General features: G+C 72.7%; 52 protein-coding genes (2 of these 52 cut by a window edge). 33 read left to right on the top strand and 19 right to left on the bottom strand.

Going from position 1 to position 115,343, the window contains the following annotated elements; all coding sequences use genetic code 11:
* Together H5965_RS22680 and H5965_RS22685 are read left to right on the top strand one after the other, a co-directional pair.
* Positions 1-102: the end of an MFS transporter gene (locus H5965_RS22680; protein WP_310972114.1), read on the top strand. The gene continues 1,080 nt to the left of window position 1, outside the view; the window shows 102 of its 1,182 coding nt (coding positions 1,081-1,182); the start codon falls outside the window, past its left edge; it ends in the stop codon at positions 100-102.
* Positions 103-286: 184 nt separating this feature from the next.
* Positions 287-1,465 carry a sensor histidine kinase gene (locus H5965_RS22685; RefSeq protein WP_396136938.1) on the top strand — a complete coding sequence of 393 codons (1,179 nt, stop codon included), beginning with the start codon at positions 287-289 and terminating at the stop codon, positions 1,463-1,465.
* Here the strand turns inward: H5965_RS22685 and H5965_RS22690 are convergent.
* Positions 1,439-2,077: a histidine phosphatase family protein gene (locus tag H5965_RS22690; RefSeq protein WP_310972116.1), complete on the bottom strand. Its 639-nt coding sequence runs from the start codon at positions 2,075-2,077 to the stop codon at positions 1,439-1,441. The two genes, H5965_RS22685 and H5965_RS22690, sit on opposite strands and share 27 nt — an antisense overlap.
* A 56-nt stretch (positions 2,078-2,133) precedes the next feature.
* On the opposite strand from H5965_RS22690, the gene H5965_RS22695 reads away from it, so the two are divergent.
* The 7 genes from H5965_RS22695 to H5965_RS22725 all read left to right on the top strand — a co-directional run bounded on the left by H5965_RS22695 (position 2,134) and on the right by H5965_RS22725 (position 15,353).
* Positions 2,134-4,152 carry a cytochrome c oxidase assembly protein gene (locus H5965_RS22695; protein WP_310972117.1) on the top strand — a complete coding sequence of 673 codons (2,019 nt, stop codon included), beginning with the start codon at positions 2,134-2,136 and terminating at the stop codon, positions 4,150-4,152.
* Between the two features lie 130 nt (positions 4,153-4,282).
* Complete coding sequence (gene ettA / locus H5965_RS22700; protein ID WP_310972118.1) at positions 4,283-5,959, top strand: energy-dependent translational throttle protein EttA; 1,677 nt, start codon at positions 4,283-4,285, stop codon at positions 5,957-5,959.
* Between the two features lie 16 nt (positions 5,960-5,975).
* Positions 5,976-8,534 carry a hypothetical protein gene (locus H5965_RS22705; RefSeq protein ID WP_310972121.1) on the top strand — a complete coding sequence of 853 codons (2,559 nt, stop codon included), beginning with the start codon at positions 5,976-5,978 and terminating at the stop codon, positions 8,532-8,534.
* 485 nt (positions 8,535-9,019) lie between these two features.
* The gene (locus H5965_RS22710; RefSeq protein ID WP_310972123.1) at positions 9,020-14,005 is read left to right on the top strand and encodes an NAD-glutamate dehydrogenase; all 4,986 of its coding nucleotides are present in this window, start codon (positions 9,020-9,022) and stop codon (positions 14,003-14,005) included.
* A complete protein-coding gene (locus tag H5965_RS22715; RefSeq protein ID WP_310972124.1) occupies positions 14,002-14,421 on the top strand; it encodes a thioesterase family protein in 420 nt (139 codons plus the stop codon). Before H5965_RS22710 ends, H5965_RS22715 begins: the two co-directional genes overlap by 4 nt.
* Positions 14,414-15,049: a hypothetical protein gene (locus tag H5965_RS22720; RefSeq protein ID WP_310972126.1), complete on the top strand. Its 636-nt coding sequence runs from the start codon at positions 14,414-14,416 to the stop codon at positions 15,047-15,049. The genes H5965_RS22715 and H5965_RS22720 overlap by 8 nt, the downstream gene beginning before the upstream one ends.
* Before the next feature lie 52 nt (positions 15,050-15,101).
* Positions 15,102-15,353, top strand: coding sequence for a hypothetical protein (locus H5965_RS22725; RefSeq protein ID WP_310972128.1), 252 nt, complete (start codon positions 15,102-15,104; stop codon positions 15,351-15,353).
* Here the strand turns inward: H5965_RS22725 and H5965_RS22730 are convergent.
* From H5965_RS22730 to H5965_RS22740, 3 genes are all read right to left on the bottom strand, one after another.
* Complete coding sequence (locus H5965_RS22730) at positions 15,350-16,900, bottom strand: glycoside hydrolase family 13 protein (RefSeq protein WP_310972130.1); 1,551 nt, start codon at positions 16,898-16,900, stop codon at positions 15,350-15,352. The genes H5965_RS22725 and H5965_RS22730 overlap by 4 nt on opposite strands.
* The gene (locus H5965_RS22735) at positions 16,900-17,283 is read right to left on the bottom strand and encodes a globin (protein ID WP_086840497.1); all 384 of its coding nucleotides are present in this window, start codon (positions 17,281-17,283) and stop codon (positions 16,900-16,902) included. The genes H5965_RS22730 and H5965_RS22735 overlap by 1 nt, the downstream gene beginning before the upstream one ends.
* Before the next feature lie 100 nt (positions 17,284-17,383).
* The gene (locus tag H5965_RS22740) at positions 17,384-18,334 is read right to left on the bottom strand and encodes a mechanosensitive ion channel family protein (protein ID WP_396136939.1); all 951 of its coding nucleotides are present in this window, start codon (positions 18,332-18,334) and stop codon (positions 17,384-17,386) included.
* 394 nt (positions 18,335-18,728) lie between these two features.
* Here H5965_RS22740 and H5965_RS22745 point away from each other — a divergent pair, with 394 nt between their 5' ends.
* Positions 18,729-19,226 (top strand): HNH endonuclease, encoded by a 498-nt coding sequence (locus H5965_RS22745; RefSeq protein WP_310972134.1) that lies wholly within the window; start codon positions 18,729-18,731, stop codon positions 19,224-19,226.
* Positions 19,227-19,338: 112 nt separating this feature from the next.
* Here H5965_RS22745 and H5965_RS22750 read toward each other — a convergent pair whose 3' ends face one another.
* Positions 19,339-19,710, bottom strand: coding sequence for a hypothetical protein (locus tag H5965_RS22750; RefSeq protein ID WP_310972136.1), 372 nt, complete (start codon positions 19,708-19,710; stop codon positions 19,339-19,341).
* Positions 19,711-19,988: 278 nt separating this feature from the next.
* Here H5965_RS22750 and H5965_RS22755 point away from each other — a divergent pair, with 278 nt between their 5' ends.
* Positions 19,989-20,243: a hypothetical protein gene (locus tag H5965_RS22755; RefSeq protein ID WP_310972138.1), complete on the top strand. Its 255-nt coding sequence runs from the start codon at positions 19,989-19,991 to the stop codon at positions 20,241-20,243.
* A complete protein-coding gene (locus tag H5965_RS22760) occupies positions 20,230-20,718 on the top strand; it encodes a DUF5130 family protein (RefSeq protein ID WP_310972139.1) in 489 nt (162 codons plus the stop codon). The genes H5965_RS22755 and H5965_RS22760 overlap by 14 nt, the downstream gene beginning before the upstream one ends.
* A 509-nt stretch (positions 20,719-21,227) precedes the next feature.
* On the opposite strand, the gene pepN is transcribed toward H5965_RS22760, so the two are convergent.
* Positions 21,228-23,795, bottom strand: coding sequence for an aminopeptidase N (gene pepN, locus H5965_RS22765; protein ID WP_310972666.1), 2,568 nt, complete (start codon positions 23,793-23,795; stop codon positions 21,228-21,230).
* A 155-nt stretch (positions 23,796-23,950) separates the two neighbouring features.
* Here pepN and H5965_RS22770 point away from each other — a divergent pair, with 155 nt between their 5' ends.
* Positions 23,951-24,571 (top strand): DsbA family protein, encoded by a 621-nt coding sequence (locus tag H5965_RS22770; protein WP_310972140.1) that lies wholly within the window; start codon positions 23,951-23,953, stop codon positions 24,569-24,571.
* Between the two features lie 48 nt (positions 24,572-24,619).
* On the opposite strand, the gene H5965_RS22775 is transcribed toward H5965_RS22770, so the two are convergent.
* Both H5965_RS22775 and H5965_RS22780 read right to left on the bottom strand, forming a co-directional pair.
* Positions 24,620-25,429, bottom strand: a complete 810-nt coding sequence (locus H5965_RS22775) for an MBL fold metallo-hydrolase (protein WP_310972142.1) — start codon at positions 25,427-25,429, stop codon at positions 24,620-24,622.
* Complete coding sequence (locus H5965_RS22780) at positions 25,426-26,148, bottom strand: 2-phosphosulfolactate phosphatase (protein WP_396136926.1); 723 nt, start codon at positions 26,146-26,148, stop codon at positions 25,426-25,428. Before H5965_RS22780 ends, H5965_RS22775 begins: the two co-directional genes overlap by 4 nt.
* A gap of 45 nt (positions 26,149-26,193) precedes the next feature.
* On the opposite strand from H5965_RS22780, the gene H5965_RS22785 reads away from it, so the two are divergent.
* Together H5965_RS22785 and H5965_RS22790 are read left to right on the top strand one after the other, a co-directional pair.
* Positions 26,194-26,667 (top strand): ribose-5-phosphate isomerase, encoded by a 474-nt coding sequence (locus H5965_RS22785; RefSeq protein WP_310972143.1) that lies wholly within the window; start codon positions 26,194-26,196, stop codon positions 26,665-26,667.
* The gene (locus H5965_RS22790; protein WP_310972144.1) at positions 26,667-27,476 is read left to right on the top strand and encodes a DNA-formamidopyrimidine glycosylase family protein; all 810 of its coding nucleotides are present in this window, start codon (positions 26,667-26,669) and stop codon (positions 27,474-27,476) included. Before H5965_RS22785 ends, H5965_RS22790 begins: the two co-directional genes overlap by 1 nt.
* 79 nt (positions 27,477-27,555) lie before the next feature.
* Here the strand turns inward: H5965_RS22790 and H5965_RS22795 are convergent, their stop codons facing one another.
* Positions 27,556-28,350, bottom strand: coding sequence for a hypothetical protein (locus H5965_RS22795; RefSeq protein ID WP_310972145.1), 795 nt, complete (start codon positions 28,348-28,350; stop codon positions 27,556-27,558).
* 145 nt (positions 28,351-28,495) lie between these two features.
* Here H5965_RS22795 and H5965_RS22800 point away from each other — a divergent pair, with 145 nt between their 5' ends.
* From H5965_RS22800 to H5965_RS22840, 9 genes are all read left to right on the top strand, one after another.
* Entirely contained in the window at positions 28,496-29,371 is an 876-nt protein-coding gene (locus H5965_RS22800) for a TIGR03619 family F420-dependent LLM class oxidoreductase (RefSeq protein WP_310972146.1), read from the top strand.
* A 5-nt stretch (positions 29,372-29,376) separates the two neighbouring features.
* On the top strand, positions 29,377-29,817 hold the full coding sequence (locus H5965_RS22805; RefSeq protein WP_310972147.1) for a nuclear transport factor 2 family protein: 441 nt from the start codon (positions 29,377-29,379) through the stop codon (positions 29,815-29,817).
* A 139-nt stretch (positions 29,818-29,956) separates the two neighbouring features.
* Positions 29,957-30,547, top strand: coding sequence for a TetR/AcrR family transcriptional regulator (locus H5965_RS22810; protein ID WP_310972148.1), 591 nt, complete (start codon positions 29,957-29,959; stop codon positions 30,545-30,547).
* Positions 30,548-30,559: 12 nt separating this feature from the next.
* Positions 30,560-31,048 carry a hypothetical protein gene (locus tag H5965_RS22815; RefSeq protein WP_310972149.1) on the top strand — a complete coding sequence of 163 codons (489 nt, stop codon included), beginning with the start codon at positions 30,560-30,562 and terminating at the stop codon, positions 31,046-31,048.
* Positions 31,049-31,715: 667 nt separating this feature from the next.
* Positions 31,716-34,568 carry an AAA family ATPase gene (locus tag H5965_RS22820; protein ID WP_310972150.1) on the top strand — a complete coding sequence of 951 codons (2,853 nt, stop codon included), beginning with the start codon at positions 31,716-31,718 and terminating at the stop codon, positions 34,566-34,568.
* Between the two features lie 275 nt (positions 34,569-34,843).
* Positions 34,844-35,872: a GDP-mannose 4,6-dehydratase gene (locus H5965_RS22825; protein ID WP_003069872.1), complete on the top strand. Its 1,029-nt coding sequence runs from the start codon at positions 34,844-34,846 to the stop codon at positions 35,870-35,872.
* A 5-nt stretch (positions 35,873-35,877) separates the two neighbouring features.
* Entirely contained in the window at positions 35,878-37,236 is a 1,359-nt protein-coding gene (locus H5965_RS22830; protein ID WP_310972151.1) for a glycosyltransferase, read from the top strand.
* Positions 37,237-37,238: 2 nt separating this feature from the next.
* On the top strand, positions 37,239-38,291 hold the full coding sequence (locus tag H5965_RS22835; protein WP_310972152.1) for a DegT/DnrJ/EryC1/StrS family aminotransferase: 1,053 nt from the start codon (positions 37,239-37,241) through the stop codon (positions 38,289-38,291).
* Positions 38,292-38,342: 51 nt separating this feature from the next.
* Positions 38,343-39,572 (top strand): DUF222 domain-containing protein, encoded by a 1,230-nt coding sequence (locus H5965_RS22840; RefSeq protein ID WP_310972153.1) that lies wholly within the window; start codon positions 38,343-38,345, stop codon positions 39,570-39,572.
* Positions 39,573-39,772: 200 nt separating this feature from the next.
* Here the strand turns inward: H5965_RS22840 and H5965_RS22845 are convergent, their stop codons facing one another.
* From H5965_RS22845 to H5965_RS22865, 5 genes are all read right to left on the bottom strand, one after another.
* Positions 39,773-40,432 carry a response regulator transcription factor gene (locus tag H5965_RS22845; protein WP_310972155.1) on the bottom strand — a complete coding sequence of 220 codons (660 nt, stop codon included), beginning with the start codon at positions 40,430-40,432 and terminating at the stop codon, positions 39,773-39,775.
* Between the two features lie 65 nt (positions 40,433-40,497).
* Positions 40,498-41,313: an ABC transporter permease gene (locus H5965_RS22850; RefSeq protein ID WP_310972157.1), complete on the bottom strand. Its 816-nt coding sequence runs from the start codon at positions 41,311-41,313 to the stop codon at positions 40,498-40,500.
* Positions 41,310-42,296: an ABC transporter ATP-binding protein gene (locus H5965_RS22855; protein WP_310972159.1), complete on the bottom strand. Its 987-nt coding sequence runs from the start codon at positions 42,294-42,296 to the stop codon at positions 41,310-41,312. Before H5965_RS22855 ends, H5965_RS22850 begins: the two co-directional genes overlap by 4 nt.
* A 142-nt stretch (positions 42,297-42,438) precedes the next feature.
* A complete protein-coding gene (locus tag H5965_RS22860) occupies positions 42,439-43,632 on the bottom strand; it encodes a macrolide family glycosyltransferase (RefSeq protein ID WP_310972161.1) in 1,194 nt (397 codons plus the stop codon).
* 39 nt (positions 43,633-43,671) lie between these two features.
* Positions 43,672-44,343 carry a VC0807 family protein gene (locus tag H5965_RS22865; RefSeq protein WP_310972162.1) on the bottom strand — a complete coding sequence of 224 codons (672 nt, stop codon included), beginning with the start codon at positions 44,341-44,343 and terminating at the stop codon, positions 43,672-43,674.
* 300 nt (positions 44,344-44,643) lie between these two features.
* Between H5965_RS22865 and H5965_RS22870 the strand changes: the two genes are divergently transcribed.
* From H5965_RS22870 to H5965_RS22880, 3 genes are all read left to right on the top strand, one after another.
* Positions 44,644-45,978, top strand: a complete 1,335-nt coding sequence (locus H5965_RS22870; RefSeq protein ID WP_310972164.1) for a histidine kinase — start codon at positions 44,644-44,646, stop codon at positions 45,976-45,978.
* A 16-nt stretch (positions 45,979-45,994) separates the two neighbouring features.
* Complete coding sequence (locus H5965_RS22875) at positions 45,995-46,303, top strand: hypothetical protein (protein WP_310972165.1); 309 nt, start codon at positions 45,995-45,997, stop codon at positions 46,301-46,303.
* 141 nt (positions 46,304-46,444) lie between these two features.
* Complete coding sequence (locus H5965_RS22880) at positions 46,445-48,820, top strand: glycoside hydrolase family 3 C-terminal domain-containing protein (RefSeq protein ID WP_310972166.1); 2,376 nt, start codon at positions 46,445-46,447, stop codon at positions 48,818-48,820.
* Between the two features lie 54 nt (positions 48,821-48,874).
* Here H5965_RS22880 and H5965_RS22885 read toward each other — a convergent pair whose 3' ends face one another.
* From H5965_RS22885 to H5965_RS22905, 5 genes are read right to left on the bottom strand one after another with little or no spacing between them, the layout of a single operon-like run.
* Complete coding sequence (locus H5965_RS22885; protein WP_310972167.1) at positions 48,875-50,095, bottom strand: cytochrome P450; 1,221 nt, start codon at positions 50,093-50,095, stop codon at positions 48,875-48,877.
* Positions 50,092-51,843, bottom strand: a complete 1,752-nt coding sequence (locus H5965_RS22890; protein WP_310972169.1) for a non-ribosomal peptide synthetase — start codon at positions 51,841-51,843, stop codon at positions 50,092-50,094. Before H5965_RS22890 ends, H5965_RS22885 begins: the two co-directional genes overlap by 4 nt.
* Entirely contained in the window at positions 51,840-54,599 is a 2,760-nt protein-coding gene (locus tag H5965_RS22895) for a condensation domain-containing protein (RefSeq protein WP_310972170.1), read from the bottom strand. The genes H5965_RS22890 and H5965_RS22895 overlap by 4 nt, the downstream gene beginning before the upstream one ends.
* Positions 54,586-56,013 carry a methyltransferase gene (locus H5965_RS22900; protein WP_310972171.1) on the bottom strand — a complete coding sequence of 476 codons (1,428 nt, stop codon included), beginning with the start codon at positions 56,011-56,013 and terminating at the stop codon, positions 54,586-54,588. Before H5965_RS22900 ends, H5965_RS22895 begins: the two co-directional genes overlap by 14 nt.
* Positions 56,014-56,038: 25 nt before the next feature.
* Positions 56,039-56,830, bottom strand: coding sequence for a hypothetical protein (locus tag H5965_RS22905; RefSeq protein ID WP_310972172.1), 792 nt, complete (start codon positions 56,828-56,830; stop codon positions 56,039-56,041).
* 209 nt (positions 56,831-57,039) lie between these two features.
* Between H5965_RS22905 and H5965_RS22910 the strand changes: the two genes are divergently transcribed.
* The 6 genes from H5965_RS22910 to H5965_RS22935 all read left to right on the top strand — a co-directional run.
* A complete protein-coding gene (locus H5965_RS22910; protein WP_310972174.1) occupies positions 57,040-58,530 on the top strand; it encodes an FAD-binding protein in 1,491 nt (496 codons plus the stop codon).
* A gap of 22 nt (positions 58,531-58,552) precedes the next feature.
* Positions 58,553-61,291 carry an acyltransferase domain-containing protein gene (locus H5965_RS22915; RefSeq protein WP_310972176.1) on the top strand — a complete coding sequence of 913 codons (2,739 nt, stop codon included), beginning with the start codon at positions 58,553-58,555 and terminating at the stop codon, positions 61,289-61,291.
* A 37-nt stretch (positions 61,292-61,328) separates the two neighbouring features.
* Positions 61,329-80,627 carry a type I polyketide synthase gene (locus H5965_RS22920; protein WP_310972177.1) on the top strand — a complete coding sequence of 6,433 codons (19,299 nt, stop codon included), beginning with the start codon at positions 61,329-61,331 and terminating at the stop codon, positions 80,625-80,627.
* Between the two features lie 20 nt (positions 80,628-80,647).
* Positions 80,648-95,170 (top strand): SDR family NAD(P)-dependent oxidoreductase, encoded by a 14,523-nt coding sequence (locus tag H5965_RS22925; protein ID WP_310972179.1) that lies wholly within the window; start codon positions 80,648-80,650, stop codon positions 95,168-95,170.
* 12 nt (positions 95,171-95,182) lie between these two features.
* Positions 95,183-104,290: a type I polyketide synthase gene (locus H5965_RS22930; RefSeq protein WP_396136927.1), complete on the top strand. Its 9,108-nt coding sequence runs from the start codon at positions 95,183-95,185 to the stop codon at positions 104,288-104,290.
* A gap of 143 nt (positions 104,291-104,433) precedes the next feature.
* On the top strand, positions 104,434-115,343 hold the 5' portion of the coding sequence (locus tag H5965_RS22935; RefSeq protein ID WP_310972181.1) for an SDR family NAD(P)-dependent oxidoreductase. Its footprint extends 3,460 nt past the window's final position; only the first 10,910 of its 14,370 coding nucleotides appear in the window; its start codon is at positions 104,434-104,436; its stop codon lies off the right edge, out of view.

The following is a 115,343-nucleotide window of genomic DNA, read 5'->3' on the forward strand; positions in this document are numbered from 1 at the left end:
TTCGTGTTCGTCGCGCTCGTGGCGGCCTTGATCCTGCCCGCCGCGCTCTTCGCCCGCCGGTCGCGGCGGCGGGAAGAAGCGGAGGCGATGATCGGCCGGTAGCCGTTCCGGGCACGAAATCCGTGCCGGAACCGGCGTTTCCGCCACGCCCCGGGCGTTGACAGTCTGCTGGTGCGCGAGGCAAGCTGAACCCCGTCGGTAAACTGAAATGAATACGGCGACGTTTCAATTTCAGGTCGGCTGATCAAGGTAGGGGCCTTGGTCCGGGGAGGACGTCGTGAGGGTTGTGCTGCTCGGCGGAGCGGGGGCGCTCGCCGGCGGAAGCGGGCGGTTCGGCGGGACCGGCCTGACGCTCGTGCGGGACGCCGTGCCGCGGCTCGTGCTGGTGCCGGTCGCGTTCCGGCTGGCCCTGTTCCTGCAGGCCGTCTGGTCCGGCGGTCCGCTGAGCGCGCCGGTGCTCTGGGGCGCCGTCGTCCTCTACCTGGTGCCGAACCTCCTGGAAGTGGGCTGGGTCTTCCGCCGCGCCACCGGGATCCGGTCGGTCCTGGCCGCCGATACCGCGTACACGCTCGTGACGAGCTTCGCCGCCGCGGTGTTCGCGGCCCATTCACCCGAGCTGCTGACCCTGGCCTGGCCGAACGTCATGGGCACGGTCATGGTCTGGACCCTGCTGCGCGGCGCGCCCGCCGGGGCCGTCGCCATCATCGGCGCGCTGCTCCTGCGCTACGGCATGGCGGCGGTGTCGGGGACGTCGGCGCCTGCGACGTGGATCCTGCTCGCCCTGGTCGCGGCCGCGGTGACGGCGCTCGCCATCGTGCTGCTCGTCGCCGGGTCCATGCGGTTCGCGCTCGGGCTGGGCGAGCAGCGCGGCCGGGCCGCCGAGCGGGAACGGCACCGCCGCGACGTCCACGACACCGTCCTGCAGGTGATGGAGTCCCTCGCACTGCCCGCGCCGAGCGACGCGCTCGACCCGCGCGGCAGCCTCGACCAGGTCCGCCGCACCGCCCGCGCGCACGCCTTGCGCCTGCGGCTGAGCCTCGACGGCGACGCGCCCGCCGAGCCGGGCGGGCTCGAACACCGCCTCGGCGCGCTGGCGGTCGAGATGACGGCCGACGGCCTCCGCGTCGACCTCGTCGTGCTCGCGAAGCCCACCGACGTCCCCGAAGCCGTCGTCAACGCCCTTCACGACGCAACCCGCGAAGCACTGCGGAACACCTTGAAGCACGCGAGGACGGCGAAGGCCGTGGTGTGCCTCGAAGAGCGCGAAGGCGTCGTCACGGTGTCCGTCCGCGACCACGGCACCGGCTTCGACCTCGGCGCGCGCCGCGCCGGGTTCGGCATCGAGAACTCGATCCACGCGCGGATGGCCGAAATCGACGGCGGCGCGCGCATCGACTCGGCGCCCGGTCACGGCACCCGGGTCGTGCTGACCGCCCCGCTAAAGCTGGGTTTCCCCGTCGGGTGAGTCCCGCCACTGGGCGAACGGCCGGTCCAGCACCCACTTGCCATCGGACTCGGTGAGGACGCGGTATTCGCAGGTCGCGGGGTTGGACAGGGATTCGAACAATTCGATGCTCCAGCCGAAGAGCCGCCGGCACAGCAGCCGCAGCGTGAGCCCGTGGGAGACGATCAGCACCGTCTCCGGGTGACTTTCCTCGCGCAGGCGCAGGTCCGAGAGGAACGCCGCGACGCGGTCGTCGACGTCCGCGCCCGACTCGCCGAACGGCAGCCGGTAGAAGAAGTGCCCGAACTCGTGCCGCCGCGCCTTCTGGACCTCCTGGTCGGCCGGGTCCTGCAGGTTGCCCCAGTCCTGCTCGCGCAGCCGCGGCTCCTGCACCAGCCGCTCGCACGACGCCCGGATGTCCAGCAGCCGCAACGTCTCCCGGGTGCGCAGGTACGGACTGACGTACACCGCGGGCCGCGCGCCGTCGAGCAGGCGCGCGATTTCCGGCGCCACCGCGCGCGCCTCCTGCTCGCCCTTGGCGGTCAGCGGCAGGGCGTGGTCGGGGATCCGCGTGTAGGCGAGCTCGTCGACGTTGCCGAGCGACTCCGCGTGCCGCAGCAGGATCATCTTCACGGCTCCATCCTGCCCGTCACACGGGCCTGACCGGGCCGGGGCATACCCTCAGGGGCGTGTCCGCCACGAAATCCGACGTCCCCACCCAGCGCCGGGCCAGTGTGCTGCCCCTGCTGGTGGTCGGCGTCCTGCTGGCCGCCGTGGTCGCGATCGGCCTGATCGCGCTCACCGGCGGGGCCGGTTACGCGATCGCCGGCCTGCCCGACCCGGGCCTGGTCACCAAGTACGGCATCACCGTCATGCGCGTGCTGTCCGAATGCGCGTCGGTGATCTGCGTCGGGGCGCTGCTGCTGGCCGCCTTCCTGGTGCCGCCGCAGAAGTCCGGGACGCTCGGGCCGGAGGGCTACGGCGCCCTGCGCGCGGCGGGGATCGCCGCCTGGGTGTGGTTCGGCGCGGCCCTGCTCTCGGTCGCCTTCACCGCCGCCGACACCGCCGGGAAGCCGTTCGGCGACGTGCTGGACCCGCAGACGCTGCTCGACCTCGTCGGCGCCATCGAACAGCCGAAGGCGTGGCTGTGGACGGCGCTGATCGCCATCCTCATCGCGCTCGGCTGCCGGCTCGCGCTGTCCTGGGGCTGGACGGCGGTGCTGTTCTTCCTGGCCGTCGGCGGGCTGGTCCCGGTCGCCGTCACCGGGCACTCCGCCAGCGGCGGCTCGCACGACGTCGCCACCAACAGCCTGCTGTTCCACCTGGTCGCCGCGGCGCTGTGGGTCGGTGGCCTGATCGCCCTGCTGGCGCTGGGGTACCGGCGCGGGGACCACCTGAGCCTGGCCGCGCAGCGGTTCTCGAAGCTGGCCCTGGTCTGCTGGATCGTGATGGCGCTCTCCGGCGCGGTCAACGCGCTGGTCCGGATCGGCCTGAACGATCTGTTCACCACCGACTACGGCCTGCTCGTGGTGGCCAAGACGGTCGCGCTGCTGCTGCTCGGGGTGTTCGGCCACCAGCAGCGCGAAAAGGGGGTGGCGAACCTCGTCGACGGCAAGGGCGGCGCCCAGCTGCTGCGCCTGGCCTCGGTCGAGATCCTGATCATGTTCGTCACCATCGGGATCGCGTCCGGGCTGGCCAGGACGCCACCGCCGGCGGACGCGATCACCCAGCCGTCCACCACCGAGCTGCTGATCGGCTACGACCTCGACGGCGCGCCGACGGTGTGGCGGCTGCTCTTCGACACCCGCTTCGACCTGGTCTACGGCACCTTCGCGCTCGTCCTCGGCGGCCTCTACCTCGCCGGGGTGCGGCGGCTGCTGCGCCGCGGCGACACCTGGCCCGTCGGCCGCACCATCGCCTGGATCACCGGGTGCGTGGTGCTGCTGATCGCGACGTCGTCGGGCATCGGCCGGTACGCGCCCGCGATGTTCAGCGTCCACATGGGCAACCACATGCTGCTGTCGATGGTGGCGCCGGTGCTGTTCGTGCTCGGCGGGCCGGTGACGCTCGCGCTGCGCGCCCTGCCGGCCGCGGGCAAGGACGCCCCGCCGGGGCCGCGCGAGTGGCTCGTCGCCTTCGTCCACTCGCCGGTCTCGCGGTTCCTGACCCACCCGGTGGTCGCGCTGGTGCTGTTCGTCGGCTCGTTCTACGCGCTGTACTTCTCCGGCCTGTTCGACAACGCGCTGCAGTACCACTGGGCGCACCTGGCGATGAACGGGCACTTCCTGCTCGCCGGGTACGTCTTCTACTGGCCGGTGATCGGCGTCGACCCGTCGCCGCGGCGGATCCCGTACCTCGGCCGGCTCGGCATGATGTTCGCCGCGATGCCGTTCCACGCGTTCTTCGGCGTGATCCTGATGAGCAAGCAGACGGTCATCGGGCAGGCCTTCTACGGCCAGCTGCACCTGCCGTGGGTCACCGACCTGCTCGCCGACCAGCGGCTCGGCGGCGGCATCGCCTGGGCCGCCGGCGAGGTCCCGGTGCTGCTGGTGCTGATCGCGCTGCTGGTGCAGTGGTCGCGGCAGGACGAGCGGGAGGCGAAGCGGCGTGACCGGCGCGAAGCGGCAACGGGCGACGAAGAGCTGAACGCCTACAACGCGATGCTGAAGAACCTCGCCGAGGGCAAGCGACCCTCGGGTTCCAGTTGAGGTTGAGCCGCCGTCCGGGTGCCGGGAAAACGGCCGTTTTGCTACTCTCGCCGTGATCTCGGGCTGACTTTCGGTAGTCCGACGGTGACCGGCGTCGAGGCGCGATCGAGCGCGCTCTACGATCGTGGGTATGGCCGAGTTCATCTACACCATGAAGAAGGTGCGCAAGACCGTCGGGGACAAGGTCATCCTCGACGACGTCAGCACCGCGTTCTACCCCGGCGCCAAGATCGGCGTGGTCGGGCCGAACGGTGCCGGTAAGTCCACCGTTCTCAAGATCATGGCGGGGATCGAGCAGGCCAGCAACGGCGAAGCGTTCCTCCAGCCCGGCGCCTCGGTCGGCATCCTCATGCAGGAGCCGGAGCTCAACGAGGAGAAGACGGTCCGGCAGAACGTCGAGGAAGGCCTCGGCGAGGTCAAGGTCAAGCTGGACCGCTACAACGAGGTCCTCAAGCTGATGGAGACCGACTACAGCGAAGAGCTGCTCGAGGAGATGGGCAAGCTCCAGGAGGAGCTGGACCACGCCGACGCCTGGGAGCTCGACTCGACCGTCGAGCAGGCCATGGACGCGCTGCGCTGCCCGCCGCCGGACGAAGGCGTCACCCACCTCTCCGGTGGTGAGCGCCGCCGGGTCGCGCTGTGCAAGCTGCTGCTGTCGGCGCCGGACCTGCTGCTGCTCGACGAGCCCACCAACCACCTGGACGCCGAAAGTGTCCTGTGGCTGGAGCAGTTCCTGGCCCGCTACGCCGGCGCCGTGCTCGCCGTCACCCACGACCGGTACTTCCTCGACAACGTGGCCCAGTGGATCATGGAGCTGGACCGCGGCCGCGTCGTCGGCTACGAGGGCAACTACTCGACGTACCTGGAGAAGAAGCGCGAGCGCCTCGAGGTCCAGGGCAAGAAGGACGCGAAGCTCGCCAAGCGGCTGAAGTCCGAGCTCGAGTGGGTCCGGTCCAACGCGAAGGCGCGCCAGACGAAATCGCGCTCGCGCCTCGACCGCTACGAGGAGATGGCGGCGGAGGCGGACAAGCACCGCAAGCTGGACTTCGAAGAGATCCAGATCCCGCCGGGCCCGCGCCTGGGCAACGTCGTGGTCGAGGTCGAGAAGCTGCAGAAGGGCTTCGACGGCCGCGTGCTCATCGACGGGCTGTCGTTCAACCTGCCGCGCAACGGCATCGTCGGTGTGATCGGCCCGAACGGCGTCGGCAAGACGACGCTGTTCAAGACCATCGTCGGGCTCGAGGAGCCGGACGGCGGCGAGGTCAAGATCGGCGAGACGGTCAAGCTGTCCTATGTGGACCAGAACCGGGGCGGGATCGACCCGCAGAAGACGGTCTGGCAGGTCGTCTCCGACGAGCTGGACTACATCCACGTCGGGCAGACCGAAATGCCGTCGCGGGCGTACGTCAGCGCGTTCGGGTTCAAGGGCCCGGACCAGCAGAAGCCGGCGGGCGTGCTCTCCGGTGGTGAGCGCAACCGGCTCAACCTGGCGCTGACGCTCAAGCAGGGCGGGAACCTGATCCTGCTCGACGAGCCGACGAACGACCTGGACGTCGAGACGCTGGGCTCGCTGGAGAACGCGCTGGAGCAGTTCCCCGGCTGCGCGGTGGTGATTTCGCACGACCGGTGGTTCCTCGACCGGGTCGCGACGCACATCCTGGCCTGGGAAGGCACGGACGAAGACCCGGCCAAGTGGTTCTGGTTCGAGGGCAACTTCGAGGGGTACGAGAAGAACAAGGTCGAGCGCCTCGGCGCCGAGGCGGCGCGGCCGCACCGTGTCACCCATCGCAAGCTGACCCGCGACTGAGGGGGCGGGTTTCCCCGTGGAAGCCAGCAAACAGCACCGGACGGGCCCGTTCTCCCGAGTGGAGAGCGGGCGCTCCGTCAATGCCGGGGGAACCCTCTCCGCAGTCGGACGGCTGATCGAGCGGGCGGACGCCCTGCACCTGCGGGCGCCCGAACTCGCGCTCGTCCTCGGTGAGCGCGCGGCCGCGCTCGCCGAAGCCGCCAGCGCCGACGAGCAGTGGATCCGGGCCGAGAGCCTGGTCGTGTCCGCCCGCGTCCGGCTCGGGATGCGGCCGGCCACGGTCGGGCGCGCGGTCGCGGCATTGCGCGCGGCCGAGCACGCGGGCTACGGCGACATCGCGGCGCGGCTGCGGATCGACCTCGCCGTCTGCGCCCGGAGCCTGGGCGTGCCGCTGACCGGCCTCGCCGCGTTGCGGCCGGTGCTGACGGATCCGGTGGTCTCGCCGGTGCACCGCGCGGCGGCGTTGTCGCACCTGGTGGGCTGCCTGGGCCAGCTCGGGCGCAAGCCGGAGCTGGACCGCGTGCTGGTGGAGGCGGACAAGCTCGTCGTCGGTGACGACTCGCTGGGGGCGGACACCCAGCTGCTGGTGCGCGCGCTGTTGCGGGTCGGCACGGCCGCTCACCGCCGGCGCCACGGCGATCTGACCGCGGCGGCCGACGCGGCCCGGACCGGCCTCGGGTTCCTGGAGAAGCTGGACAACCCGGCCGACGACGGCGGGCTGGTCCGCATCCGGCTGGTGTTGCTGCTGGTCAGCACGCTGCTCGATCGCGGCGACACCGAAATGGCGTACGAGATCGCGGAGCCGGTGCTGGCCGAGCCCGTGCGCGCGGCGGGCGTCGCGCCGATGGGCTGGCTGCGGCTGGCTGTCGCGACGCGGGTCCTTCTGCCCTCGGGAGCCGGCGAGGCGGCGATCGAGCTGGTGCGCGAAGCCGTGGCGAGCACGGACCGGCACGGGCTGTCGGCGATCACCGCCCGGTTGTGGCTGGAGCTGGCGCAGCTGCAGGAGCGGTTCGGGCAGGCGGAGGAGGCCATCGCGTGCCTGTACCGCTCGCGGGCGGCGGAGCAGCTGCACGCCCGGGCCCGGCGGCAGGCGTGCAGCGTGCTGGCCGGGGAGTTCGGCACTGGGGAGCCGGCTTCGGTCGATCTGGACGAGGTGTTGAAGGCGGTGCCGTCGCGGCCGGTCCCGGTCGTCGTCGCTGAGCAGCCGCCGGCCGTCGCCGCCGAGCCGGAGCCGCGCGCGCCGGCTTGGTCGTTCGGGCGGGAGGAAGCGCCGTCGCGGGCGCCGGCTTGGTCGTTCGAGCGACCGCGGGTGACGGCGGACGCCGCGGAGACGACGCTGATGCCGGCGGTGCGGGACGAGCCGCCTGCCGCGCGTCGGCCGGAGCCGGTCGAGGTCCGGCGGGCTGAGGAACGGCCCGAGCGTGCCGAGCCGCGGCCTGGGGCTTTCGAATCGCGGCCGGGGCGGGATGCGGCGCAGCGGCCGGGTGGGGACTCGGCGCCGGTCGCGGTTTCCCCGCAGCGGCCGGAGTCTTTTGAGTCCGGGCGGGATTCGGCGCCGGTCGAGCCGCGATCGGCCGAGCGCGGTCGGGCGTCGGCTGAGGTGCGGTCGCCTGAGCCGCGGTTGGCGGAGCGTGGTCGGGAGCCGGTCGAGGTGCGGTCGCCTGAGCCGCGGTTGGCGGAGCGTGGTCGGGAGCCGGTCGAGGTGCGGTCGCCTGAGCCGCGGTTGGCCGAACGTGGTCGGGAGCCGGCTGAGGTGCGGCCACCCGAGCCGCGGTTGGCCGAGCGCGGGCGGGAGCCGGACTTCCGGCCCGAGGCTGCCGAGCCGGTCACTCGTGCGGAGCCTGCCGCACAGGAGCCTGTCGAGACAGCCGAGCCCGCCGAAACCGGCAAGACCAAGTTCTCGTGGGCCGCGCTGGCCGAAGCTCGGCTGCGGGAGACCGCCGCCGAGCGGGAATCGGCGCCGACTCGCATCACGCCCGCCTTGCCGCTCGCGCCCGAGCCCGCCGCCGAGCGGGAGCCGTGGGCGTCGGAGGGGCGGCGGGAGGAGCCGCAGCCGTCGACGCGTCACGACGCCGAGCACGGCTCCGTGGCCGCGCGGTCCGTGCTCGACCGCCTGGGCATCTCGGCCTCCGGAGGCGCCGGGGGCCGACGCCGGGCGGAAGACGCCGACAGCCCGCGCGCCGAGGAACCGGCCCGTGAGCTCGCTCCGCCGCCGCGGCCGGAGGACGAACCGCCGTCCGTGCCGGACTACCGCGACGAAGCCGAGCCGTGGCTGCCGCGGCTGCGGATGCCGCCGTCGCTGGAGCCGATGGAGGATTTCGGACACTGGACGCCGGCTACGGCCCCGTTCCCGGAGAGCTACGCCCGCGCGATCGCGGAGGACGAGCCCCCGCCGGACGCGGGCCTGGCCGACCTGCTCGCCCGCGCCCTCGCCGAGCACCAGGCGGGCACGGCGAGCGCGGCGGCCTTGGTCAAGCAGCTCGGCTCCCAGGACACGAGCCGGCGCAACGGCCACGGCCGCAACGGTCACGGCGCCGAGGTCTCGGACTCCCGCGGCCACAGCTCACGCGACTGATCGGACGCTCGACCCGCGGGGGCGCCCCCCGTTTTCCACGCTACCGGAGACCACCGACAGTCTTGGTGCGCCGGTGAACCGCCGGGGAGGGTTCACCCGCTCGGCGTCCAGTCGCCGAGACGTCCCGAACCGTCGCCGACCTGCCTCACCCGGTCCACAGTGGGATCCGTCGCAACCCGGCGTCGCCGACCGGCCGACAGCGTTCGCCGAACGGCCCCGCGCCCGATCAACTGAACCGATCACGTTGGCCCCGCGCCCGGTAACGGCCGGCCAGCACGGCTGGTCAGCGCTGCGCAGGAGCGCTGGAGACAACCCGTCAGTAGCTTGACCGATCCCGCGAATCCCGTGCCCCGGAAGGGTTTTCGCGCCTCCCGGAACCTCCGGGTCTTCATGTGATCCCGGATCGCGGCGCATTAGTGTGGGGTGGCCGGCTCAACGCCGAACCGGCACGGTGCCACCTCACGCAAACTGGAGAGTTGCCTCAAATGAGCTCGACCGGAGTCTCGTCCCTACCCGGAACCGGAGCCGAAACCGAACCCGAATTCGGCCAGCGCTCCCCGGCCAGCCCGGAGCAGATCAGGGACGACCTGATCGACGCCGCGGCCGGGCTGGCGCCGGAGATCGGGGAGCTCATCCGGCTGTACTACCGGCACATCCCGGCCGAAGAGATCGTCGGCGACGAGCCGGTCAACCTGGTCGGCGCCGTCCGCTCGCACCTGCAGCTGGCCAAGTCGCGGATGCCCGGCCGCCCGGCCGTGCGGCTGCTGAACCCGACCGTCGCCGAAGACGGGTGGGCGCGGGAAGCCACCGTCGTGCAGGTCGTCACCGACGACATGCCGTACCTGGTCGACTCCATCGCCGCGGAGTTCGCCCGCGACGGCGTGCAGGTGCAGCGCATTGTTCACCCGATCGTGGTGGTCAGCCGCGACCTCACCGGCGAGCTCCTCGAGGTCCACCCCGACGCCGACCCGGCCGAGCCGCCCGCGAACTCGGCCGCCGAGTCGTGGATGTACATCGAGATCGACTTCGTCACCGACCGCAACCGGGCCCGCGAGCTCGACAACCGGCTCTCCAGCGTCCTGGGTGACGTCCGCGAGGTCGTCGAGGACGCCGAGAAGATGGCCCAGACCGCCTGCCAGCTGGCGAGCGAACTCGAAACGGACCCGCCGCGGCTGTCCGCCGACGAGGTCGCCGAGGGCGCCCGGCTGCTGCGCTGGCTGGCCGACGGCCACTTCACCTTCCTCGGCTACCGCCGCTACGAACTGATCGACAACCCGCACCCGGAGTCCGACGAGCCCGCCCTGCGCGCGGTCTTGGCCTCCGGCCTCGGCGTGCTGCGCCAGGACAGCCTCGCCGCCCGCGGCCTGACCGCCGGTCCGGACACCGCCGCCACCGCGCTCGCGCCGACGCTGCTGGTGCTGACCCAGGCGAGTGCGCCCTCGACCGTGCACCGGCCGGTCTACCCGTACTACGTCGGCGTCAAGACCTTCGACGCCGAGGGCAACGTCACCGGCGAACACCGCTTCCTCGGCATGTTCACCACCACCGCGCTGCACGAGAACGTCCTCGACATCCCCGTCGTCTGCAAGCGCGTGCGCGAGGTCATCCACCGCGCCGGCTTCCCGATCGAGTCGTTCTCCGGCCAGCGGATGCTCGAGATCCTGCAGAACTGGCCGCGTGCCGACCTGTTCTCCGCCGACACCGATTCGCTGTACTCGACGACGACCGGCGCGATCACTCTCTCCGACCGCCGCCGGCTGCGGCTGTTCCTGCGTCGCGACCCGTACGGCCGCTTCTACTCCTGCCTCGTCTACCTCCCACGCGACCGCTACACCACGCGTTCCCGGCTGGCGATGCAGGAAGTCCTGCTCGAAGAGCTCGAAGGCACCCAGCTCGAATACAGCGCGCGGATCGGCGAGACCGTCCTGGCGCAAGTCCACTTCGTCGTCCACACCGACCCGGCGCGCCGGCTCGAGCCGGACACGCTCAAGATCCAGGACCGGCTGAACGACGCCGTCCGCACCTGGGACGACCGGATGGTCGAAGCGGTCCTCGACGAACGCCGGGAGCGCGCCGACGGCGGCGTCGCGGTCGGGATCGTCGGCGAGGAATCGGCCACCGAGCAGGGCCAGCGCTTCGCGATGGTCTTCCCCGAGGGCTACAAGGAGGACTTCACCGCCGAAGAGGCGCTCGCCGACCTCCGCTCGCTGGACTCGCTCACCGACGAAGGCGACCTCGCGCTGTCCTTCTACCAGCCGGCCGACGCCGCGCCGGGCGAGCGGCGCTTCAAGCTCTACCTGCGCGGCGAGGGCGTCACGCTCTCGAAGGTGCTCCCGGTACTGCAGGCCATGGGCGTCGAGGTGGTCGACGAGCGGCCGTACGAGCTGCACCGCGAGGACGGCGGCGCGTGCTGGATCTACGACTTCGGCCTCCGCGTCGACCAGAAGATGCTCGACGACTCCGACGAGCACGCCGTCGAGGAGCTGCGCGGCCGCTTCCAGGACGCGTTCGAGGCCGCGTGGCGCGGCGACGCCGAGGTCGACGGCCTCAACGGGCTCGTCCTGCGCGCCGGGCTCACCTGGCGCCAGGCCGCCGTGCTGCGCGCCTACTCGCGGTACCTGCGCCAGGCCGGCAGTGCGTTCTCCCAGGACTACATCCAGAACACGCTGCTGAACCACACCCAGATCGCGACCAAGCTCCTGCGGCTGTTCGAGGCGAGGTTCGACCCGCACCTGTCCGACGCCGACCGCGAGGCCGCCACCGAAGCGCTCGCGAGCGAACTGAACGCGATGATCGACGAGGTCACCAGCCTCGACGAGGACCGCATCCTGCGCCGCCTGATGGCCGTCATCCGGGCCACGCTGCGGACGAACTACCACGTCACCGGCGCCGACGGGACGCCCCGCGAGTACCTGTCGATCAAGCTCGACCCGGCCGGCGTGCCCGATCTGCCCGAGCCGCGGCCGAAGTTCGAGATCTTCGTGTACTCCCCGCGCGTCGAGGGCGTGCACCTGCGCTTCGGCGAGGTGGCGCGCGGTGGCCTGCGCTGGTCGGACCGCCGCGAGGACTTCCGCACCGAAATCCTCGGCCTGGTCAAGGCGCAGGCGGTGAAGAACGCGGTGATCGTGCCGGTCGGCGCGAAGGGCGGCTTCGTCGTCAAGCGCCCGCCGGCCCCGAGCGGCGACGCGAGCATCGACCGCGACGCCCAGCTCAACGAGGGCATCGCCTGCTACCGCATGTTCATCTCCGGCCTGCTCGACCTGACCGACAACCGCATCGAGGGCAAGACCGTCCCCGCGCCCGGTGTGGTCCGGCACGACGCCGACGACTCCTACCTGGTCGTCGCGGCCGACAAGGGCACCGCGAAGTTCTCCGACATCGCCAACGAAGTCTCGGGGCAGTACGGCTTCTGGCTCGGCGACGCGTTCGCCTCCGGCGGCTCGGTCGGCTACGACCACAAGGCCATGGGCATCACCGCGAAGGGTGCCTGGGAGAGCGTCAAGCGGCACTTCCGCGAGCTGGGCAAGGACACCCAGACCGAGGACTTCACCGTCGTCGGCATCGGCGACATGATGGGCGACGTCTTCGGCAACGGCATGCTGCTGTCCGAGCACATCCGCCTGGTCGCGGCGTTCAACCACATGCACGTCTTCCTCGACCCGGACCCCGACGCGGCGACGTCGTACGCCGAGCGCCGCCGGCTGTTCGACCTGCCGCGCAGCTCGTGGGACGACTACGACCGCTCGCTGATCAGCGAGGGCGGCGGGATCTACCCGCGCACGGCGAAGTCGATCCCGATCAGCCCCCAGGTCCGCGCGGCGCTCGGGCTCGAGGAGGGCGTCACCGCGCTGGCGCCGATGGACCTCATCCAGGCGATCCTCCTGGCGCCGGTCGAGCTGCTCTGGAACGGCGGCATCGGCACCTACGTCAAGGCGGAGAACGAAACCCACACCGCGGCGGGCGACAAGGCCAACGACGCCATCCGCGTCGACGGCAAGCAGCTGCGCGTCAAGGTGTTCGGCGAAGGCGGCAACCTCGGCCTCACGCAGCTGGGCCGGATCGAGTTCGCGCGCAACGGCGGCAAGATCAACACCGACGCGCTCGACAACTCGGCCGGCGTCGACTGCTCCGACCACGAAGTCAACATCAAGATCCTGCTCGACCACCTCGTCCAGACCGGCAAGCTGGAGCGCGAGCAGCGCAACGAGCTGCTGGAGGAGATGACCGACGAGGTCGGCGCGCTGGTGCTCAAGGACAACTACCGGCAGAACGCCGTCCTCGGCGTCAGCCGCGCGCACGCCGCGCCGATGCTGTCGGTGCACGCGCGCCAGGTGCAGGCGCTGGTGGCCGCGGGCGCGTTCGACCGCAAGCTCGAGGCCCTGCCGAGCAACTCGGAGTTCCGCGAGCTGGAGAAGGCGGGCAAGGGCCTCACCTCGCCGGAGCTGGCGACGCTGCTCGCGCACGTCAAGCTGGAGCTGAAGGACGAGCTGCTGGCCAGCGACCTGCCCGATTCGAAGGTCTTCGCGGCGCGGCTGCCCGAGTACTTCCCGAAGCCGCTGCGCGAGCGGTTCGGCTCGGCGATCGGCGAACACCCGCTGCGCCGTCAGATCATCACCACGCTGATCGCCAACGAGGTGGTCGACGGCGGTGGCATCTCCTTCGTCTACCGGCTGATGGAGGAAATGAACGCAACGGCGACGGACGCGGTGCGCGCGTACGCCGTGGTGACGCAGGTGTTCGACCTCCCCGCGCTCTGGAAGGAGATCGACGCGCTCGACAACGTCGTGCACACCGACGTCGCCGACGCGATGGTGCTGGAGACGCGGCGCCTGCTCGACCGGGCCGCGCGCTGGTTCCTCACCAACCGGCCGCAGCCGCTGGCCCCGCTGTCGGAGATCAAGCGCTTCCGGCGGGTGCTCGACAAGCTCGTCCCGAACATCGGCGACCTGCTGCGCGGCCGCGAAGCCGAGTCGGTGCAGAAGCACGTCGACGAGCTGATCGCCGCGAACGTGCCCGAGGGCCTGGCCCGCCGGGTGTCGCTGCTGCTGCACACCTACGGCCTGCTCGACGTCACCGAGGTCGCCGAGCTCGCCGAGCAGCAGATCGGCGTGGACGCGGTGCACAGCCCGGCCGAGACGGCGGAGCTGTACTACGCGCTCTCGGCGCACCTGGACATCGACTCGATGCTCACCGAGATCAGCAAGCTCGAACGCGGCAACCGCTGGCACGCGCTGGCCCGGCTTTCGCTGCGCGACGACGTCTACGGCTCGCTGCGGGCGATCACGCTCGATGCGCTGCGGCACAGCGATCCGGGCTCGTCCGGGGACGCCAAGATTGCGCAGTGGGAGAAGACGAACGCGTCCCGGCTGCAGCGGGCGCGCGTCGCGCTCGACGAGATCACCAAGTCCGGCCGGCTCGACCTGGCGACCCTCTCGGTGGCGGCCCGCCAGATCCGGAGCACGGTGCGGTGACCTACGTATCGCACGTCCGCCCGCGCTGGACGGACATGGACGTCTACGGCCACGTCAACCACGCGAAGCTGGTGACGCTGCTGGAAGAGGCACGCATCCCGCTGCTGTTCAAGGGCGCCGTCGAGGCGGGGCTGGACCAGCTGCCGAAGGGCATCGTCGTGGTGCGGCTGGAAGTGGCCTACAAGGCGCCGATCGTGGTGTCCGGGCAGGAACTGCGGGTCGACATCGACCTGACGCAGCTGCGCGCGGCGAGCTTCACGCTGGCGTACCGCGTGCACGGCGGGCCGTCCCCGGACGACCCGGTGGCGGTCACCGCGGAGACGGTGCTGGCGCCGTACGACACGGTCGAGTTGCGGCCGCGTAGGCTCAGCCCGGCCGAGTCGGAGTTTCTGAAGCAGGGGTTCGCGGATGCCTGAGTTGTTCGTGCCGGACGCGGCCGACCGGGAGACCCTCGGCGCGTTCGTCGCCCGCGCGGTCCGGCTGGACGGCCAGACGGCCGTCCGGCTGCGCCGGCGCGGCGACGGCGTGGTCGAGGCCTGGACGTCGACGCCGTTCGAGTGCCTGGCCACCCGAGCGGTGGCCGGGGACGTGACACCCGGTGACGTCACGGTGTCCGGCAACGAGCTGCTCGCGGCGCTGACCGTGGCGGGCGGGCCCCGGATGGACCCGGGCCCGGCCCGCGACCTGCTCTGGCACGGCGAGCTCCCGCCGTCCGGTCGCTGGCCGCTGGTCGACGAGCTCCCGGCGCAGGTGGTGTCCGAGCTGGCGGATCGCGGCGTCACGCTGGCCAGGGACAACGTGGGCCCGCACGGCACGCCGCCGGCGTCGCTGATGGACCAGGCGGTGCTGACCGTGAGCGGCGGTTCGGTCGAAGTCAAGGTGCAGATGCGCTGCCTGTTCGCGATGTCCGGCATGGGGTTCGTGGACTCGGACGTGCCCGGTGACGTGGTCCGCGTGACGGCCACGGACTCGTGGATGCGCCTGGACGCGCGCTATGGCGCGATCGTGCGACGCCGTCACGCGCTGTTGCCACTGTTGTTCTGACGAAGTCCTTACGGCGGCCACCATCCGGCCCGGATGGTGGCACGCTGGAGGCATGACCCCGGACAACGACCCGACCGCGGACTTCCTCGACGAAGTCCGCGTGTCGGAGCCGCAGTGGCGGCGCGACCGTCCGGCGGGCGAGCAGGCGCCGGAGCGCGCCGAAAGACCTGAGAGGTGGGGCCGCACGCGCGCGGCGGGCCGGGCGGCCGCCCAGGCGGCGCCCTACCTCCAGGCCGCGGCCCTGGTGGCCTGGCTGGCCAGCGGCGCCTTCGACGACGGCTCGGGTTCGGGTGGCCAGAGCTAGACGAGCCAGGCGGCCGAGTCCGCGGGCAGTTTCCCCTCCACCAGCGGACTGCTCGACAACAACACCTCACCCGGCGGCAACGCGATCGGCGAGGCCGACGTGTTCAACGCGCACACCAGCCCACCCCCGCGCCGCCGGAAGGCGAAACAACCTGCCGGTGCGCCGTACCACTCCAGCTCGTCGCCGCTGAACGCCGCGTGCGTCTTCCTCAGCTCGATGGCGGCGCGGTACAGCGACAGCGTCGAGTCCGCGTCCTCGATCTGCTTCTCCACCGTCAACCCCGCCCATGAAGCCGGCATCGGCAGCCACGTTCGCGGGTTCCGCGAGAACCCGAACGGCGGCAGGTCGCCCTCCCACGGCAGCGGGACCCGCGCCACGTCCCGCCCGAACTCCGCCCCGCTCGTCTTGGCCCGCGGGTCGGTCATGTCCGACGGCGACAGCGAAACGTTCGCCAGCCCCAGTTCTTCGCCGTTGTACAGGTACACCGCGCCCGGCAGCGCCAGCTCCACCAGGGCCATCGCCCGCGCGCGCCGCACGCCCACCGAGCCGCCGCCGTAGCGGCTGACCTGGCGCCAGACGTCGTGGTTGCCCAGCGTCCAAGTTGCCGGGGCGCCCGTGCGGGCGGGGACGGCCAGGGAGCGCTCGATGGCCGTGCGCATGGCGTCGGCGTCGAAGTGGGTCAGCACCAGCCGGAAGTTGAACGCCAGGTGCAGTTCGTCGGGCCGCAGGTAGCGCGACAGGCGTTCCTCGTCGGTCACCCAGATCTCGCCGACCGCCATCGCGTCCGGGAACTCGTCGAGCACCTTGCGGATCATCTGGTGGATCTCGTGGACCCCGTCGTGGTCCCACCGCGGGTCGTAGTAGTGGCTCGGCCCCAGCGCGTTCGCGCGCGGGTCCATGTCCGGCAGGCCGGGCGGCTTGGCCATGCCGTGGGCGACGTCGATGCGGAAGCCGTCGACGCCGCGTTCGAGCCAGAACCGCAGCGTGCGCTCGAGATCCGCGGCGACCTCGGGGTTGGCCCAGTTGAGGTCCGGCTGCTGCGGCGCGAAGAGGTGCAGGTACCACTGGCCGTCCGGCACGCGCGTCCAGGCCGGGCCGCCGAAGGCGCTGACCCAGTTGTTCGGCGGGTCTTCGCCCTTCGGCCCGACGCCGTCGCGGAAGATGTACCGATCGCGCTCGGGGCTGCCCGGCGCGGCGGCCATCGCCGACTTGAACCAGGCGTGCTGGTTGCTGGTGTGGTTGGGGACCACGTCCACGGTGACCTTGATGTTCCGCTTGTGCGCCTCGGTGAGCAGCACGTCGAAGTCGCCGAGGGTGCCGAACATCGGGTCGACGTCCCGCGGGTCGGCGATGTCGTAGCCGTGGTCGGCCATGGGGGAGCGGTAGAAGGGCGTCAGCCACAGTGCGTCGACGCCCAGCAGCTCCAGGTAACCGAGCCGGGAGTGGATGCCTTCCAGGTCCCCGACGCCGTCACCGTCCGAGTCGGCGAACGAGCGCACGTAGACCTGGTAGAAGACGGCATCGCGCCACCAGGCGGCCGAGGTCATCAGACGAAGCTGTTCATCATGCTGTGCGCCGCCATCTCCAGGTAGGCCCACAGCTGCCCCCGGTACGGTTCTTCGAGGTTTTCTTCGTCGACGGCGATCCGGATGCACCGCAACCAGGCGTCCCGCTCGAGCGGCCCGATCTTGAACGGCGCGTGCCGCATCCGCAGCCGCGGGTGCCCGCGCTGGTCGGAGTAGGTGTGCGGGCCGCCCCAGTACTGGATGAGGAACAGCCGGAACCGCTCCTCGGCGGGCCCGAGGTCCTCTTCGGGGTAGAGGGGCCGGAGGATCTCGTCGCGCGCGACCTCCTCGTAGAACCGCCCGACGATCCGGCGGAAGGTCGGTTCGCCGCCGACCGCTTCGTAGAGGTTCGCCGGTTCGCTCACTGCAGACACGCCTTCCATTTTGCCCTTGGGGTGCGGGTTCCCGACGCCCGGTCCGCACAGTTCCGGTTCGTCGCGAACCCGCTCCCCAGCGTAATGGCGCCTACTTCTCGACGGCCGGGGCCGCGGGCGGGAACAGCCGGCCGAGCGGCGGTTCGAAGCCCGCCTCCTCCAGGGCCGCCAGCAGCTGGGCCCGCAGCGCCCGCTGCACCGCCCACTGCTTGCCCGGCCGGACCTTCACCGTCAGGCGGAGGGAAAGCCCTTCCGGTGTGACGCTTTCCACACCGAGCATCTCCGGTGGCTCGAGGACGTTGTCCTTGAGCGCGTCGGACTCCGTGGCCGTGACCGCCGCGTCGGCGAGCACCGTCGTCGCGCGCTCGACGTCGGCCGTATACCCGAGGGGGACGTCCACGACCGCCACCGCGAAGCCCTGGCTCGAGTTGCCGACGCGCAGCACTTCGCCGTTGCGGACGTACCAGACCGTGCCCTTGACGTCACGCAGCGTCGTGATGCGCAAGCCCACCGACTCGACCGTGCCGGATGCTTCGCCCACGTCCACGACGTCGCCGACGCCGTATTGGTCCTCGACCATCATGAAGATCCCGGACAGGAAGTCCTTGACCAGGTTCTGGGCGCCGAAGCCGATCGCGACGCCGATGATGCCCGCCGACGCGATGATCGGGCCGAGGTTGATGCCGAGTTCGCCCAGCACGAGGATGAACGCCAGGCCGTAGATCAGGAACGTCGACATCGACTTCAGCACCGAGCCGATGGTCTTCGCGCGCTGGCGGCGCCGTTCGATCACGGCGGAGCCGAGCACCTCCGGGGCGCGCTCGCGCAGGGGGCGCAGCAGCGACGGGAGCTTGCCGCCGGTCTTCGGCAGGGTCGTGACGCGGTTGATCAGCCTTCTCAGGATCAGGCGCACCAGGAACGCGATCACGATGATCATCAGGATCTTGACCGGCTTGGTGATCAGCCAGTTCGCCGAGCCCGCCAGCCACAGGTTGTGCGTGACGTCGTACACCGTGTAGCAGAACGTGCTGGGGTCCTTCACGCACGGCGGGTCGGCGGAGGGGAGCAGGGAAAGCACGGCGGTTCGTTCATCCTTCCGATCGGGTCGGGCACCCCAACGCCGAGTGGATGTTGGGTCGCGCGGATGTGACACGTCTTGTAACACACGTGCGCTGGGGGCCTGTTCTGTGGTCGACTATGCCTACGCCCCTGGAGGTGGTCGAGTGCCAGACCGACAACCCAGCCCCCGCGGCGTCTCCGGCCAAGCCACGGCCGACGAGGCGCCAGAGGTGGTTCTGCGTGCCTATCCGGGGGGTTCCGCATCCGGCGGAACCGTCCCGGCCGGGCCGGGGACCCGCCCAGGGGGAGTGACCCGCCCGCCCGGACAGCGTAGTAGAGGCCGGGATCCGGCCGCCCCGGCCTGGGGCCGGCGCCGGGTGCTCCTGCTCAACGCCACCTTCGAGCCGCTGACGGCGTTGCCGCTGCGGCGCGCCGTGGTGCTCGTGATGTGCGGCAAGGCCGAAGTGGTCCACGGTGACCCCGGCGGGATCGAGCTGCATTCGGCGAAGGTTTCGCTGCCGGTGCCCTCGGTGATCCGCCTCAGCACGTACGTGCGCGTACCGTATCGCGCGCAGGTGCCGCTGACCCGTGCGGGGCTCATGCACCGGGATCGCTACCGCTGCGCCTACTGCGGAGGGCGGGCCGAGACGATCGACCACGTCCTCCCGCGCAGCCGGGGTGGCCCCCACAGCTGGACCAACTGCGTCGCCTGCTGCGCCAAGTGCAACCACCGCAAAGCGGACCGGCTGCTCTCGGAGATCGGCTGGCGGCTGCGGATCGTCCCGCGGGCGCCCCACGGCCCGCACTGGCGGCTGCTCGCGCACTCCAAGGAGGCCGACCCGCTCTGGCGGCCGTATCTGGGCTCCGCCGCTTAGCTCCTCCGGCGGGCGGAGCGCCCCCTGACAAGCCGGCGCCCCGGCTGCCTGTGCGGCGGCCGGGGCGAGCCGGGTGCTTGCGCTGAGGTAGCGCGCGTCCCTGGAGTACGGGTCAGGCAGCGAGCGCGTAGTCGCTCTGGCAGGTGACGCGGGTGCCCATGGTGACGCGCGTGCCGCGGGTGACCCGAGTGCCCCGCGTGACGCGCGTGCCGCAGGTGACTCGCGTGCCGGCCGTCACACGCGTGCCCATCGTGACGCGTGTGCCGCGCGTGACCCGGGTCCCTCGGGTGACTCGCGTGCCCGCCGTCACCCGGGTGCCCATCGTGACCCGCGTTCCCGCCGTCACACGTGTACCGCGAGTGACGCGTGTACCCCGGGTAACCCTTGTGCCCGCCGTCACACGCGTTCCGGGCACGAATTCGATTTCGCTCAGTGACGAAGTGGTCTCGGTGATCGCCTGTGCGGGCGTCTGGACGCTGTTCATGGCAAGGCCTCCTGGGACCGGTGCGTTACCTGCTGGGGCTGGGGAGCGGGGCGCAAGGCCCGTACAGGTGAAAAAGCTACGAGGATTTCAAGGCCCCGACAAGACGACAGCGGCGGGTGCGGCCGCCTGTACGTTGAGTTGCAACCTTTCGGCCCGACGGTCTTCGCCCCAACGTTCCAGTGGCCGCGAGCCAAGCGGCGGACGGCACTCGGCTTACGACGAACGGTCGAGTGCGCCGCGCGCGGTGGGTGCGGAGGTCATCCGATACGCTCACCGGCGTGAACATCGTCGAGACGATCGTGGTCTTCGCCGTGATCCCGCTGGCCATCTACGGCCTCGCCGGGCTGCTGACGCTCCGGCGCAGGTCCGGCGGTGCCCCGCGGCACCGGTCCGGCCAGGCCTGGGAGTACCCGGCCATGTGGTGGAGCGCCAACCCCGAAGGGGCGGGCACGGCCCACCGGCACGCCGGCACCGAGAACAGCGCGCCCGAGGGCGCCCCGACCGCGGCGGGAGGCGCTCGTGGCAACTGGTGAGCTGACGAAGCGCGTCGACGAGTCCGAGCTGGGCTACGGCGAGGCTCTGATGGCCACCGGACGGGTGTCCGCGGCCAAGATGTACGAGCCGGAGGCGCCGTCCGGGCCGTTCAACACCCGCCAGCTGGCGCGTCTCGACGAGGCGCTGACGTTCGCTTCGCGCGAGACCGGCTTGGACTTCAGCCTGTACCTCGGCGAGCTCGGCGCGGAGAGCCGCGAGACGGCGGAGAAGCTGCACGCGACGACGGCGGACCCGTCGAACTCGGTGCTGATCGCGGTCTCGCCGGGTGAGCGCAAGATCGAGATCGTCACGGGCAAGGCCGCTTATGTGCGGCTGCCGGACCGCGGTGCCAAGCTCGCGGTGGCGAGCATGGTGGCGTCGTTCAAGGAGGGCGACCTGGTTCGGGGGCTGGTCAACGGCCTGGTGAACGCGCTGCGGATGCTTTCGGACCAGGCTGGTCCTGCTCCTCGGTGATCTTTGGCTTTGCGGCCCTGCACCCACTTGGGTGTGGGGCCGTTTTGCTTTCTGCGTGTACGGCTCTGGTGAGTTGTCCACTGGTGGGTCGGGCTGTGGACAACTTGGGTGCGGGGGTTTGTTGGGGCCGGGTTTTGTCCGATGCCGCCGATACGCTGGAAGCGGGGGCAGCCCCCAGGGAGGGCGGGCCGTGCCTGGGGTGGGGCGGCCGTGTTGGGCTCCGGTTGGCTGCCGCGGAGCCTCGCCACGGTGGGGGTCGCTGGTGAGCCCTGACTGAAGGTTCCCGCCGGCCCGAACGCCGGATTGTTCAACGGCCGGCAGGTTGTGTCAAGGCGGGAAAGCGTGCCTTGACACAACCTGCCGGCCGCTGGTTCGGCTGCGTATCGGGTCGGCAGGGGGGTGTGGCCGGGAGGGTGGGCTTGGGTCGGGAGGGTGGGCTTGCGTCGGGAGGGGAGCCTTGCACTGCCGGGGGTGGGCCATGCCGGGGCACGGCCCACCACCCGGAAAACTCAGCTCTGGGCGTCGAAGTCCCGTGCCGCCAGGGCTCGGACGATTCCCGCCCGGCCCTCTGATACCAGGCGGCGCAGTGCCTGGGGGTGGTCGCCTGCCAGCCACTCGTCCGAAGCCGTCACCGTCTCCGCGTCGACCGCCCACGAGGGGTACAGGCCGATGGCGATCGGCTGTGCGCGCTCACTCGACCTGCGCTGCCACACCTCGTCGATCACCTCGAAGTAACGCGGGACATACGATCCCAGCAGGGCCTTCTGGCCCGGGTGGGAGAAGCCCGAGATCAACGAGTCGCTCACCGCGTTCGGCAGCTCGTCGTCGTACACCGCTCGCTGCCACGCGTCCGCCTTGGCCTCCGCCGTCGGCCTCAACGCCCGGGCGCGCTCGGCCTGGCGGCGGCCCGTTGCCGTGTTGTCGCGGGACAGCTCCGCGTCGATCTCGGCCGCGTCCGCCTTTCCGTGCGCCACCAGTGCGTGCAGGAGGCGCCAGCGCAGGTCCGTGTCCACCGTCAGCCCCGGCAGCGGTGCCGACCCGTCGAGCCAACCGGACAACACCGACAACGTGGCCTCGTCCAGCACCGAGCCCGCCAGGGAGTTCACGAACGCCAGCTGGTGGTCCGAACCCGGCTCCGCGTCGCGGACCAGCTCCAGGAGCCGCCCGGTGAACGCCGGCCACCCGCGAGAAGCCGCCCAGTCCTGCTCCGCGTACGAGTTCAGGGCCGTCTGGGCCTGCAGCAGGAGCCGCTGGACCACGCCGACCTCGGTCTCCGTGTGGATTCCGCGCTGCACCAGCGTCACGAAGTCGCGGGCCTTCAGCTCGGCTTCGCGGGTCATCTCCCACGCCGCCGACCAGCACAGCGTGCGCGGCAACGGCTCGGTGATGTCCGCGATGCGGTCGATCAGCGTCGTCAGCGACGCCGGGTCGAGGCGCATCGTGCAGTACGTCAGGTCGTCGTCGTTGACCAGGACCAGCTTGCCCGCGGGCCGGCCGACCAGGTCCGGCACCTCGGTGCGCTCGCCGTCGACGTCCAGCTCGACGCGCTGGGTCCGGACGATCTTGCCGGCCGCGTCCTCGTCGTACACGCCCACGGCGACGCGGTGCGTGCGCAGCTCACCGGCACCCGGCTTCGCGCCGGACTGCACGACCGCGAACGACGTGAACGTGCCGTCCGCGCCGACCTCGTAGCGCGGGCTCAGCGAGTTCAGCCCGGTCGTCTCCAGCCACTGCGCGCTCCACCACGACAGGTCGCGGCCGGACGCCTCCTCCAGCGCACCCAGCAGGTCGGCCAGGGTCGCGTTGCCCCAGGCGTGCTTGCCGAAGTACACCTTGAGGCCGTCGAGGAAGTGCTCGAGCCCGACGTAGGCGACGAGCTGCTTGAGCACGCTCGCGCCCTTGGCGTAGGTGATGCCGTCGAAGTTGACCTCGACCGCGTGCAGGTCGACGATGTCGGCCGCGATCGGGTGCGTCGAGGGCAGCTGGTCCTGCCGGTAGGCCCACGACTTCTCGATGTTCGCGAAGCTGGTCCACGCGTTCTTGTACTCGGTCGCCTCGGCCTGGGCCAGGACGCTGGCGAAGGTCGCGAACGACTCGTTCAGCCACAGGTCGTCCCACCAGCGCATGGTGACCAGGTCGCCGAACCACATGTGCGCCATCTCGTGCAGCAGCGTCTCGGCGCGCCGCTCGTAGGCGTAGCGGGTGACGCGGCTGCGGAAGACGTAGTCCTCCAGGAACGTCACCGCGCCCGCGTTCTCCATCGCGCCCGCGTTGAACTCCGGCACGAACAGCTGGTCGTACTTGGAGAACGGGTAGGGCGTGCCGAACTTCTCGTGGTAGAAGCCGAAGCCCTGCTTCGTCTCGGTGAAGAGGCGGTCCGCGTCCATGTGCTCGGCCAGCGACGCGCGGCAGTAGATGCCCAGCGGGATGGTCTTGTGGTCGTCGGTGTACTCGTCACGCCACTCGGCGTACGGGCCCGCGACCAGCGCGACGAGGTACGTCGAGATCCGCTCGGACTCCTTGAACACCGTGCGGACGGCGCCTTCCGGGGTCTCCTCGGCGGACTCGACGATGGCGTTGGAGACGACCTTCCAGTCCTTCGGCGCGATCACCGTGAGCCGGTAGACCGACTTCAGGTCCGGCTGGTCGAAGCAGGCGAACATGCGCTTGGCGTCCGCCGTCTCGAACTGCGTGTACAGGTAGACGCCGTCGTCGACCGGGTCGACGAACCGGTGCAGGCCCTCGCCGGTGTTCATGTACCGGCAGTCGGCGGACACCGTGAGCTCGTTGGCCTCGGCCAGCCCGGCCAGCGCGATGCCCTTGTCCTCGACGTACGCGCTGACGTCGACGTCCGCGCCGTTCAGGGTCGCCGAGTGCACGCGGTCGGCGACGAGGTCGACCCACGTCGATTCGCCGGCCCGGGCGCTGGAGAACCGGACGGTCGTCGTCGACGCGAAGGTCTTCTCCCCGGGTCCGCCGTGGCCGTCGGTCAGATCGAGCTCGATGTCGTAACCGGTGACGTCGAGCAGATCCGCGCGCAGCTTGGCTTGGTCGCGGGTCAGGTTGGGGGCGGGCACAGGCACCTCTGGTCGTTGGTATCGGTTTTCAACTCCCCGCATCCAATCATGGGGACGGGGTGGCGGGCGATAAGGGAACAACCCCGCGTTTCCCGGTGTTGGCCTCCTCGTGTGGGGGTCCGCCCACATCGAGACGTGCCCGGAGGAGTACCCCGATGACCGCTGCCGAGCAGCCCACGAAGGTCGATTTCTACTTCGACCCGATCTGCCCGTTCGCGTGGATCACCTCGCGCTGGATCCTGGAGGTGGAGAAGCACCGCAACCTCGACCTCAACTTCCGGATCATGAGCCTGTCGGTGCTCAACGAAGGCCGGGACGAGCTGCCCGAGCAGTACAAGGAGCTGCTGGCGAAGGGCTGGGGCCCGGTGCGCGTGGCCGTGGCGCTTTCGCAGCTCAAGGGCGAAGAGGTGCTGCGCGAGTACTACACCGAGTTCGGCACCCGCTACCACAACCAGGGCAACAAGGACTACGACTCGGTCATCAAGGAGGCGCTGGCGGCGATCGGCGCCCCGGCCGAGCTGGCCGAAGCCGCGCACTCCACCGAGTACGACGAAGCGCTGAAGAAGAGCCACCACGAGGGCATGGACCCGGTCGGCCAGGACGTCGGCACCCCGACGATCCACATCGACGGCGTGGCGTTCTTCGGCCCGGTCCTGAGCTCCATCCCGCGCGGGGAGGACGCCCTGAAGGTGTTCGACGGCGCCGTCGCGATGGCGAGCTACCCGGACTTCTTCGAGCTCAAGCGCACCCGCACGGGCGAGCTGAACTTCGACTAGGGGGTCGCGGGAGGGGCGGTGGCGCAGAGGGCCACCGCCCCTTCGCCGTCACGGCGTCGCGAGGGCGGCCAGGGTGACGTCGCTGGGGTAGCGGGACGCGGCCACGGCGGCCACCTCGGTCGTTTCGCCGCGGCCGACGCCCGCTTTGAGGGTGATCAGCTCGTGCAGGCCGTCACGGTGGTAGCGGACGAACTCCGCGTCCACCGGGTCGCCGTGGCCGGGGACGACCACCTGGGGGGCCAGCCCGAGGATCGCGTCGAACGTGTCCGGCCAGGCGGTCAGGTCCGTTTCGTCGCTGAACGAATACTCGCTGAACCCCGCTTCGGCGTGTTCGACGACGTCGCCGGCGAAGACGACCGCCGCGTCCGGGACGTGCACGACGACGTCGTGGTCGGTGTGCGCGCGGCCGAGGTGCCGCAAGACGGCCGTGCGGCCGCCGAGGTCCAGCTCGACGCGGCCGGTGAAGGTGTGGTCCGGCGCCGCGATGGTGGTGCGGGAGATCGCGTCGGCGATGTCCGGCTTGCCCTCTTTGCGGTAGTGCTCGACCCACTTCCCGCGGACGGCCTCGAGGTCCCCACCCAGCTCGGCCGCGCAGCGCTCGTGCGCCCAGACCTCGCAGGGCAGGAACGCCTGGGTGCCCCAGGCGTGGTCGAAGTGCGCGTGCGTGTAGGCGACGGCCCAGGGCAGCGGCGTGATCTCGCGGACCGCGGCGGCCAGTTCGGCGCCTTGTTCGAGGTCCCCGCGGGTGTCGACGACCAAGCAGCGCTCCGCGCCCACCACCAGCCCGACGGTCAGGTCCAGCTCCTCGTAGCGGCGGGCGTACACGCCGTCGGCGACCTCGATCCAGCGGCCGGTCATGCCAGTACTCCTTCGTGCAGGACGGGAGCGGCGTCGCTCACGTCGATCCGCGCGGCCAAGGCGACGTCGCCGCCGTGGCCGGCCTCGGCCAGTTCGCGCCCCGACACGCAGTTCACCAGGGCCCCGGCGTCGACGGACCGGGCGGCGAGAGCGGCTTCGGCGGACATCGAAAGACCGTAACCGGCCAGCGCGGCGGCGATCGCCCCGGCGCCCACCTGGTCCTCCACGCACGGCCGCAGCGGGCCGAACGTTTCGCCGTCACCGAAAATGTTCACGCCCCAGCGTTCCCCCGCGGCGATCAGCCCGATCGGGCCGCCCAGCGAGACGGCCTTCGCGGCGACGGCGGAGGCGTTGCGCAGGCAGCCCGCGAACACGTGCGCGCCGGTCGCCGCGGCGGTGTCGCAGAGCGTCGCGCCATTGGGTGAGGGGAGGGCGAGCAAGGTGCCCGGAGGGATGTCCGTCACAGAAGACGGCCGGAGGGTGAATCCGCCCTCACCCGCGATGACCGCCCCGGCCGCCCGGGCCCGGGCGACCCCGCGATCGTCGCGCCACCGGACCGGCAGCACGCGCCCGCCGCGGCCGACCACCAGGTCCGTGGTGGTGCTGAAGGAAAGCACGTCGACGATCACCAGCACCGCGCATTCGCGGCCGAGGGCGGCCACCCCTTCGGCGCCCCAGTCGAGCCGCACGTCGCTGCCGGTCTGCTCCCAGATCCCCACCCCCGGAGCATGCCCGAGATCGGCCCGGGTGGCAGACTCCTGGCCGTGCGCGTCTACTTGGGATCCGACCACGCCGGTTTCGAGCTGAAGAACCACCTGGTGGCTCACCTGGAGAAGCAGGGCCACGAGGTGACCGACATCGGTCCGCACGTCTACGACGCGGCCGACGACTACCCGGCGTTCTGCGTCGAGACGGCGCTGCGCGTGGTGGCCGACGAAGGCAGCCGCGGCATCGTCGTCGGCGGTTCGGGCAACGGCGAGCAGATCGCCGCCAACAAGGTGCCCGGCGCCCGGGCCGGCCTGGCCTGGAGCGTCGAGACCGCGAAGCTGTGCCGCGAGCACAACCATGCCCAGCTGATCGGCGTCGGCGCCCGGATGCACACCGCCGAGGAGGCCGTCGAGATCGTCGAGGCCTTCCTGGCGACGGAGGTCTCGCCGGAGGAGCGGCACGCCCGCCGCGTCCAGCAGCTCCTCGACTACGAGCGCACCGGGACCCCGCCGGCGTTGCCGGAGGCCTGATGCCCGAAGGGCACACGCTCCACCGGCTCGCGCGGCTGCACAAACGCCGGTTCGCCGGCGCCCCGGTCGCGGTGAGCAGCCCGCAGGGCCGGTTCGCCGCCGAAGCGTCCCGTTTGGACGGTCAGGTGTTCGCCGGCGCCGAGGCGCACGGCAAGCACCTCTTCCACGACTACGGCCCGCACGGCATCGTGCACATCCACCTCGGGCTCTACGGCACCTTCGGCGAATCGCCGCTGCCCGCGCCCGAACCGGTGGGCCAGGTCCGGCTGCGGCTGGCCGGCCGGACACATTGGACGGACCTGCGCGGGCCCACCCGCTGTGAACTGCTGGCCCCCGAACAGGCCGACGCGATCAAGGCCCGGCTCGGTCCCGACCCGCTGCGCCGCGACGCGAAACCGGAGCTGGCCTGGGCGCGCATTTCGCGGTCCAAGACGTCGATCGCGGCACTGCTGATGGACCAGGCGGTGCTCGCGGGGGTCGGCAACGTCTACCGCGCCGAAGTGCTGTTCCGCCACGGCGTCGCGCCGCTGACGCCCGGACGGGCGCTGGACCGCACGCTGTGGGACGACATGTGGGCCGACCTGGTGACCCTGATGCGCGACGGCGTCCGCGTCGGGCGCATCGACACGGTCCGGCCGGAACACCTGCCGGAGGCGATGGGCCGCGCGGCCCGGGTGGACCGCCACGGTGGCGAGGTCTACGTCTACCGCCGCGCCGGGGAGCCGTGCCTGGTGTGCGGGACACCGGTGGCGAATTCGGAACTGGTGGGGCGCAACCTCTACTGGTGCCCTCGCTGTCAGCCCGCCTGACCCCACAGCAATGTCGCGAATGACTCATTCGGGACCTCCGAGGTCCCGAATGAGTCATTCGCGGCGTTCGGGCCGGGGCTCAGAAGTCGAAGCCGCCCCCGTCGAAGCCTCCGCCGTCGAACCCGCCTCCGTCGAAGCCGCCGCCGCCCCAGTCGCCGCCGCCGTCGCCACCCATGTCACCGCCGCCGTCGCCGCCCATGTCACCGGACTCGAGCGCGTCCTGCTGGCCCGCGTCGTAGCCGGACTCCCAGGCCGAAGCGCTCGCGATGCCGCTCATGCCGGAGAACATCGCGCTGAACAGGAACATCGAGCCCAGGCCCCAGGCACCGGCGACGAGCGCGGGCTTCCACCACGGCTCGCTGTACCAGCCCTGCGGCACCGGACGGCCCGCGACGCGGCCGCCGGGGTAGTAGTACGGCGTGTCCTGGCCGGCTTCGGGCGAAGCGGCGTAGTGCTGGCCCTCGACGTCGACCTCGCGGCGCTCGGTGACCTTGCCGGCGCGCTCGCGCTCGGCCTCCTCCGGCAGCTGCGGGCCGGGGTCCATGCCCATCGCGACCCGCGCGGCGCGGACGTAGTAGAGGCCTTCGACCGCGGTGTCCTTCACCAGCCGGGCCTGCTCGATCGTGCGGGCCTGCTCCAGCTGCGAGCCGGCGGCGTTGTAGCGCTCGCTCGCGTCGGCCATCGCCTGCATCGACGCGGTGTCGTTGCCGTTGAGGTTGAGCACCTGGCCGCCGAGCCGCTCGACCAGGCGCCGGGCGTCGGCCTTGGCGTCGTCCAGCTCCCGCTGCCGGGCCGCGGCGCGCTGCCGCGAGAAATAGAGGCCGCCACCGACGATCACGACGACGAGCACGATCAAGAAGATCGCGGTGCCCATGGACCACTCCTGGAAGTTCGGGGCTCGGTGACGGGTGGTCACCTTTGAAACGGACAACGCGGACGCTACGCGGTGGGTTCCCGGTGCGTGACCGGGCCCACCGCGAGCGCTGGCCGAAGAAACTAGAACACGTTATAGTTCGGCTATGAAGTTCACCCTGTCGATCGCGATGAACCCCCTCGATCAGCTGGGCGAGCTCGCCCGGGCCGCCGAAGAGGCCGGCTTCGCCTCCATTGCCCTGCCCGACTCGCTCTTCTACGCCGAAACGGTGGACACGGACTACCCGTACACCCCCGACGGCAGCCGGTTCTGGACCGCGGAGACACCCTGGGTGGACCCGCTCGTCGCGACCGCGTCCATGGGCGCGGTGACCAGCCGGATCCACTTCTACACGTCGGTGCTGAAGCTCGGCTCGCGCAACCCGGTGCTGCTGGCCCGCCAGGTCGGTTCGGCGAGCGTGCTCACCGGCGGCCGGTTCGGCCTCGGGCTCGGCGTCGGCTGGCTGCCCCAGGAGTTCGAGTACTGCGGCGTGCCGTTCGAGCGGCGCGGCAAGCGCGTCGACGAAGCCATCGACGTGCTGCGGCTGATCCTCGGCGGCGGGATGGTCGAGTACCACGGCGAGTTCTACGACTTCGACAAGATCCAGATGAGCCCCGCGCCGCCGAGCCGGGTGCCGTTCTACATCGGCGGCCACACCGAGGTCGCGCTGAAGCGCGCCGCCCGGGTCGCCGACGGCTGGTCGTCGGCGATGATGAAGCTCGACGACCTCCGCTCGACCATCGCCCGGCTGAAGGAGCTGCTCGCCGAGCAGGGCCGCGCCGACGACCCGTTCGAGTACCAGGCGGTCTGCATCGACGCCTTCGGGCTGGACGGCTACCGCGCGCAGGCCGAAGCCGGCGTCACGGACGTGATCACCATGCCCTGGGTGTTCGACGGCGTCGGGTTCGACGCGCCGGTCGAGCCGAAGCTCGAAGCGATCCGCAAGTTCGGGGCCGAAATCATCGCGAAGTTCGAGGAGTGACTCCCATGGGCGTGCAGGTCAGCTGGGACACCGATGCGGAGCAGCCGCCCGCACGGCGGGCGGCGTACGCGTCGATGACCGCGGTGACGGCGGGGGACAAGGAGGGCTGGCTGGCCCTGTTCGCCCCGGACGCGGTGGTCGAGGACCCGGTCGGCCCGTCGTTCTTCGACGAGGCGGGCAAGGGCCACCACGGCCGCGAGGGGATCAGCGCGTTCTGGGACAAGACGATCGCCAACGTCGAGCGCTTCGAGTTCACCATCCGCGACTCCCACGCGGGCGGCGACGAGGTGGCCAACGTCGGCACCATCACGACGTTCCTGCCCGGCGGCTACCGTGTCGACACCGACGGGGTCTTCGTCTACCGCGTCGGCGACGACGGCCTGATCCGCTCGGTCCGGGCGTTCTGGGAGACCGACCGCGCGATGGCGACGGCCCGCCAGGTCTGACCCCTACCTCTGCGAAGGCCACTCCGGGATGACCCGGGGTGGCCTCCGTCGTGCGCGTGATCGACACATACCGCAACCGCCTCGTTGCGGAAAGAGCGCATTCTGGCGATTGTTTGCTCAAACGTGCTACTTTTTGCTCATGCAAGCAAAAACGTTCACCGAGAACGCCCGGCGGGCGCAGATCGTCCGCGCGGCGATCGAGACCATCGGTGAACTGGGGTATGCGAAGGCTTCGTTCGGGCAGATCGCGAAACGCGCCGGGCTGAGCAGCACCGGCATGATCTCCTACCACTTCGACGGCAAGGCGGACCTGATCGCCGAGGTCGTCCGGGACGTGCTGGCCACGAGCCTCGCCTACATGCGGGAGCGGATCGACGCGGTGCGGGGCCCGGCGGCGGAGCTGCGGGCCTACATCGAGTCGAACCTGGCGTTCATCGCCGAGCACCCGGTCGAAATCACCGCGCTGCTCGAGAGCCTGCGGCACGGCGGCGGTGTCGCCGCGGGCAACGACGACTGGTACCACGGCGCCGTCGACATCCTGGAATCCTGCCTGCGCGAGGGCCAGCGCTCCGGCGACTTCGGCCGGTTCGACCCGCGCGTCATGGCCATCACCGTCCGCCAGGCGATCGACGGCATCCACACCGAACTGATCCGGCGTCCCGGCACCGACGCCGACGCCTACGCCGCCGAGCTCGTCGCCATCGTCGAACGGGCCACCGCGCCCGGCTGAACTGGGGAAACCATGGCCACCTCGAACACCTCCGGGCGCGTGCTGCGGCCGGTCATCGCCCTGCTCTACCTGAACCTGCTGATCAGCGTCGCGTTCGCGGTGCTCACCTTCCTGCACAAGGACGGGATCCTCGACTACCAGGTGCTGCACTGGGAGTCGACCGGCCAGGCCGACCCGGCCGACCGCGCCGGCACGCGCGCGTCGCTGGAGAGCGTGCTGTGGATCCGCCCGGTGTCGGTGCTGGTCATCGCGATCGTCTACGTCCGGCTGGCGGGCCGGCTCAAGCTCGGCCGCCGCAGCACCTACGTCCGGCTGATGGTGATCACCGTGCTGGGGCTGGCCGGGCTGGTGTACCTCGTCGTCGCGGCCGAGTTCCCGAACTGGATGCGGGCCGGGCAGGTGGGGCAGGCGGTGGTCCTGCTCGTGCTGTTCCTGCTGCTGTGCACGAAGAGCGTCCGCGGGTACTTCTCGAAGCAGGGCCGGGTTCCGCAGAAGGTGTGAACCCGAACCGGATTTCCGTTCACATTGTGTTTCCCGGACATTGTTCAACGACTCCGGAAAAGATTCAGGTTTCGCGGAAGTAAACGTTACCCGGTCGCTCCGATCACCCGAATGCCCGAGCGTCGGAGCGGTGGCTCCGACCCTGAGTGGAGCGCGGGTTCGTGCAGCTTCCGCCCGGTGTCCGGGGTGCTGGTACCCGCTTTGGTGGATCCGGACGAATCGGACATCCCTGGGCGGGGAAACCCCGTTGTGGCTCGTTGCGGCACGTAGGGGCAGGTGGTAGCTTCTGATCGTTATCTCCTCGCGGTGAACCGGGCGATCAGGGCAGTAATCGTCCAACGGGAACCGCGGGGATCTGGGGTCTGGGGAAAGGTTGTCCGATGAACGTTTACCGCGGTCCTTCATAAGGGACGCCGAATAACACTTCGCCGACGGCTCGTGCGCGAGTCGACGGGACTTTGTCATCACCAGGCACTCGTTGGGGAGCGGTGGGCCCGGTCGATCGACCGTCAAGCATTGCGTGTGCGGCGGCAATTGCCCGCCGCGTGCGCGGCTGCGCTGGTGATTCGCGAAAAAAGCCGTGTTCGGCCCGTCTGGGGCGGCCGCAACGCGGAGCGTGGATCAGCCGAACCCAACAGGCAACGAATTCCTGGGGGAAGTACCTGTCATGCTCATCGAACGTGATTTCGAAACGGCGACGCTGAGCCAGATGCTCACCGACGCCCACTCCGGGGCCGGCGGCGTCGCCCTGGTCCTCGGCCCGGTCGCCAGCGGCAAGACCGCGCTGCTGGAAACCTTCGGCCGGCAGGCCGCCGGCACCGGCGCGGTCGTCCTGTCGGCGTCCGGTGCCCGGTCCGAAACCGCCGTCGGCCTCGGCGTCGTTTCGCAGCTGGTCCACACGCCGGGCGTCCGCGCGGACATCGCGGACCAGGTGTCGGCGTACGTGGAGGACGCCGAGGCCGACGCGACGCTGCTGGACAGCCGGTTCCTGCACCGCCTCTCCAGCGCGGTGATCGGCTGGTCGGCCGAGAGCCCGCTGGTCGTCTGCGTCGACGACGCCCACCACGCCGATCCCGCGTCCCTGCAGTTCCTGCAGCACATGGCCCGGCGGATCCGCCCCGCCCGGGTGCTCGTGCTGCTCGCCGAGCGGGCCGACCCGGGTGAGCGGCGCCCGGTCCGTCACGTCGACCTGATGCGGCGGCCGCACTGCCGCCAGCTGCGGCTGGCCCCGTTGTCCCGCAACGGCGTCGGCGTCCTGCTGGCCGGCAAGCTCGACGAGGGCAAGGCCCACGCACTGGCCGCGCAGTGCTTCGCGGTCAGCGGCGGCAACCCGCTGCTGGCCACGGCGCTGGTGCACGACACCCGCGCGGCCGGCACGGGCGAGGTCGTCGCGGGCGCCGCCTACCGGCACGCCGTGCTCAGCTGCCTGCACTCCAGCGAACCGCGGGCCCTCGAACTCGCCCGGGCGCTGGCCGTCCTCGGCGACGACGAGCAGTCGCAGATCGCGCTGGCCGGCGGCATGGTCTCCTTCGCGCCGGCCACCACCGAGCCGGTGCGCCGGGCGCTGGAGTCGGCCGGCGTGCTCGACGGGCACCGGTTCCGGCACCCCGAAGCCCGCGTCGCGGTGCTCGAGGAGCTGGACCCCGGGGTCCGGGCCGCCCTGCACGGCCAGGCCGCCCGCCTGCTGTTCGACCAGGGCGCCCGGCCGACCGCCATCGCCGCCCACGTGGTGGCGGCGAACCTGGACGAGCCGTGGACCGAGCACCTGCTGTCCGAGGCGTCGGAGGCGGCGCTGCTCGAGGACGACGTCGAGCTGGCCCGCGCGTGCGTCGCGATGGCCAGCCGCTGCTGCACCGACGACCGCGACCGGGCGATCGCGAAGGCGTCGCTGGCCGACATCGAATGGCGGACCACCCCGGCGAAGGCGATGCGCCGGCTGCCGGAGCTGGTGCACGCGACCCGCGCCGGGTACCTGCCGGGCATCCGGGTCGTCGGCATCTTCGAGTTCCTGCTCTGGTTCGGCCGGGTCGACGAAGCCGTGGAGATCTCGAAGGCGTTCGGGGACCTGGTCGACTGCCGGGACCGCCGGACCCGCGGCGAGCTGCTGACGCTCGACGCGTGGCTGGCCAGCTCGGTGCCGGGGATGCGGCACCTGATCGGGCCGATGCTCGCCTCGATCACCGACGAAACGCCGTCCCCGCAGCTTGGGCTCTCGGTGAACTCGCAGCAGAAGGCGATCGACGCGCTGACCAGCGCGGTCCGCGAAGGCCCGTCCGAAGCCGCCGTGCTCGACGCCGAGCAGGTGCTCGAAGGCACCCGGATGACCGACATCACCCTCCGGCACCTGGTGTTCGCGGCGACGGTACTGGTCTACGCCGAGCGCCTCGGCAAAGCCGCGACCTGGGCGGATCACCTGATGGCGCAGGCCGCCGGCCGCCCGGCGCCGACCTGGCAGGCGTCGCTGGCGGAGCTGCGCGCGGAGGTCGCGCTGCGGCAGGGCGACCTGCCGCTCGCCGCCCGCGACGCCAAGATCGCGCTGACGAAGATGACCCCGGAGGCGTGGGGCATCGGGGTGGGCGCGCCGCTGGCGACCCTGCTGGCCGCGCTGACCGAGATGGGGCGGTTCGACGAAGCAGCCGAGCTGCTCAACCAGCCGGTGCCGGACGCGCTCGGCGAGACCCGGTTCGGCCTGCACTACCTGCACGCGCGCGGCCACTACTACCTCGCGACCGGCCGGCTGCCGACGGCGCTGAACGACTTCCTCGCCTGCGGGGAGCAGATGGCCCGGTGGGACCTGGACCAGCCGTCGCTCGTGCCGTGGCGCTCCAGCGCCGCGGAGGTCCACCTGAAGCTGGGTGACCGCGAGAAGGCCCGTCAGCTCGCCGAGGAGCAGGCGGCGAAGCTCGGCCCGGACTGCGGCGACCGCACCCGCGGCATCACGCTGCGGACCCTGGCGCTGGTGGCCGACCCCGCGCGGCGGCCGAAGCTGATGCAGGAAGCGGTGGACGTGCTCGAGAAGTCCGGCGCCAAGCTGGAACTGGCCCGCACGCTCGCCGAGCTGAGCCGGGCGGGCGGCGACCCGGCCACGGCGCGCACGGCCGCCCGGGACGCCCGGGTGCTGGCCAAGGAATGCGGCGCGGAGCTGCTGCGGAAGACGTTCCTCGACGGCGGGGACGACGACGTGGTGGTCTCCCTCCGCGGCCGGGTCGCCCCGGCCGACGTCAAGCTGCTGACCGACGCCGAGCAGCGGGTCGGCTGGCTCGCCGCGCGCGGCCACACCAACCGGGAGATCGCCAGCCAGCTCTACATCACGGTCAGCACGGTGGAACAGCACCTGACCCGCGTGTACCGCAAGCTGAGCGTCAGCCGGCGCCGCGACCTGGCGTCGGAGCCGCAGCTGCGGGTGCCGGAGCAGCAGGAGCGCCTGCCGGGCGTGCCCCGGCCGCCGGTGGCGGTCAACCACCGGGCGCCTGCCCCGCCGGTGCGCCGTCCACTGAGGCCGGTGCCGCCGGTCCGCTGACGGACGTCACCGGAGCCGGGATCCCGTTACGGGGTCCCGGCTCTTCCGCTTCCGCGGACCCCTATAGGTGCGCCCCTAGGTTTCCCGGTGGGGCCACTGACTTGGCGCCCGATTCGTTGACAAAGAACCGGTGTCCCGCGAGCGTGGACGTCGTTGCCGGGCACCGGATCCGGCGCGATTTTCGCGGCGGCGAGGTACTCCGGAGCTGCTCGCACGGCGGCCGGACGACGCCACGGCGGGAGCTGTACTCGTGACGTGGCAAGGAAGGCACATCCATGGCGAAGCGTGCGTTGATCACCGGAATCACCGGGCAGGACGGGTCGTACCTGGCCGAGCACCTGCTGGCCGAGGGCTACCAGGTGTGGGGCCTGGTGCGCGGCCAGGCCAATCCGCGCAAGTCGCGGATCAGCAGGCTGGTCTCCGATCTCCACTTCGTGGAGGGGGATCTGATGGACCAGGTCAGTCTCGTGTCCGCAGTGGACTTCGTGCAGCCCGACGAGGTGTACAACCTCGCGGCCATCTCGTTCGTGCCGATGTCGTGGCAGCAGCCCGAACTCACCACCGAGGTGAACGGCATGGGCGTGCTGCGGGTGCTCGAAGCGGTCCGGATGGTGTGCGGGCTGGACAAGTCCCGCCCGACCGGCGGCGGGATCCGGTTCTACCAGGCGTCGTCGTCGGAGATGTACGGCAAGGTGGCCGAGACCCCGCAGAACGAGCAGACCATCTTCCACCCGCGCAGCCCCTACGGCGTCGCGAAGACGTACGGGCACTTCATCACCAAGAACTACCGCGAATCCTTCGGCATGTTCGGGGTGTCCGGAATCCTGTTCAACCACGAGTCCCCGCGCCGCGGCGCCGAGTTCGTCACCCGCAAGATCACCATGGCGGTGGCGGAGATCAAGCTGGGCATGCGCGACAAGCTGTACCTGGGCAACCTGGACGCGGTCCGCGACTGGGGCTTCGCCGGCGACTACGTCCGCGCGATGCACCTGATGCTGCAGCAGGAGACGGCGACCGACTACGTGGTCGGCACCGGGCAGATGCACTCGGTCCGCGACGCCGTCCAGATCGCCTTCGACGCGGTGGACCTGAACTGGCGCGACTACGTGGTCATCGACCCGGCCCTGGTCCGGCCCGCGGAGGTCGAAACCCTGTGCGCCGATCCGGAAAAGGCCCGCGCCGAGCTCGGCTGGAAGCAGTCGGTCGACTTCGAGGAGCTGATGCGGATGATGGTCGAGGCCGACCTGCGGAAGGCATCGAACGAGCACAAGTACAGCGAGCTGATGCTCGCCGGGAGCTGGTGACGGCCGTGGCGCCCATCCTGTTCGCGTCGATCGCGGACGCCGGCATGATCAACCCGCTCCTCGTCATCGCGGGGGAACTCGCCCGCCGTGGCGTGCCGGACCTGTACTTCGCGTCCACAGAGGACCGCCGCGCCGACGTCGAGGCGATCTCCGCGACCAACCCGGTCCGGTTCGTTTCCTTCGGGGAGCGGCTCGAACGCCCGCCGGGCGAATGGCACCCCGACCTCTACGCGGCGGCGACCCAGCCCGCGAAGCCGGGCAGCCTGACCGCGCGGCCGCAGAACGTCGTCGCCTACCTCAGCGGCGTCACCGACGCGAGCATCATGGTGACGATGTACGAGCGCGCGCTGGCCGTCGTCGACGAGGTGAAACCGGCGCTGATGGTCATCGACTCTTCCAGCGTCTATCCGACCGACGCGGCGATCGCCCGGGAGGTCCCGTACGTCTACAGCGTGCCGATCTCGGTGAGCGAAATCTTCGCCGAGCGCTTGCCGCTGAGCTACCCGAGCCCGAACACCGGGCTGCCGCGCTCGCTTTCGGGACGGCAGAAGCTGGCGAACCTGTGGTTCCGGCTGCGGCTGCTGCACGGCATGCTGACGAAGGTCCCGGCGATGCAGTTCACCAAGGCCCGCAAGGAAGCCGGGATCGCGAACGCGACGGCGGGTCAGTCCGGCTACGCCGACCGCGCGCGGGCGATCCTCGGGTATTCGGTGTTCGGCATGGAGTACCCGTTCGACGCGGCGCCGTCGCACCTGCGGATGGTGGGGCCCGTGGTACCCCCGCTGCCGGAGGCGGTGACGCCGGATCCGGCGTTGTCGGCCTGGCTGGACGAGCACGAATCGGTGGTGTACCTGGCGTTCGGCACCCACATGCGGCTGACCGCGCCCCAGGTGTCGGCGATCGCCGAGGCGGCGCGGCGGATCGGGCCCGAGCACCACGTGCTGTGGAAGCTGCCGAAGGCCCAGCGCGCGTTGCTGCCGGCGGACCTGCCGCCGAACGTCCGGCTGGAGAACTGGGTGCCGTCCCAGTTCGACGTCCTGGCCCACCCGCACGTGCGCGTCTACTACCACCACGGCGGCGGCAACAGCGCGTACGAAGGGATCTACTTCGGGAAGCCGGGCCTGGTGCAGCCGTTCTGGATGGACTGCCACGACCACGCGGCACGGGTCCTCGACAGCGGCTGCGGGCTGGTCCTCTCGTACGAGGAGACGATTTCGGCGGACGCGATCGTGGCCAAGCTGCGCCGGGTGCTGGAGGAGAAGGAGTTCACGGCCCGGGCCGAGGACTGGGCGGACCGCTTCCGCGCGGCGGGTGGCCTGAGTGCCGCCGCCGACACCGTGCTGGCCGCTCTCGGGAAGGGATAGGCATGTCCGTCAAGTATCCGGTGTCCCAGCCGTACCTGAACGGCGACGAGCTGGCCAACGTCACCGACGCCGTCACGAGCGGCTGGATCTCCTCGCAAGGCCCGTATGTGGAGCGGTTCGAGTCGGATTTCGCCGCGTACAACGGGGTGTCGTTCGGGGTGGCGTGTTCGTCCGGGACGACGGCGCTGACGCTGGCGTTGCGGGCGCTGGGGATCGGCCCGGGGGACGAGGTGATCGTCCCGGAGTTCACGATGATCGCCTCGGCCTGGGCGGTGACGTACACGGGAGCGACTCCGGTGTTCGTCGACTGCGGCGACGATCTGAACATCGACGTGTCGCTGATCGAGGCGAAGATCACCCCGCGCACCCGCGCGATCATGCCGGTGCACATCTACGGGCGCCGGTGTGACATGGATGCGATCATGGAGCTGGCGTACGAGTACAACCTGCGTGTCGTGGAGGACTCGGCGGAGGCGCACGGGGTGCGCCCGGTCGGGGACGTCGCGTGCTTTTCGTTGTTCGCCAACAAGATCATCGCCTCGGGTGAGGGTGGGATCTGCCTGACGTCGGACGCCCGGCTCGCGGCGCAGATGAAGCACCTGCGGGGGATGGCGTTCAACCGGGACCACACGTTCCTGCACAAGAAGCTCGGGTACAACTTCCGCATGACGAACCTGCAGGCCGCGGTGGCGACGGCGCAGGTGGCCCAGCTGGACTCGATCCTCGCTCTGCGGTCGGCGATCGAGGCGCGTTATGACGCTGGATTGCGGGACATTCCCGGGGTGCGCTTGATGCCGCGGCGGGATGTGCTGTGGATGTACGACTTGTTGTGCTCGCGCCGGGACGAGCTGCGCGCTTTCCTTGCCGGGGAGGGCATCGAGACGCGGGTGTTCTTCAAACCGATGAGCCGGCAGCCGATGTACCTGGATCCGGTGTGGCCTTCGTTGCGGGCCAACCGGTTTGCGGAGGAGGGGTTGTACCTGCCGACGTACACTTCGCTGGGGGAGGATGATCAGGAGTACATCGTTTCGCGGGTGCGGAAGTTCTACAGCTGATCCGCCCGATCGAGTGATGAACTTGTGTTCGATGGTCGGTAATCTTGATCTATGTCCGACAGTGGTTCTTCGTCTGCCGAGGCGGTGGCTTTCGCCGACCGTCTCGGTGAGTTGCTCGCGTGTATGCGGTCTGCTGAGGCGGAGTTGGGGGCGCTGGTGGTGGAGATCGAGCAGCGTGGGGTGATGGAGGTGTTCGGGTACCGGTCTGTCGCTCGGTTGCTGGAGCATCTCGGTGACCTTCCGAGGTCGGCGGCGGAACGTTTGGTGAAGCGTGCCCGCTTGGTCAATCCGGGTCGCGCTCTCGACGGCACCCCGATCCCAGCGTTGGCGCCGGGCACGGGTGTTGCTGCCTTGTCTGGGTCGCTGAGTGCTCCGATGATCGACACGATCACCGGGGTGCTGGCCGAGGTGCCGCCTGAGCATCGTGACCGCGTCGAGGCCGACCTGTTGGCGTTCGCGGCCGAGGCCGGGCACAAGCAGGTCGCGGTCCTCGGCGCCCGCATCCTCGCCCACCTCAACCCCGATGGCGCCGAACCCGACGACACCGAACCGGTCGTCCCGGCGCGGGAGTTGTTCCTGCGTCGCCGAAGATCCGGGGTCTGGGTGTTGAACGGCAAGTTCGACGATGAGACCGGCACCCGGGCCAGCGCCCTGCTCGATGCCCTGGCCGAGCGCCGCACCGGCGACGACGGTCCCGACCACCGCGCGATGCCGCAGCGCTATGGCGATGCGTTCTCCGACGCGGTCGACCTGGCTCTGAATTCCCCGGATTTGCCGATGCAGGCCGGGGAACGGGCTCATGTCATGGTCGCGGTCTCCCTCGCCGACCTGCAGTCCGGCACCGGCGCAGCGACCCTCGGCGACACCGGGACTATGACCGCCGCCGAAGCCCGGGTGCACGCTTGCGACGCCATGGTCATTCCGGCGGTGTTGGGTGCGAAGAGTGAACCGCTCAACCTGGGTCGCCTTCGCCGTTTGATTTCCGCCGGGCTTCGCCGGGCGTTGTTCCTGCGCGACCGCGGTTGCGCGTTCCCCGGCTGTCACCGCCCACCGCGGCACTGCCAGGGCCATCACATCCGGCATTGGGCCGACGGCGGCCCCACCGATCTCAACAACCTGGTGTTGATGTGCGCCCACCACCACCGGCTGCTGCACCGCTCAGGCTGGGAGGTCCGCATCGCCCCCGACGGGCTGCCCGAATTCCTCCCACCCACGTTCCTGGACCGGCGCCGAAAACCCCGGCGCAACAACCTCCACGAACCGCTGCCATTCGCAGCCTGAACACGGGAAAGGCCCGCGGCCACACGGCCGCGGGCCCGCACCCACGCGCGCAGGCTGTCCTCAAAGGCCGGCGACGCCGCGAGATGCCGCTCCAGTCGCGTGTGATGCCTTCTCCGTCACGTCGGCCAACCGCCTGGGCAAGCCGGCCGATCCTCCGTCACACGACGCGGCTGTTCAGGAACGCGAGTCGGCCCGAGCACCTAGCCCTGCCGTACCTTGCTGCTCAAGTAGGTCAACACCGCCAGCACCCGGCGGTTGTCGTCCTCGTGCTGGGCCAGGTCCAGCTTCGTGAAGATGCTCGCCGTGTGCTTGCCCACCGCGGCCTCGCTGATCGTCATCCGCTGGGCGATCGCCGCATTGGACCTGCCTTCCGCCATCAGCTCCAGCACCTGGCGCTCGCGGGGTGTCAACGCGTCCAGGGGGTCGCGGCGCGATCTGCTCGCCAGGAGCTTCGTGATGACCTCCGGGTCCATTGCCGTCCCTCCGGCCGCCACCATGCGGAGGGCGTCGACGAACTGGTCCGCGTTCAGCACCCGGTCCTTCAGCAGGTACCCGATCGCGCCCGCTCCGTCCGCCAGGAGCTCTCGGGCGTACGTCTGCTCCACGTGCTGGGACAGCACCAGCACCGGCAGCCCTGGACGCCGGCGGCGGGCCTCCAGGGCCGCGCGGACTCCTTCGTCGCTGAACTTGGGGGGCAGGCGGACGTCCACCACCGCGATGTCCGGTGCGTGGTCCTCGATCGCCTTCAGCAGCTCCGGCGCGGTGCCCACCGCCGCCACCACTTCGAAACCGTGTGCTTCCAGGAGCCTCGTCATGCCGTCTCGAAGCAGGTAGAGATCCTCCGCGAGGACTACGCGCACGAACCGCTCCTGGGATTCCGGGCCGGGCGGGGCCGGGCTGGGTGGCCCAACCGTACCGGAGCCCTTCAGTCCAGTGCGCGCTTGAGGAAGCCCCGGATGCCGAACGCGCCGAAGATCAGCGTCGCCACCACCATGACCAGCAGGGAGATCCACAGCGGGATGGACTGGACCTGGTCCGGCATCACCAGCCGCCTCAGTGCCTCCGAGACGTACGTGAGCGGATTGGCCGCGCAAATCACCTGGAACCAACGCAAACCGGACAGGCTCAGCCAGGGGAACTGCCCGGATCCGGTGAAGATCAGGGGCACCAGCAGGATCGTGAACACCAGGTTGATGTGGCGGGGCGGCACGATCGTCCCCAGCACCATCCCCACCGCCGCGCCGGCCAGGGAACCCAGGGCGACGACTCCCGCCACGCCCGGCAGGGCCGCCGGGCTCCAGTGGACGCCGTCGAGGATGAGCAAGCCGATCGGGATCATCACCAGGCCGGCAATGATGCCGCGGATCGCGCCGAACAGCATCTTCTCCACCGCGACCAGGCGGATCGACAGCGGCGCCAGCAGCCTGTCCTCGATCTCCCTGGTCACCGAGAAGTCCAGTACCAGGGGCAACGCCGTGTTCTGCAACGCCCCGGTGAACGCGTTCATCGCCACCATGCCGGGCAGCAGGACCTGGGCGTACCCGGCCCCCGCGTAGCCGATCTGCGACAGCACCTTGCCGAAGATGAACAACAGGAACAGCGGCTGGATGAGCATCTGGGCCAGGAACGGCAGCAGCTCGCGGCCGGTGACGAAGAAGTCGCGGCCGAGCACGGCGAAGAACGCGCGGGCCTGGCCGGGCTGTGGTTGCGGCAGTGGCTGAGCGGCAGTGGCGGCGGTCATCGGAGGTCCCGTCCGGTGATGGAGATGAACACGTCTTCGAGGGTGGGCTTGCCGAACGAGATACCGGTGACCTCGCACCGCTCGCGGCCCAGCACCGCCAGCACGCCCGGCAGCAGCGACGCCGGCTCGGCTTCGGTGTACAGGCGGAACTGGACGGCGTTCTCGTCCGCGGCCGCCCGGCCGGCGGCGGCGAGCCGCTCGACCCGCTCCACCGACGGCACCTGCTCCAGTTCCTTGCCGACGGCGTCGGCGGGCGACTCCGCCAGCCTCACGCCCACGGTCAGCGTCGTGTTGCCGGGCAGCGACCGGGTCAGCGCGTCCGTCGTGTCCAGCGCCAGGAGCTTGCCGCGGTCGACGATGCCGACGCGGTCGCACAGCTTGGCCGCCTCCTCCATGTCGTGCGTGGTGACCACCACCGTGACGCCCTCGGCCGTCAGCTCGGCGACGCGCTCGTGCACGAACAGCCGCGACTGCGGGTCGAGCCCGGTCGCCGGCTCGTCGAGGAACATCACCTTCGGCTGGTGCATCAGCGCGCGGGCGATCATCACGCGCTGGGCCTGGCCGCCGGACATCTCGTCGACCCGGGCCTTCGCCCGCGGGCCGAGGCCCATCCACTCGATGAGCTCCTCGGCCCGGCGGTGCCGCTGCGCCCGGCCCATGCCGTGGTAGGCGGCGTGGAACAGCAGGTTCTGCCGCACGGTCAGCGACTGGTCGAGGTTGTTGCGCTGCGGCACGACGGCCAGCGCCTGGCGGGCCGCCGTCGCGTGCTTGACGACGTCGATGCCCGCCACCTCGGCGTGGCCGGACGTCGGCAGCGCGCGGGTGGTCAGCATGCTGACCGTCGTCGTCTTGCCCGCGCCGTTGGGACCCAGCAAGCCGAACACCTCGCCGGTGGCGATGGTGAACCCGAGGCCGTCCACCGCCGGCCGTTCTGCTTTCGGGTACCTCTTGACGAGGTCCCGTACCACCACCGCGTCCGGCACGCCGGGCCTCCAGGGATCAATGCGGACAGGAAAAGGGCAGGAAAAGGAAGGAAAAGGGCAGGGGGAGGTGAGGAAGGGCCGTGGTGCTGGGGGACAACCTCGGCCCTTCCCCACAGGCGGCTGGTTCTGCCGAACCAGCGGGTCAGGAAGTGTGCTTGAGGTGCCGCTCGAGCTCGTCGGCCGCGCGGACCGCGCCACCGGCGGCGCGCACCTTCGCGCCCATCGCGGCGACGGCGGACCGCACGCGCTCGTCGGCCGCCGTCGTCTTGACGGCGTCGCGCAGCAGCTCCGGCGTCGGTTCCCGGCCGGCCAGATTCGTGCCCAGGCCGAGTTCCGCGACCCGGTTGGCGACGGCGGCCTGCTCGACGCTCTGCGGCAGCGCCACCATCGGCGTGTCGAAGTACAGCGCCTCCATCGTCCCGCCCATGCCCGAGTGGGTGATGAAGGCCGAAGCGTGGTTCAGCACCGCCAGCTGCGGCACCTGCGCGTGGGCCTCGATGTTCGGCGGGAGCTCGCCGAGCGAAGCCGGGTCCAGCGCGCCGATCGACAGCACGACGTGCCAGTCCTCGCCGGTGAACGCCGCCACGACGGCCCGGAAGAAGTCCGGCCGGTCGTTGAACGCCGTGCCGAGCGAAACCAGCAGCACCGGCTTGCCGTCCGACGGCGGCTGCCACCCGCCCTGGAACGTCCGGTCGCCCAGGCACGGGCCGATGAACGCGAAGTGGTCGTCGAAAGTCTCGCCCTCGTACTGGAATTCCTTGGCCACGAAGGCGAGCGCGAACTCCTCGCGGCCGATGGCGAAGTCCGCGGGTGAGATCGCCGGGACGCCGTGGGCTTGCGTCAGCTCGGCGATCTTCTCCCGGAACGCGACGCGGGCGGGGTGTTCCTCGCTGAACCCGTTTTCCTCGCCGAGGAACTTCGCCAGCGACCAGTGGTCGTTGTAGGCGAAGGACGGGAACAGCTCCACCGCGGGCACGCCCCACTTCGCGGCGAGCACCCGTCCGGTCGCGTACACGGTCCGGTCGTAGAGGATCAGGTCCGGGACGTCTTCGGCGAAGGCCGCCTCGAACACCGGGATGGTCGCCGTGCTTTCCATGACCAGCACCAGCGGCAGCCACGCGGCGAAGTCGGCGGGCGGGTCCTCGGTGCGCGGCTTCGGCGTCAGGGACGACTCGTACCGCAGCACCTGCGCCCCCGTCGGCGCCACGAGGCCGGCGAACTGGTCCGTCGTGGCGAAGGTGACGCGGTGCCCGCGGCGGACCAGCTCGGCGGCCACGTCCAGCGTCGGCATGACGTGCCCGTACGCGGGGATGGTCAGCAGCGCGATGTGTGCCATGGGAAAGCTCCTCGGATTGCGGTGGACGGCCGGAGGCCCTCAGGCACGCAGGTCGTGCTTGCGGGTGTAGTAGGCCATGAAGCCGATGAGCCCGCCGAGGACCACGATCCACTGCACGGTCGTCACCAGGTTGATGTCGTCGAGCGGCAGCGTGTAGGCGAGCACCACGCGCACGACCGCGTCCACGATCATGCCGACGCCGAAGACGACGGTCAGCAGGCGCAGCCCGTGGCGCATCCGCGGCTCGGTGTCCCAGCGGCGTTCCCACACCTCGGCGCCGGCGCCGCCGCGCTTGGTGCGCGCGATGCTGACCCCGGCGTGCAGGAAGAACGGCTTCTCGAAGAACAGCGTGATCAGCATCCAGATGCCGAACATGGCGGTGAGCCAGCCGTCCTTGGCGAAGAAGAACCGTGCGTCACCCGAAATCAGCGAAACCGCGGTGCCGATGACCATCATCGTCACCATGAAGAGGCCGAGCCCGTCGATCTTGCGGTAGCGGGCGAAGACGTACACGGTGCGGACCACCGGGACGATGCCACCGATGATCGCGGCGGTCAACAGCGGGACGCCGTTCTGGCGCAGGATGTAGTAGACGGCGAGCGGGACGATCAGGTCGAAGGCCGCGGAAGCGAACAGCGCCAGCCGCGGGTTGCGCGGTTCCCCGTGCGACGGCGCGTCGGCCTGCGTGCGTTGAATGCCGGCTTCGTTCATTGCTGCTCCTGGTGGTTCGCGAGTTCGTTCTCTTGCGGAACGCCATTCGCTTGCGTCGTGGCGCTGCTCCGGGGACAACGGTAGTGTCGCGATCCGGGTCGGCGTGAGCCTGTTAGACCGAACATAGGGGTATGGCTTCCTATACCCCTATGAGTGGGCTTGGCCGATTGTGCGGCCCTTCGGGGCGCGTCCAGACTGGACCGACCTCGAGTGCGAGAGGGCCGGTCCGGCCCCCTGGAGACGATGGGGGACGCGATGAGCCGACCGGGAACACTGTCCCGTGGCGAGTATGATCTGCCGATGTCGACGATTCCGCGGCGCAGCGCCTCGGCCGTCCGGCGGGGTGTCGCCGGAATGGCGCGGCTGGTCGTTTTCGTGCTGTTCGCCGCGGTGCAGGTGTGCGTTCTCACGCTGCCCGCGCTGTTCTGGCTGCCGGAATACGTCGCCGCCGCGGGGCTCACCGTGCTGGTGGCCATTCCCGCCTGCCGGCTGCTGCCGGTGCTTTCCCGCAAATGCGCGCCGGCGCTCTACGGCCGGGCCGTCGAATCGCCGTACCTGCCGTTGCCGGCGCTGGAACGCACCGAGAACGGCTGGTACTGGAACGGCTACGACTTCCACAAGTTCCGCTGGGTCTCGCTGGCCCAGCGGCGCGGCCGCTGGTTCTTCACCGACCCGGCCACCTGGCGGGACCTGGCCTGGCTGGTGGTCAACCCGCTGACCGGCGGCCTGCTGGCGGCCGTCCCGGTCGCCCTCGCCGGTTTCGGCGCGTTCCTGCTGGTCGCGCCGCTGACCGCGCCGCACCTCCCGGCGGGGGCGTGGTACTTCCCGCTGCCGGTCGGCACCCCGGCCGGCATCGCCGCGACGGTCGTCGCCGGGCTGGCGCTGCTCGTGCTGGGACTGGTGGCCGCGCCCGGCGCGGTCGGCCTCCACGAAACCTGGACGAGGTGGCTGCTGGCGCCGGACGAGCGGGCGCTGCTGTCGCGGCGGGTGGAGCGACTGTTCGCCACCCGGGCCGCGGCGATCGACGCCCAGGCCGCCGAGCTGCGGCGGATCGAGCGTGACCTGCACGACGGCGCCCAGGCACGGCTCATCGCGATCGGCATCTCGCTCGGCACCGCGGAGATGCTGCTCGACACCGACCTCGACGAGGTCCGGCGGCAGCTGGCCGGCGCGCGGGAGCTGTCCGCCGCGGCGCTGCGGGAGCTGCGCGGGCTGGTGCACGGCATCCAGCCGCCGATGCTCGCCGACCGCGGCCTCGGCGCCGCGCTCGAGGACCTGGCGATGGACGCGCCGGTGCCCACCGACGTCGAGGTCGGGCTGATCGGCCGCCCCGACGCGGCCCTGGAGTCGGCCGTCTACTTCTCGGTGGCCGAACTACTGGCCAACGCGGCCAAGCACGCGGCCGCCAAGCGCGTGCGGGTGAGCGTCACCCACCGGCCGGGCACGCTGCGGGTCGTCGTCGCCGACGACGGCAAGGGCGGCGCCGACTCGAGCCGCGGCACCGGCCTCGCCGGCGTCCAGCGCCGGATCGCGGCCTTCGACGGCGTCCTGGAATGTTCCAGCCCGCCGGGCGGCCCCACCGAAATCACCATCATGATTCCGTACGTGCTTCCGTCGGAAGGCAGTGTCGAATAATTCCAGGGGGATCATAATGCGTCGAGCGATTGTGGTGTGCCTGTTCGCCGTGGTCACTTCTCTTTCGGTGGCCGGGTGCGATCATCTGATCGATCTGGGGTGTGCGGAACGCTCCTGCCACTTCAACCTCGTCAGCGGGGGAAAGGTGGACCTCGGCGGGCAGGAACTGGCGGTCGAGAAGGTGGACAACAATTCCGTGACCTTCCTGTCCAACGGCATCAGTGTTTCGCTCTTCCAGGGTGTCGATCTCGACTTCCTGGGCTACCACCTGCACCTCGGGGAGATCCGCGGCGGCGAAGCCAGCCTGGACGTCACGCGGAATTAGCGCGGAAACTTAAGGGTTACGGTCCGTGCAGTAGTCACCTAGGTTGGTCGACGATTGGACCAACTAGCGGCGGGGGCGACCCGTTCGCGGGTTTCTGGGGTGACTATGCGTAATGATCTTCTCCGGGCGCGCCCTCGCGCGGTGGCGGTCGTCCTCGCCGGCGTGCTGCTGACGTCCGGTCTGACGGCCTCCGCCGCCGCGGCCGACCCGGCCGCGAAGTTCTCGCCCAGGGTGAAAAGCCTCGTCGGCGAGCTGACCATCGACGAGAAGCTTTCCCTGGTGCACGGCGGCGACGACCCGAACAGCGTCGGCGAGGCCGGGTACGTGCCCGGCGTGCCCCGCCTCGGGATCCCGTCGCTGCGGCTGGCGGACGGCTCGGCCGGCGTCCGGGTGGACAAGCCGTCGGTCGTCATGCCCGCGCCGGTGGCGCTCGCGTCCACTTTCGACGAATCGCTCGCCACCCGCTACGGCGCCGGCGTCGGCCGCGAAGCCCGCGCGCTGGGCACCGACGTCCTGCTCTCGCCGATGGTCAACACCATCCGGATCCCGTACGGCGGCCGCAACTTCGAGACGTTCAGCGAAGATCCGCTGCTGACGTCCCGGATGGCCGGCGCCGAGGTCCGCGGCATCGCCGGCCAGGGCGCCATCCCGGTCGTCAAGCACCTCGCCGGGAACAACCAGGAGAACGACCGGCAAACGATCGACGTCGTGATGGACGACCAGACGCTGCACGAGGTCGAGCTGCCCGGCTTCGAAGCGGCGATCAAGGCCGGTGCCGGTGCGGTGATGTGCTCGTACAACAACCTCAACGGGCCGTCCGCCTGCGCGAACTCCGACCTGCTGACCGGGATCCTGCGCGAGCAGCTGGCGTTCCAGGGCTGGGTGATGTCGGACTGGCGGATGTCGCTGACGCCCGGCAGCCTGCCGCTCGGGCTCGACCAGGAGATGCCGGGCGGGACGTACTTCGGTGACCTGCTCAAGGCCGCGCTCACCGCGGGGACCATCCCGCAGTCCGCTTTGGACACCGCCGTCGGCCGCATCCTCAGCCAGCTCGACCGCTTCCACCTGCTGAACGGCCCGGCCCGGCCGGCGCGCGACCTCGCCGGGCTGACGGCCACCGCGCAGGACGTCGCCCAGGCGGGTGCGGTCCTGCTGCGCAACGAAAAGTCGGCGCTGCCGCTGAGCACCGCGCGGTCCGGCAAGATCGCGGTGATCGGCTACAACGCGAAGACGCCGAAGCTCAACGGCGGTGGCAGCTCCCACGTGCTCCCGTCCGCGACGCCGGCCGCCCCGCTGGACCTGATCAAGCAGCGCGCGGGCAGCACCACGACCTACACCCCGGGCTACGACCCGGCGGGCGAAGTCGTGCCGGCCGGGGCGCTGGCCCCGGCGTTCACCCAGGGCGGCGGCCTGCCCGCCGGCGCGGAAGGCGTGTTCTACAACGGCACGATCACCGCGCCCAGCGAAGGCGACTACAGCATCCAGCTGCAGTCGACCGGCGGCGGCGGGTTCCTCCAGGTGGACGGGACGGCGAGCGGCCTGTTCGGCGACTCGATCGCGGGCGGCTACACCGGGATCACCGTGCACCTGACCGCGGGGCCGCACACGCTGCTGCTGTACGGGTTCGCGGACTTCGTCAACCCGCTGAAGGTCGACCTGCACTGGATCACCCCGGCCGCGGCCCAGGCGAAGATCGACCAGGCGGTGACGGCGGCCAAGGCGGCCACCACCCCGGTCGTGTTCGCCTACGACGACAGCTCCGAGGGCCTCGACCGGCCGGACCTTTCGCTGCCCGGCTACCAGGACGAGCTGATCGACGCCGTCGCGGCCGCCAACCCGCGCACGGTCGTGGTGCTGAACACCGGCTCCGCGGTGAAGATGCCGTGGCTGGCGAAGACGGCGGCGGTGCTGGAGATGTGGTACCCGGGCCAGAAGGGCGCCGAGGCGACGACGGCGTTGCTGTACGGCGACGTCAGCCCGCAGGGCAAGCTGACCCAGACGTTCCCGGTCGACGAAGCGCACACGCTCGTCAGCGGCAGCGCCGGGCTCTACCCGGGCCAGGACGGCCAGGTGAAGTACACCGAGGGCGTCGACATCGGCTACCGCTGGTACGCGGACAAGAAGATGACCCCGCTGTTCCCGTTCGGCTTCGGCCTTTCGTACACGACGTTCGCCTACAGCGGCCTGTCGGCGGCGAACGCTTCCGACGGCGGTCTCGACGTGAAGGTGACCGTCCGCAACACGGGCACCCGCACGGGCACGGAGGTGGCCCAGGTGTTCGTCGGCCCGAGCCCGCAGGTGACGGCCCCTCAGCCGCCGACGGCCCTGGGCGGCTACGCGAAGGTGACGCTGACGGCGGGAGCGTCCCGGACGGTGACGATCCACGTCGACCCGCGCCAGCTGTCCTACTGGGACGTGACGGCGAAGGCGTGGAAGCGCGGCGCCGGCACCCGGGCGGTGCAGGTGGGTTCGTCCTCGACGACCCTGCCGCTGAGCACCCGGGTCGCGGTGCGCTGAGCGCACGGACGAACGGCCGGCGCCCGGTGGGGCGCCGGCCGTTTCGCGTGCTCGTCAGCCGTTCGTCACCGGTAGGTGGCGGAGGCCTCGGATGATCGCCGAGCGGCGGCGGTCGGCCGGGCCCGTCTGGTGGAGGTCCGGCAACCGGGTGGCCAGGACGCGGAACGCGACGTCCGCCTCCAGGCGGGCCAGCGGCGCGCCCAGGCAGTAGTGCGAGCCGCCCGAGAAGGAGAGGTTGTCCGGGGTGGTCGGGCGGGTGAGGTCGAAGTGGTCCGGAAGGGACCACACCCGCGGGTCGCGGTTGCAGCCGGCCGTCAGCACCACCACCGCCGTGTCCGCGGGGATGACCGTGCCGTCGACCTCGACGTCCACTGTGGACACCCGGCTGGACTGCTGGACCGGCGCCTCGAACCGCAGCGACTCCTGCACCGCCTGCGGCGCCAGGTCCGGGTCCGCGACCAGCTTGTCCCACTGCTCACGCCGCTCCAGCATGGTCTTCACGCCGACGCCGATGAGGTTCACCGTCGACTCCGCGCCGGCCAGCGTGAGCAGCTGGCACAGCGACACGAGCTCGTGCGTCGACAGCCGGTCCTCGGCGCGGGCGGTGAGCAGCTTGCTGATCGCGTCGTCGCCCGGGTGGGCCAGGCGCAGTTCCATCAGCTCGGTGAACAGCGCGTCGAGCTCGTCCAGGGACCGCTGGACGTCCGCGATGTGCTCCACGGACGTGATCTCGTCGAAGATCGTGCCGAACTTCGGCCCGTGCTCGAGGTACCGGCTGAGGAACGGCTCGGGGATGTCGAAGATGGCCGCCACGACGGTGACCGGGATGAGGTCGGCGAACGACGTCATCAGGTCGAACTCCCCGCTCGGGCCGGCGCGGTCGAGCAGCTCGTGGCAGATCGCGGTCAGCCGGTCGCGGAACCCGGCGATCGCCTTGGGGCTCAGGAACGGCGTGGCCAGCTTCCGCAGCCGCGCGTGGTCGGCGCCGTCGGCTCCGAGCATCGAGTTGTCGAACGTCGTGATCACCGGGCTGATCGGCGTCCCGTCGGACTTGAGGACGCCGAACCGGCGGTCCCGCAGCACCTTCGTGGCCGTCGCGTGGTCGACCGTCGTCCACGCGCCGAGTTCGCTGCGGTGCAGCGGGCCCTTCGCGCGGATCCGTTCGTACAGCGGATAGGGATCCTCCGGGCCGCGCAGCAGCAGCGCCAGGGGGTCGCCGAGCTCGCCGAGGGTCCACAGCACCCGCATCTGGGTGGTCATGTCCTGGACCGTCATGACGGCTGCCCGGCGGTGATCAGCCCGGCCACGCCCCGCACGGTCGGCGCCTCGAACACCTGGGAGATCCGCAGCTTGACACCGAGGTCGCGGTTGATCCGCGAGCACAGCTGGGCGGCGGAGAGCGAGTTGCCGCCCTGCCGGAAGAACGAGACGTCGGCGGCGATGGACGGCACGCCGATGATCTCGCGCAGGATCCGCGCCACGGCAGCCTCGGTTTCCGACAGCGGCGAGTCCACCTCCGGCGCTGCGGCCATCCGCAGGCGCGCGGCCAGTTCGGCCAGCGCGCGGCGGTCGATCTTCCGGTCCTCCAGCACGGGCAGCCGTTCCAGCCGCTGTACCAATGCGGGCACCAGGTAGCCGGGCAGCCGATCGGCCAGCCGGGTCCGCAGCTCGTCCTCGCCCGGCGTGCCGGTGTAGAACAGGCAGAGGTCTTCGTATGCGCCGTCGGCGCCGGTCAGCGGCACCACCGCGCACGCGCCGACGTCCGGCACGCGCCCGGCGTTCTGCTCGACGTCGTCCAGTTCGATGCGGTGGCCGCGGATCTTGACCTGGCGGTCCGCGCGGCCTTCGAAGTGCAGCAGGCCGTCGGCGCTCCAACGCCCGAGGTCGCCGGTGCGGTAGACGCGCCCCGGTCCGGAAATCGTGACGAACTTCCGCGCGGTCAGCTCGTCGTCCTTGAAGTACCCCAGCGCCAGACCGCGGCCGCCCAACGCGATTTCGCCGCTCTCGCCGACGTCGCAGAGGCGGTCGCCGTCGAGGACGTACGCCTGCGTGTTGGGGAAGGGGACGCCGAGCGGCACCTCGGGGCCGTCCTCGGGCCGCACGCGGTGGCAGGTGGCCGCGACGCTGGACTCGACCGGGCCGTACATGTTGTACAGCGGGATGTCCGGGTACGCCTCGACGAACCGGGCGGCGTGCCGTGCCGAGAGCTTCTCGCCGCCGGTGCCCACGGCGCGCAGGCCGGCGAAGGCGTCGAGGTCGTTGTCGACCATGCTGTGGAACACCGCGGTGGGCGGGAAGATCGTGGTGACTCCGTGGATCGCGATCAGATCGCGCAGTTTCGTCGCCAGCTCGAGGGTGTCTTCGAGCAGGACCAGGGTGCCGCCGTTGAACAGCACGCCCCAGGAGTCGAGGCCGAAGGCGTCCCACGTCGCGGCCAGGGCCTGCGGCATCACCGCGCCGGAATCCAGCGGGGTGAACAGCCAGTCGTCGAACAGCCGGACAATGCCGCGGTGCGCGGTGACCACGCCCTTCGGCGTCCCGGTGGTCCCGGAGGTGAAGAAGACCGCGCAGGGGTCGTCGGCGCCGACGTCGACCGCCGCCGGCCGGGCGCCGAGGACCGGCTGCGCCGGCGGCGACCACACCGACGGCCACGAGGTACCGCGCTCGGCGGCGACCGCCGGCCCGCCGAGGTGCTCGATCAGCTCGGACAGCCGGCTCGACGGCCACCGCAGGTCGAGCGCGGCATAGGCGGCACCGCACTTGAGCACCGCCAGCAGCGTCGCGAACAGCTCGGGGGAGCGGGGCAGCAGCACCGGCACGATCGAGCCGCGCCCGACGCCGCGGGCCTGCAGTTCGGCCGCGTAGGCGTCGGCGAGTTCCGCCAGCTCCCGGTAGGTGACGTCCCGGCCGAGGTGGTGCAGCGCGGTCCGGCCGGGCCACCGCGAGGCACACCACTCGAACAGGCCGTGCATGGTTTCGGCCCGCCCGAACGGGGTCGGGGCCGGGTTGACGGACGGGGTCATCGGGTGCTCCCGGTGATCAGCTCGGCCAGCGCGGCCGGCGTCGGGTGGGCGAAGGCGGCGGACAGCTTCAGCCGGACCCCGGTCTGCTTCTGGATCCGCTGGACGAGCTGGGCGGCCAGCAGCGAATGCCCGCCGCCGGCGAAGAAGTTCGTGTCCTCGGTGACGTCGTCGCGCTTGAGCAGGTGCCGGAACATCGCCATGACGGCCTCGGTCGTGGCGTCCGGCACGGTCTTCGCCGGGGCTTGCGCCGGTGGCCCGGCCGCGGCGGCCAGCTCGGCGACCGCCGCCCGGTCCACCTCGTGCGCGGCCGTCTCGGGCAGCGCGTCGACGCGCAGGTACCAGGCCGGCCGTGCCGCGGGCGGCAGCACCGCCTCGGCGTGCCGGGCCAGGTCGGCGGCGAGCCGCGGCTTGTCGGGCGCCTGCACGACGGCGACCAGGTCGGCCGCGCCGGGCCGCAGGGTGACCGCGGCCGCGACGACGTCGGTGTGCGCGGTCAGCGCGTCCTCGACCGTGGCCAGGTCGACGCGGGTGCCGCCGAACGTCAGCTGCCGGTCCTGGGGGCCGTGGACGTGCAGGGACCCGTCGGTGCGCCAGTGCGCGAGGACGCCGGTGGCGGTGCCGAGCTTCAGTTCGCCCCGCACGCCCAGCGGCAGCCGCCGCCCGTCCGGGGCGACGACGTCGGCGGCGAGGCCCGCGACCGGCACGCCGTCGGCGAGCACCCAGCGGCCACCGAAGGGAAACACCGTGTGGACGTCGGCATCGAGGGCGCGCAGGGTGCGGACGAGCGGGCCGGGCGCGGGTTCGGCGCCGATCAGCGCGGTGCGGCCGCCGACCGCGGAACCGAGCTGCTCGACGACCCGGGACCAGACGGCCGGGGTGGCGTGCACGACGCCGACGTCGTGCCGGGTGAGCAGCCCGGCCAGCAGGTGGCCGTCGGTGCGGGCCGCGTCCGGCGCCACGACCAGCGGCACGCCGTTGGCCAGGGCCAGGAGCGGTTCCTCGACGGCGGCCGAAAGCCACAGCACCGGCCGGGCACCCACCGATACCGCCCGGACGGAGTCCGCGAGTTCCCGGTGGGTCACGCCGGGAAGCGCCACGCTGTCCGGGGGCACGGCCGCAGCGTCGGGGTCGACGGCCACCGTGACGGCGTAGGAGATTTCTTCGGCGCCCAGCACCGATTTGGCGGTGAAGACATCCGCGGTGACGGTGGCGCCGGCCAGCCAGCTGCCGAGGATCGCGGCCGCGAAGTCCGGGCCGCGCGGGGCGGTCACGGCGACGACGTCACCCGGCCCGGTCCCGGCGTCGGCCAGCAACGTCGTGACCGCCGCAGCGGCGCGCCAGAGATCCCGATAGGACGTCGTGCCTTCGCCGGCCACGATCGCGGGCGCGCCGGGGTTTTCCGAAACGTGGCGGGCGATCGCGGTCAGGACGGTCTCCGTCCCGGCAGGTTCGCCGGGGGTGTCGAGGACCGCGTGGTCGGTGGCACCCCAGCCGTCCAGCTCGCGCAACGGCCGGTCCGGCGCGCTCGCCGCCGCGACGAGCAGCGCGTCGTAGCGCTCCAGCAGCAGCTCGACCTCGCCGCGGTCGAGCACCTCGGCCCCGTAGACCGCCTTGACGCGGCTCTCCTCCGCCGAAGGCAGGATGACGAACTCGAGGTCGAACTTGCTGTGCCCGGGGTCGATTTCGACGACCTCGGCGGGGGCGCCGCCGAGGCTCGTGGCCGCCCGGCCGCCGAAGGGCAGGTAGTTGAACACGTGCCGGAACATGGTGGTGCGCCAGGAGGAACCGGCGCGCTCGACCTCCGGCAGCAGGACGTCCATCGGCACGTCCGCGTGCGCGATGGCCTCGAAGAACAGGTCCCGCACCCGGCGGCTGAACCGGCGGAACGTCTCCGCCGGGTCGATCCGCACGCGCAGCGGCACGATGTTGACGTGGTAGCCGATCGCGCGCTGGGCCTGCTGGCTGCGGACGTTCACCGGGAAGCCGACGGCGAGGTCGGGCCCGGCGCCGTGAGCGTGCAGCAGCAGGTAGTAGGCGGCCAGCAGCACGACGACGTCGGGCGCCTTGAGGTCCTTCTGCAGCGCGGTGACGACGTCCTTGGCCGCGGCGGAGAACGGGCGGACGAGCTGCTCGCCGCGCAGGGTCGGCTGGGCGCTTTCCTGGCCGCCGCACCACAGGCCGGGGCCGCCCGCGTCGAAGTCGCGCAGGTGCTCGCGCCAGAAGGCGAGGCTTTCGGGCTTCGGCTCGGACTCCGGCCAGAGCGGGACGGGCGGGCCGGCGTCCGGGAGGTCCCCGGCGAGCACCGCGTCGTAGGAGGCGGCGAGGTCCTCCAGGAAGATCGACATCGACGTGCCGTCGAAGATGAGGTGGTGCACGGCCACGCCGACCGAGTCGTGCTCGGGGCCGTGGTACAGGCCGACGCGCAGCAGCGGTGAGCCGTCCAAGGTGAACGGCCGGGTGATCAGCTCCCGCAGCCCGGCCTCGACGTCCGTGCATTCCGCACCCTCGAGGAGGACCGGGAAGGACGCGAGCACCGACTTGGTGAGCCGCGTGTCGTCGGCGTGGAACACCGTCCGCAGCGCGTCGTAGCGGCGCACCAGCTGCGCGACGGCCTCCTGGAGGACGGCCCGGTCCAGCCGGCCCGCCACCCGCAGCGCCACACCCGGCACGTTGTTGACGCCTTCGCCGGGCACCAGCCGTTCGAGCAGCCAGAGCCCTTCTTCCTTGCGGGTGGCCGGAATCTCAGCGGTCGGCATGTCCGGTCCCTTCGGGAAGGTCTTCGACGGTGACGAAGGCGTGCGGAACGGCCTCGGCGGGCAGCCGCGCGGCCAGGTACGCGCGCAGCTCGGCGACGAAGGTGCTCGTCTTCGCCGCGCGCGAGGGGGCGTTCGCGTAGGCGGTGAACGGCAGCCCGGGCGTGGCGGCCGAAGCGGGCACGGTCACCGGCTCGCCGTCGCGGGTGTAGACGACGTCGACCAGGCCGACTCCGCCGGCCGACCAGGTCACCGCGGCCTGGTACCCCCGCCGCCGCCCGATCTCGTGGAGGTCTTCCGGGTCCGGCGCGGTCACCGCGGCCGGGGTGCTGCCGGTGTCGAGCTTCGCCAGCGCGGCCAGTTCCCGCGCGACCCGGCCGTTCGGCACGCCGGTGATCCGCGCGGACGGCGGCCGGACGTCGCTCAGCAGGGTTTCCAGCGCGGCCGGGTCCCAGGCCTGCGTGTGCGTGGGTTCGACGGCCTCCGCGGGCTCCTTGCGCAGCACGGCGTCGTAGCGGTGCCGGCTCAGCTCGTTGTGGTGGCGGGCCCGCTTCAGCCGGACGTCGGCCGCGGCGATCCCGGGCAGCGTGGCGGCCAGCGCGGGGAAGAAGTCCGGGTCGACCAGCAGTTCCTTCTCTTCGAGGACGCTGTTCTCGACCAGTTCCCGGGCGGTGTCCGGGGCCGCGGCCACCTCCCCGGCCAGCACCGCGGCGCGGAAAGCGCGCAGCAGCCGCAGGTTCCGCACGTCGCCGACGAACACCGCGCCGCCGGGCGCGATCAGCGCGGCGGCCTGGCGCAGCACGTCGGCGAGGTAGCCGATGCCGGGGAAGTACTGGACGACGGAGTTGATCACCACCGTGTCGAAGTGGTGCGCGGGGAGCCCGGCGAAGTCGTCGGCCTCGCGGTGGTGCAGCGTCACGTGGGCCAGCGCGGGGTCGGCCGCGACCTGGCCGGTGAGCGTCTCGATCACGGTCGGGGAGAAGTCCGTGGCCACGTACTCTTCGCACGACGGTGCGAGCTTGGCCATCAGCAGGCCGGTGCCGACGCCGATCTCCAGCACCCGGCGGGGCCGCAGCGACCTGATCCGCTCGACGGTCGCGTCCCGCCACTCCCGCATCTGCGCGAGCTCGATCGGCAGCCCGGTGTAGGTGCTGTGCCAGCCCACGAAGTTCTCCCCGAGCCCACCGGACTCGGGGAGTTCGCCGTACACCCATTCGTAGATGAGCTGCCACTCCTCGACGCGCGCGCGGTCGTCGCCGGCTTCGGCGACCGGGTCCCGCGGCACGACGTGGGCGACGAGCCGCCCGGTCCCGGGTTCGCGGGTGACCCTGGCCCGCGCGACACCGGGGTGCCCGGCGAGCGCGGCTTCGGCTTGGCTTTCCGTGCCGGTGCCCAGACCGGTCGGTGACGTCGGCATCAGCTCTCCTGCGGGTGAAGGGCGGTCAGGGGAGCAGGCCGCGGACGGCCTGCGCGACCTCCGGCTGGCTGAGCAGCCCGGAGTGGTCGATGTCGAACCGGAGCTCGCGGGCGCCGATCTCCAGCGCGCCGGGCAGTTCGGCGGAGCGGATCACGGCGACGCCGTCGAGGTCGCCGGGGACGGTGACCTGGGAGGCGGCCACCAGGTAGGTCATGTAGCTGCTGAACCAGGAGACGAGCTCGTCGGCGCGGTCGGCGTCCAGTTCGACCCGCTCGAACGCGGTGGTGCCGACCTCGCGGTAGAGCCGCACGAACTCCTTCGTGAGCGTCTCGAGGTCGTCGTGGGTGCGCTGGGCGGCCTCGCCGGCGGCGTGCGCGTTTCGCACCTCGTCCTCGGTGAGGACCGCGGCGAGCGCGTCCACCACACGGAAGAAGCCGTAGTACAGCACGGTGAACCCGGTCGCGGCGGTCGGGTCGAACAGGACCACGCGCGGCTTCGCCTGCCAGGTCGCGATGCGCTCGGCGATGGCGAGCGCGAACACGCTGGACGCGCAGTAGCCGAACACCGCCTTGACCTCGGCGCCGCTCGCCCGCAGTTCGGCGGTCCACCGGTCGAGGTAGTCATCGCCGGTCATGCCGGTCTCCTCGCCGATGGCGGGCGGCAGGCTCTCCCAGATCCCGTACGGGGTCTCGAGGTGCTTCGCGAGCTCGGCGAACCCCGCCTCCGGGCGCCCGGTGACCGTGAAATCCACCGTGATGATTACTTCCTTGTCGTCCGCATTCTCGTCGATCGGGTGCCATGAATGGAGTTCGGCCACGATTGCCCGCCTTATATCTTTGGCAGAATAAAGATTTCCGCAGCATGAAGCTAGCAGCGGCCGACCTGGGCGGTAACCCCTAACGCGCCCCTAAGAAACGCCAGGTCGAGCCGCAGTTTTGGGCGGTTAGGGGTTGGAGCGGCCGTCGGCGCCACCGTAGTGTTCGGTGAAACTGGGGAATGGCTTTGAGCGAAGAATGAGGGCGATCGATGGGTGCGGTGACCGTTCTGCCGGACGACGCCCGGTACGCCGATCTCGTGCGCGGCGTCAACCAGCGCTGGGTCGGCAAGCCCGACTACGTCCGCGTGCCCACTTCCACCGAAGAGGTGGTGGACGCGGTGGGCACGGCCGTGCGCGAAGGACGGCGGATCGCGGTCCGCAGCGGCGGTCACTGCGTCGAGGCGATGGTCAGCGCCCCGGACGTCCAGGTGGTCCTCGACCTGTCCGAACTGAACCGGATCGGCTTCGACGCCGAGCGGAACGCCTTCTTCGTCGAGCCCGGCGCCACTGTCGGCCAGGCCTACCGGACGCTCTACAAGCGCTGGGGCGTCACGATCCCGGCCGGGTCGTGCCCGAGCGTCGGCCTGGGCGGGCACATCGCGGGGGGCGGGTACGGCCCGCTGTCGCGGAAGTTCGGGTACGTCTCCGACCACATGTCCGCGGTCGAGGTGGTGGTCGTCGACGCCGACGGCACCGCCCGCGCGGTGGTCGCGACCAGCGACCCGGGCGACGACAACCACGACCTCTGGTGGGCGCACACCGGCGGGGGCGGCGGCAACTTCGGCGTCGTGACGCGCTACTGGCTGCGGATCCCCGGCGCGACCGGCGCCCCCGAGGCACTCCTGCCCACCCCGCCTGCGCGGCTGCTGGTGCAGCAGGACGTCTGGGTCTGGGACATGCTCGACGAAACCGCGTTCACGCGCCTGCTGCGCAACCACGGCGAGTGGTACGAGCGCCACAGCGACCCCGGTTCCCCGTACGAAGACCTCTACAGCGGCCTGTGGTGCGGGACGCGCGCGTCCCAGTTCGTCGCCATGTCGACACAGATCGACAGTGCTGCCCCGAACGCGGCCGGCCTGCTCGACGACTACGTCGCCGCGGTCCACCGCGACCTCGGTGTCGCGCCGGCGCTGAGCAGCCGCCAAGAGCTGCCGTGGCTGCACGCGACGTCGTGGGGCGGTATCGCCGACAGCGGCGACCACACGCTGAGCTTCAAGATCAAAGCCGCCGACCTGCGGAAACGCTGCACCGACGAGCAAGCCGCCAAGTTGTATGCGCACCTGCTGCGCGAGGACTACGGCAACCACCGCGCCGGCGTGATGTTCGTCGGCTGCGGCGGGCGGATGAACGCGCTGTCGCCCACCGACACCGCCATCGCCCAGCGGGACAGCATCCTCAAGCTCGTCTACTCCACCCACTGGGACGCCTCCGAGCAGGCCGAACCGCATGTGGCGTGGCTGCGTGAGTTCTACGCCGACGTTTACGCCGGGACGGGCGGTGTGCCGGTGCCGGACGAGCGCACCAACGGGTCCTATGTGAACAACCCGGACTTCGACGTCCAGGACGAGCGGTGGAACTCTTCCGGGCTGGCCTGGCACGAGCTCTACCACCAACACAACTACCCGCGGCTGCAAGCGGTCAAGGCGCGGTGGGACCCGGGCGACGTGTTCCGGAACCCGTTCTCCGTGCGGCTCCCCTGAGCCCGACCCCGGGAGGTAACGAGTGGCCACCCCGACCCTGACCACTGAGCACGAGCACACCGGCCGTGGCCACGACGTCGTGCCGCTGATCGTCTCCGCGGACAGCAAGGCGGGACTGCGGTCCAAGGCCCACCGCCTCGCGCGGTACCTCGCCGACCACCCGGACACGCCGTTCGAGGCGTTCGCGCGCTCGGTCGCCGCCGAGGACACCGGCCGGGCCCTCCGGGCCGTGCTGCTGGCCGGCGACCGCGACGACGGCCGGCGCGGGCTGGACACGCTGGCCGCCGGCCAGAACCCGCCCGACGTCGTGCGCGGTAGCGCCCGGCGCGCCGAGCGGGTCGTGTTCGTCTTCCCCGGCCAGGGGTCGCAGTGGCCGGGCATGGCGCTCGACCTGCTGGACTGGTCGCCGGTGTTCGCCGCGGAACTCGCCCGCTGCGACGCCGCCCTGGCCCCCTTCGCCGATTGGTCCATTGTGGACGTTCTTCGTGGCCGCCCCGGCGCGCCGACCCTCGACGGCGGCGCCGGCATCGTGCAGCCGGTGCTGTTCGCGGTGATGGTCGCGCTGGCCGCGCTGTGGCGCGCGCACGGCGTCGAACCGGCCGCCGTCGTCGGGCACAGCCTCGGCGAGGTCGCCGCCGCCTGCGCGACCGGCGCTCTGTCCCGTGAGGACGGGATGCGCGTGGCCGCGCTGTGGAGCAGCGCGCAGGCGACCCTGTCCGGCCGCGGCGACATGATCTCGGTGCCGCTGCCGGTGGCCGAGGTGCGCTCCCGGCTGACCGGCCGCGACGGCCTGGACATCGGCGCGGTGAACGCGCCCTCGTGGGTGATCGTCTCGGGCGACTCCGCCGCGGTGGCGGACCTGCTGGCCGACCTGACCGCCGGGGGCGTCCGGGCCCGGCGCATCCCGGTCGGGCTCGCGGCCCACTCGCGGCACATCGAGGACATCCGCGACCGGCTGCTGGCCGACCTCGCCCCGCTGACCCCGGTGTCCACCGTGATCCCGTTCCACTCCACGGTGACCGAAGGCCCCCTCGACACCGCCGCGCTCGACGCCCGCTACTGGTTCCGCAACCTGCGCAACCCGGTCCGTTTCGACGAAGCCACCCGCGGGCTCGTCGAAGAGGGGCACGGGGTATTCGCCGAAATCAGCCCGCACCCGGTGCTCACGGTCGCGGTGCAGGACACGGTCGACGCGCTCGATGGCCGGGCCGTCGTGCTCGGCACGATCAGCCGCCGCGAAGACGGCCCGCGCTCGTTCCTCGGCTCGCTCGCCGCGGCCTACGTCTCCGGCGCCAGTGTCGACTGGACCGCGGCCTTCCCCGGCGGGGCCGAACCGGTCGCCTTGCCGGAGTCCGGTTCGGACGCGACGGTCGCGGCCGCCGGCCTGCTGGCCGCCGGGCACCCGCTGCTCGGCGCGGCCGTCGAGCTCGCCGAAGACGGTGGCTGGCTGTTCACCGGCCGCCTCTCGGCCGCGCAGCACCCGTGGCTGGCCGGGCACACCGTACTGGGCCGGACCGTGCTGCCGTCGTCGGTGCTCGTCGAACTCGTCCTGCACGCCGCGTCCGAGCTGGGCTGCGCCCGGATCGAGGAGCTCACCCAGCACCAGCCGGTCGTCTTCGCCGAAGAGGCCCTGTGCCTGCAGGTGCGGATCGGCCCGGTCGACGACGCCGGGGCGCGCCGGATCGGCGTGTTCGCCCGGCCGGACTCGGTCGGCGCCGCCCAGGGCGGGCCGTGGACGCGGCACGCCACCGGGATCATGGCCGAGACCGCCGGCTCGGCGGCCGGCCCGGAACCCCGGGACTGGCCGCCGTCCGGGGCGGTCGCCGAGGACGCCGGCACCGCCCGGGACCGCTTGCGCGCGCACGGCATCGAGCTGGGCCCCGAGTTCGGCGGCCTGACCGGCGCCTGGTCCCTCGACGGCGAGCTGTTCGCCGACGTCGTGCTGCCGGCACCGGCCGGAAGCGGCGCGGGCTACGGCATCCACCCGGCTTTGCTGGACTCGGCGCTGCAGGCGGTCGCGCTGTTCCCCGCCGCGGCGGAGTCCGACGGCTGGCTCGCGTCCTCCTGGAGCGGGCTGGCCCTGCACACGGCCGGCGCGCCGGCGTTGCGGGTCCGGGTGCGCGCCACCGGTCCGGACTCGGTGTCGGTTTCGGCCACCGACCTGGTGGGACGGCCGGTGTTCTCCGCCGAGAACGTCGTGCTGGGCGCGTTGCCGCAAGCGTACGTGCGGGCCCCGCACGCCGCACCGCCCGGCCGTGGCGCGCACGACGGCGGGTTCGCCGCGAAGGTCGCCGCGCTGCCCGGGCCCGCTCGCGCGGAACTGCTGCTGGACCTCGTCCTCGAGCACACCGCCGCGGTGCTCGGCCGGGACACCGCCGTCGGCGACGACACCTTCACCGAGCTCGGCTTCGAGTCGCTGACCGCGGTGGCGCTGCGCAACCGGCTCGCCGAGGCGACCGGGCTGAAGCTGCGCACCACCCTGGCCTTCGACTACCCGACCCCGGCCGCACTGGCCGGGCACCTCTTGGACGCGCTGAGCCCCGCGGACTCCGACGTGCTGGCCGACCTCGACCGGCTGGAGGAGGCGCTGCTGGGCGAGCCGGGCGGCCCGCTGCACGGCCGGGTGAAGGTCCGGCTGCGCGACCTGCTGTTCCGGCTGGACGGCGCGGGCGAACCGGACGGCTCCGGTGACACGCCGCTCGACACGGCGTCGGACGACGAAATCTTCGCACTGCTCGATCGGGAGCTCGACCTGTCCTGAGGCGGGTCAGGCGGACAACGCAGAGAGTTGACGGCACATGGCGAACGAGGACAAGCTCCGCGACTACCTGAAGCTGGCCACGGCGGACCTGCGCCAGGCCAAGCAGCGGTTGCGGGACTTCGAGGCGCGGGAGACCGAGCCGATCGCGATCGTCGGCATGGGCTGCCGCTTCCCGGGCGGGATCGAGACGCCGGAAGCGTTGTGGCGCCTGGTGTCCGCGGGTGAGGACGTCATCGGGGACCTGCCCGCCAACCGGGACTGGGCGTCGCTCTACGACCCGGACCCGTCGCGGCCCGGCACGTTCTCCATGCGCGGCGGCGCGTTCCTGCACGACGCCGACCGGTTCGACGCCGGGTTCTTCGGCATCTCGCCGCGTGAGGCCCTGGCCATGGACCCGCAGCAGCGGCTCCTGCTGGAGACGTCGTGGGAGGCCCTCGAACGCGGCGGTATCGACCCGCGGACGCTGAAGTCCAGCCGTACCGGCGTCTTCGTCGGGGCGATGCAGCAGAACTACGCGCCGAGCTCGCACAAGGTGCCCGAATCGGTCGAGGGGCACCTGCTCACCGGCACGATCACCAGTGTCGCCTCCGGCCGGATCGCCTACGTCCTCGGCCTGGAAGGGCCCGCGGTCACCGTCGACACCGCGTGCTCGTCGTCGCTGGTCGCGCTGCACTGGGCGGTGCAGGCGCTGCGCCGCGACGAGTGCTCGCTGGCGCTGGCCGGCGGGGTGACGGTGATGGCGACGCCGGGCATCCTGATCGAGCTCAGCCGGCAGCGGGCGCTGTCGCCGGACGGCCGGTGCAAGCCGTTCTCCGCCGACGCCGACGGCTTCGGGGCCGCCGAGGGCGCCGGGATGCTGGTGCTGGAACGGCTGTCGGACGCTCAGCGTTACGGGCACCCGGTGCTCGCGGTGGTCCGCGGCTCGGCGGTCAACTCCGACGGTGCGTCGAACGGCCTCAGCGCCCCGAACGGGCCGTCGCAGGAGCGGGTCATCCTCGACGCGCTCGCCAACGCCCGGGTGGCGGCGAGCCAGGTCGACCTGATGGAGGCGCACGGCACCGGCACCCCGCTCGGCGACCCGATCGAAGCCCAGGCACTGCTGGAGACCTACGGTCGCGGCCGGTCGCCGGAACAACCGCTTTGGCTGGGGTCGGTGAAGTCCAACATCGGGCACACCCAGGCCGCGGCCGGGGTCGCCGGGGTGATGAAGGCGGTGCTGGCGCTGCAGCACGCGACGCTGCCGGCGTCGAAGCACGCCGGGCGCCCGACGTCCGAAGTGGACTGGTCGGCGGGCACGCTGCGGCTGCTGGACACCGGCGTCGAGTGGCCGGCCCGCGAGCACCCGCGGCGGGCGGCCGTGTCGTCGTTCGGCATCAGCGGCACCAACGCGCACGCCATCCTCGAAGCCGCCCCGCCTTCCGAGCCCGTCGCGCCCGCTCCGGTGCCCGCGGTCGTCCCGTGGGTTCTTTCGGGTCGCACGGCGGAAGCCCTGCGTGCGCAGGCGAATCTTCTGTCCGACGTGGACTCGGGGCTGTCCGAGGTGGGGTACTCGCTCGCCGTGACGCGGGCCCGGTTCGAGCACCGGGCCGTCGTGGTCGGCCAGGACCGGGCCGAGCTGCTGCGCGGGCTCGCCGCCGTCGCCGCGGGCACGCCGGACGACGCGGTGGTGTCCGGGGTGGCCGGGAAGCCCTCCAAGGTCGCGCTGGTGTTCCCTGGCCAGGGCTCGCAGTGGGCCGGGATGGCCCTGGAGCTGGCTTCGTCCTCACCGGTGTTCGCGGCCCGTCTGGACGAGTGCGCGGCTGCCCTCGGCTCCTTTGCGGACTGGTCTCTCCGGGAGGTCCTGGCCGACGCCGACGCGCTGACCCGGGTCGACGTTGTGCAGCCCGCGCTGTTCGCCGTGATGGTGTCGCTGGCCGAGCTGTGGCGCTCCTACGGTGTCGTGCCCGACTCGGTGGTGGGGCACTCGCAGGGCGAGATCGCGGCGGCCGTCGTCGCGGGGGCACTGTCCCTTGAGGACGGTGCTCGCGTGGTGGCGCTGCGCAGCAAGGTGATTCTCGCCTTGGCCGGACGCGGTGGCATGGTCTCGGTGGCCGCCTCCCTCGACGCCGTCGAGGCGCGGCTGACCGACGGCCTCTCCATCGCGGCGGTGAACGGTCCGGCCGCGGTGGTGGTCTCCGGCGAGCCGGATGCTCTCGCCGAGCTCATCAAGGCGTGCGAGGCCGACGGCATCCGCGCCAAGCGGATCCCGGTGGACTACGCGTCGCACTCCGCGCAGGTCGAGGAGATCCGCGACGAACTCCTGAGCGTGCTCGCCCCGATCACCCCGCGCACCGCCGAGACGGGCTTCTTCTCCACCGTCACCGGCGACTGGGCCGACGGCGCCGAGCTGGACGCGGAGTACTGGTACACCAACCTCCGCAGCACCGTGCTGCTCGACGACGCCGTCCGGACGCTGGCCGAACGCGGCTTCGGCACGTTCATCGAAGCCTCGCCGCACCCGGTGCTGACGATGGCCATCGGCGAGACGGCGACCGCCCTGGGCACCCTGCGCCGCGGCGACGGCGGCCTCGCCCGGTTCCAGCGGGCCCTGGGCGAGGCGCACTGCGCGGGCGTCCCGGTCGACTGGACCCCGGCGTTCCCCGGTGCGCACCGCGTGGACCTGCCCACCTACCCCTTCCAGCGGGAAAGCTTCTGGCTGCGCACCGAACGCGAGGCGCCCGCCGACGCGGGGTTCTGGGACCTGGTGGACCGCGACGACCTCGCGGGCACCCTCGGCGTCGCCGCCGACGCGCCCCTGGACGAGGTCCTCCCGGCACTGGCCGCGTGGCGCCGCCGCCGGGTCACCGAATCCACTGTGGACTCCTGGCGGTACGGGATCACCTGGCCGGCCGCGGACCTGCCCGCCGCGACACCGTCCGGGCGCTGGCTGGTCGTCCGCGCCGACGACACCGGTGGCCAGGACGTCGTGGACACCCTGGCCCGCACGGCCGACGTCGAGACCCTCGTCCTGAGCTCGGCCGACGACCGCGCCGCGCTGGCCGAGCGGCTCACCGGGCCGTACGACGGCGTGCTGTCGCTGCTCGCCGCCGACGAGCGCCCGCACCCCGAATTCCCGGAAAGCCCGGCCGGGCTGATCCTGACCCTCGTCCTGGCCCAGGCGCTGGGCGACGCCGGGGTCACCGCGCCGCTGTGGGTGCTGACCCGCGGTGCGGTCCGGACCGGGCCCGCCGACGAGCTGCCGGGCCTCGAACAGTCGCTGCTCTGGGGCCTCGGCCGCGTCCTGGCGCTGGAACACGCCGACCGCTGGGGCGGCCTGGTCGACCTCACCCCGGAGCCCGGCGCGGCCGAACTCGACCGGCTGGGCCGGATCCTCGCCGCGCGCGGTGACGAAGACCAGCTCGCCGTCCGTCCGGGCGGCCTCCGCGTCCGGCGCCTGCGCCCCGCCGGCCGAAGCGACCGGCCGCGTTCGTGGCGGCCCGAGGGCACGGTACTGGTCACCGGCGGCACCGGCGCGCTCGGCACGCACGTCGCCCGCTGGCTCGCCGCGGAAGGTGCCTCGCACCTGGTCCTGACCGGCCGCCGCGGCCCGGACGCGCCCGGCGCCCGCGAGCTCGCCGCCGAACTGGAGGCGCTCGGCACCCGCGTCACCTTGGCCCGCTGCGACGTCGCCGACCGCGATGCCCTCGCCGCGCTGCTGACCGGCCTCGACGAGCCGGTCCGTTCGGTGTTCCACGCCGCGGGCACGGTCGAGCTGCTGCCGGTGACCGAGACGACCCTGCCGGGGTTCGCCGAGGTCGTCCGGGCGAAGGTCGCCGGGGCCCGGCACCTCGACGCCCTGCTCGGCGACGACCTCGACCGGTTCGTGCTGTTCTCCTCGATCGCCGGCGTCTGGGGCAGCGGCGACCACGCGGCCTACTCCGCCGCCAACACCTTCCTCGACACCCTCGCCGAGCAGCGCCGGGCCCGCGGCGCGACCGCGACGTCGATCGCCTGGGGCGTCTGGGCGCCGACGGACATCGAAGGCCGGGGCGGGATGTCCGAGGGCGTCGACTCCGGCCAGCTGGCCCGCCGCGGCCTGCCGCTGATGGACCCGGCCACGGCGATCACCGCGCTGCACGAAACCCTCGGCCACGACGAGACGTTCACCGTGCTCGCCGACGTCGACTGGGCCCGGTTCCTGCCGGTCTTCACGGCCGGCCGCGCCCGCCCGCTGTTCGACGACCTGCCCCAGGTGCGCCAAGTGCCGGACGCTCCGGCGCCGGAGTTCACGCCGTTGGCGCAGCAGCTCGCCGGGCTGTCCGGTGGCGACGTCGACCGGGTGCTCCTGGACCTGGTCCGCGCGCAGGCCGCCGCGGTGCTCGGGCACGCGAGCGGCGACGCCGTCGAGCCGGACCGGCCGTTCACCGAAATCGGCTTCGACTCCCTGACCGCGCTCGACGTCCGCAACCGGATCGCCGCCGCGACCGGCCTGCGGCTGCCCGCGACGCTCGTCTTCGACCACCCGACGCCGCTCCGGCTGGCCGCGCACCTGCGGGACCTGGCGCTCGGCACGCGCGCCGAGCCGGTCGCCGTCACCCGGGCCGCGGCCGCCGACGACCCGATCGCCATCATCGGCATGGGCTGCCGCTATCCCGGCGGCGTCCGATCGGCGGACGACCTGTGGACCCTCGTCGCCCAAGGCCGTGACGCCATCTCCGGATTCCCCACCGACCGCGGCTGGGACCTGGCGAAACTGTTCGGCGGCGCGGACGAACAAGGCACGTCGACCGTCCGCGAGGGCGGCTTCCTGCACGACGTCGCCGACTTCGACGCCGGCTTCTTCGGGATTTCCCCGCGCGAGGCCCTCGCCATGGACCCGCAGCAGCGGCTGCTGCTGGAGATCGCGTGGGAGACCATCGAGCACGCCGGCATCGACCCGGCCACGCTGCGGGGTGAGCCCGCGGGCGTCTTCGTCGGCGCCAACTACCAGGACTACCACGCCCGGATGCGGGAGATCCCCGACGGCCTCGAAGGGCACCTGCTCACCGGCAGCGTGTCCAGCGTGCTGTCCGGCCGGGTCGCCTACACGCTCGGGCTGGAGGGACCGGCGCTGACCATCGACGCGGCCTGCTCGTCGTCGCTGGTGGCGTTGCACCTGGCCGCGCAGGCCTTGCGCCGCGGCGAGTGTTCCCTGGCCCTCGCGGGCGGGGTCGCGGTGATGCTGACGCCGTCGTCGCTCACCGCCTTCAGCCGCCAGCGTGGCCTGGCCGCCGACGGGCGCTGCAAGGCGTTCGGCGCCGGAGCCGACGGCATGGGCATGGCCGAAGGTGCCGGTCTGGTGCTGGTCGAGCGGCTGTCCGACGCGCGGCGCCTCGGCCATCCGGTGCTCGCCGTGCTGCGCGGCAGCGCCCTGAACCAGGACGGGGCCTCCAACGGCCTCAGCGCCCCCAGCGGCCCGGCCCAGCAGCGCGTCATCCGGGCGGCCCTCGCCGACGCCGGACTGTCCACAACGGACGTCGACCTGGTCGAAGCCCACGGCACCGGCACGGCACTGGGTGACCCGATCGAAGCGCAAGCCCTCCTGGCCACCTACGGCCAGGACCGGTCGGCACCGCTGTGGCTGGGCTCCCTCAAGTCGAACATCGGCCACACCCAGGCGGCGGCGGGCGTCGCCGGGGTCATCAAGACCGTGCAGGCGCTCCGGCACGGCGTGCTGCCACGAACGCTGCACGCCGAGACGCCGACGTCCCATGTGGACTGGGAAAGCGGCTCGGTACGGCTGCTCGATTCGCCGCGTCCGTGGGAACGATCGCAGCCGCGCCGGGCGGCGGTCTCGTCGTTCGGCATCTCCGGCACGAACGCCCACGTCATCCTGGAACAGGGAGACGCCGGTCTCGCGCCCACGCCCGAGCCTGCCGTGGTGCCGTGGGTGCTGTCCGCGAAGACGGCCGAGGCCTTGCAGGCGCAGGCCGTCGCCCTCCGGGATGTCGGGGGCAGCATCGCCGACGTCGCATTCTCCCTGGCGGCTTCGCGCACCGGCTTCCCGCACCGCGCGGTCGTCACCGGTGATCGGACGACGTTGCTCAGCGGGCTTTCCGCGCTCGCCGACGGGCTTCCGGCGGCCAATGTGGTCACCGGGACGGCGGTTCCGGGCCGGACCGCGCTGGTGTTCCCCGGCCAGGGGGCGCAGTGGGCGGGCATGGCCGTGGAGCTGGCGGAGTCGTCGCCGGCGTTCGCGGCGCGGCTCGACGAGTGCGCTGTCGCTTTGTCGTCCTTTGTGGACTGGTCGGTGCGTGACGTCCTGGCCGACGCCGAGGCGCTGGCCCGCGTCGACGTCGTCCAGCCCGCGTTGTGGGCCGTGATGGTGTCGCTGGCGGAACTGTGGCGCTCGTTCGGCGTCGTGCCGGAAGCGGTGGTGGGTCACTCGCAGGGCGAGATCGCCGCCGCCGTGGTTTCGGGAGCGCTGTCCCTTGAGGACGGCGCTCGGGTGGTTGCCCTGCGCAGTAAGGCCATCCTGGCGTTGGCCGGCGGTGGCGGCATGGTCTCCGTCGCGGCACCGCGGGAAGCGGTCGAGGCGCGGCTGACCGACGGGCTGTCGATCGCCGCGGTGAACGGCCCGGCCGCCCTCGTCGTCTCCGGCGAACCCGGCGCGTTGGACGCGCTGATCGCCGCGTGCGAGGCGGACGGCGTGCGCGCCAAGCGGATCCCCGTCGACTACGCGTCCCACTCGGCGCAGGTCGAACAGCTCCGCGCCGAACTCCTGGACGTCCTCGCCCCGATCCGGCCGCGGACCGGCGGCATCCCGTTCTTCTCGACCGTCACCGGCGGCCGGCTCGACGGCGCCGAGCTGGACGCCGGATACTGGTACACGAACCTCCGCGAGACCGTCCGGCTCGACGTCGCGGTGCGCACGCTCGCCGCGGAGGGGTTCGCCACGTTCGTCGAAGCCTCCCCGCACCCCGTGCTGACCACGGCGATCGGCGAGACCGACGGCGTCGAGGCGCTCGGGTCGCTGCGCCGCGACGACGGCGGGTACGAGCGGTTCCTCCGGTCGCTCGGCGAGGCGCACGTGCGCGGGGTCGCGGTGGACTGGACGCCCGCGTTCCCCGGCGCGCACCGCGTCGAGCTGCCGACCTACGCGTTCCAGCGCCGCCGCTACTGGCTCGACGCGGGCACCGCGGCCGCCGACCCGGTGGACGCCGCGTTCTGGGCCGCCGTCGACGGTCTCGACCTCGACGCCGTCGCGGGCACCCTCGACATCGCACCCGGCAGCACCCTGGCCGAGGTCCTGCCCGCGCTGACCCGGTGGCGCGACCGGGCTCGCACCGCGTCCGAAGTGGACTCGTGGCGCTACCGCATCGAGTGGAAGCCCGTCGCCACGCCATCCGCGCCCGAGCTGTCCGGGCGCTGGCTGGTCGTCGTCCCGGGCGGCGCCGACGCCGGTGTCCCGGCCGCCCTCGCCGCCCACGGCGCCGAGCCGGTCGTGACTTCCGATTTCACCAGCGCCGAAGGGTACGCGGGGGTCGTCTCACTGCTCGCCCTCGACGAAACCGGTGGCGCCACCGCGAACCTCGCGCTGGCCCAGGCCATGGCCGGGACCGGAACGCCGTTGTGGCTGCTGACCCGCGGCGGCGTCACCGGCGACGGGATCTCGCCCGCCCAGGCGATGACGTGGGGCCTGGGCCGGGTGATCGGCCTGGAACTCCCCGGCATCTGGGGCGGCCTGCTCGATCTGCCCGCCGAGCCGGACGCTGCGACCGCGGCGTTGCTCGCCGCCGCACTGTCCGGAGTGGACGCCGAGGACCAGCTCGCGATCCGGCCGTCCGGGCTGCTGGCCCGCCGCCTGGTCCGCGCGCCCGTCACCCCGCCGGCGCAGCGGTGGAAGCCGCGTGGCACGGTCCTGATCACCGGCGGCACCGGCGCGCTGGGCGGCCACGTCGCCCGCCGCCTCGCCGCCGACGGTGCCGAGCACCTCGTGCTGACCAGCCGCCGCGGCCCGGACGCTCCCGGCGCGGCCGACCTCGAAGCCGAGCTTTCCGCGTTGGGCACGCGGGTGACGATCGCCGCCTGCGACGTCGCCGATCGCGACGCCCTCGCCGCGCTGCTGGCGGGCCTGGACGAACCGGTTCGGGCGGTCTTCCACGCCGCCGGGCTCCCGCAGGCCACCCCGGTGATCGACACCACCGCGGCCGAGTTCGCCGCCGTGACCGAAGGCAAGGTCGCCGGCGCCCGCCACCTCGACGAATTGCTCGGCGACGACCTCGACGCCTTCGTCCTCTTCTCCTCGAACGCCGGGGTGTGGGGCAGTGGCGGCCAGGGTGCCTACGGCGCGGGCAACGCCTACCTCGACGCCCTCGCCGAGCAGCGTCGCGCCCGTGGGGCCGCCGCGACCTCGGTCGCCTGGGGCTTCTGGGGCGGTGGCGGCATGGCGGGTGACGTCGAGCTGGAGGACCAGCTGCGCCGCCGCGGTCTCCGCGAGATGGCGCCGGAAGCGGCGGTCGAGGCGCTCTGCCAGGCCCTCGACGCGGAGGAGGTCTTCCTGGCCGTCGCCGACGTCGACTGGGCCCGGTTCGCGCCCGGCTTCACGCTTTCGCGGCGGCGTCCGCTGATCGAGGACATCCCCGAGGTCCAGGCGCTGCCGGCCGAAGAGCCGGAGGCGACGCGGCCGGCCCTGGCCCACCGGATCGCCGGACTGGGCGAACCCGAAGCCCGGCGGCTGCTGCTGGACCTCGTGCGCGGCCAGGCCGCCTCGGTCCTCGGCCACGACTCCCCGGCGGCGGTCCCGGCCGGACGCGCGTTCCGCGAACTGGGTTTCGACTCGCTGACCGCGGTCGAGGTCCGCAACCGGATCAACGCGGCCACCGGCCTGACCCTGCCCGCGACACTGGTGTTCGACCACCCGAACCCGGCCGCGCTCGCCGGCGAACTGCACCGGCTGCTGCTGGGCCGCACCGAAACCACGGAGGTGACCTCGGCCGCGGCCGTCGACGAACCGATCGCCGTCGTCGCGATGGGCTGCCGGTTCCCCGGCGGTGTGCGCTCGCCGGAAGACCTCTGGCGGCTGGTCGCCGACGGCGTCGACGCACTGACGGAGTTCCCCCTCGACCGCGGCTGGGACCTGGCTTCGTTCGGTGACGCCGACCTCGCCGGTGTCGGCGGGTTCGTGGCCGGCGCGGCGGACTTCGACGCGGGCTTCTTCGGCATCTCGCCGCGCGAAGCCCTGGCGATGGACCCGCAGCAGCGGGTGCTGCTGGAGACGTCGTGGGAGGTCTTCGAACGCGCCGGGCTCGACCCGGCCGGCCTGCGCGGCAGCCGGACCGGCGTCTTCGTCGGGGCCAGCACCTCGGGCTACGGCGCCGACCTCGAGTCCGGCTCGGAGGGCTACCTGCTCACCGGCGAGGCACCCAGCGTGATGTCCGGGCGGCTCTCCTACACCTTCGGGCTGGAGGGGCCGGCGGTCACCGTCGACACGGCGTGCTCGTCGGCACTGGTCGCGATGCACCTGGCCGCGCAGTCGCTGCGGCAGGGGGAGTGCACCCTGGCGTTGGCCGGCGGGGTGGCGATCATGGCCAAGCCGATGGCGTTCCTGGAGTTCGCCCGCCAGCGCGGCCTGGCCGCGGACGGCCGGGTCAAGGCGTTCGCCGACGCGGCCGACGGCACCGGCTGGGGCGAAGGCGTCGGCCTGATCCTGCTGGAACGGCTGTCGGACGCGCAGCGCAACGGCCACCCGGTGCTCGCCGTGGTCCGCGGTTCGGCGGTCAACCAGGACGGTGCGTCGAACGGCCTGAGCGCGCCGAACGGCCCCTCCCAGCAGCGGGTCATCCGGGCCGCGCTGGCCAACGCCGGTCTGTCCACTTCGGACGTCGACGCCGTCGAGGCGCACGGCACCGGGACCCGGCTGGGCGACCCGATCGAGGCGCAGGCCCTGCTGGCCACCTACGGCCAGGACCGTGCCACGCCGCTGTGGCTCGGCTCGGTGAAGTCGAACCTGGGCCACACGCAGGCCGCGGCCGGGATGGCCGGTGTGATCAAGACGGTCCTCGCCCTGCGGCACGGGCTCCTGCCGCGCACCCTGCACGTCGACGCCCCCTCGTCCCAAGTGGACTGGACGGCGGGGGCGGTCTCGCTGCTCACCGAGGCACGCGACTGGCCTCCGGTCGATCGCCCGCGCCGGGCCGGCGTCTCGGCGTTCGGCGTCAGCGGCACCAACGTGCACGCCATCCTGGAGCAGGCCCCGGCCGCCGCACCGGAGCCTTCTCCTGCGCCGACCCCGGCGTTGTTGCCGTGGGCGCTGTCCGCCCGTGATCCGGAGGCCCTCGCCGCGTTGACCGCGCAGGTCCGCTCGCTGGACGCGAACCCGGTGGACATCGGGTATTCGCTGGCCACCACCCGGGGGCGGCTCGACCACCGCGCGGTGCTGCTCGGCGACGACGTCATCACCGGCAAGGCCGATCCGGACGCGTTGCTGGCCGTCCTGTTCACCGGCCAGGGTGCCCAGCGGGCCGGGATGGGCCGCGAGTTGTCCGAGCGGTTCCCGGTCTTCGCGTCGGCGTTCGACGCGGTGCTCGCGCACTTCGGTCCGGAGCTGCGTGCGGCCTTCGACGACCAGGACCTCCTCGACCGGACGGAACACACCCAGCCCGCGCTGTTCGCGATCGAGGTCGCGTTGTTCCGGCTGGTTTCTTCCTGGGGCGTGCGGCCGGATTTCGTGGCCGGCCACTCGATCGGCGAGATCTCGGCCGCCCACGTCGCCGGGGTGCTCTCGCTCGAGGACGCCTGCCGCCTGGTCGCGGCCCGCGCGTCCCTGATGCAGGCCCTGCCCGCCGGTGGCGCGATGGTGGCGATCGCGGCGTCCGAAGCCGATGTCCTGTCCGCGGTGGACGGTTGCGACGGAGTCGCCATCGCGGCGGTGAACGGTCCCTCGTCGGTGGTGATCTCCGGGGTGGCCGCCGTGGTGCTCGACATCGCCGCGGGGTTCGCCGCGGACGGCGTCAAGACGCGGCGGCTCGCCGTGAGCCACGCGTTCCACTCGCCGCTGATGGACCCGATGCTGTCCGCGTTCCGCGCGGTCGCCGAAACCCTGACGTACCACCCCGCGGAAATACCGGTGCTCTCGAATGTGAGCGGTGCTCTCGCTTCGGCGTTCTCCGCGGAGTACTGGGTACGCCACGCCCGGGAGGCGGTCCGCTTCGCCGACGGCGTCGCGACCCTGCAGGCCGCCGGCGTCGGCGTCTTCCTCGAACTGGGCCCCGACGGGGTGCTCAGTGCCCTGATCGACGGCACCGCCGTCCCGGCGCTCCGGCGCAACCGCTCCGAAGAGAGAGCACTGCTCTCGGCGGTGAGCACTGCTCACGTCCACGGTGTCGACGTCGACTGGGCCGCGTTCTTCCCGGGCGGCCGCCGCGTCGACCTCCCGACGTACCCGTTCCAGCGCGAACGCTACTGGCCCCGGCCGGGCGCCGTCCGAGGCGACCTCGGCGCGGCGGGCGTGGGATCGCTCGAGCACCCGCTCCTCGCCGCCGCGGTCGAGCTGGCGGGCGACGAGGGGACGGTCCTCAGTGGACGGCTGTCCCTGGAGACGCACCCATGGCTGGCCGGGCACGCGTTGTCCGGGACGGTCCTGCTGCCCGGTACGGCGCTCCTCGAACTGGCGATCCAGGCGGGCGACCAGGTGGGTTGCGACGTGGTGGACGAGCTGACCTTCGCGGCGCCCCTGGTGCTGCCCGCCCAGGGTGCGGTGACGGTCCAGGTCACGGCCGGTCAGGAAGACCCGGCCGGCCGCCGCCCGATCACGGTGTCCTCCCGCCCGGCCGCTTCGGACGCCGGCTGGACCCGCCACGCGACCGGCAGCGTCAGCCGCGCGGCCACCCGGGAAGGAGCGGCCGGGTCGCCGCCGGGCGTGCCTCAGGCCCCGGGCGCCGCGGGCGAGGCCGGCGCGCGCCACCCGCAGTGGCCGCCCGCCGGCGCCGAGCCGGTCGACCTCGACCCGCTCTACCCGCGACTCGCCGCGATGGGCTTCGACTACGGCGAAGCCTTCAACGGCCTGACCCGCGTCTGGCGCACCGGCACCGAACTCTTCGCCGAAGTCGCGCTCCCGGAACCCTTCGAGCCCACCGGCTTCGCCCTCCACCCCGCCCTGGTCGACGCCGCCCTGCACCCGCTCGGCCTCGGCGTCGTCACCCCCGACGACGGCACCCCCCGCGTCCCCTTCTCCTTCACCCGGGCCGCGGTCCACGCCACCGGCGCCACCGAGCTGCGCGTCCGGCTGGCTCCGGCGGGGGAGAACGCCGTCACCCTCAGCGCCTGGGACGCCACCGGCGCACCCGTCGTCACGGTCGGCGAGCTGCTCCTGCGCCCGGTCGCCCCCGCGGCGGCGACCGTCCCGGACACGCTCTTCGAGCAAACCTGGACCGAGGTCACCGCCGATCCCGCCGCACCGCGCGAGGACCTCGCCTTCGCTCCGGTCACCGGCGGCGACGTCCGCGAGACCACCGCCCACGTCCTGGAAACCCTCCAGGCCTGGCTCGCCGAAAACCGGCCGGGCCGGCTCGTCGTCGTCACCCGGGGCGCGGCCGACGGCGACCTCGCGGCCGCGGCAGCCGGGGGCCTGGTCCGGTCCGCGCAGTCCGAACACCCCGGCCGATTCCTCCTCGTCGACGTCGACGACGACCCGCGCTCCCATGCCCTCCTGTCCACAGTGGACACCTATGGTGAGCCTCAGCTGGTCCTGCGGGAAGGCACCGCGAAAGCGCCCCGGCTGGTCCGCGCGACCGGTATGCCGCTGACCCCCGTCGGCGACCACTGGCGGCTGACCACCACCGGCACCGGCACCACCGACGGCCTGGCCGTGGTCCAAGCTCCCGAAGCCCCTCTGGGCGAAAACGACGTCCGCATCGAGGTCCGCGCGGCCGGCCTGAACTTCCGCGACGTCCTCATCTCCCTCGGCATGTACCCCGACCCCGAAGCCCGCCTCGGCTCCGAAGCGGCGGGCGTGGTCGTCGAAGTGGGCGCCGGAGTCACCCACCTCACGCCCGGCGATCGCGTGTTCGGCCTGGTCGACGACGCCTTCGCCCCGCGCGCCGTCGCCGACGCCCGCGGGCTGGCGCCGATCCCCGCCGGGTGGACGTTCCCCGAGGCGGCCACCGTCCCGGTCGCCTTCGTCACCGCCTACTACGGCCTCTTCGACCTCGGCGGACTGAAATCGGGCCAGTCGGTGCTCATCCACGCGGCCGCGGGCGGCGTCGGCATGGCCGCCGTGCAGCTCGCCCGCTGGAAGGGCGCCGAAGTCTTCGCGACGGCGAGCGAGAGCAAGCACGCCGTACTGCGCGAACTCGGCCTCGACGACACCCACCTGGCCGGCTCCCGCACCCTGGAGTTCCGCGACCGGTTCCCGAACGTCGACGTCGTCCTGAACTCCCTGACCGGCCCGTTCATCGACGCCTCCCGCGAGCTGCTCGCCCCCGGTGGCCAGTTCGTCGAACTGGGCAAGACGGACGTCCGCGACGGTCACCACACGTTCGACCTCGGCGACCCCGGCCCGGACCGGATCGCGGCCATCCTCGCCGACCTCCTGGCCGCCTTCGGCCGCGGTGAGCTGACGCCGTTGCCGCTGCGGGCCTGGGAGCTGGGCCGGGCGGCCGACGCCTTCCGGTTCGTCAGCCAGGCCAAGCACGTCGGCAAGAACGTGCTCACGCTGCCGCGCCCGGAACCGGCCGGCACGGTGCTCGTCACCGGCGGCACCGGCACGCTCGGCGCCGCCGTGGCCCGGCACCTCGCCCGCCGCCCGGGCGTCCGGCGGCTGGTGCTGGTGAGCCGGCGGGGACCGGACGCGTCCGGCGCCGCCGGGCTGTGCGAAGAACTGACCGCGCTCGGCGCCGAGGCGATCGTGGTCGCCGGCGACGTGGCCGAGCCCGGCTTCGTGGCGGACGTGCTGCGGGGGATCCCCGCCGAGGCGCCGCTGATCGGGGTGGTGCACGCCGCCGGGATCCTCGACGACGGCGTGCTCGAAGCGCAGACACCGGCCCGGGTGGCCTCGGTGCTTCGCGCCAAAGTGGACGGCGCGTCGGCGCTCGGCAGGCTGACCCGGGACCACGACCTGGCCTGGTTCGTCCTGTTCTCCTCGGTCGCCGGCCTCGTCGGCGCGGCCGGCCAAAGCGGGTACGCCGCCGCGAACAGCGCCCTGGACGCACTCGCCGTGCAGCGGCGCTCCCAAGGCCTGCCCGCGGTTTCCCTCGCCTGGGGCCAGTGGGCGCTCGGCAGCGCGATGACCGGCAAGCTCGGCGAACGCGACCGCGACCGCATCGGGCGCGCCGGTATCCGGCCACTGTCCACAGAGGACGCACTGGCCGCGCTGGACGCCGCCATCGGGCTCGGCCGGCCGGTCGCCGTGCCGATGCGCCTGGACCTCGCCGCCCTCCGCGCGGCCGACGACCTCGCCCCGCTGTGGCGCGGCCTCGTGCGCACATCGGTCCGCCGCGCCGCCGTTGCCGGCGAAAGCTGGGGCGACCCCGAAGAAGCCCGAGGGAAGCTCTTGGACCTGGTCCGCAAGCACGTCGCGGCCGTGCTGGGCCACGCGAGCCCCGACACGGTCGACCCGGCGAGGGCGTTCAAGGACGCCGGTTTCGACTCGCTGACCGCGGTCGAGCTGCGCAACCGGCTCGCCACCGCGACCGGCCGCACGCTGCCCGCGACCCTCGTCTTCGACTACCCGAACCCCGCGGCGCTGGCCGAATTCCTGCTGGCGGGCACCGAACCCGCCGCGGCCCCGGTGCTTCCCGCGGCCCGCGTGCCGGACGACGATCCGATCGCCATCGTCGCGATGAGCTGCCGCTTCCCGGGTGACGTCGACTCGGCCGACGCCCTGTGGCGGCTGGTCGCCGAGGGCCGCGACGCCATCGGCGGCTTCCCGGCCGACCGCGGCTGGCCCGTCGACGAGCTCTACCACCCGGACCCGGCGCACCCGGGCACGTTCTACGCCACCGGTGGCGGCTTCCTGCCCGGCGCCGCCCAGTTCGACGCGGCGTTCTTCGGCATCTCGCCGCGCGAAGCCCTGGCCATGGACCCGCAGCAGCGGCTGCTCCTGGAAGTCTCGTGGGAAGCCATCGAGCGAGCGGGCGTCGACCCGGGCACGCTGCGCGGCAGCAACACCGGGGTGTTCATCGGCGCAGCCCACTCCGGGTACGCGGCCGGAGCGCCGGCCGCGGACGGCGTCGAGGGGCACCTGCTCACCGGCAACGCGGGCAGTGTCCTGTCCGGGCGGGTCGCCTACCACCTGGGGCTGGAGGGGTCCGCGGTCACCGTGGACACGGCGTGTTCGTCGTCGCTGGTCGCGCTGCACCTGGCCGGGCAGGCGCTGCGGGCGGGCGAGTGCGACCTGGCGCTGGCCGGTGGCGTCGCGATCCTCGGGACGCCGGACATCTTCGTCGAGTTCAGCCGCCAGCGGGGCCTGTCCGCGGACGGCCGGTGCAAGGCCTTCGCGGACGCCGCCGACGGCACCGGCTGGAGCGAAGGCGCCGGCATGGTCGTCCTCGAACGGCTGTCGGACGCGCGGCGCAACGGCCACGAGGTCCTGGCGCTCCTGCGCGGCTCGGCGGTCAACTCCGATGGCGCGTCGAACGGCCTGACCGCCCCGAACGGGCCGTCGCAGCAGCGCGTGATCCGCGCGGCGCTGGCGAACGCGGGCCTGAAACCGTCCGATGTGGACGTCGTCGAGGCCCACGGCACCGGGACCACCCTGGGCGATCCGATCGAGGCGCAGGCGGTGCTGGCGACCTACGGCCAGGACCGGTCCACGCCGCTGTGGCTCGGTTCGCTGAAGTCGAACCTCGGGCACACGCAGTCGGCCGCGGGCGTGGCCGGGGTGATCAAGATGGTGCTGGCCATGCGCCACGGCGTGCTGCCGAAGACGCTGCACGTCGACGCGCCGTCGACCCGGGTGGACTGGGCGTCGGGGGCGGTCGAGCTGCTCACCGAGCAGCGCCCGTGGCCGCCGGTGGATCGCCCGCGCCGCGCCGGCGTCTCGGCGTTCGGCATCTCCGGCACCAACGCGCACGCCATCCTCGAACTGCCCGCCGAGCCCGCTCCGGCCGCGGTGGCGCCGCCGGAGCCGCCCGTGGTCGCCTGGGCGTTGTCGGCGAAGGGCGAACCGGCACTGCGAGCCCAGGCCCGCAGGCTGGCCGCGGTCGACGCCGCTCCGGCGGCGGTCGCCGGAGCGCTGCTCACCCGCGCCCGGTTCGACGAGCGCGCCGTCGTGCTCGGCCGTAGCCGGGCCGAGTTGCTCGCCGGGCTGGCCGCGCTGGCCGCCGGAGAGGCCGCGCCCGGAGTCGTTCGCGGCACGGCGTCGCCGGGCAAGCTCGCGGTGCTGTTCACCGGCCAGGGGGCGCAGCGGGCCGGCATGGGCCGCGAGCTGTACGACCGGTACCCGGTGTACGCGGAGGCGTTCGACGAGATCTGCGCCGAGTTCACCGTGCCGGTGCGGGACGTCGTGTTCGGGGACGCGCCGGGCCTGGACGAAACCGGGTTCACCCAGCCCGCGCTGTTCGCCGTCGAGGTCGCGCTGTACCGGCTGTTCGAGTCGTGGGGCGTCCGGCCGTCGTTCGTCGCCGGGCACTCGATCGGCGAGCTGGCCGCGGCGCACGTCGCCGGGGTGTTCTCCCTGGAAGACGCGTGCCTGCTCGTGTCGGCTCGCGCGGCGCTGATGCAGGCGCTGCCGAAGGGCGGCGCGATGGTGTCGATCGCGGCGCCGGAGTCCGACGTCCGCCCGCTGCTGACCGACCGGGTGGCCATCGCCGCCGTCAACGGCCCGGCGTCGGTGGTCGTCTCGGGCGGCGAACCGGACGTCCTGGCCGTCGCCGCGGCGTTCGCGGACCGGGGCGTCCGGACCAAGCGGCTCAGCGTCAGCCACGCGTTCCACTCGCCGCACCTGGACCCGATGCTCGACGAGTTCCGCGCGGCCGCCGACAAGATCACGTACCACCCGGCGGAGATACCGGTGCTCTCGAATGTGAGCGGTGCTCTCGCCGAGCCGTTCACGGCGGACTACTGGGTCCGCCACGTCCGCGAAGCGGTCCGCTTCGCCGACGGTATCTCCACTTTGGACACCGCCGGCGTCGACGTCTTCCTGGAGCTGGGCCCGGACGGCGTCCTCAGCTCGATGGTGCGCGACAGCGTGCCGGACGCCGTGGTGGTCCCGTCCCTGCGGCGCGACCGGCCCGACGGCGAGGCGGCGCTGACGGCGCTGTCGACGCTGTTCGCCCACGGTGCGCCGGCCGACCTGGGCGCGGTCTTCGGGCCCGCCGGTCGCGTGGACCTGCCCACGTACGCCTTCCAGCACGAGCACTACTGGCTGGAGCCGGCGGCTCCCGCGGCGGACACGGCGTTCTGGTCGGCGGTCGAGCGCGAGGACGTCGGCGAGCTCGCGGGAGCGCTGGCGATCGACGAGGACCAGCGCGCGTCCCTGACGGCGCTGCTCCCGGCGTTGTCGTCCTGGCGGCGGCAGAGCGGCGAGCGGTCCGTTGTGGACGGATGGCGCTACCGGGTGTCCTGGGAACCGGCCCGCTTTACGCCCGCGACGCTCTCGGGCCGCTGGCTCCTGGTCGTCCCGGCCGGCGAAGCCCTCCTGGGGGACGAGGTCGCCGCAGCCCTCACCGCACACGACGTCGCATGCACGCGGCTCGACAACCCGGCCTCCGGCGAACTCGCCGAGGCGGCCCAGACCGCGGACGCGGTGTTGTCCCTGCTGGCGCTGACCTCCGGCCCGGACGCGGTCGTCCCGTCCGGAGTGGCGGCCACGCTCGAGCTGCTCCGCGCGGTGCCGGACGTTCCGGTGTGGACGGTCACCCGTGGTGCGGTGTCCATCGGCGACCAGGCGCCGGACGCGGTGCAGGCCCAGGTCTGGGGACTCGGCCGGACCGCGGCCCTCGACCGCCCCCACGCCTGGGGCGGCTTGATCGACCTGCCCGAAGCCGTCACCGACCGTCTCGGCGAACTCCTGGTCCAGGCCCTCGCCGACCCCGCCGAAGACCAAGTCGCCCTCCGTGCGGACGGCCGGTTCGTCCGCCGTCTCGTCCCCGTCACCGGCGCACCCACCGGACAGCCGTGGCGACCCCGCGGCACGGTGCTCGTCACCGGCGGCACCGGTGCCCTCGGCGCGCACGTCGCCCGCTGGCTCGCCACCGCGGGCGCCGATCGGGTCGTCCTCACCAGCCGCCGTGGCGCCCAAGCGCCCGGCGCGAAAGACCTCGCGACCGAGCTCGCCGGCCTGGGCGCCGAAGTCACCATCGCCGCCTGCGACGTCGCCGACCGTGCCGCGCTCACCGCCCTGCTCGACGACCTCCGCGATGACCTGAGCGCCGTCGTCCACGCCGCCGGCGCCGGGGGAGCGACCCCCCTCGACGACCCGGACCTCGCAGCCTTCGCGGAAGTCCTGGAAGCCAAGGTCGCCGGCGCCGACAACCTCGACACGCTCCTCGGCGACACCGAACTCGACGCCTTCGTCCTGTTCTCCTCGATCGCCGGCGTCTGGGGCAGCGGCCGCCAAGCCGCCTACGCCGCGGCCAACGCCCACCTCGACGCGCTCGCCGAAAACCGCCGTGGCCGCGGGCTGGCCGCGACCGCGCTCGCCTGGGGTCCGTGGGCCGACGGTGGCATGGCCGCCGACCACGACGCCGAGGACTACCTCCGCCGCCGCGGCCTCACCCCCCTGCGGCCCGCCCTCGCCGTCCGGGCCATGGCCGGTGCGGTCGGCCGCGGCGAGACCGCGCTGACCCTGGCCGATGTCGACTGGACGCGGTTCGTGCCCGCCTTCACCTCCGCCCGCCCGAGTGCCCTGCTGCTCGGCGTGCCGGAAGCACGGACGGTCGTGGAAGCCGAGATCCCTGAAACCGACCTGCGCGAGCAGCTGACCGGACCGGACGCCGAACGGACGCTGCTCACCCTGGTCCGCACCGAGGCGGCGGCCGCGCTGGGGTACCGCGGGGCCGACGCCGTCCCCGCCGCGCGTCCGTTCACCGAGCTGGGCTTCGACTCCCTGACCTCGGTCGAGTTCCGCAACCGCCTCGCCGCGGCGGCCGGCGTGCCCCTGCCCGCGACGGTCGTCTTCGACCACCCGACCCCGGCGGCGCTCGCCCGGCACCTCCTCGGCGTCCTGCGGCCCGACCGCGCGGCCGATCCCGAGGAAGCCCGGATCCGGGAGGCCCTCGCCACCGTGCCGCTGGCCCGCTTCCGCGACGCCGGGCTGATGACCGCCCTGCTGGAGCTGGCCGGCCTCGACGACGGCGAGACCGGCACCGGCACCGTCGACGACCTCGACGCCGAAGCGCTGGTGCGGCTGGCCCTCGACGGTACCGATTCCCGATGACCCACTCCTGGAGCTGAACCATGGCCACGCCCGAGAAGGTGCTCGACGCGCTGCGCGCCTCCGTCAAGGAGGCCGAGCGGCTGCGGCGGCAGAACCGGCAGCTCGTCGAGGCCGCGACCGAGCCGATCGCCATCGTCGCGATGGCCTGCCGGTTCCCCGGCGGCGTGCGCTCGCCGGAAGGGCTGTGGGACCTGGTGGCCCGCGGCGGGGACGCCGTGTCGGCGTTCCCCGCCAACCGCGGCTGGGACACCGCGGCGCTGTTCGACGACGCCAGCCGACCGGGCACGACCTACGCCCGCGAAGGCGCGTTCCTGCACGACGCCGACCTCTTCGACGCCGGGTTCTTCGGGATCTCGCCGCGGGAGGCTCTGGCCATGGACCCCCAGCAGCGGCTGCTGCTGGAGATCTCGTGGGAAGTCTTCGAGCGCGCCGGGATCGACCCGGCGTCCCTGCGTGGCAGCCGGACCGGCGTGTTCGTCGGCTCCAACGGGCAGGACTACCTGACCCTGCTGCGGTCCTCGGCCGAGGACGTCGAGGGCTACCTCGGCACCGGCAACGCGGCGAGCGTCGTCTCCGGCCGGCTCGCGTACCTGTTCGGGTTCGAGGGTTCGGCGCTGACCGTCGACACGGCGTGTTCGTCGTCGCTGGTCGCCCTGCACCTCGCCGCGCAGGCGCTGCGCCAGGGCGAATGCGACCTGGCGCTGGCCGGTGGCGTCACCGTGATGGCGACGCCGGGGACGTTCGTCGAGTTCAGCCGCCAGCGCGGGCTCGCCCCGGACGGCCGGGTCAAGGCGTTCGCCGAGGCGGCCGACGGCACCGGCTGGGGCGAAGGCGCCGGCGTGCTGCTGGTCGAGCGGCTGTCCGACGCCCGGCGCCACGGCCACGACGTCCTCGCCGTGGTGCGCGGCTCGGCGGTCAACCAGGACGGCGCGTCCAACGGCCTCACCGCACCCAACGGCCCGGCCCAGCAACGGGTGATCCGGGCCGCCCTGGACAACGCCCGGCTGTCCACTTCGGACGTCGACGTCGTCGAGGCGCACGGTACCGGTACGACGCTCGGCGACCCGATCGAAGCCCAGGCGCTGCTGGCCACCTACGGCCAGGACCGGGAGACGCCGTTGTGGCTGGGCTCGGTGAAGTCGAACATCGGCCACACCCAGGCGGCGGCCGGGGTGGCCGGGGTGATCAAAATGGTCATGGCCATGCGCCACGGCGTCCTCCCGAAGACGTTGCACGTGGACGCGCCGTCGTCCCATGTGGACTGGTCGGCCGGTTCGGTGGAGCTGCTGACCGAACCGCGCGAGTGGACGGCCGACCGTCCGTTGCGGGCCGCGGTGTCGTCGTTCGGCGTCAGCGGCACCAACGCGCACACCATCCTCGAGTCCGTTCCGCCCGCCGAGCCGGTGCCCGCGGAGGCGCCGGTCGGCACGCTGACGCCGTGGCCGCTGTCGGCGAAGACCCCGGAAGCGCTGCAGGAGCAGCTTTCCCGGCTCGCCGAGGTGCCGGCCGGCCCCGCGGCCATCGCCCGGACGCTGACCACCCGGACCGCGCTCGACCACCGCGCGGTCGTCCTCGACGGGACGGTGGTCACCGGGGAGGCTCGGGAGGACACCCGCCTGGCGGTGTTGTTCACCGGACAGGGCGCCCAGCGGATCGGGATGGGCCGCGAGCTGTACGAGCGGTTCCCGGTCTACGCCTCGGCGTTCGACGAGGTGTGCGCGCACTTCCGGCCGGAGCTGCGCGAGGCCTTCGACGATGCCGAGCGGCTGGAGCGCACGGAGTTCACCCAGCCGGCGTTGTTCGCTCTCGAGGTCGCCCTGTTCCGCCTGGTCGAGTCGTTCGGCGTGCGCCCGGACTTCGTCGCCGGGCATTCGATCGGGGAGATCGCGGCCGCGCACGTGGCCGGAGTGCTGTCCCTGTCCGATGCGTGCACGCTGGTCTCGGCCCGAGCCTCCTTGATGCAGGCGTTGCCGCCGGGCGGGGCGATGGTCTCGATCGCCGCGCCGGAGTCGGCCGTCACCTTGACCGAGGGCGTCTCGATCGCGGCGGTGAACGGCCCCGAGTCGGTGGTGATCTCCGGCGAGGAGTCCGCGGTCCTCGAAGTCGCGGCGCAGTTCCCCAAGACCAAGCGCCTGTCGGTGAGCCATGCGTTCCACTCGCCGTTGATGGACCCGATGCTCGACGAGTTCCGCGCGGTCGCCGAACAACTCCAGTACCACCCGGCGCGGATACCGGTGCTCTCGAATGTGAGCGGTGCTCTCACTTCGTCGTTCACGGCGGACTACTGGGTCCGGCACGTCCGGGAAACGGTCCGGTTCGCCGACGGCGTCACGGCACTCGAAGCCGAAGGTGTCCGCACCTTCCTCGAACTCGGCCCCGACGGCGTCCTCAGCGCGATGGTGCCGGGGGCGGCCTTCCCCGCGCTGCGGCGGGACCGCGACGAGGAGCGCACCCTGCTGACCGCCCTCGCCGGGGTGTGGGTCCGCGGCGGCACCGTCGACTGGGCGGCCTACCTGCCCGCCGGGCCGCGGGCCGACCTGCCCACGTACCCGTTCCAGCGCGAACGGTTCTGGCCGCGCCCCGCGCGGCACCACGTCGAGCTCGACCGGTACCGGGTCGCCTGGACCCCCTTGGCGCCCACCGAGACGCCTGCCCTCGCCGGCGACTGCCTCGTCGTCGACCCGTCTCCGCAGCTCGAAGCCGCCCTGGCCGGGTGGGACGGCCGCGTGGTGCGCCTCGACGGCCCGGTCACCGCCGAGGACCTGCGCGGCATCGACCCGGTCGTCGTGCTCAGCAGCGCCGGACCGGAACCGGCCATCGACCTCCTGCGGGCCCTCGGCGGCGCCGGGATCGACGCGCCGCTGTGGTGCGTCACGTCGGGCGCCGTCCGGGTCACCGACGCGGACCCCGCACCGGACCCGGACCAGGCCGCCGTCTGGGGTCTCGGCCGCGTCGCCGCGCTCGAACACCCGGACCGCTGGGGCGGCCTGATCGACCTTCCAGCCACTGCGGCCCCGGAGAAGCTCCAGGCACTGCTCGGCGGTGGCGAAGACCAGGTCGCCATCCGCGCGGAAGGGACCTTCGGTCGTCGCCTCGAGCACGCGCCCCCGGCGGGTCCGAAGTGGACTCCGCGTGGCACCGTGCTCGTCACCGGCGGCACCGGAGCGCTCGGCTCGCACGTCGCCCGCCGTCTCGCCCGCGAAGGCGCCGACCACCTCGTGCTCGTCTCGCGCCGGGGCGCCGACGCGCCGGGCGCCACCGAACTGAGCGCGGAACTCGCCGAGCTGGGCACCCGGGTGACCTTCGCCGCCGGTGACGTCGCCGACCGGGATTTCGTCGCCGACCTCCTGGAGCGGGTCAGCCCCGGGCTCGCCGCCGTCGTGCACACGGCCGGCGTCGTCCGATCCGCCCCCCTGTCCGAGGTGGACAACTTCGCGGAACACTGGGCGGCCAAGGCGACCGGCGCCCGCCACCTCGACGAACTCCTCGCCGACACCGACCTCGACGCGTTCGTCCTCTTCTCCTCGATCGCCGGCGTCTGGGGCAGCGGGCAGCAGGGCGGCTACGGCGCCGCCAACGCCTACCTCGACGCGCTCGCCGAAGCCCGCCGCGCCCGCGGCCTGGCCGCCACCGCGGTGGCCTGGGGCCCGTGGGCGGACGGCGGAATGGCCGCCGACAACGACGCCGAGGACTACCTGTTCCGCCGCGGCCTCCGTGCGCTGAATCCGGACGCGGCCGTCTCGGCCCTGCTGCACGCCGCGGGCGGCGACACGAACGTGACCGTCGCCGACGTCGACTGGCCCCGGTTCACCGCCGCCTTCACCTCCCGGCGGCCGAGCCCGCTGCTGACCACCATCCCCGAAGCCGTCCTCGACGAACCGGCGGCCGAACCCGGCGGTCTCGTCGCCCGGCTGCGCGGGCTGTCCGCGGCCGCCGCGGGTGACGTGCTGCTGCAGGTGGTCCGCGACCAGGCCGCCGCGGTGCTCGGCCACCCCAGCGCGGCCGCCGTCGCCCCGGACCGGGCGTTCCAGGACCTGGGCTTCGACTCCCTGACCGCGATCGAACTGCGGGACGCCCTGCGTGCGGAAACCGGCCTCGCGCTGCCCGCGACGCTCGTCTACGACTGGCCGACACCGGAGGCGCTCGCCGGGCACCTGCGGGCCGGCGTCCTGGGTGACGCCGTCGCCGTAGCTCCCACGACGGTGTCCGCGGCCGCCGACGAGCCGATCGCGATCGTCGCGATGAGCTGCCGGTACGCGGGCGGCGTCACCTCGCCGGAAGACCTGTGGCGCCTGGTGTCCGAAGGCGCGGACGCGGTCTCGGGCTTCCCCGCCGACCGCGGCTGGGACCTGGAGAACCTCTACGACGCCGACCCCGCGCGGCTCGGCTCGGTGACGGTGACCGAAGGCGCGTTCCTCGACGCGGCGGGCGCGTTCGACCCCGGGTTCTTCGGCATCTCGCCGCGCGAAGCCCTCGCGATGGACCCGCAGCAACGGCTCCTCCTGGAGCTCGCGTGGGAGGCCTTCGAGCGCGCGGGCCTCGACCCGGCGACCCTGCGAGGCAGCCGGACCGGCGTCTTCGCGGGCACGAACAGCCACGACTACATGAACTTGCTCCTCGGCTCGGCCGACGTCCTCGAAGGCCACCTGGCCACCGGCAACGCGGCGAGCGTCGCTTCGGGCCGGCTGGCCTACACCTTCGGGCTGGAGGGCCCGGCGGTTTCGGTGGACACGGCGTGCTCGTCGTCGCTGGTCGCGCTGCACCTGGCGGTCCAGTCGCTGCGGCTCGGCGAGTGCACGATGGCCCTGGCCGGCGGGGTGACGGTGATGGCCACGCCGGGCACGTTCGTCGAGTTCAGCCGCCAGCGCGGCCTCGCCGCCGACGGCCGCTGCAAGGCCTTCGCCGACGCCGCGGATGGCACCGCCTGGGGCGAAGGCGCCGGCCTGCTGCTGCTGGAACGGCTGTCGGACGCGCAGCGCCACGGCCACCGGATCCTGGCCGTGGTCCGCGGCTCGGCGGTCAACCAGGACGGTGCGTCGAACGGCCTGACCGCGCCGAACGGCCCGGCCCAGCAGCGCGTCATCCGCGCGGCACTGGCCGACGCCGGACTGTCCACTTCGGATGTCGACGCCGTCGAAGCACACGGCACCGGAACGACCCTCGGTGACCCGATCGAAGCCCAGGCGCTGCTGGCCACCTACGGCCAGTCGCGTGAGACGCCGCTGTGGCTGGGCTCGGTGAAGTCGAACATCGGCCACACCCAGGCGGCGGCGGGTGTCGCGGGTGTGATCAAGATGGTGCTGGCGATGCGCCACGGCGTCCTCCCGAAGACGTTGCACGTGGACACGCCTTCGTCCCATGTGGACTGGACGTCGGGTGCGGTCGAGCTGCTGACCGAGTCGCGCGAGTGGTCGGCCGACCGTCCGTTGCGGGCCGCGGTGTCGTCGTTCGGCATGAGCGGCACCAACGCACACACGGTCCTGGAGGCCTTCCCGCAGGCCGAAGCCACGCCCAGTCCTGAGGCGGGACCGGTGCCGTGGGTGCTGTCGGCCCGGTCGGCCGACGCGTTGCGCGGGCAAGCGCAGGCCCTGCTCGCGCGGGTCGACGCGGCTCCAGCCGACATCGGCTTCTCCTTGGCGACCACCCGGGCTTCGCTCCCGCACCGCGCGGTCGTGATGGGCGACTTCGCCGCGGGCCTGTCCGCGCTGGCCGAGGGCACCCCGGCGGCCCACGTCGTCACCGGCGTGGCCGAGGCGCCGGGCAAGGTCGCGCTGGTGTTCCCCGGCCAGGGTTCCCAGTGGGCGGGGATGGCCCTCGAACTCGCGGAGTCCTCGCCGGTGTTCGCCGCCCGGCTGGACGAGTGTGCGACGGCGCTGCAATCCTTTGTGGACTGGCGGCTCCGTGACGTACTGGCCGACGCGGCGGCGTTGAGCCGGGTCGACGTGGTGCAGCCCGCCTTGTTCGCGGTCATGGTTTCGCTGGCGGAGCTGTGGCGGTCGTTCGGCGTGGTCCCGGACGCGGTCGTCGGCCACTCCCAGGGCGAGATTGCCGCCGCCGTGGTCTCCGGAGCGCTTTCGCTGGATGACGGCGCTCGGGTCGTGACCCTGCGCAGCAAGGCGATCCTCGCGCTGGCCGGACGCGGCGGAATGGTCTCGGTGGCCGCACCGCTCGACGAGGTGGCGACGAGACTGAGCGACGGACTGTCGATCGCGGCGGTGAACGGCCCCACCGCCGTCGTCGTCTCCGGGACGCCGGGTGCGCTCGACGACCTGATCAGGTCCTGCGAAGCCGACGGGATCCGCGCGAAGCGGGTGCCGGTGGACTACGCCTCCCACTCCGCCCAGGTCGAGCAGCTGCGCGACGAACTCCTCGACGTCCTGGCCCCGATCACGCCCCGCCACGGCGAAACCGCCTTCCTCTCGACGGTGACCGGGGAGTGGAACGAACATGTCGATGCCGAGTACTGGTACACCAACCTCCGCAGCACCGTCCGCCTCGACACGGCGATCGAGCGCCTGAAGTCCGAAGGTTTCGGGACGTTCATCGAAGCGTCACCGCACCCGGTCCTGACCATGGCGCTCGGCGAGGACGTCGTCGCGCTGGGCTCCCTCCGCAAGAACGACGGCAGCCTGACCCGCTTCCACACCGCCCTCGCCGAGGCGCACGTCCACGGCGTCGCCATCGACTGGACGCCGGCGTTCCCGGACGCCCACGTCGTCGACCTCCCCACCTACGCCTTCCAGCGCAAGCAGTACTGGCCGCGCCCGGCCGTCCGCACCGGCGACGCCGCCGGGCTCGGCCTCGGCGCCGTCGACCACCCGCTGCTCGGCGCCGCCGTCACCCTCGCCGACGACGACCGGATCGTCCTCACCGGACGGCTGTCGCGGCAGACCCACCCCTGGCTCGCCGACCACGACATCCTCGGCGCCGCCCTGCTGCCCGGCACGGCGTTCGCCGAACTCGCGCTCCACGCGGGCGACCACACCGGCTGCGGCACCGTCGAAGAGCTCACCCTCGGCGCACCCCTCGCCGTGCCCGCCACCGGCGGCGTGCAGCTCCAGGTCGTCGCCGACCCGCCGGGGGAAGACGGCCGCCGCGGCCTGACCGTCAGCGCCCGCCCCGACCAGCCCGGCGCGCGCTGGACCCGGCACGCCCAGGGCGTCCTGGCCCCCGGCACCCCCGAACCGGCCGGGCTCCCGGCCGAATGGCCGCCCGCCGCCGACCCCCTCGACGTCGACGCCCACTACGCCGCGCTCGCCGAGGCCGGCTACCACTACGGGCCCGCCTTCCGCGGCCTCCGCGCGGCCTGGCGCCACGACGGCGCGGTGTTCGCCGAGGTCGAGCTGCCCGGTACCGACGCGTTCGCCGTGCACCCCGCCCTGCTCGACGCCGCCCTGCACGCACTCGGCCTCGGCGGGTTCTTCCCCGACGACGGCCGGGCGCGGCTGCCGTTCGCCTTCACCGATGCCGCCCTGTTCGCCACCGGAGCGACGGCCCTGCGGGTGCGCCTGGCCGCGGCCGGGCCGAACGCGGTCTCCGTCGTGGCCACCGACCCGGCCGGCAACCCGGTCGCGCGCATCGGCTCACTCGCGTTCCAGGTGACATCGTCCACAGTGGACGCAACGCCGGATGCGCTGTTCCGCACGGAATGGACTCCGCTCGCCCAGGTCGTGAGTGGTAAGGCTGGTGCTAACCCGCCTTACCACTCACAACTGGCCAGGCTCGATGTCGTGCCGGCCGCTGTTGTGCTGCCGGTGACGAGTGTCGAGCAGGTCCTCGAAGCCGCGAAGGAGTGGCTGGCCGACCCGCGGTGCGCTCACGCCCGGCTCGTCGTGCTCACCACCGGCGCACTCGCCGCGCTCCCCGGCGACCCGGTGCCCGCCTTGGATCAGGCCCCGGCGTGGGGCCTGATCCGCTCGGCCCAGTCCGAGCACCCGGGCCGGTTCGTGCTCGTGGACGTCGACGACCGGGCCGACGTGCAGGCCGCGATCGGAACCGCGCTCGCTTCGGGCGAACCGCAGGTCGCCGCCCGCGCCGGGACACTGCTCGTCCCGCGCCTCGCCCGTCCGGCGGCCGAGCTGACCCTGCCCGCGGACGACGCCTGGCGCGTCGGCACCACCGGCACCGGCACGCTCGACGGCCTGGCGACGATGCCGGTTCCGGAAGCCGAACTCGGGCCGGACGAGATCCGGGTCGAGGTCCGCGCGGCCGGGCTGAACTTCCGGGACGTCCTCATCACCCTGGGGATGTACCCGGGCCAGGCGTTGATGGGCGGCGAGGCCGCGGGTGTCGTGCTGGAAACCGGGTCACGGGTGCGGGGACTCGCCGTCGGCGACCGCGTCACCGGCCTGTTCGCCGGTGCGCTCGGCCCGGTCGCGGTCACCGACCACCGCCTGGTGACACCGATGCCGGCGGCGTGGAGCTTCGCCGATGCCGCGTCGGTGCCCGTCGCCTTCGCCACCGCCTACTACGGCCTGTTCGACCTCGGCGGGCTCGAAGCGGGCCAGTCCGTGCTCGTCCACGCGGCCGCGGGCGGCGTCGGCATGGCCGCCGTCCAGCTCGCCCGCTGGAAGAACGCCGAGGTGTTCGCCACCGCGAGCACGTCGAAACACGACGTGCTCGAAGAACTGGGGCTGGACACTGTCCACATCGGAGACTCCCGTTCACTGTCCTTCGAGGACCACTTCCGCGAAGCGACCGGCGGCCGCGGCGTCGACGTCGTGCTCGACGCCCTGGCCGGCGAGTTCGTCGACGCGTCCCTGCGGCTGCTGCCGCGCGGCGGCCGGTTCGTCGAGATGGGCAAGGCCGACGTCCGCGACGCCGAGGACGTCGCCCGCGCGCACGAAGGGGTGCGCTACCGCGCGTTCGACCTCATCGAAGCGGGACCCGAGCGCCTGCAGGAGATCCTGCGCGAACTCGCCGGGCTCTTCGAAACCGGCGCGCTCACCCCGCTGCCGCGGCGGACCTGGGACATCCGGCAGGTGCCGGAGGCGTTCCGGTTCATCAGCCAGGCCCGGCACGTCGGCAAGAACGTCGTGACCCTGCCGCGGAAACCCGACCCGGACGGCACCGTGCTCGTCACCGGCGGCACCGGTACGCTCGGCGCCCGGATCGCGCGGCACCTGGTGACCGCGCACGGCGTCCGGCGGCTGCTCCTGCTCAGCCGCCGCGGCCCGGACGCTCCCGGCGCCGCCGAACTGACCGACGAGCTGACCACCCTGGGCGCCGAAGTCTCCGTCGTCGCGTGCGACGCGGCCGACCGGGACGCGCTCGCCGAGGTGCTGGCCGACCGGCCGCTCACCGGGATCGTGCACACCGCCGGCGTCCTCGACGACGGCCTGCTGACCAGCCTCGACCCGGCGAAGCTCGCGGCCGTGCTGCGGCCCAAGGTCGACGCCGCCGTCACCCTGCACGAGCTGACGCGCGACCAGGACCTCGCGCTGTTCGTGCTCTTCTCGGCGGCCGCGGGCGTGTTCGGTACGGCCGGGCAGGGCAACTACGCGGCCGCGAACACCGCCCTCGACGCCCTGGCCGCGCACCGCCGCGCGCTCGGCCTGCCGGGCGTGTCCCTGGCCTGGGGCCTGTGGGCGGAGGCCAGCGGCATGACCGGCCACCTCGGCGCCGCCGACCTGGCCCGGATGTCGCGGGGCGGCATGACCGGGCTGTCCGGCGCCGAAGGCCTGGCGCTGTTCGACGCGGCCATCGCCCGCGGCGAGACCTTGGCCATCCCGGCCCGGCTCGACCTGTCCGCCACGACCGGCCCGGTCCCGCCGCTCCTGCGCGGGCTCGTCCGCGGCACCCGCCGGACGGCCACCGCGGTGCCGGCGGGGGACGACCTGGCCGCCCGCCTGCGGAAACTGCCGGCCGCCGAGCGCGACCGCCGGCTGCTGGAGCTGGTCCGAGACCACGTCGCCGCGGTGCTCGGGCACGACACGGCCGGCGAGATCGAGCCGGGCCGCTCGTTCGCCGAACTCGGCTTCGACTCCCTGACCGCCGTCGAGCTGCGCAACCGGCTCGGCGCCGCGACCGGCCTGCGGCTGCCCGCGACGCTCGTCTTCGACCACCCGGCCCCGGCGGCTCTCGTGACCTTCCTGCGGACCGGGCTGTTCGGTGGTGAGCCCGAGCCGGCCGCGGTGGTCCCGGCCGGCGCGACCGGCGACGACCCGGTCGTCATCGTCGCGATGAGCTGCCGTTACCCGGGCTCGGTCGCCTCGCCGGAGGACCTGTGGGACCTGGTCGCGGGCGGCGTCGACGCGATCTCGCCGTTCCCCGCCGACCGCGGCTGGGACCTCGACGGCCTGTATGCGCCCGAACCCGGGACGCCGGGCCGCGTCTCCACGCGCAACGGCGGGTTCGTGGCCGACGCCGGCCGGTTCGACCCGGAGCTGTTCGACATCTCGCCGCGCGAAGCGCTGACCATGGACCCGCAGCAGCGGCTCCTGCTGGAAGCGACTTGGGAGGCGTTCGAACGCGCCGGCATCGACCCGCTGTCGGTCCGCGGCAGCCGGACCGGCGTGTTCGTCGGCGCGGCCACCTCCGGCTACGGTGCCGGCGCGGCCACCGACGGTCTCGAAGGGCACCTGATGACCGGCGGGACGTCGTCGGTGGCCTCAGGCCGGCTGTCGTACGTGTTCGGCCTGGAAGGGCCGGCGCTGACGGTGGACACGGCGTGCTCGTCGTCGCTGGTGGCCCTGCACCTGGCGGTCCAGTCGCTGCGAAGCGGCGAATGCGACCTGGCGCTCGCGGGCGGCGTGACGGTCATGCCGACGCCGGGCGTGCTGCTCGCGTTCAGCCAGCAGCGCGGCCTGGCCGGGGACGGCCGGTGCAAGGCGTTCGCCGAGGGCGCGGACGGCACCGGCATGGCCGAGGGCGTCGGCCTGCTGCTGGTGGAGCGGCTGTCGGACGCGCGCCGGCACGGGCACGACGTCCTGGCCGTGGTGCGCGGGTCGGCGGTGAACTCCGACGGCGCGTCGAACGGCCTGACCGCGCCGAACGGCCCGTCCCAGCAGCGGGTGATCCGGGCCGCCCTGGCCGACGCGGGCCTCGCTCCGTCCGAAGTGGACGTGGTGGAGGCGCACGGCACCGGGACGAAACTGGGCGACCCGATCGAAGCCCAGGCCCTGCTGGCGACGTATGGGCAGGATCGTGCCACGCCGTTGTGGCTCGGCTCGGTGAAGTCGAACCTGGGGCACACCCAGGCCGCGGCCGGAGTCGCGGGCGTGATCAAGATGGTGCTGGCGATGCGGCACGGCGTCCTGCCGCGAACGTTGCACGTGGACGCACCGACGTCCCAAGTGGACTGGACGTCCGGTGCGGTCGAGCTGCTGACTTCGGCGCGCGAGTGGACCTCCGACGGGCCGCGGCGCGCGAGTGTCTCGTCGTTCGGCATCTCGGGCACCAACGCCCACACCATCCTCGAGCAAGCCCCGGACGTCGTGGCCGAGGAGCGGTCGCCGGTCACCGGCCCGGTGCCGTGGCTGCTGTCGGCCAAGACCCCGGCGGCCCTGCGCGCCCAGGCGACCCGCCTGCACGACTTCCTCAGCGACCGCGAAGTGCACCCCGCGGACGTGGCGCTGAGCCTGGCCACCACCCGCGCCGACCTCGGCCACCGCGCCGCGGTCGTCGGCGAGACCGGTCCGGAGCTGCTGGCCGGGCTGGCCGCGCTCGGCGACCTCGGCGCCCTCACCGGCAGCGGGGCACCCGGCCGCCTGGCCGTCCTCTTCACCGGGCAAGGCGCGCAGCGACCCGGGATGGGCCGGGAGCTGTCCGCGCGGTTCCCGGTGTTCGCGCAGGTCTTCGCCGAGGTCCGTGCCCTGCTCGGGGACGTCGGACCGGGCGACCTCGACCAGACGGGGCACGCGCAGCCCGCGATCTTCGCCCTCGAAGTCGCCCTCTTCCGGCTCGTCGAATCCTGGGGCGTCCGGCCGGACTTCGTGGCCGGGCACTCGATCGGCGAACTGGCCGCCGCGCACGTCGCCGGCGTGCTGTCGCTGCCCGACGCGTGCACGCTGGTCGCCGCGCGGGCGAGCCTGATGCAGGCGCTGCCCGAAGGCGGCGCGATGGTCGCCGTCGGCGCACCCGAAGCGGACGTCGAGGCCGCGTTGACCGACGGTGTCGGCATCGCCGCGGTCAACGGGCCGGCCAGCACCGTGCTCTCCGGTTCGGAGTCCGCCGTGCTGGCGCTCGCGGGTGAGTTCGCGGCCCGCGGCGTCAAGACGAAGCGGCTGCGCGTCAGCCACGCCTTCCACTCGCCGCTGATGGACCCGATGCTGGCGGAATTCGGGACGGTGGCGGCGAAACTGACCTACCGCGAGCCGGTGATCCCGGTCGTGTCGACCCTGACCGGGGCGCTCGCTTCGTCGTTCACGGCCGATTACTGGGTGCGGCACGTACGGGAGACCGTCCGGTTCGCCGACGCGGTCCGCACCCTCGCCGACCAGGGGGCGAGCACCTTCCTGGAGGTCGGCCCCGACGGCGTCCTCTCCGCGATGGCGGCCGAAACCGCCGACATCCCGGCGATCCCGACCCTGCGCGCCGGCGAGGACGAGCCGCGGGCCGTGGTCACGGCGTTCGCGCGGCTGCGGACCGCCGGCTTCCCGCTCGACGCCTCGGCCCTCCTCGAAGGTGCCCGGCGGACCGAGCTGCCGACGTACGCCTTCCAGCGATCCCGCTTCTGGCTCGAACCCGCGGCCCTGGCGTCCACTGTGGACGCGGGGCGGTACCGGGTCGGCTGGCGTCCGGTGGCCGCGTCCGCGGGACGGCTGACCGGCCGCTGGCTCGTCGTCGGCGACGTCCTCGCCGACGACGTCGCGCGGGCGCTGGCCGCTCACGGCGCCGAGCCGGTGGTCTCGTCCGGTGCGGGGGACCGAGCCAGCCTGACCGCCGTGCTGCGCGACCACGCCGACGTCGAGGGCGTCGTCTCGTTGCTGGCCCTCACCGGTGACGCGGAGGCCGGGCTCGCCGCCAACCTGACGCTCACCCAAGCCTTCGCGGATTCCGGCGTCCCGGCCCGGCTGTGGTGCCTGACCCAGGGCGCGGTGCACGGCGTTTCCCGCCCCGACCAGGCGACCACCTGGGGTTTCGGCCGGATCGCGGCGCTCGAGCTGCCGTCCGCCTGGGGCGGCCTCGCCGACCTGCCGGAAACCCTCGACGCGGCGGCCGGGGCCCGGCTCGCCGCGGTCCTCGCCGACGGCACCGAGGACGAGGTCGCCATCCGCCCGGACGGCGTCTTCGCCCGCCGGCTCGCTCCCGCCCCGGCCGGGGAAACCCGGGATTGGCGGCCCCGCGGCACGATCCTGATCACCGGCGGCACCGGCGCGCTGGGCGCCGCCGTCGCGCGGGAACTCGCCGAGGCGGGCGCCGAACACCTCGTCCTCACCAGCCGGCGCGGCGTCGAGGCACCCGGCGCGGCCGAGCTGGCCTCGGAGCTGTCCGCTCTCGGCGTCCGCGTCACGCTCGCCGCCTGCGACGCGGCCGACCGGGACGCCCTGGCAGACGTCCTCGCGGCGATCCCGGCGGACTTGCCGCTGACCGCCGTGGTGCACGCGGCCGGCACGGGCCAGCACGGCCCGCTCACCGAGATCACGCCCGAGGAGGTGTCCGCCGTCCTCGCCGGGAAGGTGGCCGGCGCGCGGCACCTCGACGAGCTGACGCACGACCTCGACGCCTTCGTGCTGTTCTCCTCGATCTCCGGGGTGTGGGGCAGCGGCGAGCAGGCGGTCTACGGCGCGGCCAACGCCTTCCTCGACGCACTGGCCGAAGAACGCCGTGGCCGTGGGCTGGCCGCGACCGCGATCGCCTGGGGCCCGTGGGCCGGCTCGGGCATGGCCGCCGACGCCGACGCCGTCCGGATGCTGCGCGGACGTGGTCTGCCGCCGATCGACCCGGCGAAGGGCGTCGCGGCCTTCCGGCGGGCGCTGGCCGCCGACGACCCGGCCGTCGTCGTCGCGGACGTCGACTGGGCCCGCTTCACGCCGGTCTTCACCGCGGCCCGGCCGCGTCCACTGCTGGCCGACCTCCCGGCGGCGCGGGAGGCCGTGGCCGAGCCGGAGCCGACGTCGACCGGGTTCGCGTCGCTGCCCGCGGGGGAGCGGCCGAAGGCGCTGCTCACGCTGGTCCTCGACCAGGTCGCGGGCGTGCTCGGGCACACCTCGGGCGCGGCGATCGGGCCCGAACGCGCGTTCAAGGAGCTCGGGTTCGACTCGCTCATGGCCGTCGAGCTGCGCAACCGGCTCGCCGCCGGGACCGGGCTGACCCTGCCCGCGTCGCTCGCCTTCGACCACCCGACGGCCGCCGACCTGGCCGAGGAGCTCGACCGCCGGTTCGGGGGCGGCGACTCCGGCGTCCGCCTGCTCGACGAGCTCGACCGGCTGGAGGCCGCGTTCGAGACCGCCACCGAGGCGGACCTGGCCCGCGACGAGATCACCGCGCGCCTGCGGGGCGTCCTCACGCGGTGGACCGAGCTGGCCGGCGGGACCGACCTGAGCGGCGCCGGCGACGACGAGCTCTTCGACTTCATCGACAGCACCTTCCGGACTTCTTGAGACAGTGGGGCTTTGATGGCCAACGAGCAGAAACTCCGTGACTACCTCAAGTTCGTCACGGCCGATCTGAAGGACACCCGCGACCGGCTGGCCGACGTCGAGGCCCGGGACGCCGAGCCCGTCGCGATCGTGGCCATGAGCTGCCGCTACCCGGGCGGCGTCGCCTCCCCCGAGGACCTGTGGCGCCTGGTCGAGAGCGGCACGGACGCGATCGGCGGCTTCCCCGGCGACCGCGGCTGGCCCCTGGGCCCGTTCCAGGGCGGCTTCCTCCACGACGCGGCCGAGTTCGACGCGGACTTCTTCGGCATCTCACCCCGCGAAGCGCTGGCCATGGACCCGCAGCAACGGCTCCTGCTGGAGACGTCGTGGGAGCTCCTGGAGCGCGCCCGGATCGCGCCGAAGTCGTTGCGGCGCAGCGGTACCGGCGTGTTCGTGGGTGGCGCGGCGTCCGGGTACGGCACCGCCGGCGCCGAGGAGGTGGCCGGCTACCTGCTCACCGGAACGGCGGGCAGTGTGCTTTCCGGACGGCTGTCGTACCACCTCGGCCTGGAGGGCCCGTCGGTCACGATCGACTCGGCGTGCTCGTCATCGCTGGTGGCGTTGCACCTGGCCGCACAGGCTTTGCGACGCGGCGAGTGCACCCTCGCGATCGCGGGCGGCGTCACGATCATGGCCACGCCGGGCACGTTCGCCGAGTTCGACCGCCAGGGCGGCCTGGCCGCGGACGGCCGGTGCAAGGCCTTCGCCGACGCGGCCGACGGAACGGGCTGGGCCGAAGGCGTGGGGTTGCTGCTGGTGGAGCGCTTGTCGGACGCGCGCCGCAACGGCCACCCGGTCCTGGCGCTCCTCCGCGGCTCGGCGGTGAACTCCGACGGCGCGTCGAACGGCCTCACGGCGCCGAACGGACCTTCCCAGCGCCGCGTGATCACGGCGGCGTTGTCGGCGGCGGGGTTGTCTCCATCGGACGTCGACGTCGTCGAGGCCCACGGAACGGGCACGGCCCTGGGCGACCCGATCGAGGCCCAGGCCCTGCTGGCGACGTACGGTCAGGACCGCGCGACGCCGCTGTGGCTGGGATCGGTGAAGTCGAACATCGGCCACACGCAGTCGGCGTCCGGCGTGGCGGGCGTGATCAAGATGGTGCTGGCGATGCGCCACGACGTCCTCCCGCAGACGTTGCATGTGGACTCGCCGTCATCCAAAGTGGACTGGTCAGCGGGCGAGGTCCGGTTGCTGACCTCGGCGCGCGAGTGGCCTGCTGACCGCCCGCGCCGGGCGGGCGTGTCGTCGTTCGGGATTTCGGGGACGAACGCGCACGTGATCCTGGAGGGGGTTTCGCCTTCGGCCTCTTCGCCGTCGTCGACCCTTTCGGGGCCGGTTCCGTGGCTGGTGTCGGCGCGCGGGACGGAGGCTTTGTGTGCTCAGGCCGCGGCTCTGGTGCCTTATGTCGACGAGCCTCCCTTGGAGGTTGGTGCGACGTTGCTGTCCGGCCGGGCGACGTTCGAGGACCGAGCGGTGGTGTTCGGTTCATCGGCGGCCGAGTTCCGGACGGGCCTTTCGGCTTTGGCTGCGGGCGGCGAGGCACCCAACGTGGTGCGCGGACGGGTCGTTCCGGGCGGCTTGGCGGTGTTGTTCACCGGGCAGGGGGCGCAGCGGGTCGGGATGGGCCTGGAGCTTTACGAGCGGTTCCCGGTGTATGCCGCGGCTTTCGATGAGGTGCTTTCGCATTTCGATCCGTCGCTGCGGACGGCGTTTGATGATCAGTCGCTGCTGGATCGGACCGAGTTCACCCAGCCGGCGTTGTTCGCGCTCGAGGTGGCGTTGTTCCGTCTGGTGTCATCTTTCGGCGTGCGGCCGGACTTCGTGGCGGGTCATTCGATCGGCGAGCTGGTCGCTGCCCACGTAACCGGTGTCCTCTCCCTTGGGGATGCCTGCCGCCTGGTCGCCGCTCGAGCGTCGCTGATGCAGGCGCTGCCCACCGGCGGCGCGATGGTCTCGATCGCCGCCCCCGAGTCCGCGATCACCCTGACCGAGGGCGTCTCCATCGCGGCGGTGAACGGTCCCGAGTCGGTCGTGATCTCCGGCGAGGAGTCCGCGGTCCTCGAGATCGCTGCTCAGTTCCCGAAGACCAAGCGCCTGTCGGTGAGCCACGCGTTCCACTCGCCGTTGATGGACCCGATGCTCGACGAGTTCCGTGCGATCGCCGAGACCCTGACGTACTACCCGGCCCAGATATCGGTGCTCTCGAATGTGAGCGGTGCTCTCGCTTCGACGTTCACGGCGGACTACTGGGTCCGCCACGTGCGAGAAGCTGTTCGCTTCGCTGACGGGGTGTCCACTTTGGCGGCTGCCGGGGTCGGCGTGTTCCTGGAGCTGGGCCCGGATGGCGTCCTCAGTGCGATGGTCGGCGGCACGGCGATCCCGGCGTTGCGGCGCGACCGCTCTGAAACGAGAGCACTGCTCTCAGCGTTGAGCACTGCTCACGTTCAGGGTGTGGACGTCGACTGGACGCAGCTCCTGCCCGCCGAGCCCCAGGCGGACCTGCCCACGTACGCGTTCCAGCGACGGCACTACTGGTTGACCGGCCCGCCGCCGGAGGTGTCCACGGAGGACCAGGCATTCTGGTCGGCGGTCGAGAGCCCGGACCTCGCGGAAACGCTGGGTCTCGACGAGCAGCTGGCGGAGGCCATCCGCCCGGCGTTGTCGGCGTGGCGCGACCGAAGCCGCCGGGACGGCAAGGTGGCGTCGTGGCGCTACCGGGCCGAGTGGAAGCCGCTGGCCGCGTCAGCCGGAGAGCCGGGCGACTGGCTGTTGATCGCCCCCGAGGGCAGCGAAACGGCAGCGGCCTTGGCGACCCTGCTCACCGGCGTCGTGCCCCTGACCGTGACAACGGAATCCCGCCCCGAACTGGCCGACCGCCTCCGCGAGCTGCCAACCCACCACTGGACGGCGGTCCTTTCGCTGGTCGACCTCCCGGCAACGGCAACCCTGGTCCAAGCCCTCGGCGACGCGGGCATCAAGGCGCCGCTGTGGTCCCTGACCCGCGGAGCGGTGACGATCGGCCGATCCGACGGGCTGAAAGCCCCGGAGCAGGCGTCCCTCTGGGGGTTCGGCCGGACGGCGGCCCTGGAGCACCCCGACCGCTGGGGCGGTTTGGTGGACCTCCCGCCAACCCTGGACACCCGCGCGGCTGCCCGGCTACTGGCGGTCCTGGCCGGCGACGAAGATCAAGTGGCCATCCGAGCGTCGGGATCATTCGCCCGCCGCCTGGTCCCCGCCCCGCTCGCCGGCCCCTCCCGGAACTGGCACCCTCACGGCACGGTCCTGATCACCGGAGGCACCGGAGCGCTGGGCGCGCGCGTCGCCCGTTGGGCCGCCGCCAACGGAGCCGACCGACTCGTCCTCATCTCCCGCAGCGGCCCCGACGCCCCCGGCGCAGTGGACCTGGCTGCCGAACTCACCAACGCGGGCACCGAAACCACCATCAAGGCCTGCGACGTCACCGACCGCGTCGCCGTAGCGGCCTTGATCGACTGGATCGGCGACGACCTCCGCGCAGTAGTCCACACGGCAGGCATCCTCGACGACGGCATCATCGACACCGTCACGCCCGAGCGCCTCGCCAACGTCGAAGCGGCCAAGGTCACCGGCGCTGTCCACCTGAGCGAACTCACCCGCAACCTGGACGCATTCATCGTCTTTTCGGGCCTGGCGGGCACCCTCGGAGCGGCGGGCCAAGCCGCCTACGCGGCGGCCAACGCCCGCCTGGACGCCCTGGCCGAAGCCCGCCGAGCAGAGGGCGAGCCGGCCCTCGCGGTGGCATGGGGCCCCTGGTCCGGAGGCGGCATGGCAGGAGCCGACATCAGGACACGGCTAGCCGCAGCCGGCCTCCGCCCGCTGGACCCCGACCTCGCTCTAGCGGCCCTCGAAGGTGCCTTGTCCGCAGGCGACACGACAATCACCATCGCCGACATCGACTGGCAGACGTTCGCCCCGGCGTTCACGGCGGTCCGCCCAAGCCCGTTGCTCGCCGAACTCCCAGCATCCGCCCACAACGCGGGCGGCATCGCTGCGCCCGCCACCACTCGCGTTTTCCTCGCCGCTTCCAACACGGCCAACGCCATCGCGCGCAACACCACCGCCAACCCCGCTGCGGTCGGCGCCACGAACCCTGCCGCGGCTGTTGCCGCCAACCCCGCTGCGGTGGGCACCCGCAACGCCGCCGCGGCTGCCGCCGCGGTCAACGGCCCCGACTCCGCCGCAGCCGCCGCCCGCGACTCCGCCGCCCCCGACTCCGCAGCCGCCGCCCGCGACTCCGCCGCCCCCGACTTCGCAGCCGCCGCGCGCGACTCCGCCGGCGCGCGCGGCTTCACCGGCGCCGGTGTTCTTGAGCTTGTCCGCGAACAGGTTGCCGCCGTGCTTGGGCATGCCTCCGCCGGTTCTGTCGATCGGCGGCGGGCCTTCAGCGACCTTGGCTTCACCTCCCTCTCGGCCGTCGAACTGCGCAACCGGCTGCGGGCCGCCACCGGGCTCGAGCTGTCCGCCACCCTCACCTTCGACCATCCCGACCCGGATGCTCTCGCCCGGCATCTGTGTGCACTGCTCCAAGGCGAGAGCAGCGCTCTCGAAATGGAGCACCCTGCCGGAATGCGGGACGACGAGCCGATCGCCATCGTGGCGATGGCGTGCCGGTTCCCCGGTGATGTTCGCTCGCCGGAAGACCTTTGGGACCTCGTTGCCCGCGGGGCCGATGCCCTGTCCGCTCCGCCGGTCGACCGCGGGTGGCCGTCCGGGCTGGGTGCCGTCAGGCCCGGCGGGTTCCTCGGTGGAGCGGCAGAATTCGACGCCGAGCTCTTCGGCATCTCGCCACGCGAAGCCATGGCCATGGATCCCCAGCAGCGGCTCCTCCTCGAGACCGCCTGGGAGCTCTTCGAGCGCGCCGGCCGGGATCCGCGCTCGGTGCGCGGCGAACGCATCGGCGTCTTCGCCGGCACCAATGGCCAGGACTACCCCGCCTTGCTCACCGACGCGGGCGACGACGTCGCCGGCTACGTCGGCACAGGCAACGCCGCCGCCGTCGTCTCCGGCCGGATCGCCTACGCCTTCGGGCTCGAAGGCCCCGCCGTCACCGTTGACACCGCGTGCTCGTCCTCGCTGGTCGCGCTGCACTGGGCGCGCCAGGCGCTGCGGGCGGGCGAGTGCGACCTCGCCGTCGCCGGAGGTGTCACCGTGATGGCGACGCCGGGTGCCTTCGTCGAGTTCGACCGTCAGGGCGGTCTCGCTCCGGACGGCCGCTGTAAGGCCTTCGCCGAGGGCGCCGACGGCACGGGCTGGGGCGAAGGCGCCGGCCTGCTGCTGGTGGAGCGGTTGTCGGACGCGCGCCGCAACGGTCACGAAATCTTGGCCGTGGTCCGGGGTTCGGCGGTGAACTCCGATGGTGCGTCGAATGGCTTGACGGCGCCGAACGGCCCGTCCCAGCAGCGGGTGATCCGGACGGCTCTCGCCGATGCGGGTCTCGGTCCGTCCGAAGTGGACGCCGTGGAAGCGCACGGCACCGGCACGAAACTCGGCGACCCGATCGAGGCGCAGGCCTTGCTGGCCACCTACGGCCAGGGCCGCGACGAGCCGCTGTGGCTGGGGTCGGTCAAGTCTAACCTGGGCCACACGCAGGCCGCGGCCGGCGTCGCGGGGATCATCAAAATGGTCCTGGCGATGCGGAACGGCGTCCTGCCGCAGACGCTGCACGTCGACGCGCCGTCGTCGCAAGTGGACTGGTCGGCGGGCGCGGTGGAAGTGCTCACCGAGACCCGGAAGTGGCCGTCCGACCGGCCGCGCCGCGCGGGCGTGTCGTCCTTCGGGATCTCCGGCACCAACGCCCACACCATCCTCGAGCAGGCGCCGGACGACGTCGTCGTGCACGACACCGCTCCGGCGGGCCTGCTCCCGGTGCCGGTCTCGGCGCAGACCGAGCCGGGGTTGCGCGAGCAAGCCCGTCGCCTGCTCGCTGCCGAGCGCGGCGCTCTGCCGGACGTCGCGTTTTCGCTGGCGACCGGCCGCGCGGCCCTGTCCCGGCGCGCGGTGGTGCTCGCCGAGGACGACGGTGACCTCGTCCGCGGCTTGACGGCGCTGGCGGACGGGGCGCCGGACCCGGGCGTGATCCGCGGGGACGTCGAACCTGGTTCGCTCGCCGTGCTCTTCACCGGGCAGGGCGCGCAGCGGGTCGGCATGGGACGGGGACTGTACGACCGGTTCCCGGTATACGCCGAGGCGTTCGACGCCGTGTGCGCGGAGTTCGACCTGCTGTTGGAGCGTCCGCTGCACGAGGTCGTCTTCGCCGGGTCTGCTTTGGACGAGACCGGATCGGCGCAGCCTGCCTTGTTCGCGGTCGAAGTCGCGTTGTATCGGCTCTTCGCGTCGTGGGGAGTGCGCCCGGACTTCGTTGCCGGCCACTCGATCGGTGAAATCTCGGCGGCCCACGTCGCCGGTGTGTTGTCCCTTGTGGACGCTTGCCGATTGGTCGCCGCGCGGGCGTCGCTGATGCAGGCGCTGCCCGCCGGTGGGGCGATGGTGTCGATCGCGGCTCCCGAGTCCGCGATCGTCCTGGCCGAAGGTGTCTCGATCGCGGCGGTGAACGGCCCGGAGTCCGTGGTGATCTCCGGCGACGAGGCTCCGGTCCTGGCCATCGCCGCGGAGTTCGCCGAGCGCGGCGTCAAGACCAAGCGGCTCACGGTGAGCCACGCGTTCCACTCGCCGTTGATGGAGCCGATGCTCGACGCGTTCCGCGAGGTGGCCGAACAACTCCAGTACCACCCGGCGGAGATACCGGTGCTCTCGAATGTGAGCGGTGCTCTCGCTTTGCCGTTCACGGCGGAATATTGGGTGCGGCACGTGCGTGAGGCGGTCCGGTTCGCCGACGGGGTGTCCACTTTGGCGGCGGCCGGGGCTGGGGTGTTCCTGGAACTGGGGCCCGACGGGGTGCTCAGCTCGATGGTCCCGGGCCGGGCGATCCCGGCGTTGCGCCGCGACCGTGACGAGGTGCGGACGTTCTTCACGGCCTTGGCCGGGTTGTACACCGCCGGGGTGCCGGTGGACTGGACCGAACTGCCCGGCCGCCGGATTCCGTTGCCCACTCATGCTTTTCAGCGCGAGCGCTTCTGGCCGGCCCCGCGTCCGGCGGGTGGCGAGCTCGACGCGCAGTTCTGGTCGGCGGTCGACCGCGCGGACGTCGCCGGGCTGGCGGCCGGGACCGGTGTGCCGGAGGCGGACGTCGCCAAGGTGCTGCCCGCGCTGGCGTCCTGGCGGCGGGACCGGGCCGGAGCCGTGGAGACCGAGTCGTGGCGCTACCGGGTGACCTGGGTTCCGGCGCCCGAGCCGGGCTCGGCGACCCCGTCGGGCCGGTACGCCATCGTGGCCGCCCCGGGTGCGGCGCGCGGCTGGGCGGATGCGCTGGTGCGGCCCGGAGTCTGCGTGGCCGGGCCGGGAGAGCCGGCCGAGGGGCCGTTCGACGGAGTGGTCTTGATCTCGGCCCCGGGTGACGACGCCGTGGCCGACGCGGCGGCGCTGGCCCGGGCCGGGGTGGGGCCGCTGTGGTGCGTGACCGTGGGGGCGGTCGCCGTGCTCGGGGACGAGGCTGCCGGGGATCCGGGGTTGGCCGCGTTGTGGGGCTTCGGCCGGGCGCTGGCCCTGGAGACGCCGGACCGTTGGGGCGGGCTGGTCGACGTTCCGGAGACCCCGGACGAGCGCCTCGCCGCGCAAGTGTGGGGGATCGTCGCCGGCGCAGGCAACAACAGCCGGCTGCAAGCGGCCCAGCCCAACACCGACGCAGAAGACCAAATCGCCCTGCGGCCGTCCGGCACCTACGCCCGGCGGATCGTCCGCGCCCCGCTACCCGCCTCGCCATGGACGCCCAGCGGCACCGTCCTCATCACCGGCGGCACCGGTGCCCTTGGTGCCACCGTGGCCCGCTGGGCCGCGCACGCCGGCGCCGACCACCTCGTCCTCCTCAGCCGCCGCGGCCCGCAAGCCCCCGGGGCCGCCGAGCTCGTCGAGGACCTCCAGGCCGCCGGAGCGAAAGCGACCGTCCTCGCCTGCGACGTCGCCGATCGCGACGACCTGGCCCGGGCAATCGGGCAGATCCCGCAGGTCACCGCCGTCGTCCACGCCGCCGGGGTCAGTCAGGCCACCGCCTTCGCCGACCTCTCCGACGACGACTTCCGCAAGGTCCTCCACGCCAAAGTCGCCGGTGCCGAGCACCTCGACCAGCTCCTCGGCGACGACCTCGAAGCCTTCATCCTCTTCTCCTCCATCTCCGGCATCTGGGGCGCGGGCGGCCAGACCGCCTACGCCGCGGCCAACGCGCACCTCGACGCCCTCGCCGAACGTCGACGCGCCGCCGGGCGGAAAGCCACCTCCGTCGCCTGGGGGCCCTGGGCCGGCAGCGGGATGGCCGCCGGTGCCGCTGAGCAGGAGCACCTGCGTCGGCGGGGGCTGACGCCGCTGCCGGCCGAAGCTGCGCTCAACGCGATGCGGACCGCGGGGGAGACCTCGGTCGTCGTCGCCGATGTCGACTGGGCCCGGTTCGCCGCCGCCTTCACCGCGACCCGGCCGAGCCGGCTGCTGGCCGAGCTGCCCGAGGCGAAGCTGCCCGAACCGCAGCCGGCCGAGGTCCGGCGTCCCGCCGACCTGCTCGCCCTGGTCCGGACCGAAGCCGCGCAGGTGCTGGGACACGCCACGGCTGACGCCGTCGACGCCAAGCGAGCCTTCACCGAACTCGGCTTCGACTCGCTCACCGCCGTCGAGCTGCGGACCCGGCTCGCCGCCGCGACCGGGCTCACCCTGCCGCCGACCCTCGTCTTCAACCACCCCAACGCCACCGCGCTCGCCAAGCACCTGCGCGCGCAGCTGGACGACGGCGCCCCGAGCGTCCTGGCCGAGCTCGACCGGCTGGAAGCGGCCCTCGCCGCCGGTGCACCCGACCGGCTGACGCGGACCGAACTCGCCGTCCGGCTGCAAACCCTGCTGAGCCGCTATTCCGAACGAGAAGAAAAGACCGGTGAACTCGATTTCGCCGATGATGACGCACTTCTGGAATTCATCAACAATGATCTCGGTAAATTGTAAATCGCTCGTAGGGGCCCCTGTCGGCGGGATCTTTAGGGGTTGTAGGCCCAAAACCGGTCCCATAGCCTCGCATTGATGCCACTTCGGCGCGCGGATGTGCCGGGTGTCCGCACTTCGCTGGAGAAAAGGCTGGTGGCACTGAGATGGCCGACGAGGAGACGCTGCGCGAACACCTCAGGTGGGTCACGACCAATCTGCACCAGACGCGCCGGCGGCTGCAGGCGGTGGAAGACGCCGAACAGGAACCGATCGCGATCGTCGGAATGGGGTGCCGGCTGCCCGGCGGTGTCACCAGCCCGGAACAGCTGTGGGACCTGGTCGCCGCGGGCACCGACGCCGTCACCGGATTCCCGGACAACCGCGGCTGGGACCTCGACGCGCTCCGCGACCCCGATCCGGACCGGCCCGGCACCTCCCACACCGCGTCCGGCGGCTTCCTGCACGACGTCGCCGACTTCGACGCCGGCTTCTTCGGCATCTCCCCGCGCGAAGCCCTCGCCATGGACGCCCAGCAGCGGCTGCTCCTGGAGACGACCTGGGAGGCCATCGAACGCGCCCGCATCGACCCGGCGTCGCTGGCCGGCTCGGAGACCGGCGTCTTCGTCGGCAACACCGGCCAGGACTACGCCAACCTCATGCGCGGCGCCGGCGACAACCTCGAAGGCCACCTGCTCACCGGCACCGCGACCGCCGTCGTCTCCGGACGGCTGGCGTACTTCCTCGGCCTCGCGGGTTCCGCCGTCACCGTCGACACGGCGTGCTCGTCTTCGCTCGTCGCGCTGCACTGGGCCTGTCACGCGCTTCGCCGCCGCGAGTGCTCCCTCGCCCTCGCCGGCGGCGTGACCGTCCTGTCCACCCCGGCGGCGTTCGTCGCCTTCAGCCGGCAGCGCGGCCTGGCCCCCGACGGCCGCTGCAAGTCCTTCGCCGACGCCGCCGACGGCACCGGCTGGGGCGAAGGCGCCGGCATGCTGGTCCTCGAACGACTGTCCGACGCCCAGCGCCACGGCCACCCGGTGCTCGCCGTCGTCCGCGGCTCGGCGATCAACTCCGACGGCGCCTCCAACGGCCTCACCGCCCCCAACGGCCCCGCCCAGGAGCGCGTGATCGCCGACGCCCTCGCCAACGCACGGCTCTCGGCGAAGCAGGTCGACGCGGTCGAGGCGCACGGCACCGGCACCACCCTCGGCGACCCGATCGAGGCGCAGGCCCTGCTGGCCACCTACGGCCGCGCCCGCCCCGCCGACGACCCGCTGTTCCTCGGCTCGCTGAAGTCGAATATCGGCCACACCCAGGGCGCAGCGGGGGTCGCCGGGGTGATCAAGATGGTCATGGCGATGCGGCACGGCGTCCTGCCGCGGACGCTGCACGTCGACGCCCCGACCTCGCACGTCGACTGGGCGTCCGGCGGGGTCCGGCTGCTCACCGAGGCCCGGCCCTGGCCGGAGACCGGCGAGCCGCGCCGCGCGGGCGTGTCCGCGTTCGGCATGAGCGGCACCAACGCCCACGCCATCCTCGAAGCCGCGCCGGACGCCGAGGAACCGGCACCTTCGAACGCGATCGGCCCGGTGCCGTGGGTGCTGTCCGCGCGGACCCCCGACGCGCTCAAAGCGCAGGCCGCGGCACTGGCCGGGCACGAAGCGCCAGCCGCGGACGTCGGGTTTTCGCTGGTCAGCACCCGTACGGCGTTCCCGCACCGCGCGGTCGTGGTCGGCGATCTCGCCGGTGGTCTCACGGCGCTCGCCGAAGGCGCCCCGGCGGCGAACGTCATCACCGGGGAAGCCGGTGCGCCGGGCAAGGTGGCCCTCGTCTTCCCCGGCCAGGGGTCGCAGTGGGCCGGGATGGCCCTCGAGCTTGCGGAATCGTCGCCGGTGTTCGCGGGCCGCCTAGATGACTGCGGCACCGCGCTGAAGTCCTTTGTGGACTGGGAACTCCGTGACGTACTGGCCTACGCGGAGGCGTTGGGCCGGGTCGATGTGGTGCAGCCCGCGTTGTTCGCGGTGATGGTGTCGTTGGCGGAGCTGTGGCGGTCGTTCGGCGTTGTTCCGGACGCGGTGGTCGGTCACTCACAGGGTGAGATTGCCGCCGCGGTCGTCTCGGGGGCATTGTCGCTTGAGGACGGCGCTCGCGTGGTGGCGTTGCGGAGCAAGGCGATCCTGGCGCTGGCCGGTGGTGGCGGGATGGTGTCCGTCGCGGCCGCGAGGGGGACCGTCGAGGAGAGGCTGGTCGAGGGCATCTCGATCGCCGCGGTGAACGGCCCGGCCGCCGTAGTGGTGTCCGGTGTGCCGGACGCTCTCGAAGAGCTGATCAGGTCCTGCGAAGCCGAGGGGATCCGCGCGAAGCGGGTGCCCGTGGACTACGCGTCCCACTCGCCGCAGGTCGAGCAGCTGCGTGACGAGCTGCTGGACGTCCTGGCGCCGGTCACCCCCCGCGACAGCGAGATCGGCTTCCTCTCGACCGTGACCGGCGAGTGGAACGAACGGGTGGATGCCGAGTACTGGTACACCAATCTCCGCAGCACGGTCCGGCTCGACACAGCGATCGAGCGGCTGAAGTCCGAGGGCTTCGGGACGTTCATCGAAGCGTCGCCGCACCCGGTGCTGACCATGGCGCTCGGCGAGGACGTCGTCGCGCTGGGATCGCTCCGCAAGAACGACGGCGGCCTGACCCGCTTCCACGCCGCCCTCGCCGAAGCACACGTCAAGGGCGTCGCCGTCGACTGGACGCCGGCCTTCCCCGGCGCCCGCACGGTCGACCTCCCGACCTACGCCTTCCAGCGCGAACGGTTCTGGCCCAGTGTCGTCGCCGACCCCGGCGACGCGGGCGCGCTCGGCCTCAGCGCCACCGGGCACCCGCTGCTCGGCGCGGCGGTGGCGCTGGCCGCGGGCGACGGTCTCGTCCTCACCGGACGCGTCTCCCCGCAGGCACAGCCGTGGCTGGCCGACCACGCCGTGCACGGCACGATCCTGGTGCCCGGCACCGCGTTCGTCGAACTCGCCGTGCAGGCCGGCGACCGCGCCGGCTGCGGCACGGTCGAGGAACTCACCCTGGAAACCCCGCTGACGCTGCCCGACGGCGACGCCCGCGCGCTGCAGGTCTGGGTGGGCGCGGCCGACGAAACCGGCCGGCGCGCCTTCGAGGTCCATTCGCGGCGCGACGAGGACGACCCGTGGACGCGCCACGCGACCGGCGTGCTCGCGCCCGGCACCCCCGAAGCCGGGTTTACTCTGGACTCCTGGCCGCCCGAGGGCGCGGCCAGGATCGACCTCGACGGGTTCTACGACGGCCTCCGCGCGGCCGCGGGTTACGGCTACGGGCCCGCCTTCCAGGGCCTGCGTTCGGCCTGGCGCCGCGGCGACGAGATCTTCGCCGAGGTCGCACTGCCGGACGACCGCGACGCGGCCCGCTTCGGCCTGCACCCGGCCCTGCTGGACACGGCCCTGCACCCGCTCGCGCTGTCGCTGTCGCTGTCCACCGAGGACGGACAGACTCGCTTGCCGTTCGCCTGGACGGGCGTGGCCCTGCACGCGACCGGCGCGTCGGCGCTGCGCGTCCGCCTCACCCGCCGCGGCGCGGACGAGGTCACGGTCGAGGTCGCGGACCCGGCGGGCGCCCCGGTCGCGACGGCGGAATCCCTCGTCCTCCGCCCGCTCCCCACCGGCAGCCTGGACCGTGCCGACGACCTGTACGAAGTGGACTGGACCGAAGTCCCGGCCGGAGCGGCCGAAACCGACGCCGTCTTCGAACCGATCAGCGGGGCGCCGGTCCACTGCGTGCTCGGGCTCGTCCAGGACTGGCTCACCACCGAGCGACCCGAGACGCTGGTCTTCGTCAGCAGCGGCGCCGTCGCCGTGCACGACGGCGAAGCCCCCGATCCCGACCTCGCCGCCGCGTGGGGGCTCGTGCGCTCGGCCCAGTCGGAGCACCCCGGCCGGTTCGCGCTGCTGGACACCGACGACCCCGAGCACCCGATCGTCCCGCCCGAGCCGCAGACGGCCGTCCGCGAGGGACGTCACTTCGTGCCCCGGCTCGCCCGGGTCACCGCCACCGGCGAGACGCCGGACTGGGGTGCCGGCGCCGTCCTCGTGACCGGCGCCTCGGGCGTGCTCGGCGGGCTCGTCGCCCGGCACCTCGCGCGGCAGCACGGCGTCCGGAACCTGGTCCTGCTCAGTCGCCGCGGCGCGGACGCGCCCGGCGCCGCCGAGCTCGCCGCCGACCTGCCGGACGCCGTCTTCGTCGCCGGTGACGCCGCCGATCGCGACGCACTCGCCGAGGTGCTGGCCGCGCACCGGGTCACCGCCGTCGTGCACGCCGCCGGTGTCCTCGACGACGGCGTCGTCGAGGCCCTCACCCCGGAGCGGCTGGACGCGGTCCTGCGCCCGAAGGCCGACGCCGCCCGCAACCTCGACGAGCTGACCGCCGATCTCGCCGCGTTCGTGCTCTTCTCCGCCGCCGCGGGCACCACCGGCGGCAGCGGCCAGGGCAACTACGCCGCCGCCAACGCCTACCTCGACGCGCTCGCCCAGCGTCGCCGGGCGGCCGGGCAGCCCGCCGTGTCGCTGGCCTGGGGCCTGTGGGCCGAGGCCAGCGGGATGACCGGGCACCTCGACGACCGCGCGCGCGACCGGCTCGGCCGCTCCGGCGTGCGGCCCCTGGACACCGCGCAGGGGCTGGCGCTGTTCGACCGCGCCGTCGCCGCGGGCCCGGCCGCGCTGGTCCCGATCGCTCTCGACGCCGCCGCACTGCGGCGGCAGGCCGCCGACGGCACCGTCTCGCCGTTGTTCCGCGGCCTCTTCCCCGCCCCCGCGCGCCGCGCCGCCGCGGCCGGCGGGCACGTCGGCGAGCTCTCCGAAGAGGGCCTGCTCGACCTGGTCCGGACGCAGGTGGCGGCCGTCCTCGGGCACGCTTCCGCGCAGGCCGTCGACCCCGCCCGCGCGTTCAAGGACCTCGGGTTCGACTCGCTGACCGCGGTCGACCTCCGCAACCGCCTCGCCGCCGCCACCGGCCTCCGGCTGCCCGCGACGCTCGTGTTCGACCACCCGACGCCGACGGTGCTCGCCGCCCACCTCGCCGGGCGGCGGGCGGACACCGTCGTCACGACGAAGGCCGCCGCCGACGAGCCGATCGCGATCGTCGCCATGAGCTGCCGCTACCCGGGCGGCATCGCCTCCCCGGACGACCTCTGGCGGCTGGTCGCCGAGGGCCGCGACGCCGTTTCGGCGTTCCCCGCCGACCGCGGCTGGCCCGACCTCTTCGACCACGATCCCGCCCACGGCGGGACGTCCTACGTCCGTGAAGGCGGATTCCTCCATGACGCCGCTGATTTCGACGCCGAGTTCTTCGGCATGTCGCCCCGCGAAGCGACCGCGACGGATCCGCAGCAGCGGCTCTTGCTGGAAGTCGCGTGGGAGGCGTTCGAGCGCGCCGGGATCGTGCCGGACGCGGTGCGCGGCAGCCGGACCGGTGTCTTCGCCGGCGTGATGTACCAGGACTACGCCACCCGGCTGCAGAACGTCCGAAGTGGACTTGAGGATTACGAGGGTTATCTCGGCAACGGCAGCGCGGGCAGCGTCGCCTCCGGCCGGATCGCCTACGCGTTCGGGCTCGAAGGCCCGGCGATCACGGTGGACACGGCGTGTTCGTCGTCGCTGGTGGCGCTGCATCTGGCGTGCCAGTCGCTGCGGCAGGGCGAATGCGACCTGGCGCTGGCCGGCGGGGTCACGGTCCTCTCGACGCCCGCGCTGTTCGTCGAGTTCAGCCGCCAGCGCGGCCTCGCGGCCGACGGCCGGTGCAAGTCGTTCGCGGACGCCGCCGACGGCACCGGCTGGGGCGAGGGCGCCGGCCTCCTGCTGGTGGAACGGCTGTCCGACGCGCGCCGCCACGGCCACCCGGTGCTCGCCGTCGTCCGCGGGACGGCGGTCAACCAGGACGGCGCGTCCAACGGCCTCACCGCCCCCAACGGCCCCGCGCAGCAGCGGGTGATCCGCCAGGCCCTGGCGAACGCGGGGCTGACGGCGTCCGAAGTGGACGCGGTCGAGGCGCACGGCACCGGCACGACGCTCGGCGACCCGATCGAGGCGCAGGCGCTGCTGGAGACGTACGGCCAGGAGCGGGAAACGCCGCTGTGGCTGGGTTCGCTGAAGTCGAACATCGGCCACACCCAAGCGGCGGCGGGTGTCGGCGGCGTGATCAAGATGGTGCTGGCGATGCGGCACGGGGTGCTGCCGCAGACGTTGCACGTCGACGCGCCATCGTCGCAAGTGGACTGGTCGGCGGGTGCTGTGGAGCTGCTGACCGAGTCGCGTGAGTGGGTGGCCGACCGGCCGCGGCGGGCGGGTGTTTCGTCGTTCGGGGTCAGCGGCACCAACGCGCACGCGGTCCTGGAGGAGGCTTCGGAGGCTGTTCCGGAGCTGGTTGCCGGCGGTGTGGTGCCGTGGGTGATTTCGGGGCGCACCCCTGGTGCGTTGCAGGCACAGGCGGCCGCCTTGCTCGACCGAGCCGGGCTGCCGGCCGCGTCGGTCGGGGCGGCGCTGGTCTCCGCGCGGTCGCTGTTCCGGCACCGCGCGGTCGTGGTCGGCGACGATCTGGCCGGCGGCCTCACCGCGCTCGCCGAGGGTGCTCCCGCGGCCAACGTCATCACCGGTGCGGCGAACGAACCGGGCAAGGTCGCGCTGGTGTTTCCCGGCCAGGGCGCGCAGTGGGCCGGGATGGCGCTCGAACTCGCGGAGTCGTCGGAGGTCTTCTCGGCGCGCCTGGATGCATGCGCGATGGCCCTGGAGTCCTTTGTGGACTGGCGACTCCGTGAGGTGCTGGCCGATGCGGAGGCGTTGAGCCGGGTCGATGTGGTGCAGCCTGCGTTGTTCGCGGTGATGGTGTCGTTGGCGGAGCTGTGGCGGTCGTTCGGCGTGGTCCCGGACGCGGTCGTCGGCCACTCGCAGGGGGAAATTGCGGCCGCGGTCGTCTCGGGGGCGCTGTCGCTTGAGGACGGCGCTCGGGTGGTGGCGTTGCGGAGCAGGGCGATTCTGGCGCTGGCCGGTGGTGGCGGGATGGTGTCCGTCGCGGCCGCGTGGGACACCGTCGAGGAACGGCTGACCGAGGGCGTCTCGATCGCCGCCGTGAACGGACCCGCGGCCGTCGTGGTCTCCGGTACGCCGGAAGCCTTGGACGAGTTCATGACGGCCTGCCGCGCGGACGGCATCCGCGTGAAGCGCGTGCCGGTGGACTATGCGTCCCACTCGCCGCAGGTCGAGCAACTCCGCGACGAACTCCTCGACGTCCTGGCGCCGGTGAACCCGCAGCCGGGGCACACGGCCTTCATCTCGACCGTGACCGGCGAGTGGAACGAAACCCCGGACGCCGAGTACTGGTACACCAACCTGCGCAGCACGGTCCGTCTCGACACCGCGGTCGAGCGCCTGAAGTCCGAAGGTTTCGGGACGTTCATCGAAGCGTCACCGCACCCGGTCCTGACCATGGCGCTCGGGGACGACGTCGTCGCGCTGGGCTCCCTTCGCAAGAACGACGGTGGCCTCACCCGCTTCCACACCGCCCTCGCCGAGGCGCACGTCAACGGGGTCGCCGTCGACTGGACCCCGGCCTTCGCCGGTGCGCCCGCGGCCGACCTGCCGACCTACGCCTTCCAGCGCGAGCGGTACTGGCTCGACGTCCCGGAAGTAGAGCCGGTCCAGGCCGACCAGCGGTTCTGGGACGTCGTCGGCGACCAGGACGTCCCGGCCTTCGCGGGCGTCCTCGACGTCGCCGAAGACGCTCCGCTCGACGCCGTCCTGCCTGCCCTGGCGAAGTGGCGCAGCCGCCGCCACGACGAGACCACCACGGACTCCTGGCGCTACCGGATCGCCTGGCGCCCGATCGCCACCCCACCGGCTCGGCTCTCCGGCCGCTGGCTGGTCGTCGGGGACGACGGTGTCCGGGAGGTCCTGGCCGCGCACGGTGCCGAGATCGTCCAGGACGTCGAGGACCTGACCGGAGTGGTGGCCGTCCGGCCGGACGCCGCGACCGCCCTCGACCTGACCCGGCTCGACGCCCCGCTCTGGCTCCTCACCGACGCGGCGGTGGCCACCGGACCCGGCGACCGCGCGCCCGACCCGGCGCAGGCCCGCGTCTGGGGGCTCGGCCGGATCCACGGGCTCGAGCACCCGACCCGCTGGGGTGGCCTGGTCGACCTGCCACCGGTCCTCGACGAAGCCGCCGCCACGAAACTGGCCGCCGTGCTGGCCGGAACCACCGGCGAGGACCAGGTTGCCTTGCGCACGTCCGGCGTCTTCGCCCGCCGGCTCGTGCCCGCCGCAACCGCGGAACCCGCGCGGCGCTGGCGGCCCGAGGGCACCGTGCTCGTCACCGACGCCGACGGTCACGCGGCCGTCCGGCTCGCTCGCTGGCTGATCACCCGGGGTGCCACCCGGATCGTGCTCGCCGCGGCCGCCCTGCCCGGCGTCGAGACCCTGCACGGCGCCGAAGTGGTCGAGGCGCTCTGCGACGTCGCCGACCGTGACCAGCTCGCCGCGGTGCTCGAGGCCCACGGGCCGGTGCGGTCGGTGTTCCACGCCGCCGCCGTCACGGACCTGGCGCCCCTCGCCGACACCACCCCGGACCTCCTGGACCGCGCGTGCCGCGTCAAGGCGGACGCCGCCGACCACCTCGACGCGCTGCTCCCGGACGGCCTCGACGCCTTCGTCCTGTTCTCGTCCATCGCCGCCGTCGTCGGCAGCCGCGCCCACGGCGCCTACGCGGCGGCCAACGCCCACCTCGACGCGCTCGCCGAGCGCCGCCGGGCCCGCGGCCAGGCCGCGACGTCGATCGCCTGGGGTGTCTGGGACGCCGACGAGGGCGTCGACCGGGACCGGCTGACGGCCGAAGGTGTCCCGCCGCTCGACCCCGACCTGGCGCTGACCGCGCTCGGCCGGGCCCTCGACCTCGACGACACGACCGTCGTCGTCGCCGACGTCGAATGGCCGCGGTTCGCCCCCGCCTTCGCCGCTGCCCGCCGCCGGCCGCTGCTCGCCGAGATCCCGGACGCCGCCGAGGAGACCGCACCCGAGCCGTCCGGATACGCCGCCCGGCTCGCCGGGCTGAGCGCGACCGACACCCACCGCGTGCTGACCGACCTGGTCCGCGCGCAGGCCGCGGCCGTGCTGGGGCACCCTTCCCCGGCGGCCGTCGACGTCGGACGAGCCTTCTCCGAACTCGGCTTCGACTCGCTGACGGCGGTCGAGCTGCGTACCCGGCTGGCCGCCGCGACCGGCCTGCGGCTGCCCGCGACCCTGGTGTTCGACCACCCCACGGTCACCGTCCTCGCCGGGTTCCTCGGCGAGCTGTTCGGCACCGGGACGTCGGCCGAAGCCGCGGTGGCCGCGGGAATCGCCGCGGACGAGCCGATCGCCATCGTCGGCATCGGCTGCCGGTTCCCGGGCGGAGTCCGTTCGCCCGAGGACCTCTGGCGGCTGGTCGCCGCGGGCGGCGACGGCATCACGCCGTTCCCGGCCGACCGCGGCTGGGACCTCGACGAGATCTACGACCCCGAACCCGGCGCCACCGGCAAGAGTTACGCCCGCGAGGGTGGCTTCCTCGACGACACCACCCGCTTCGACCCCGGCTTCTTCGGGATCTCCCCGCGGGAGGCCCTCGCGATGGACCCGCAGCAGCGGCTGCTGCTCCAGACGTCGTGGGAGGCCTTCGAACGCGCCGGGCTCGACCCGGCTTCGGTGCGGGGCGAACGGATCGGCGTCTTCGCGGGGACCAACGGCCAGGACTACCCGGCCCTGCTCGAACGCTCGACCGAGTCCCTGGAAGGCCACGCGGGGGTCGGCAACGCGGCCAGCGTCGTCTCCGGGCGGCTGTCCTATGTGTTCGGTCTCGAAGGCCCGTCGTTGACTGTGGACACGGCGTGTTCCTCGTCGCTGGTGGCGTTGCACCTGGCGGTGCAGGCGCTACGGCGCGGCGAGTGCTCGATGGCGCTGGCCGGCGGGGCCACCGTGATGGCGACCCCCGGCATGTTCGTCGACTTCAGCCTCCAGCGCGGCCTCGCCGCGGACGGCCGGTGCAAGGCCTTCGCCGACGCCGCGGACGGCGCCGGGTTCTCCGAAGGCGCGGGCATGCTGTTGGTGCAGCGGCTGTCGGACGCCCTGCGCGACGGCCGCCGGGTGCTGGCCGTGGTACGCGGCTCGGCGGTCAACTCCGATGGCGCGTCCAACGGCCTGACCGCGCCGAACGGACCGTCGCAGCAGCGCGTCATCCGCGCAGCCCTTGCGGACGCCGGGCTGACGCCGTCCGAAGTGGACACCGTCGAGGCGCACGGGACCGGCACGACGCTGGGCGACCCGATCGAAGCCCAGGCGCTCCTGGCCACCTACGGCCAAGAGCGGGACGAGCCGCTGTGGCTGGGCTCGGTGAAGTCCAACCTCGGGCACACCCAAGCCGCGGCCGGGGTCGCGGGCGTGATCAAGATGGTCATGGCGATGCGGCACGGCGTGCTGCCGCCGACGCTGCACGTGGACGCGCCATCGTCGCACGTGGACTGGTCGGCCGGTGCGGTCGAGCTGCTCACCGAGCCTCGGGAGTGGACGTCGCGGCGCCCGCGGCGGGCCGGGGTGTCGTCGTTCGGCATCTCGGGCACCAACGCCCACGCGATCCTCGAACAGGCGCCGGAAGCCGTGGCCGAGGAGCGCGAGCCGGTCTCCGGGCCGGTGCCGTGGGTGCTGTCCGGACGGACCGAAACCGCCCTGCGCGACCAGGCCGCCGCCCTCGCCGGGATCGACGGGCACCCGGCCGACGTCGGGTTCACGCTGGTCACGGCCCGGTCGCGGTTCCCGCACCGCGCGGTGGTGTTCGGCACCGAGGCGCTGGCCGCCGTCGCCGAGGGGGTCCCCGCGGCGGACGCGGTCTCCGGGATCGCCGGAACACCCGGCAAGGTGGCGCTCGTCTTCCCCGGACAGGGTTCGCAGTGGCCCGGGATGGCGCTCGAACTGGCGGAGTCCTCCGCGGTGTTCGCGGCCCGGCTCGACGAGTGCGCGGCGGCCTTGTCGTCCTTTGTGGACTG

Source organism: Amycolatopsis sp. 505 (genome assembly GCF_031625235.1).
In the GTDB taxonomy this organism is placed as follows: domain Bacteria; phylum Actinomycetota; class Actinomycetes; order Mycobacteriales; family Pseudonocardiaceae; genus Amycolatopsis.

Excerpts from the sequence above, each read along its gene's own strand:
- ettA (WP_310972118.1), top strand. The coding sequence starts at position 4,283 with ATGGCCGAGTTCATCTACACCATGAAGAAGGTGCGCAAGACCGTCGGG.
- H5965_RS22710 (WP_310972123.1), top strand. The coding sequence starts at position 9,020 with ATGAGCTCGACCGGAGTCTCGTCCCTACCCGGAACCGGAGCCGAAACC.
- H5965_RS22720 (WP_310972126.1), top strand. The coding sequence starts at position 14,414 with ATGCCTGAGTTGTTCGTGCCGGACGCGGCCGACCGGGAGACCCTCGGC.
- H5965_RS22725 (WP_310972128.1), top strand. The coding sequence starts at position 15,102 with ATGACCCCGGACAACGACCCGACCGCGGACTTCCTCGACGAAGTCCGC.
- H5965_RS22730 (WP_310972130.1), bottom strand. The coding sequence starts at position 16,900 with ATGACCTCGGCCGCCTGGTGGCGCGATGCCGTCTTCTACCAGGTCTAC.
- H5965_RS22750 (WP_310972136.1), bottom strand. The coding sequence starts at position 19,710 with ATGAACAGCGTCCAGACGCCCGCACAGGCGATCACCGAGACCACTTCG.
- H5965_RS22770 (WP_310972140.1), top strand. The coding sequence starts at position 23,951 with ATGACCGCTGCCGAGCAGCCCACGAAGGTCGATTTCTACTTCGACCCG.
- H5965_RS22775 (WP_310972142.1), bottom strand. The coding sequence starts at position 25,429 with ATGACCGGCCGCTGGATCGAGGTCGCCGACGGCGTGTACGCCCGCCGC.
- H5965_RS22790 (WP_310972144.1), top strand. The coding sequence starts at position 26,667 with ATGCCCGAAGGGCACACGCTCCACCGGCTCGCGCGGCTGCACAAACGC.
- H5965_RS22795 (WP_310972145.1), bottom strand. The coding sequence starts at position 28,350 with ATGGGCACCGCGATCTTCTTGATCGTGCTCGTCGTCGTGATCGTCGGT.
- H5965_RS22800 (WP_310972146.1), top strand. The coding sequence starts at position 28,496 with ATGAAGTTCACCCTGTCGATCGCGATGAACCCCCTCGATCAGCTGGGC.
- H5965_RS22805 (WP_310972147.1), top strand. The coding sequence starts at position 29,377 with ATGGGCGTGCAGGTCAGCTGGGACACCGATGCGGAGCAGCCGCCCGCA.
- H5965_RS22810 (WP_310972148.1), top strand. The coding sequence starts at position 29,957 with ATGCAAGCAAAAACGTTCACCGAGAACGCCCGGCGGGCGCAGATCGTC.
- H5965_RS22815 (WP_310972149.1), top strand. The coding sequence starts at position 30,560 with ATGGCCACCTCGAACACCTCCGGGCGCGTGCTGCGGCCGGTCATCGCC.
- H5965_RS22820 (WP_310972150.1), top strand. The coding sequence starts at position 31,716 with ATGCTCATCGAACGTGATTTCGAAACGGCGACGCTGAGCCAGATGCTC.
- H5965_RS22825 (WP_003069872.1), top strand. The coding sequence starts at position 34,844 with ATGGCGAAGCGTGCGTTGATCACCGGAATCACCGGGCAGGACGGGTCG.
- H5965_RS22835 (WP_310972152.1), top strand. The coding sequence starts at position 37,239 with ATGTCCGTCAAGTATCCGGTGTCCCAGCCGTACCTGAACGGCGACGAG.
- H5965_RS22840 (WP_310972153.1), top strand. The coding sequence starts at position 38,343 with ATGTCCGACAGTGGTTCTTCGTCTGCCGAGGCGGTGGCTTTCGCCGAC.
- H5965_RS22850 (WP_310972157.1), bottom strand. The coding sequence starts at position 41,313 with ATGACCGCCGCCACTGCCGCTCAGCCACTGCCGCAACCACAGCCCGGC.
- H5965_RS22860 (WP_310972161.1), bottom strand. The coding sequence starts at position 43,632 with ATGGCACACATCGCGCTGCTGACCATCCCCGCGTACGGGCACGTCATG.
- H5965_RS22865 (WP_310972162.1), bottom strand. The coding sequence starts at position 44,343 with ATGAACGAAGCCGGCATTCAACGCACGCAGGCCGACGCGCCGTCGCAC.
- H5965_RS22870 (WP_310972164.1), top strand. The coding sequence starts at position 44,644 with ATGTCGACGATTCCGCGGCGCAGCGCCTCGGCCGTCCGGCGGGGTGTC.
- H5965_RS22875 (WP_310972165.1), top strand. The coding sequence starts at position 45,995 with ATGCGTCGAGCGATTGTGGTGTGCCTGTTCGCCGTGGTCACTTCTCTT.
- H5965_RS22885 (WP_310972167.1), bottom strand. The coding sequence starts at position 50,095 with ATGACGGTCCAGGACATGACCACCCAGATGCGGGTGCTGTGGACCCTC.
- H5965_RS22890 (WP_310972169.1), bottom strand. The coding sequence starts at position 51,843 with ATGACCCCGTCCGTCAACCCGGCCCCGACCCCGTTCGGGCGGGCCGAA.
- H5965_RS22895 (WP_310972170.1), bottom strand. The coding sequence starts at position 54,599 with ATGCCGACCGCTGAGATTCCGGCCACCCGCAAGGAAGAAGGGCTCTGG.
- H5965_RS22900 (WP_310972171.1), bottom strand. The coding sequence starts at position 56,013 with ATGCCGACGTCACCGACCGGTCTGGGCACCGGCACGGAAAGCCAAGCC.
- H5965_RS22910 (WP_310972174.1), top strand. The coding sequence starts at position 57,040 with ATGGGTGCGGTGACCGTTCTGCCGGACGACGCCCGGTACGCCGATCTC.
- H5965_RS22920 (WP_310972177.1), top strand. The coding sequence starts at position 61,329 with ATGGCGAACGAGGACAAGCTCCGCGACTACCTGAAGCTGGCCACGGCG.
- H5965_RS22925 (WP_310972179.1), top strand. The coding sequence starts at position 80,648 with ATGGCCACGCCCGAGAAGGTGCTCGACGCGCTGCGCGCCTCCGTCAAG.